General features: G+C 64.7%; 83 protein-coding genes (1 of these 83 only partly in view). 36 read left to right on the top strand and 47 right to left on the bottom strand.

The window, feature by feature from the left end; all coding sequences use genetic code 11:
* The first annotated feature begins 190 nt into the window (after positions 1-190).
* The 3 genes from EXZ48_RS19945 to EXZ48_RS19935 are packed head-to-tail and all read left to right on the top strand — an operon-like array spanning position 191 to position 3,505.
* Positions 191-928: a sulfite exporter TauE/SafE family protein gene (locus tag EXZ48_RS19945; RefSeq protein ID WP_023515505.1), complete on the top strand. Its 738-nt coding sequence runs from the start codon at positions 191-193 to the stop codon at positions 926-928.
* A gap of 28 nt (positions 929-956) precedes the next feature.
* Entirely contained in the window at positions 957-2,111 is a 1,155-nt protein-coding gene (locus EXZ48_RS19940) for a 2-methylaconitate cis-trans isomerase PrpF family protein (RefSeq protein WP_130517788.1), read from the top strand.
* Positions 2,108-3,505: a CoA transferase gene (locus EXZ48_RS19935; RefSeq protein ID WP_130517787.1), complete on the top strand. Its 1,398-nt coding sequence runs from the start codon at positions 2,108-2,110 to the stop codon at positions 3,503-3,505. The genes EXZ48_RS19940 and EXZ48_RS19935 overlap by 4 nt, the downstream gene beginning before the upstream one ends.
* A gap of 32 nt (positions 3,506-3,537) precedes the next feature.
* Here the strand turns inward: EXZ48_RS19935 and EXZ48_RS19930 are convergent, their stop codons facing one another.
* A complete protein-coding gene (locus EXZ48_RS19930; RefSeq protein WP_050745605.1) occupies positions 3,538-4,194 on the bottom strand; it encodes a GntR family transcriptional regulator in 657 nt (218 codons plus the stop codon).
* A gap of 172 nt (positions 4,195-4,366) precedes the next feature.
* On the opposite strand from EXZ48_RS19930, the gene EXZ48_RS19925 reads away from it, so the two are divergent.
* The 6 genes from EXZ48_RS19925 (at position 4,367) to rraA (ending at position 9,288) form a co-directional block, all read left to right on the top strand.
* Positions 4,367-5,422, top strand: coding sequence for an AbrB family transcriptional regulator (locus EXZ48_RS19925; protein WP_165909377.1), 1,056 nt, complete (start codon positions 4,367-4,369; stop codon positions 5,420-5,422).
* A 118-nt stretch (positions 5,423-5,540) separates the two neighbouring features.
* Positions 5,541-5,798 carry a hypothetical protein gene (locus tag EXZ48_RS34940; protein WP_156334123.1) on the top strand — a complete coding sequence of 86 codons (258 nt, stop codon included), beginning with the start codon at positions 5,541-5,543 and terminating at the stop codon, positions 5,796-5,798.
* Positions 5,716-6,612: a LysR family transcriptional regulator gene (locus EXZ48_RS19920; RefSeq protein ID WP_050745607.1), complete on the top strand. Its 897-nt coding sequence runs from the start codon at positions 5,716-5,718 to the stop codon at positions 6,610-6,612. Before EXZ48_RS34940 ends, EXZ48_RS19920 begins: the two co-directional genes overlap by 83 nt.
* Before the next feature lie 118 nt (positions 6,613-6,730).
* Positions 6,731-7,816, top strand: a complete 1,086-nt coding sequence (locus EXZ48_RS19915; protein ID WP_050745608.1) for an Ldh family oxidoreductase — start codon at positions 6,731-6,733, stop codon at positions 7,814-7,816.
* Positions 7,817-7,819: 3 nt separating this feature from the next.
* On the top strand, positions 7,820-8,797 hold the full coding sequence (locus tag EXZ48_RS19910; protein ID WP_130517783.1) for a D-2-hydroxyacid dehydrogenase family protein: 978 nt from the start codon (positions 7,820-7,822) through the stop codon (positions 8,795-8,797).
* Complete coding sequence (gene rraA / locus EXZ48_RS19905; RefSeq protein ID WP_130517781.1) at positions 8,794-9,288, top strand: ribonuclease E activity regulator RraA; 495 nt, start codon at positions 8,794-8,796, stop codon at positions 9,286-9,288. Before EXZ48_RS19910 ends, rraA begins: the two co-directional genes overlap by 4 nt.
* 71 nt (positions 9,289-9,359) lie before the next feature.
* Here the strand turns inward: rraA and EXZ48_RS19900 are convergent, their stop codons facing one another.
* The 4 genes from EXZ48_RS19900 to EXZ48_RS19885 form a co-directional block, all read right to left on the bottom strand.
* The gene (locus EXZ48_RS19900) at positions 9,360-10,418 is read right to left on the bottom strand and encodes an isocitrate/isopropylmalate dehydrogenase family protein (protein WP_130517778.1); all 1,059 of its coding nucleotides are present in this window, start codon (positions 10,416-10,418) and stop codon (positions 9,360-9,362) included.
* A gap of 53 nt (positions 10,419-10,471) precedes the next feature.
* Complete coding sequence (locus EXZ48_RS19895) at positions 10,472-11,578, bottom strand: 4-oxalomesaconate tautomerase (RefSeq protein ID WP_023515256.1); 1,107 nt, start codon at positions 11,576-11,578, stop codon at positions 10,472-10,474.
* A 93-nt stretch (positions 11,579-11,671) separates the two neighbouring features.
* Positions 11,672-13,696: a tripartite tricarboxylate transporter permease gene (locus EXZ48_RS19890; RefSeq protein WP_130517775.1), complete on the bottom strand. Its 2,025-nt coding sequence runs from the start codon at positions 13,694-13,696 to the stop codon at positions 11,672-11,674.
* Between the two features lie 139 nt (positions 13,697-13,835).
* Positions 13,836-14,936 carry a tripartite tricarboxylate transporter substrate binding protein gene (locus EXZ48_RS19885; protein WP_130517774.1) on the bottom strand — a complete coding sequence of 367 codons (1,101 nt, stop codon included), beginning with the start codon at positions 14,934-14,936 and terminating at the stop codon, positions 13,836-13,838.
* 175 nt (positions 14,937-15,111) lie between these two features.
* On the opposite strand from EXZ48_RS19885, the gene EXZ48_RS19880 reads away from it, so the two are divergent.
* The 7 genes from EXZ48_RS19880 (at position 15,112) to EXZ48_RS19850 (ending at position 22,433) form a co-directional block, all read left to right on the top strand.
* Complete coding sequence (locus EXZ48_RS19880; RefSeq protein WP_023516247.1) at positions 15,112-16,023, top strand: LysR family transcriptional regulator; 912 nt, start codon at positions 15,112-15,114, stop codon at positions 16,021-16,023.
* 150 nt (positions 16,024-16,173) lie between these two features.
* Positions 16,174-17,292: an NAD(P)-binding domain-containing protein gene (locus EXZ48_RS19875; RefSeq protein ID WP_245462224.1), complete on the top strand. Its 1,119-nt coding sequence runs from the start codon at positions 16,174-16,176 to the stop codon at positions 17,290-17,292.
* Positions 17,293-17,474: 182 nt separating this feature from the next.
* Entirely contained in the window at positions 17,475-18,089 is a 615-nt protein-coding gene (locus EXZ48_RS19870; RefSeq protein ID WP_130517770.1) for a hypothetical protein, read from the top strand.
* A gap of 111 nt (positions 18,090-18,200) precedes the next feature.
* Positions 18,201-19,955 carry an alkaline phosphatase gene (locus EXZ48_RS19865; RefSeq protein WP_130517768.1) on the top strand — a complete coding sequence of 585 codons (1,755 nt, stop codon included), beginning with the start codon at positions 18,201-18,203 and terminating at the stop codon, positions 19,953-19,955.
* Between the two features lie 71 nt (positions 19,956-20,026).
* Positions 20,027-20,491 (top strand): hypothetical protein, encoded by a 465-nt coding sequence (locus tag EXZ48_RS19860; protein ID WP_130517766.1) that lies wholly within the window; start codon positions 20,027-20,029, stop codon positions 20,489-20,491.
* A 2-nt stretch (positions 20,492-20,493) separates the two neighbouring features.
* The gene (locus tag EXZ48_RS19855) at positions 20,494-21,180 is read left to right on the top strand and encodes an ABC transporter ATP-binding protein (protein ID WP_130517764.1); all 687 of its coding nucleotides are present in this window, start codon (positions 20,494-20,496) and stop codon (positions 21,178-21,180) included.
* Entirely contained in the window at positions 21,177-22,433 is a 1,257-nt protein-coding gene (locus EXZ48_RS19850; RefSeq protein ID WP_130517762.1) for an FtsX-like permease family protein, read from the top strand. Before EXZ48_RS19855 ends, EXZ48_RS19850 begins: the two co-directional genes overlap by 4 nt.
* 78 nt (positions 22,434-22,511) lie before the next feature.
* On the opposite strand, the gene EXZ48_RS19845 is transcribed toward EXZ48_RS19850, so the two are convergent.
* The 6 genes from EXZ48_RS19845 to EXZ48_RS19820 form a co-directional block, all read right to left on the bottom strand.
* Positions 22,512-24,212 (bottom strand): dihydroxyacetone kinase family protein, encoded by a 1,701-nt coding sequence (locus EXZ48_RS19845; RefSeq protein ID WP_130517760.1) that lies wholly within the window; start codon positions 24,210-24,212, stop codon positions 22,512-22,514.
* Positions 24,213-24,244: 32 nt separating this feature from the next.
* Positions 24,245-25,183: a sugar phosphate isomerase/epimerase gene (locus tag EXZ48_RS19840; protein WP_130517759.1), complete on the bottom strand. Its 939-nt coding sequence runs from the start codon at positions 25,181-25,183 to the stop codon at positions 24,245-24,247.
* 39 nt (positions 25,184-25,222) lie between these two features.
* Positions 25,223-26,761 carry a tripartite tricarboxylate transporter permease gene (locus EXZ48_RS19835; RefSeq protein ID WP_130517757.1) on the bottom strand — a complete coding sequence of 513 codons (1,539 nt, stop codon included), beginning with the start codon at positions 26,759-26,761 and terminating at the stop codon, positions 25,223-25,225.
* 34 nt (positions 26,762-26,795) lie between these two features.
* On the bottom strand, positions 26,796-27,296 hold the full coding sequence (locus EXZ48_RS19830; protein WP_050745622.1) for a tripartite tricarboxylate transporter TctB family protein: 501 nt from the start codon (positions 27,294-27,296) through the stop codon (positions 26,796-26,798).
* A 65-nt stretch (positions 27,297-27,361) separates the two neighbouring features.
* Positions 27,362-28,354, bottom strand: a complete 993-nt coding sequence (locus tag EXZ48_RS19825) for a tripartite tricarboxylate transporter substrate binding protein (RefSeq protein ID WP_023515995.1) — start codon at positions 28,352-28,354, stop codon at positions 27,362-27,364.
* 70 nt (positions 28,355-28,424) lie between these two features.
* Positions 28,425-29,459 carry a 4-hydroxythreonine-4-phosphate dehydrogenase PdxA gene (locus EXZ48_RS19820; protein WP_050745623.1) on the bottom strand — a complete coding sequence of 345 codons (1,035 nt, stop codon included), beginning with the start codon at positions 29,457-29,459 and terminating at the stop codon, positions 28,425-28,427.
* 187 nt (positions 29,460-29,646) lie between these two features.
* Between EXZ48_RS19820 and EXZ48_RS19815 the strand changes: the two genes are divergently transcribed.
* From EXZ48_RS19815 to EXZ48_RS19790, 6 genes are all read left to right on the top strand, one after another.
* Positions 29,647-30,348, top strand: a complete 702-nt coding sequence (locus EXZ48_RS19815) for a GntR family transcriptional regulator (RefSeq protein WP_050745624.1) — start codon at positions 29,647-29,649, stop codon at positions 30,346-30,348.
* A 455-nt stretch (positions 30,349-30,803) separates the two neighbouring features.
* Positions 30,804-31,766, top strand: a complete 963-nt coding sequence (gene ytfQ, locus EXZ48_RS19810) for a galactofuranose ABC transporter, galactofuranose-binding protein YtfQ (RefSeq protein ID WP_050745625.1) — start codon at positions 30,804-30,806, stop codon at positions 31,764-31,766.
* A gap of 104 nt (positions 31,767-31,870) precedes the next feature.
* On the top strand, positions 31,871-33,391 hold the full coding sequence (ytfR, locus tag EXZ48_RS19805) for a galactofuranose ABC transporter, ATP-binding protein YtfR (RefSeq protein WP_130517755.1): 1,521 nt from the start codon (positions 31,871-31,873) through the stop codon (positions 33,389-33,391).
* On the top strand, positions 33,388-34,413 hold the full coding sequence (locus tag EXZ48_RS19800; RefSeq protein ID WP_130517753.1) for an ABC transporter permease: 1,026 nt from the start codon (positions 33,388-33,390) through the stop codon (positions 34,411-34,413). The genes ytfR and EXZ48_RS19800 overlap by 4 nt, the downstream gene beginning before the upstream one ends.
* Complete coding sequence (gene yjfF / locus EXZ48_RS19795; protein WP_130517751.1) at positions 34,410-35,378, top strand: galactofuranose ABC transporter, permease protein YjfF; 969 nt, start codon at positions 34,410-34,412, stop codon at positions 35,376-35,378. Before EXZ48_RS19800 ends, yjfF begins: the two co-directional genes overlap by 4 nt.
* Before the next feature lie 87 nt (positions 35,379-35,465).
* The gene (locus tag EXZ48_RS19790) at positions 35,466-36,188 is read left to right on the top strand and encodes a FadR/GntR family transcriptional regulator (RefSeq protein ID WP_037406640.1); all 723 of its coding nucleotides are present in this window, start codon (positions 35,466-35,468) and stop codon (positions 36,186-36,188) included.
* A 16-nt stretch (positions 36,189-36,204) separates the two neighbouring features.
* Here EXZ48_RS19790 and EXZ48_RS19785 read toward each other — a convergent pair whose 3' ends face one another.
* The 11 genes from EXZ48_RS19785 to EXZ48_RS19735 form a co-directional block, all read right to left on the bottom strand.
* On the bottom strand, positions 36,205-36,909 hold the full coding sequence (locus EXZ48_RS19785; protein ID WP_278025897.1) for a cytochrome c3 family protein: 705 nt from the start codon (positions 36,907-36,909) through the stop codon (positions 36,205-36,207).
* A gap of 2 nt (positions 36,910-36,911) precedes the next feature.
* Complete coding sequence (locus EXZ48_RS19780) at positions 36,912-37,403, bottom strand: nitrate reductase cytochrome c-type subunit (RefSeq protein ID WP_023514111.1); 492 nt, start codon at positions 37,401-37,403, stop codon at positions 36,912-36,914.
* The gene (gene napA, locus EXZ48_RS19775) at positions 37,373-39,877 is read right to left on the bottom strand and encodes a periplasmic nitrate reductase subunit alpha (RefSeq protein WP_023514112.1); all 2,505 of its coding nucleotides are present in this window, start codon (positions 39,875-39,877) and stop codon (positions 37,373-37,375) included. The genes EXZ48_RS19780 and napA overlap by 31 nt, the downstream gene beginning before the upstream one ends.
* Positions 39,852-40,136, bottom strand: coding sequence for a chaperone NapD (locus tag EXZ48_RS19770; protein WP_023514113.1), 285 nt, complete (start codon positions 40,134-40,136; stop codon positions 39,852-39,854). Before EXZ48_RS19770 ends, napA begins: the two co-directional genes overlap by 26 nt.
* A complete protein-coding gene (gene napF, locus EXZ48_RS19765) occupies positions 40,129-40,629 on the bottom strand; it encodes a ferredoxin-type protein NapF (protein WP_023514114.1) in 501 nt (166 codons plus the stop codon). Before napF ends, EXZ48_RS19770 begins: the two co-directional genes overlap by 8 nt.
* Positions 40,630-40,638: 9 nt before the next feature.
* Complete coding sequence (napE, locus tag EXZ48_RS19760; protein ID WP_023514115.1) at positions 40,639-40,830, bottom strand: periplasmic nitrate reductase, NapE protein; 192 nt, start codon at positions 40,828-40,830, stop codon at positions 40,639-40,641.
* A gap of 503 nt (positions 40,831-41,333) precedes the next feature.
* On the bottom strand, positions 41,334-42,323 hold the full coding sequence (locus EXZ48_RS19755; RefSeq protein ID WP_130517749.1) for a phosphotransferase enzyme family protein: 990 nt from the start codon (positions 42,321-42,323) through the stop codon (positions 41,334-41,336).
* Between the two features lie 4 nt (positions 42,324-42,327).
* Positions 42,328-43,611 (bottom strand): aspartate aminotransferase family protein, encoded by a 1,284-nt coding sequence (locus tag EXZ48_RS19750; protein WP_050745633.1) that lies wholly within the window; start codon positions 43,609-43,611, stop codon positions 42,328-42,330.
* Position 43,612: 1 nt separating this feature from the next.
* Positions 43,613-44,971 carry an aspartate aminotransferase family protein gene (locus tag EXZ48_RS19745; RefSeq protein ID WP_023512495.1) on the bottom strand — a complete coding sequence of 453 codons (1,359 nt, stop codon included), beginning with the start codon at positions 44,969-44,971 and terminating at the stop codon, positions 43,613-43,615.
* 11 nt (positions 44,972-44,982) lie between these two features.
* Positions 44,983-45,636 (bottom strand): HAD family hydrolase, encoded by a 654-nt coding sequence (locus EXZ48_RS19740; RefSeq protein WP_130517747.1) that lies wholly within the window; start codon positions 45,634-45,636, stop codon positions 44,983-44,985.
* The gene (locus tag EXZ48_RS19735) at positions 45,633-46,889 is read right to left on the bottom strand and encodes a Tm-1-like ATP-binding domain-containing protein (RefSeq protein ID WP_130517745.1); all 1,257 of its coding nucleotides are present in this window, start codon (positions 46,887-46,889) and stop codon (positions 45,633-45,635) included. The genes EXZ48_RS19740 and EXZ48_RS19735 overlap by 4 nt, the downstream gene beginning before the upstream one ends.
* Before the next feature lie 579 nt (positions 46,890-47,468).
* On the opposite strand from EXZ48_RS19735, the gene EXZ48_RS19730 reads away from it, so the two are divergent.
* Positions 47,469-48,875 carry a pyridoxal-dependent decarboxylase gene (locus EXZ48_RS19730; RefSeq protein WP_050745637.1) on the top strand — a complete coding sequence of 469 codons (1,407 nt, stop codon included), beginning with the start codon at positions 47,469-47,471 and terminating at the stop codon, positions 48,873-48,875.
* 62 nt (positions 48,876-48,937) lie between these two features.
* On the opposite strand, the gene EXZ48_RS19725 is transcribed toward EXZ48_RS19730, so the two are convergent.
* Entirely contained in the window at positions 48,938-50,416 is a 1,479-nt protein-coding gene (locus tag EXZ48_RS19725) for an aldehyde dehydrogenase (protein WP_130517743.1), read from the bottom strand.
* A gap of 46 nt (positions 50,417-50,462) precedes the next feature.
* Positions 50,463-51,914 (bottom strand): APC family permease, encoded by a 1,452-nt coding sequence (locus EXZ48_RS19720; protein WP_050745721.1) that lies wholly within the window; start codon positions 51,912-51,914, stop codon positions 50,463-50,465.
* 269 nt (positions 51,915-52,183) lie between these two features.
* On the opposite strand from EXZ48_RS19720, the gene EXZ48_RS19715 reads away from it, so the two are divergent.
* Positions 52,184-52,933, top strand: a complete 750-nt coding sequence (locus EXZ48_RS19715; RefSeq protein WP_130517741.1) for an IclR family transcriptional regulator — start codon at positions 52,184-52,186, stop codon at positions 52,931-52,933.
* A gap of 15 nt (positions 52,934-52,948) precedes the next feature.
* Here EXZ48_RS19715 and EXZ48_RS19710 read toward each other — a convergent pair whose 3' ends face one another.
* Complete coding sequence (locus tag EXZ48_RS19710) at positions 52,949-53,413, bottom strand: Lrp/AsnC family transcriptional regulator (RefSeq protein ID WP_023512977.1); 465 nt, start codon at positions 53,411-53,413, stop codon at positions 52,949-52,951.
* Between the two features lie 125 nt (positions 53,414-53,538).
* Between EXZ48_RS19710 and alr the strand changes: the two genes are divergently transcribed.
* Both alr and EXZ48_RS19700 read left to right on the top strand, forming a co-directional pair.
* Positions 53,539-54,672 carry an alanine racemase gene (gene alr / locus EXZ48_RS19705; RefSeq protein WP_130517739.1) on the top strand — a complete coding sequence of 378 codons (1,134 nt, stop codon included), beginning with the start codon at positions 53,539-53,541 and terminating at the stop codon, positions 54,670-54,672.
* Positions 54,673-54,699: 27 nt separating this feature from the next.
* Positions 54,700-55,950, top strand: coding sequence for a D-amino acid dehydrogenase (locus tag EXZ48_RS19700; protein WP_130517737.1), 1,251 nt, complete (start codon positions 54,700-54,702; stop codon positions 55,948-55,950).
* Between the two features lie 27 nt (positions 55,951-55,977).
* Here EXZ48_RS19700 and EXZ48_RS19695 read toward each other — a convergent pair whose 3' ends face one another.
* Positions 55,978-57,030 carry a D-alanyl-D-alanine carboxypeptidase family protein gene (locus EXZ48_RS19695; RefSeq protein WP_245462219.1) on the bottom strand — a complete coding sequence of 351 codons (1,053 nt, stop codon included), beginning with the start codon at positions 57,028-57,030 and terminating at the stop codon, positions 55,978-55,980.
* Between the two features lie 543 nt (positions 57,031-57,573).
* Here EXZ48_RS19695 and EXZ48_RS19690 point away from each other — a divergent pair.
* Positions 57,574-59,085 (top strand): DegQ family serine endoprotease, encoded by a 1,512-nt coding sequence (locus EXZ48_RS19690; protein ID WP_130517735.1) that lies wholly within the window; start codon positions 57,574-57,576, stop codon positions 59,083-59,085.
* A gap of 126 nt (positions 59,086-59,211) precedes the next feature.
* Here the strand turns inward: EXZ48_RS19690 and EXZ48_RS19685 are convergent, their stop codons facing one another.
* Positions 59,212-60,525, bottom strand: coding sequence for an MFS transporter (locus tag EXZ48_RS19685; RefSeq protein ID WP_050745644.1), 1,314 nt, complete (start codon positions 60,523-60,525; stop codon positions 59,212-59,214).
* 167 nt (positions 60,526-60,692) lie between these two features.
* On the opposite strand from EXZ48_RS19685, the gene EXZ48_RS19680 reads away from it, so the two are divergent.
* The 6 genes from EXZ48_RS19680 to EXZ48_RS19655 all read left to right on the top strand — a co-directional run bounded on the left by EXZ48_RS19680 (position 60,693) and on the right by EXZ48_RS19655 (position 63,674).
* Entirely contained in the window at positions 60,693-61,022 is a 330-nt protein-coding gene (locus tag EXZ48_RS19680; RefSeq protein WP_050745645.1) for a helix-turn-helix transcriptional regulator, read from the top strand.
* Positions 61,019-61,498, top strand: coding sequence for an SRPBCC domain-containing protein (locus EXZ48_RS19675; RefSeq protein WP_130517733.1), 480 nt, complete (start codon positions 61,019-61,021; stop codon positions 61,496-61,498). Before EXZ48_RS19680 ends, EXZ48_RS19675 begins: the two co-directional genes overlap by 4 nt.
* 17 nt (positions 61,499-61,515) lie before the next feature.
* Positions 61,516-61,929 carry a GFA family protein gene (locus EXZ48_RS19670; protein WP_130517731.1) on the top strand — a complete coding sequence of 138 codons (414 nt, stop codon included), beginning with the start codon at positions 61,516-61,518 and terminating at the stop codon, positions 61,927-61,929.
* A gap of 103 nt (positions 61,930-62,032) precedes the next feature.
* On the top strand, positions 62,033-62,515 hold the full coding sequence (locus EXZ48_RS19665; protein ID WP_023512886.1) for an antitoxin Xre/MbcA/ParS toxin-binding domain-containing protein: 483 nt from the start codon (positions 62,033-62,035) through the stop codon (positions 62,513-62,515).
* The gene (locus EXZ48_RS19660; RefSeq protein WP_050745648.1) at positions 62,512-63,018 is read left to right on the top strand and encodes an RES family NAD+ phosphorylase; all 507 of its coding nucleotides are present in this window, start codon (positions 62,512-62,514) and stop codon (positions 63,016-63,018) included. The genes EXZ48_RS19665 and EXZ48_RS19660 overlap by 4 nt, the downstream gene beginning before the upstream one ends.
* Positions 63,019-63,044: 26 nt before the next feature.
* A complete protein-coding gene (locus tag EXZ48_RS19655; RefSeq protein ID WP_050745649.1) occupies positions 63,045-63,674 on the top strand; it encodes a histidine phosphatase family protein in 630 nt (209 codons plus the stop codon).
* 24 nt (positions 63,675-63,698) lie between these two features.
* Here the strand turns inward: EXZ48_RS19655 and EXZ48_RS19650 are convergent, their stop codons facing one another.
* From EXZ48_RS19650 to EXZ48_RS19570, 17 genes are all read right to left on the bottom strand, one after another.
* Positions 63,699-64,088: a RidA family protein gene (locus tag EXZ48_RS19650; protein WP_023512889.1), complete on the bottom strand. Its 390-nt coding sequence runs from the start codon at positions 64,086-64,088 to the stop codon at positions 63,699-63,701.
* 16 nt (positions 64,089-64,104) lie between these two features.
* Positions 64,105-64,875: an amino acid ABC transporter ATP-binding protein gene (locus EXZ48_RS19645; RefSeq protein ID WP_023512890.1), complete on the bottom strand. Its 771-nt coding sequence runs from the start codon at positions 64,873-64,875 to the stop codon at positions 64,105-64,107.
* Between the two features lie 10 nt (positions 64,876-64,885).
* Positions 64,886-65,548, bottom strand: coding sequence for an amino acid ABC transporter permease (locus tag EXZ48_RS19640; protein ID WP_050745651.1), 663 nt, complete (start codon positions 65,546-65,548; stop codon positions 64,886-64,888).
* A 6-nt stretch (positions 65,549-65,554) separates the two neighbouring features.
* Positions 65,555-66,217 carry an amino acid ABC transporter permease gene (locus tag EXZ48_RS19635; RefSeq protein ID WP_050745652.1) on the bottom strand — a complete coding sequence of 221 codons (663 nt, stop codon included), beginning with the start codon at positions 66,215-66,217 and terminating at the stop codon, positions 65,555-65,557.
* A gap of 50 nt (positions 66,218-66,267) precedes the next feature.
* Entirely contained in the window at positions 66,268-67,110 is an 843-nt protein-coding gene (locus EXZ48_RS19630; protein ID WP_050745653.1) for a transporter substrate-binding domain-containing protein, read from the bottom strand.
* Positions 67,111-67,770: 660 nt separating this feature from the next.
* Positions 67,771-68,223, bottom strand: coding sequence for a carboxymuconolactone decarboxylase family protein (locus EXZ48_RS19625; protein ID WP_050745654.1), 453 nt, complete (start codon positions 68,221-68,223; stop codon positions 67,771-67,773).
* Positions 68,224-68,257: 34 nt separating this feature from the next.
* On the bottom strand, positions 68,258-68,764 hold the full coding sequence (locus tag EXZ48_RS19620) for an Rrf2 family transcriptional regulator (RefSeq protein WP_050745655.1): 507 nt from the start codon (positions 68,762-68,764) through the stop codon (positions 68,258-68,260).
* A 141-nt stretch (positions 68,765-68,905) separates the two neighbouring features.
* Positions 68,906-70,063 (bottom strand): alpha-hydroxy acid oxidase, encoded by a 1,158-nt coding sequence (locus EXZ48_RS19615; RefSeq protein WP_050745656.1) that lies wholly within the window; start codon positions 70,061-70,063, stop codon positions 68,906-68,908.
* Between the two features lies 1 nt (position 70,064).
* Positions 70,065-71,357, bottom strand: coding sequence for a hypothetical protein (locus tag EXZ48_RS19610; RefSeq protein WP_130517729.1), 1,293 nt, complete (start codon positions 71,355-71,357; stop codon positions 70,065-70,067).
* Positions 71,358-71,382: 25 nt separating this feature from the next.
* Complete coding sequence (hutC, locus tag EXZ48_RS19605; protein WP_023513485.1) at positions 71,383-72,114, bottom strand: histidine utilization repressor; 732 nt, start codon at positions 72,112-72,114, stop codon at positions 71,383-71,385.
* 52 nt (positions 72,115-72,166) lie between these two features.
* The gene (locus tag EXZ48_RS19600) at positions 72,167-73,180 is read right to left on the bottom strand and encodes a zinc-binding dehydrogenase (RefSeq protein WP_130517727.1); all 1,014 of its coding nucleotides are present in this window, start codon (positions 73,178-73,180) and stop codon (positions 72,167-72,169) included.
* Positions 73,181-73,184: 4 nt separating this feature from the next.
* A complete protein-coding gene (hisD, locus tag EXZ48_RS19595) occupies positions 73,185-74,513 on the bottom strand; it encodes a histidinol dehydrogenase (protein ID WP_023513487.1) in 1,329 nt (442 codons plus the stop codon).
* A 38-nt stretch (positions 74,514-74,551) separates the two neighbouring features.
* A complete protein-coding gene (locus EXZ48_RS19590) occupies positions 74,552-75,352 on the bottom strand; it encodes an ABC transporter permease (protein ID WP_050745660.1) in 801 nt (266 codons plus the stop codon).
* Positions 75,349-76,293, bottom strand: a complete 945-nt coding sequence (locus EXZ48_RS19585; protein WP_130517726.1) for an ABC transporter permease — start codon at positions 76,291-76,293, stop codon at positions 75,349-75,351. Before EXZ48_RS19585 ends, EXZ48_RS19590 begins: the two co-directional genes overlap by 4 nt.
* Before the next feature lie 65 nt (positions 76,294-76,358).
* Positions 76,359-77,474 (bottom strand): ABC transporter substrate-binding protein, encoded by a 1,116-nt coding sequence (locus tag EXZ48_RS19580; protein WP_023513490.1) that lies wholly within the window; start codon positions 77,472-77,474, stop codon positions 76,359-76,361.
* A 32-nt stretch (positions 77,475-77,506) separates the two neighbouring features.
* Entirely contained in the window at positions 77,507-78,640 is a 1,134-nt protein-coding gene (locus EXZ48_RS19575) for an ABC transporter ATP-binding protein (RefSeq protein WP_050745661.1), read from the bottom strand.
* A 248-nt stretch (positions 78,641-78,888) separates the two neighbouring features.
* Positions 78,889-79,656 carry an SDR family NAD(P)-dependent oxidoreductase gene (locus EXZ48_RS19570; protein WP_023517073.1) on the bottom strand — a complete coding sequence of 256 codons (768 nt, stop codon included), beginning with the start codon at positions 79,654-79,656 and terminating at the stop codon, positions 78,889-78,891.
* Positions 79,657-79,783: 127 nt separating this feature from the next.
* Between EXZ48_RS19570 and EXZ48_RS19565 the strand changes: the two genes are divergently transcribed.
* Entirely contained in the window at positions 79,784-80,914 is a 1,131-nt protein-coding gene (locus tag EXZ48_RS19565; RefSeq protein ID WP_130517725.1) for a histidinol-phosphate transaminase, read from the top strand.
* A 235-nt stretch (positions 80,915-81,149) separates the two neighbouring features.
* Here EXZ48_RS19565 and EXZ48_RS19560 read toward each other — a convergent pair whose 3' ends face one another.
* The 3 genes from EXZ48_RS19560 to EXZ48_RS19550 all read right to left on the bottom strand — a co-directional run bounded on the left by EXZ48_RS19560 (position 81,150) and on the right by EXZ48_RS19550 (position 84,382).
* Positions 81,150-82,499, bottom strand: a complete 1,350-nt coding sequence (locus EXZ48_RS19560) for a HAMP domain-containing sensor histidine kinase (protein ID WP_130517723.1) — start codon at positions 82,497-82,499, stop codon at positions 81,150-81,152.
* Positions 82,486-83,163: a response regulator transcription factor gene (locus EXZ48_RS19555; RefSeq protein ID WP_050745663.1), complete on the bottom strand. Its 678-nt coding sequence runs from the start codon at positions 83,161-83,163 to the stop codon at positions 82,486-82,488. Before EXZ48_RS19555 ends, EXZ48_RS19560 begins: the two co-directional genes overlap by 14 nt.
* Positions 83,164-83,326: 163 nt before the next feature.
* Entirely contained in the window at positions 83,327-84,382 is a 1,056-nt protein-coding gene (locus tag EXZ48_RS19550) for a porin (protein WP_050745664.1), read from the bottom strand.
* On the opposite strand from EXZ48_RS19550, the gene EXZ48_RS34935 reads away from it, so the two are divergent.
* Complete coding sequence (locus EXZ48_RS34935; protein WP_156334124.1) at positions 84,372-84,515, top strand: hypothetical protein; 144 nt, start codon at positions 84,372-84,374, stop codon at positions 84,513-84,515. The genes EXZ48_RS19550 and EXZ48_RS34935 overlap by 11 nt on opposite strands.
* 231 nt (positions 84,516-84,746) lie before the next feature.
* Positions 84,747-84,845, top strand: the start of a protein-coding gene (locus EXZ48_RS19545) for a hypothetical protein (protein WP_024270403.1). Its footprint extends 177 nt past the window's final position; only the first 99 of its 276 coding nucleotides appear in the window; its start codon is at positions 84,747-84,749; the stop codon falls past the right edge of the window.

Below are 84,845 nucleotides of genomic sequence, written 5' to 3'. Positions count from 1 at the left end.
TCGATACCCTCGACGAGGTCACATACATGAACAACGGAGGTATCCTGCAAACCGTCCTGAGAGACCTCGCAGCTTGACGACATAAAGGGCACCGGGTCGTGATCGATCCGGTGCCCAACCCTGAAAGGCGGCGCCGCCGCTGCCGAACGATGCCGCGCCGGCCCTTCGCCCGGACAATTCCGAGCTCTCCATGACCGTTGTACTCTTCGCCGGCATGACCGTCACGGTGTTCCTGACATCGCTGTTGTCAGGCATTTTCGGCATGGCCGGCGGGATGATCCTGCTCTGGGTCCTCCTGTTCCTTGTGCCTGTCGCCACCGCCATCGCCGTGCACGGCCTGGTACAGATGGTATCGAACGGGTCGCGGGCCTGGTTTTCCCGCGACTACCTCGACTACCGCATCCTCGCCGTCCTCACCGCCGGCCTGTTCAGCGCCGCGATCCTGCTCCTGCTCGTCGCCTACCGTCCGAGCCTCATCGTCGTCTCGATCGTCGTCGGCCTGCTACCGATCCTCGTCTGGCTGCCGCTCGGCAAGCTGGAACTCGACGCGTCGAAACCGCTGCACGCCTTTGTCTGCGGTTTCGTGTCCGGCGGGCTGGCGATTGGCGTCGGTGTTTCCGGGCCAAGCATCGACGTCTTCTTCATCCGTACCAACATGGACCGCCGCACGGTCATCGCCACCAAATCCGCCATCCAGTTCTTCACCCATGCGACCAAGGTGATCTTCTACTGGGATGCAGCCATGACGCTTTCATCGGAGGGCTGGCTGGCGGTCGCCGCGGCCGTGCCCATCGCCGTGCTGGGCACACGCTCGGGCAACATCATCCTGCACCGCATGACGGATGCCAATTTCCGCGCCTGGACGCGCTGGATCGTGACCGGGATCGGCGCTGTCTACTTCGTTTCGGGGATCATGCAGCTCGCCTGAGGCAAGGCCCGGGCGGGAAGGAGGGACGATGACACAGACGTTCATACCGGCCGTCTTCTATCGCGGCGGCAGCAGCAAGGGCCTCTTCTTCCATGCCCGGCACTGTCCGCCGGATCATGCAGTGCTCGAACGGATGCTGCTCTCAGCTCTCGGCAGCCCCGATCCCAACGGCCGCCAACTCGACGGCATGGGCGGCGGTACCTCGTCGCTGTCGAAGGCCGTCATCATCGGCCCGCCGACGCATCCGGACGCCGATGTCGACTATACGTTCGCGCAGGTCGCCGTCGACCGCCCGGTCGTCGACTGGGGCGCCAATTGCGGCAACCTCTCCTCAGCCGTCGGCCCCTTCGCGGTGGACGAAGGGCTGGTGTGCGCGGCGGACGGCGAGGCGCTGGTGCGCATCCATCAGGTCAACACGAAGAAGATCATCCATGCCCGCTTTCCGGTTCGCAACGGCAAGGCCGTAACGACGGGCAATGCCACCGTGGACGGCGTTGCGGGAACAGGAGCGCCCATCGCCCTCGACTTCCTCGATCCCGGCGGCACGGTGACATCCGGTCTCCTGCCGACGGGGCAGGTTATCGAGACGATCGAGATCGATGGCCGCGCCTTTGACATGTCGCTGGTCGATGCCAGCAACCCCGTCGCCTTCGTTGCGGCGAACGATGTCGGCCTTGCCGGATCGGAGCATCCCGACACCATCGAGGCGGACCGCGCCGTCATGGCACTGCTCGACCGGCTGCGCCGTGCCGCCGCTGTGCGGATGGGGCTTGGGCAGACACCCGACAGTGTTGGCCTGGCCAATCCCAAGATCGCCGTCGTCTCGGCGCCTGCCACCTTCGTAACGCTCGACGGCCGGACCGTCGAGGGCGCGGCACAGGACATCGCGATCCGCATGCTCTCCATGGAACGCGCGCACCGGGCGGTGACGCTGACCGGCGCCATGTGCCTTGCCGTCGCCTGCCGGATCGAGGGGTCGCTGCCGCATCGGCTATGCTCCGGACACGCGGACATGCAAGCCATCCGGGTTGCCCATCCCTCCGGCATCGTCGAGGCCGGTGCGACCGTGTTTCAACGCGGCAACGGCTGGCATGTCGAGAGCGGCCGGGTCTACCGCACGGCACGGCGCCTGATGCAGGGCGAGGTGGCCATCGCCCCATTTGAAGGGGAGGGGGACCGATGAGCCTCGGCGCCGCGGAAAGGCCGCTTCAGGACCTCCTCAAGGCTGCCAGGTGGGACGACGCGCCCCTCGAGCGTCTCACTTTCGAGGAGCGGCCCAAGGCGCTCGCCACGTCCTGGCCCATCGCGCCGCTTGCCACCGCGGTGCTCGGCGCAGTGGGGCTGGCGGCGTCGCGCATCCGCGAACTGAAAACCGGCAAGTGCCCACACGTTTCGCTGGACACGCGAGAGGCGGAGCTTGCCATGGCAAGTTCCAGCTACCTGCTGGTCGATGCAAAGCCCGCCAAATTCCGCGATCCGTTCACTGGCTTCTATGCGGCGGCGGAAGGGGAATGGGTCTATCTGCACGGCAATTTCCCCCATCTGCGGGACGGCCTGCTCGCTCTCCTGGGCGTTGCCAACGATGGCGCTGCGGTGCGGGCGGCGGTGGCCAAGCGCCGGGCAGAGGACATCGAGAGGGAGGCAATCCGGCGCGGCCTGTGCGCCGCCCGGGTGCGGGGGCGAGTCGACTGGCTGCGCGAACCGCAGGCCGCAGCCATCGCGGCGCAGCCTCTCGTGTGTCTAGAACAAGGCGGAGCCACGGCCATGCCGCTGCCGCCGGGCGGCGAACGGCCGCTTTCCGGCCTGCGCATGCTGGATCTCTCCCGCGTCATCGCCGGCCCCATGGCCGGCCGCACGATGGCCGAGCACGGCGCGACGGTCATGCGCGTCTCCAGCCCCCGCCTTCCGTCGATCCCCTCCCTGGTGATCGATACCGGCTTCGGGAAACACGCGGCCTTCTGCGAATTGGATACCGCGGAGGGGATAGCGTCCTTGCGGGCGCTCGCCGCCGATGCCGATATCGTTCTCGACGCCTACCGGTCGTCATCGCTCCGCGAACGCGGCTTCGGGCGCGAAGATTTCTACCGTCTCAATCCCCATCTCGTCCATCTCTCGCTGTCCGCCTTCTCGCTGCAAGGTCCCTGGCAGGGGCGCAGGGGCTACGACAGCCTCGTGCAGGCAACAACCGGCATGGCGATGGAGGGACGCGAGGGCAGGGGACCAGCGCTGCTGCCGTGCCAGCCGCTCGACTATCTCACCGGTTATCTCGCCGCCTTCGCCGCCATGCTCGCCCTCATCCGGCGCCATGAAAAGGGTGGGCGCTGGCAGGCGACGCTGTCACTTGCCGCGACGGCGCACTGGATGTGGCGCATGCGCGACACGCTGGGTGAGGATGCCGCGCACCCGTCCGCCAACCCGGACTTTGCCGCCGTGGCCGATCTGCTGGAGACGCATGACACCGCCTTCGGCCGCGTCACCGCCCTGCGGCCGGCGCTTCGTTTCGACGGTGTGCGCGCCGTCTGGAGCCGCATGCCCGTGCCGCTCGGCAGCGATCCCGCCTGTTGGCCACAGCCATGACGGAGGCGCAAGCGACAAGGCGCAGGAATGCTTCAGCTCTCGGTCCTGGTGATGACGAGACGAACCTCGAGCGCCGCCTTGATATGGCCGACCGCCGCCTTTTCCGCCCCCTCCGAGTCGCGCCGACGGATCGCCTCGATGATTGCGACATGCTCGTCGGTCGCCGTCGTGGTGCGGCCCGGCTGGATGAAGGTCGTGTCAGGCAAAAGCGCGATCGTCTCCTGCAGGTCCTCCACCGCCTGGCGAAGGTAGCGGTTGCGGGCGGCATCGTAGAGGCGCGCATGGAACTGCCGGTTCCACTGGGCAGCAACCTTCGGATCCTCAGAGGTCGCAAAACGGGCATTGAGCCGCTCCAGATTGGCGATCTCGGCCTCGGTCGCATGGCGGGCGGCAAAGCGGGCGACGACACCCTCCAGTTCCTCGCGCATGGCATAGAGTTCAAAAATCTGCTGCATGGAGAGGATCGAAACGGCGACCCCGCGGCCAGGGGCCGCCTCGAGAAGGCCCTTCTCCTGCAAGCGACCCAGTGCCTCGCGCACCGGCGTGCGGCTGACCCCGAGGCGGGTCGCCACCTCCTCCTCGCGCAACGGATCGCCCGGCCGATAGATGCCGTCGCGGATGGCCGTCAGAATGGCCTGATAGGTGCTCTGGCCGCGCGTCTTGGAAAGCAGGTCCTTGGATGCGGTCATGGCTGGCTCTCCCGTCCGTGTGGACTTTCCGGCTACAGAAGGAAAAAGGCGTTGTCCACGGGCTTGTTTAATTGCATGCCATTGGATGCAAAGCAAAAGCGAAATGGTACGACCTTTGTCGAAGCATGAGACCCCACCCCTGAAGGCGGCCGGGCACGGCAAGACCGTTCCGTTGCATCAGACCCTCCGCACACTGGCCATCGGTACGGTCGGCGGCTGGTGCGGCTACATGCTCGGCCTGCCGCTCGGCTGGCTGCTGGGTGCGATGGTATTGACCATGGCGCTGGCGATTGCCGGTATACGCGTGAGCGCCTCGCCGAAGCCGCGTGCGGCGATGATCGCGGTTGTGGGACTGATGGTCGGCAGCGCCTTCAAGCCTGAAGTGCTGCGCCAGGCGGCCGAGTGGCCGGTGAGCCTTGCCGCCGTCGCCGTTTATACCGTCATCGTCGCAGCGTTCGGCATCGTCGTATGCCGCCGGCTCGGCCGGCTCGATCCGGCAACGGCCGCCTTGAGCGGCATGCCCGGCGGCCTCAGCGAACTGATCTCCATGGCGCCCGCCTTCAAGGCGGATGTACGCAGTGTCAGCATGGTGCATGCGACGCGCCTCGTTCTCCTGATCACGATCGTGCCGCTGTCGCTCACCCTCTCCGGTGCGCTTGCCGCGCTCACGGGGCGCACAGTCGACAGGACGATGCACTGGGCGCTGACGATCTCGCCGCTGGATGCGGCCATTCTAGCCGGTTGCGCCGCGCTCGGCATCATCCTCGGCCGCCGCCTCCACCTGCCGGCGGCGAACCTGACCGGTCCGCTGGCGCTGAGCGCCGCGGCCCATATGACAGGCCTGACGGATGCGGCGGTACCCGACCTCGTTATCGCCGTCGCTCAGGTGGTGATCGGTGCGACGATCGGCCAGCACTTTGCCGGCGTTGCACGGCGCACGATGCTGACCGGCGTGGTGCTCGGCCTCGTTCTCACCTGCTTCAGCCTCACCCTGGCCGCACTCTTCGCCATCGCCTTCGACCGCTATCTCGATATTCCCTTCGCGCTCGGCCTGCTCGCCCTGGTCCCGGGCGGCTTGCCGGAGATGAGCCTGATCGCCATCTCGCTCGATGCCGATCCAGCCTTCGTGAGTCTGCATCACCTGTGTCGCGTGATCATCGTCGTTCTGGCCGCGCCGTCGATCCTGCCGCTCTGGTTGCGGTTGTCGGGCGGGGAGGGTAAGGGCTGAAGGCAGGAGACAGGTGTTGCCGAGGCGCGATGCCCTCCTCGCCAACCGTCGCTACCCGCCAGCAACAGGAACCGATAGGCCATGGATATCGAGCAACCCCCAATCGGTGGAACGTGCCATGATCCTGGTCATCCTTTCCAACCTCGCCTCCGCCATCGAACGCTATCTCGCCTTCGTCCGACGCTGCGGGGATTACTCGCTGCACCGTTTCGACGCGAGCCTCGTGGCGCGGGTGCGACGCGACTTCGGCCTTACCGATCCATCCCTGCCGCCGACAGCAACGGAGGCGCAGCATGCAGCCCTTCGACCCGGTAACGGCACGCCTCGTCGTCGCGGTCTCTCGGTACGGGTCCATCGGGCGGGCGGCGGAGCATGAGAACATTGCGCCGTCCGCCGTCAGCCGGCGCATCAGCGAGCTGGAAGCGAGACTTGGCGTTGCGCTGTTCGACCGCTCCCTGCAGGGCGCACGCCTGACGCCGGCGGGTGAGGTCTATGTCTCCGGCTGCCGGGAAATTCTGCGGCAGGTCGCCGACCTCAACACGCAGATGGTCGATTTCTCGACGGGCACGCGCGGTTCGTTGCGGCTTGCCTGCACCAGCTCCTCCCTGTCGGGCCGGCTGCCGGAGCTTCTGGCAATCTATGCACAGAGCCATCCCGGCATCAGCCTCGACATACAAGAGATGTCGGCGGCCCTTGCGCTTGCCGCGATGGACGATGGGCAGGCGGACATCGCGTTTGTCGCAGACAACAATGATGTCGCACGCTTCGAAACGGAGATCTTCGAGGACGACAACGTGCTCGTCCTGTGTTCGCCGGATCATCCGCTAGCGGCATGCCTGCAATCGGGAAAACCGGTCAGCTTCGACATGGTGGCCGAATACGAAATGGTGGGCATCCACCAGAGCGGGGCGCTCGACCGGCTGCTGAATGAGGCTGCCGCGCGCAGCGGCCGGGCGCTCGGCGAGCGGGTGCGCGTCGAAACCTTCCCGTCGCTGGTGCGCATGGTCGAGGCAGGTTTCGGCATCGGCTTCCTTCGCTCGACAAGCCTGCATCTGCTTGCGGGAACGGATGTCATCAGCGTGCGCCTCTCGGACGAATGGGCCAGCCGAAAGCTGCTTTCCGTGCGGCGCGGATCGAGCCCGCTCTCCCGACCGATCCGGGAGTTCCTGGCATTGGCCCGCACACGCTAGGGTCAAGATCGAGGGCAGCATGTCATCCAGATTCTCTGGATACAATAGTATACATTCGCATCTCTCACTGCTAGATCTTGCTCTCATACCCTTGGACTTCCTGCAGGAGGATCGGTGCATGCCGGGAAAGGACGACACGATCGCGCATGTGGACGCGCAACGACTGGAGGCGCTGGTCGCCGCGATTTTCGCCGGCCTCGACGTCCCCGAACAGGATGCTGCCTCCGTCGCGCGCTATCTCGTGCTTGCCGATCTACGCGGTGTCGGCACCCACGGCGTTTCACGTATTCCCGTTTATGCGGACCGCCTGCGCCGCGGCCTGGTGCGCGCCCGACCTGATATCCGCGTCACGCATCCGATGCCCGCTGCCGCGCATGTCGATGGCGATGATGGTCTCGGCTTTGTGGTTGCCCGCCGGGCCATGCAGGAGGCGATCACTGCCGCAGAGCGATGCGGCATCGGCATGGCGAGCGTCCGCAACAGCGCCCATTTCGGCATGGCCGCGGCCTATCTGCTGGAAGCGATCGACGCCGGTTATGCCGCCTTCGTTTTCACCAACGCTTCGCCCACCATGCCGGTCTGGGGCGGACGCACGCCCTTCCTCGGCACCAGCCCCTTCGCCTTCGGCGCGCCGGGTGGCGAGGGCTCGCCGCCGATCGTGCTCGACATGGCAACCTCCGTCGTCGCGCGCGGAAAAATCCGCCGCGCGATGCAGCAAGGCGAACCGATCCCGGCTGGCTGGGCGCTCGACGCGGAAGGCCGGGAAACGACGGACGCCCGCCGGGCCTATGAAGGCATCGTGCTGCCGCTTGGCGGCCCGAAGGGATCGGGACTGTCGCTGATGATGGAGGTCCTGGCCGGCGTGATGAGCGGCGCGGCCTATGGCGGCACGGTCGGCGACCAGTATCGCGATCTCGACCGGCCGCAGAATGTCGGCCACAGCTTCATCGCCTTCCGGCCCTCGCTTTTCCTCGGCGAAGCGGTCTATGGCACGCGCATGGGCGACCTCGTCACCCGCGCCCGCGCCTGTCCGCGGATCGACGACGATCAGCCGATCCTGATGCCGGGAGAACCGGAGGCGAACCGCATGAAAACGCGGCTTGCCGAAGGGATCCCGCTTACCGCAGCCGACCTTGCCATGCTGCGCGAACAGGCGGGTCTCGCCGGCCTCACCGTTGACCTCGACACGCTCGGAAAGGTTTGAACCATGCTGCGGATCGCGATCCTCGACGACTATCAGGATGTGGCACTTTCCTTTGCGGACTGGACCTTGCTCGGCGACGACTGCGAGATCGTCCGTTTCGACCGCAACCTTGCGAGCGAGGATGAGGCCGCAGCATCGCTCGCCGGATTCGACGTGCTCTGCCTCATGCGCGAGCGCATGCCACTTTCCTCCGGGCTGATCGAGCGGCTGCCGGCCCTAAAGCTGATCGTCGTCACCGGTGCGCGCGTGCGCACCATCGACATGGAGGCCGCCGTCGCCCGCGGCATCACCGTCTGCCACACCCATGCCGGCGAATCCGCCCATGCGACACCGGAAATCGCCTGGGGGCTGATTCTCTCGCTCGCCCGGTCGATCCCCGAAGAGGACGCCCGCATCCGCGCTGGCGGCTGGCAGCGCACGGTGGGAACCGTACTCGGCGGCAAGACGCTGGGGCTCGTCGGACTCGGCAAACTCGGTGGCCGCATGGTGCCGATCGCCAAAGCCTTCGGCATGGAGGTGATCGCCTGGAGCCAGAACCTGACGGACGAACGCGCCGCCGAGGCCGGCACCCGCCGCGTCGACAAGGAGACCCTGTTTCGCGAGGCTGACGTGGTCTCGCTGCATCTCACCCTTGGCGAACGCAGCCGGCACACCGTCTCCGCTGCTGAACTCGGCCTGATGAAACGGGGCGCATGGCTGATCAACACCGCGCGCGGCCCGCTGGTTGACGAGGCGGCGCTGATCGAAGCACTGCGGCAGGGCCGCATCAAGGCCGGGCTCGACGTCTTCGACATCGAGCCGCTGCCGGCCGATCACCCGCTGCGCACCCTGCCGAATACCGTGCTGACGCCGCATCTCGGCTATGTCACCGAAGGCGCCTATGCCGCCTTCTACCGCGACACGGTGGACAATATCAGGGCCTGGCGCGACGGTGCGCCCGTGCGGGTGCTCGCCGCACCGAAAACGGAGGGAAGACCGTGACAGACATCATCAAGACGGCGGATCTGGTCGACAGCCACGATGCCGAGGTGCGCTTCTGCGAGAAGCAGTGGAAATCCTACGGTCGGCGCAAGGGATTCCATGGCGAGATCGTCACACTGAAGACCTTCGAGGACAACCGCCTGCTGCGCGCCACACTTGAGGAAAACGGCACGGGTAAAGTGCTCGTCGTCGATGGCGCCGGCTCGCTGCGCTGCGCGCTGGTGGGCGACCAGATCGCCGCCCTTGGCCAGGCGAACGGCTGGCGGGGCCTGCTGATCAACGGCGCGATCCGCGACAGCGCCGATATCGACACGATGGATTTCTGCGTGATGGCGCTCGGCCAGGCGCCGAAGAAGAGCGGCAAGACCGGCCATGGCGCCCGCGACGTGCCGCTCGTCTTCGGCAATGTCGAATTCCGCACGGGGGCCTATCTCTATGCGGATGCCGATGGCGTGCTGGTGGCGGACGGACCGGTCCATTCCGCCAACTGAGCGGAGCCGGCGAAACGATCATGTTGCAGCGGCACCGGGGTTCACACCCCGGTGCCGTTTTCTTTGCCGGCTCAGCCAAGGGCCGCAACGACCGTCTCGGTGAACTGCGCCGTGCCGAGTGGTCCGCCAAGATCTCGGGTGCGGGTGGCAGCATCGGAAAGCACCCGGTCGATGGTGCCTTCGATGAGGGTCGCAGCTTCGCCATAGCGCGCATCGCCGGTGCGCTCGCCGTGCCAGCGCAGCAGCATCGCGGCCGACAGGATCATCGATGTCGGGTTCGCCTTGTCCTGCCCGGCAATGTCGGGGGCGGAACCGTGCTGTGCCTGCGCGGCGGCATGGTCGGCACCGGCATTCAGCGAACCGGCAAGACCGAGGCTGCCTGACAGTTCGGAAGCGAGATCGGACAACGTGTCGCCATAGAAGTTGGTGGTGCAGATAACGTCGTAGCGGCTCGCATCGCGCACGAGCAGCGCCGCCATCGCGTCGATCAACACCTCCTCGAGCTCCACGTCGGGATAGCCGGCGGCGACCTTGCGCACCTCCTTCAGGAAGAGCCCGTCGGTCAGCACGAAGGCATTGGCCTTGTGCACCGCGGTCACTTTCCGCCGGCGCCGGCGCGCGAGCTCGAAGGAGGCCCTGGCAATGCGTTCGATCGCCCTTGCCGTCACCTTGCGCATGGAGATCGCCACATCCTCCGTCGGCATGTATTCGCCGGTCCCGGCAAACATGTTCCGATCCGGATACATGCCCTCCGTCGCCTCGCGCATGATGACGAGGTCCATATCCGTGCCCCGGTGGAAGACGCCCTTGCGGGTGCGGGCCGGGCGGATGTTGGCGAAGAGATCGAGCTGGGTGCGGAAAGCCGCCGAGACGTTGATGCCGCCCTTGTCGCGCGGCGGATAGTCGAGATGCGAGATCGGGCCGAGCAGAGTTCCATCCATCCCGCGGGCCCGATCGAGCAGATCCGCAGGCAGCGTCGTGCCGGCTTTCTCCAGTGACGCAAAGCCGATGTCACGCGTCGTGTAGCGGAAACCGAAGGCAAAGCGCCGGTCGACGGCATCCAGCACCGCGACGGTAGCGCCAACGATTTCCGGGCCGATACCATCGCCCGGGAGAACAAGCAGTTTCATGATTCCATAAACTCCAGAAACAGAAAGCGGGGTTACCCTGCGATACCGGTGGCTCAAGCCGCAGGAGGCGCCGACAGCAGGGCCGCCGCCGGCACGAAGATGTTGCCCTGCATCAGCTTGCGCGCGGTGCGCACCACGCCGCCACTGATGATCTCCACAGCATTGCCATCCGGCTTGCTCGTCATCGCAACGTCGATGATACCCGTCGGATGCTCTATGATCACGGTACAATCGTCCCCCTCCGGCCGTTCCGCAAGGCCATCCGCCACGGTGCCCGGCACCAGCACGCAGGAGGAGACGCAGAGGCCGCCCGTCACCGCGAAGGCCGCATGGGTCTTGTGCGGCACGAAATAGCGCGCGGCGACGTTGCCGCCATCTCGCGGGGCGGCCAGCATGGCCATTTTCGGCACCACCTTGCCGGTGACGTCGCCAAGGCCCATCCGGCGGCCCGCCTCCATGCGCATCGCCTCCATGCGTGCAAAAAACGCCTTGTCGGCATCGAGTTCGGCGGCGCTCTCATAACCGGTCTTGCCGACATCGGCCGCCCGCACGATCATCATCGGCACTGCCACGTCGATAAGTGTCGCGTTGACCCCGTCGATCCCCTCGATCGGCTTGCCGGTCGGCAGCAAGGCGCCGGTCTTCGAGCCGACGATATCCATGAAATTGAGCCGGATCTCTGCAGCGGTGCCGGGCACGCCGTCAATGCGGGCGTCGCCCTCATAGTTGACGGCTCCATCGGGCGTCTCGACGATCGCCTCGATGCGGCTCTGGGTGTTGATGTCGTAGATGACGACGCTGGTTCTCTCCCCACTGACCGGCACCATACCCGTCTCAATGGCGAAGGGGCCGACGCCGGACAGCATGTTGCCGCAGGAGGGCGAGGTATCGACGATCGCCTTGTCGACGGAGACCTGGGCGAAGAGATAGTCGACATCGACACCTTCGCGGCTCGACGGACCGACCATCGCGACCTTGCTCGTCAGCGTGTCGGCGCCGCCGAGGCCATCGATCTGGCGGATATCCGGCGAGCCCATCGCCGCCAGCAGCACACGTGCGCGGATATCGGGATCCTGCGGAATATCCTGCATCTTGAAGTAGGGTCCCTTCGACGTTCCGCCGCGCATGAGAATGCAGGGGATGGGATGTTGTGCTGGCATGATGCCCTCGCTGATTGATGTAGACAATTGGACGCAATTGCACACCTTGCAAATCGGCGTGCGAAGCCCCGGCGTTGCCGCCGGGGATGAGGGTCAGCGCAGCGGCCAGACCAGCTGGTCGTAGAACTGGTTCTGCAGGAGACCGCCCGGCAGGTTCATGTGCAGGATCGAGGTCAGCAGCAGCACGAGGCCGACGGCAGCGCCAGTCAGCACCAGCGTCTGCAGCCAGCTCGACTTTCCGACGATCCTCAGGAAGGCGACGAAGAAGCCGATCAGCGCCAGCGTGAAGCCGACGAGGCCGATGGCCGCGACGAAGCCAACCAGCCAGCCGACGAAGCGCCAGAGGCTGCCGCTGGTCGCGCCGTCATCGAGATCGAAGTTCATGGTACCGGCCGTACCGCGTCCCGTGGCACCCCGGACCTGCCAGAACAATACGGTGGCGGCGGTCAACAGGCCGACCGTGCCGACGGTGATCGGGAACACCGCGTCGAGGAACGAGTTCTCCGCCCCTTCGACGATGGTAAAGACGAAGAAGGCGACAGCGATGGCGCTGAAGATGACCTGAGGCCAGAGGTTCCTGGCGGCCGCCGTCTCGTCCTCCTCGCGCTCGAAATCGATATCGGTGGTGATGCCACCGGGCACGGTTTCCTCCTTCTGGCGCATGCGCGAGCGGCTGGTGAACCAGAGCGAGGCAACGGTGACGAGCGCGATGACGATGGCGATCGGGCGCAGCGGGAAGCCGTATCCGTAGAATTGCACCGCCTGGTAGAAGTAGGTCTCGACCTGGCCGGCGAGCACGAAGCCGATGAGGAAGGCGGGGCGGGGCCAGCCGAAGCGCTTCAGGAAAATGCCCGTCAGCGCAACGATCAGCAGCGCCACGATGTCCTCGAACGACCGGGTCGACTGGAAGGCGCCGAACACGATGATGAGGATCATGAAGGGCGCGAAGAGCACGAAGCGGATGGTCGTCAGCCGCGCAATGCTCGGCGACAGGGCGATGCAGGCCGCCGTGCCGATGACATTGGCGAGCGCCAGCGTCCAGACGACCGTATAGGTGAGGTTGAGGTCACGGTTCGGGTCGGCCATGCCGGGGCCGGGCTGAAGCCCGATCAGGATCATCGCCGCGAGGAAGATCGCCATCGAGCCGGAGCCAGGGATGCCGAAGAGCAGGGTCGGAATGAGGTTGCCGCCGGCGCAGGAGTTGTTGGCCGCTTCCGGGCCGATCACGCCGCGGATATCGCCCTTGCCGAACTGCGACTTGTCCTTGGCGCTCTGCACGGTGTGACCGTAGGAGATCCAGTCGGAAACGCTGCCGCCGAGGCCGGGCATCAGACCCACGCAGGCGCCGATCGTCGAACAACGCAGCGTCAGCCACTTCTCCCGCCAGGTGTCGCGCACGCCGTCCAGCCAGCCGCGGCCGAGCTTGCCGGTACTCGAAATGCTCGAGTTACCGCGCAGCAGGTCAAGCACCTCCGGCAGGGCGAAGATACCGAGGCCGATGATGGTGATCTCGAGGCCGCTCATCAGGTAGAGCGAGCCGAAGGTCATGCGCTCGCCGCCATTGGCGGGTGCCGTGCCGATCGCACCGAAGGCAAGGCCGAGCGTACAGGCGGCGATGCCCTTCGCCAGGCTGCTGCCCGAGAGCACGCCCACCATGGAGAGGCCGAAGATCGCCAGCATGAAGAGCTCCGCCGACGTGAAGCTCAGGATGAGCGGCCGGGCGACGATGACGATGCCGGTGAGACAGAGCGCGCCGAAGAGGCCGCCGATCATCGAGGCTGAAAAGGAGGCGCTGAGTGCGCGGGCCGCTTCGCCCTTGCGGGCAAGCGGGAAGCCGTCCAGCACGGTCGCCTGCGAGGCGGACGAGCCGGGAATGCCCATGAGGATGCAGGAAAAGGTATCCGAGGTCGGAATGACCGCCAGCAGGCCGACCATCATGGCGATCGCCGCGGTCGGCTCCATGCCGTAGACGAAGGGCAACAGCAGCGACATGCCGGCAATGCCGCCGAGGGCCGGCAGGATGCCGACGATGAGGCCCACCGCGACACCGATCATCATGTAACCGAGATGGTGGAGGGTCAGCAGGTTGTGGAGCGAAGTGACGAAGACATCGATCACTGTGGCTGTCCTTTCGATAGCAACAGGTGCGAGACGGCGCGGGTGCTCCGGCCTCGTCAGTGTCGGCAGATGGCTGTTCAAGCCCGATGGCTTCGGGCGGGCGTGCCCGCCGCCCTTTCAGCGGCGGGATCGCTTCCGGTCAGAGCTTGACCTGGTATTCCGTCGTCAGGAAGTTGCGCACCCAGTCGCGCGCTTCAGGCTGGATCGACGTCGCCACGGCATAGAGCTTTTCGATATCGCCGCCGACGGCCTGCTTGTAGTCGCCGAGAACCTCAGCCTTGGCCTTCTGCAATTCAGGGTCGGCCACCGCATCGGCAAAGGCCTTGCGGTAGGTCGCAACGATATCGTCCGACGTGCCTTCCGGCAGCATGCACGGCTTCTGCGCCGCAAAACCGGAGCCGAAGAAGGCGAGATAGGCGTCGTACTCCACGCCCGACGGCTTCTTGCCGTGCATCATCTCGTAGGCTTCGACGAAATGCGGCAGGTCGGGGAAGGTCGGATCGCGCGCGACATTGCCGTCTGCATCGAGAACGCCCCAGGAGAACATCGGCACTGCCGTGCCGGCCTCGACGAGCGGGGTGACGTTGGTCAGATAGGCCGAGGAGGTCTGGTAGTCGATCGTCGCCTCGCCGCGCTCGAAGGCGAGCCGCCCGTCGCCGCGCCCCTGCATGCCGAAGACATGGCGGACGTTGAGGCCGAGCAGACGGTAGGCGAGCATCGGCACGAGGTCGAGAGAGGTGGCACCCTGGCTGCCATAGACCAGCTCCTGATCCTTGATCTTTCCAAGGTCGGCCGGCGACTTCACCTCGAACTTGGCGGGCAGATAACAGACGCCGCCGGTCGGCGAAACGAGCACAGGGATCAGCTTGGCATAATCGTAGCGCACGCGCGGATCGCCGAGCAGGAAAGGGAACTGCGTGGAGCCTGAGGTGCCGAGAATGGCAAGCCCGTCCGGCCGCGCGCGGGCGACGAACTCGTTCGAGCCGGTAATCGAGCCACCGCCCGGCACGTTGCGCACGACGACATTGGGGTTGCCCGGTAGATATTTCGACAGGTACGGTGCGAAGAAGCGGGCCCACACATCCGAGCCGCCGCCTTCGGAGAACGGCATCCACCATTCAACCGTCTTGCCGGCAAAATCGACCGATGCCTGCGAAAAGGCGGGGCGCACTCCCATAAGCCCCACAGCCGCGGCGGCCGAGCCGGCGGCAAGCAGTTGACGACGCGTAAAATCAGCCATGTTTTTTCCTCCCACAATGGCAATGCGTTCAAATGTATACAAAGGTACACATGAAAGTCGGAAACGCCAAGCCCATGATCGCCCCGGGCAGACATCATCCCTTCTTTCTCCCTTGAGGGGTATGCGCCACATGGATTATTAAGTTAAGTGCAAACTTTTGGATCAGTGATGCACAATGCGCATTAATTGCGAAATCCTCGACCTTCGGGCTTTCCTCGCTGTGGTGGAGCTGGAGAGTTTCCACCGGGCGGCAGAAGCGCTCAACCTGTCACAGCCGGCGCTCAGCCGCCGCATCCAGAAGCTGGAAGCCTCCATCGGCGCACCGCTTCTCGAGCGCACCACCCGGCACGTTTCCCCGACGGCGCTCGGCCTCGAACTGATGCCGCTTGTGCAGCGTATGCTGGAGGAGTTCGATGGGTCACTCTTCGCCGCCCGCGACCGGGGGCTAAGGCGCAGCGAACTGGTGACGATCGCCTGCCTGCCGACGGCGGCATTCTATTTCCTGCCGACCGTGATCAAGCAGTTCAATCAGGAATATCCCGATATCCGCTTCCGCATCCTCGACCTCACGGCGACCGAGGGGCTGCAGGCCGTTTCGCGCGGGGAGGTGGAATTCGGCATCAACTTCATGGGAACCTCGGATCCCGACCTCCTGTTCGACCGGATTGCAGAGGACCCGTTCGTGCTGGCGGCGCGGCGCGACCATCCGCTGGCGAAAAGGCATGAGGTCGCCTGGACCGACCTTGCCCCCTACAGGCTGATCACCGTGCACCGCTCCAGCGGCAACCGCACCATGCTGGACGCGGCGCTGGCAAGGGCCAATATCGAACTGCGCTGGTCCTACGAGGTGACGCATTTGTCGACATCCCTCGGCCTGGTGGAGGCGGGCCTCGGCATCTCGGTCCTGCCGCGCACGGCAACCCCGGGCCCCGACCATCCCATCATCGTCACGCGGCCACTGGGTGCTCCACGAATTTCCCGAACCATCGGCATCGTGCGCCGCCGCTCCGCCACACTCTCGCCCGCCGCCGAGCATTTCCGGCGCATGCTGGTCGGGACCTGGCAGGGCGCCGGGGCCGACGACTGAGGGCATCGACAGGCTCATCGCACGCAATATGCGGCAAGGTCTGGGCAGCACCACGCGCGGGCGGCTTGACTGTCCTGGCTGCGCCCGGTTTCCTCCAGGGCAGCAATGGGATACCGAAGGGTGCGAGTAGCCGAAGCAACGGGGATCGATTTGCCATCGCCATCCACAACACCAGCAAACGAGGCGAGCCTGCGCGCCGCCATCAAGATCGACATCGTTGTGATCGGCGCTGGCCAGGCCGGATTGTCCTCGGCCTACCACTTGCTGCAGCTCGGCCTCAAACCGGGCCGCAACTTCATCGTGCTCGACAGGAACGAGAAGCCGGGCGGCGCCTGGCAACACCGCTGGCCCTCGCTAACGCTGAGCACCGTCAACCGCGTGCACGACCTGCCGGGCATGGGCTTTACCGAAGTGGTGCCGGCGGGGGAGACCGAGGCCAAGGCGTCCGTCGCAGTGCCCAACTATTTCGCCGCCTACGAAGAACGCTTCCGGTTGCCCATCTACCGCCCGGTCACGGTCAAGGTGGTCTGCGACCGTTTCGAAAGGCTGCGGGTGGAGACGGATCACGAGGCCTTCTCCGCGCGTGGCCTCATCAACGCCACCGGAACCTGGGAGAACCCGCAAATCCCCGACTATCCCGGTGCCGCGCTGTTCCAGGGCAGACAGCTTCATTCGCGTGACTACCACACAGCCGAGGAATTCGCGGGCCAGCATGTCATCATCGTCGGCAGCGGCATTTCCGCACTCCAGCATCTCGACGAAATCTCCAAGGTCACGACGACAAGCTGGGTCACGCGCCGTGAACCGCAGTTTCGCGAGACGCCGTTCACGCCGGAAGACGGCCGCGCAGCCGTCGCCATCGTCGAGGACAAGGTGCGCAACGGCCTGGTCCCGGGCTCCGTCGTCTCCGTCACCGGCATTCCCTGGACACCCGCGCTGCGGGCCGCCGCCGCGCGGGGCGCTCTGGAACGCCTGCCCATGTTCAGCGAGATCACCGCGCAGGGGGTGCGCTGGCCGGATGGCACGGAGCAGAAGGCCGATGTCATCCTCTGGGCAACCGGCTTTCGCAGTGCACTCGACCATCTCGCGCCCCTGCAGCTGCGCGGGGAGAACGGCGGGATCGTCATGACCGGGCGCCTCGCCACGCAGGTGGAGAAGGACCCGCGCATCCATCTCGTCGGCTATGGCCCCTCCGCCTCGACCATCGGCGCCAACCGCGCAGGCGCGGCGGCGGCCCGGGAGCTTGCGACTTATCTCGACCTGTTGTGAACCCGGCGGAACTCCCGTCTTCCTGGTCCATCCTAAACCCGCCGATGCGGGCACTCGAAGACGGCCACTTCACCGGACGATACTTCGCCCACACCAGATTCGCCCTCGGCGAGAGGAAGGGAGACGCGGCATTGCGCTTGAGGATAGGGTAGGGCACCGTCATTCGAGCGAGATGGAGCGCCATGCCTCTTCAAAACCGCGTCACGCCCTTTGGCGAAATCGTCGCGCTGCCGCAGCGGGGCCTCTTTACCGGCAATCGGGGCATCCTTCACGATCCGGCGACGAAGACACTGCTTTCGAAGCGCTGGACGTCGAAGGCCTGGCTCATCTGCCTCTGTGATTTTCAGGATCGCCGGCGGCCGGTCATGGGGGGACGGAGCTGGACCGAACTGTTCTTCCTCGACGAGGCGGTCGCACTTGCCGCCGGCCATCGGCCCTGCTTTTTCTGCCGGCGGGGATCCGCATTGCACTTCCAGGCATGCTGGGCAACCGCGAAAGGCGAGACGCTGCCCTCCGCGGGCACGATGGACGCGGTCCTGCACGGTGAGCGCCTGGACCGCCGGCGCAAGCGCCTGCATCCGATCACCGGGCCGCTGGCAAAGCTTCCCGATGGGGTCGTCCTTGCGGCAGCCGGGCACGCCTACACGCTTCGTGGCGGTCTTGCCCATCGCTGGACGGTCGAAGGCTACGCGCCGCCGCAACACCTCGGCAAGGCGGACGCCCTCCTGACCCCGCCATCGACGGTCCTGGCGCTTGGTGCCGGCTATCGGCCCGTCTTCCATCCGTCGATTGGCTGAAAGCCCGATGCAGGCACTTTGGTCACAGCATGGTCACCGCGGTGTAATACGCCTGTCATGCTCGCTTTCTATGCGCTGGGAGGCAACGCACCGCTCAAGAGAGGTTCTCCCATGCGCAAACTCATCCTCGCCCTGGCATCGGCAACGTTCCTGGCCGGCGCCGCAAACGCTGCAACCGTCTATCCCATCGACCGGGCGACGATCCTCATCGGCTCGCCGTTCGATTTCAAGGTCGAATTCGATGCCGTGGTGAAGCCGGAGGACGTCAAGGTCACGGTCAACGGCAAGGATTATGCGGAGATTTTTGGTAAGGCCGCCGAATTCGTCGCGGAAGAGAAGGGCGCCGAGGACAAGGTGCTGGGGTCGGCGCTCATCCTGCGCGATCTCGCAATCGGCACGGCCGGCGCGTACAAGGTCGAGGTTTCCGCCGGCGGCGAAACGCAGTCGGTCAACTGGGATGTCTATGAGACTGTCGCCCAGCCGAAGGCGAAGAACATCATCTTCCTGATCGCCGACGGCCTCTCCGTCGCGCACCGGACCGGTGCACGCATCATGTCCAAGGGCATGACCGAGGGCAAGGCGAACGGCCGCCTGGCAATGGACGACATCCCGCCCGTCGCCTTCATCGGCACGTCTTCCACCCATTCGATCGCCACCGACAGCGCCAACACCATGTCGGCCTACATGACCGGCCACAAGTCGCGCGTCAACGCGCTCGGCGTCTACGCCGACCGCACGCCGACCAGCCTCGACGATCCGAAGGTCGAGACCATTGCCGAGGCCCTGCGTCGGAACACCAAGAAATCCATCGGCATCGTCACCACTTCGGAGGTCGAGGACGCGACACCCGCTGCACTCGTCGCCCATACCCGCAAGCGGGCCGACAAGGCCGATATCGTCGGCATGATGCTCGACGTCAAGCCGGACGTGCTGCTCGGCGGCGGCTCGGCCTATTTCCTCTCGAAGGACGTGCCGGGCTCCAAGCGCAAGGACGACAAGGACTACATCGCTGAGTTCCGTAATGCCGATTATGCAATCGCAACTGACAAGGCCGAGCTTGCCGCGGCCGCCGGTTCGAACCAGGAGCGCCTGCTTGGCCTGTTCCACACGGGCAATCTGGACGTGACGCTCGATCGCGAATTCCTCAAGAAGGGCACGGTCGACAAGTTCCCGAACCAGCCCGGCCTTGTCGACATGACCAAGACCGCACTCGACAAGCTCTCGAAGAATCCCGAGGGCTTCTTCCTGATGGTGGAAGCCGCCTCCGTCGACAAGATGAGCCATCCGCTCGACTGGGATCGCGCTCTCGTCGAAACGATCGAGTTCGACAAGGCCGTGGGTATCGCCCGCGAGTTCGCCGAGAAGAACCCGGACACGCTGATCATCGTGACCGGTGACCACACGCATGGCGTCGCCATCATCGGCACGGTCGACGAGGAGAAGCCCGGCGAAGAGATGCGCGAAAAGGTCGGCACCTATGACAGCGCCGGCTTCCCGAACTACGAGGACAAGGACGGCGACGGCTATCCTGATCGCATCGACGTCTCGCGCCGCCTGTTCCTGGCCGCCAACAACGGGCCGGATCACTACGAGACCTTCCGCCCGAAGCTCGACGGCCCCTTCGTCCCGGCCGTGCAGAACGAGGCGAAAGAATATGTCGCCAACGAAGCCTACAAGGACGTGCCCGGCGCGGTCTTCGTCCCGGGCAACATCCCGAAGGAAGACGACACGGGCGTGCATGCGGTCGATGACGTCGTGCTGCAGGCCGCCGGTCCGGGCTCCGAAGGGTTCCGCGGCTACATGGAACAGAGCGACGTCTATCGCGTGCTGGCCGACGCCTTTGCCCTCGGCGTGCCGAAGGATTGAGCGGCGTCTTGTGGACAGGCGGCCCGCGCCGCCTGTCCACAACCTCACAGATGAAAGAAGGAAGCCTGGTCATGACGAAGACAGACCCTGTGTCGTTCGAAAGGCGGGGCCTGCTCTTGACGCTCGCGGCCTTGCCCATGCTTGCCCTCCCCCGCATCGCCATGGCCAGCGAAACACTTGGCTTTGGCGAGCTCTACAAGCGTTTCGGCGTCCTCGGTCTCGAATTCTCGGACAAGGTCAAACGGCTCTCCGGGCAGCAGGTGGCCGTGAAGGGCTTCATGGCGCCGCCGCTGAAGGCCGAGGCGAACTTCTTCGTGCTTACCGAAATTCCAATGTCGCTCTGCCCCTTCTGCTCCTCCGATGCCGACTGGCCGGACAATATCCTCGTCGTCTATCTCGCCGAGCGGCAGACCTTCGTGCAGTACAATGCGCCGATCGAGGCACAGGGTGTGCTGGAATACGGGTCGTGGGTCGATCCCGAAACCGGCTTCGTCAGCCAGCTGCGCCTGCGCGGTGCCGCATTCGATACGGTCTGACGATGCTCGCGCTCGATATTGCCGACCTGGAGATGCGCTTTCCCGGCCTGGCTACGCCGGTACTCGCCATCGAAAAGCTGCACCTTCCCGCCGGCGACGGGCTCGCGATCACCGGCGCTTCAGGGTCGGGCAAGAGCACGCTGGTCAATGTTGTCACCGGGCTGGAGCCCGCGACGAAGGGCTGTGTCCGCTGGGGAGAGATGGAGATCAGCCGCCTGTCCACGGGTCGGCGTGATGCCTTCCGCGCTGCCAATATCGGCCTCGTGATGCAGGATTTCCACCTTTTTCCCGGCCTTTCAGCCTACGAGAATGTCGTGCTGCCGATACGGCTTGCCCGGCGCCTGAAGCCAACCGATCGCGAGCGGGCCCTTCATCTCCTCGAAATGACCGGCATCGCCCGCCCGGGTCAACCTATCGAAACGCTGTCGCGCGGCGAGATGCAGCGCGTGGCAGTGGCACGAGCACTGCTGTCGAAGCCCGGCGTCATCGTGGCCGACGAGCCGACGGCCAGCCTCGACCGGCGCACCGGCGGCGAGGTGGCCGACCTCATCGTCCAGCTCGCCCGCTCAGAAGGCGCCACGCTGCTCGTCGTGACCCATGACCCGGCCCTGGTGGAGCGCATCGGCCAGCACATCGTCCTTGACGGTGGCCGCATCCTCGAAGCTGCCGGCAAGGCGGAAGCGGCATGATCGGCTTCATCCTCGCGGACCTTCGCCGGTTCAAGGGCGGCACGTTCGCCGTCATCGTGCTGGTCGCCCTTTCCATCGCCCTCAGCGTTGCCGTCACCCTCCAGGAACGGGCCGTGCGGCTGGGCAGCGCGCGGGCGGCGGAAAAGTTCGACCTCGTCGTCGGCGCCGCCGGCAGCGAGACGCAGCTCGCCTTGTCGGCCGTCTTTCTCCAGCCATCCCCCTTGCCGCTGATGTCTGGCGCCGTGCTGGAGAAACTCGGGCGTGATCCGCGCGTCTCCTTTGCCGCCCCCGTCGGCTTCGGCGATTCCGCGGATGGCCGGCCGGTCGTCGGTACGACGACGGCGCTGGTTGCCGCCCTGTCGCCGACACTTGCAGAGGGCTCGGTCTTCACCCGCCTTGGCGAGGCGGTGGTCGGCGCCGACGTACCGATGCGACTCGGCGCAGAGATCAAGCCGATGCATGGGGCCGCCGATACCGGCGGCCATACCCATGTCGAGATCGCCTACAAGATACGGGGCCGCATGGCGCCGACCGGCACTGCCTGGGACCGCGCGATCCTCGTGCCGATCCAAGCCGTCTGGCAGCTGCATGGCATGGGCAGAGAGAACGACCACGGCCACACCGGCGAGGAAGCGGAAGGTTCTGCTGCAGAGGATCACGACCACGAAATCCACGTCGAGGCCGACGCGGCGCTTGACGAGGAGTTTGGCGCCGGGACGCCCGCTATTCCAGCCGTCCTCGTCAAGCCGAAGACCATGGGCGATGCCTATCGCCTGCGCCAGGAATATCGCAGCGAGACGACGCTCGCCGTGTTCCCCGCCGAGGTATTGACCCGCCTCTATGCGACGCTGGGCGATGCGCGCAGCCTGCTGCTTGCGATCGCCATCGGAACGCAGGCCATCGTTGTCGCCGCCATCCTGCTCGTCACGATCATGCATGTCGGCGCCCGCCGGCGGCAGATCGGCGCGCTGAGGGCCTTCGGCGCGCCACGACGAGCGGTCTTCGCGATCGTCTGGGGGGAACTGTTCCTGCTGCTCCTCGCCGGTTGTGCCCTCGGCATCACCATCGGCTACGGCGCCGCGCAGGCCGTTTCCGCCACCCTCGCCGCCGCAACAGCCGTCCACATGCCCGTGGAATTCGCCAGGGCGGATCTTTCACTGGCAATCTGGTTCATGGTCGTCGCCGTGCTGGTCTCGATCGTGCCGGCACTCTGCGCGCTCCGCCTCAGCCCAGCGGCCGCCTTGAGGGCCTGACGCCATCGACAGCAAGCGAATCCGAAAGGGCGCAGGCGCAATCACCGCGCCCGCCTCCGGAGTGGCTCTGCCAGCCGGTCAGATAGCCTCGCCGATGATCCGTGCGACCAGTGCCAGCGAGACCGCGCCGGCATCCGGATGACCGATGCTGCGTTCAGCGAGCGGACGAGCACGACCGAGTTTGGGCGTCAGCGCGGCGGTGGCGCCGGCCGCTGCCGTCGCCGCAGATGCCGCGTCGATCCAGGCGGTTTTCAGCGACTTTCCGGCAGCAAACGACGCTTCCAGCGTCTCGACGAAAGGCACCAGGGCATCGACGAGGGTCTTGTCGCCGACACGAGCACGGCCAAGCCGCGTCACGGCATCAAGCGCAAGGCGCGCCCCTTTGACCACGCCAGCATCGTCGAGAGCAGCATCGTCGGAAAGCGCATTGCTCCAGGCGCGAAGCAAAAGGCCCCAGATAGCGCCCGACGTGCCGCCCGCCCGGTCCGCCCAGGCGTCACCGGCAACAGCAAGTGTGCTCGCAGCACCCGCACCGGCAGCAAGCGCCTGTCCGGCGGCGTCCTCGGCGGCAGCGGAGCCGCGGCGCATGCCTTGCCCGTGGTCGCCGTCACCGGCCTGCGCATCGATGCGACCCAACTCCTCTTCCGCATCCTTCAAGCCTTTCGCGGCGAGGCCGAGAAGCCTTGCGACACAGGCCGCATCCTCGCGCGAAGCGGCCGAGGACGGGCCGAAAGTCGGCACGGCATCGTCATTGACGATAGCGTCGGTGGCGGGCTCCGTGCGAATACCGTTGCCGCGCCGGAGGACCGGTGCATCGCAGGCCGCAGTCCAGTAGGTTTCCAACTCCGCGTCCAGCCACATCAGCGTCAGCGAACATCCCTGCATGTCGAGACTGGTAACGTATTCACCCGTCTCGGGCGCCACGATCTCCAGCCCCGCCTCCTTCAACAGCTTGGAAATCCGGGTCCAGAGGACGAAGAGCTCCTCGTATTTCGTGGCGCCGAGACCGTTCAGCACCGTGGCGACGCGCGTAACGCCCTGCGGGCGTTCGGCAAGAAGCCTTTCGACGAGCAACGCCGCGATATCCCCGGCCGGCACGATGGCCTCTTCGCGGATGCCGGGCTCGCCGTGAATGCCGAGGCCGAGCGCCATGCGGCCCTTCGGCACGGTGAAAAGCGGACCGCCCGCGCCGGGCAAGGTACAACCACCGAAAGCGACGCCGAAGGAGACGGTTCGATCATTGGCATGGCGCGTGATGCGCTCCACCTCGTCGAGGGAAAGTCCGGCGTCCGCCGCCGCGCCCGCGACCTTGAACACGGCGAGATCGCCCGCAATGCCACGGCGCTTTTCATGCGCCTCGGACGGCGCGCTCGCCACATCATCGGTGACGGGAACGATGCGCACGTCGATGCCCTCGGCCCTGAGGCGTTCGGCAGCAACGCCGAAGTTCAGCACGTCGCCGGCATAGTTGCCGAAGCCGAGCAGGATGCCGCCACCGTGATGGGCCTGCCGGCAGACGCGCGCGACCGCCGCCGTCGAGGGCGAGGCAAAGACGTCGCCGGCAACCGCCGCGTCCGCCAAACCCGGGCCGACATAGCCGGCAAAGGCCGGATAGTGCCCCGAGCCGCCGCCAACAACGACCGAAACCTTGCCCTGCGGTACCTGCGTCGCACGTACCACGCCACCGCGCACGAGACGCACATGACGGCTGTAGAGATCGGCAAAACCGGCGAGTGCGGTGGCCGCGAAATCCTCCGGTGCATCGAAGATGGTGGTCATGGTGATCGTCCTCGTCTTGCTGGATCGTCTTGTCAGCGGCGCGGCAGGATGCGCCGCAGGTAGTCGCGGTTGGCAGCCGAGACCGAAAGGCCATCGCCGCCGTAGTGCTCGCAGAGGAAGGCGCTGCGGAAACCGTGCGCAAGCGCCATGCGGATGGCAGCGCGGTAGTTGATGATGCCGCTCTCCAGCGGTGCGGGGTGGGTGATGATCGCCCCCGTTCCCGGATCCTCCGTGCGCGTATAGTTCTTGACGTGCCAGTACTTCGCGAAGGGCGCGACCTTCGCCATCATCTCCTGCCAGTGCTCGACGGGGCGGTGCAGGCGGATGAGGTTGCCGAGATCCGCGTTGATGCCGACATTCGACAGGCCGACCGTCTCGACGAAGCGCACGCTGCTCTCGGCGGTTCCGAGATAGGTGTCCTCGTACATTTCCAGCGCCACCTCGATGCCGAGTTCCTCGGCATGGCGGCCGAGTGCGCGGATGCGCTCGACGGCCTTCTGCCAGACGGCCGGATCATCGGGATTGCGCGGGCCGTCGACCGTCCAGAACCAGAGCGCCTTCTTCTGCTCAGCCGTCAGCGGCTCGAAGAGGCCGAAGGAGACGGCGGACGCGCCGATCGCCTTTGCCGTGTCGATGACACGGTGGCCATAGGCGAGATGGGCATCGCCGTGGACCGGATCGATGACGCTGTGGCGGGAGGTGGAAATTGCCGGGATCGTCAGGCCGAGTGAACCCACCAGCGTCATGAACGTGTCGAGCCGTCCCGGCGAAAGGTCGGCAAGGCGCAGCCAGCTGTCTGTCGGGTCGAGCTCGGTGAAGCCGGCATCGACGACGTCATCGAGCGTTTCGGCCCATTCCTCGACGGACTGGTCCTGCACCGAGCGGCCGTCCGCCAGGAGGTTCGGATACTGGATCATCGCGGCCGCGATCGGCCAGGTTTCACGGGTCCATGCGGGCGCAGGAACGGTCATGGCAAACTCCTGATGGGGGATGGGTGGGGCACCGGCGGATCAGACCGTCGGGCTGCCGCCCTGCGGGGATTTGGGAACGCCGAACCGCCGCCGGCGCGAGACGCCGAGGAGCCAGAAGACGAGCGGCGAGAAGAGCAGCGCAAGGCCGATCAGCATCAGCGTCGTCACCAGCCCGTTCGACCAGAAGACCGAAAGCTGGCCGCCGGACAGGAGCATGGACTGCCGGAAGGCATCCTCTGCCTTGTCGCCGAGCACCATGGCAAGAACCAGCGGGGCCAGCGGGTAGTCGAGCTTCTTGAAGACATAGCCGACGAGGCCGAAGAGAAGCACCAGCCACATGTCGCTGACGGCGTTGCCGACCTGGTAGGCGCCGGACAGGATGATCGCGACGATGATCGGCCCGATGATGGCGAAGGGCACACGCAGGATCGACGCATAGAGCGGCACGGTGGCGATCACCAGCACCACGGCGACGATGTTGCCAAGATACATGGAGGCGATCAGGCCCCAGACGAAATCCGGCCGGTCGGTGAAGAGCGTCGGGCCGGGCGTGAGGCCCCAGATCATCAGGCCGCCCATCATGACGGCCGCGGTGGCCGAGCCCGGCACGCCGAGCGCCAGCATCGGCAGGAGGGCGGAGGTGCCGGCGGAATGGTCGGCCGTCTCCGGCGCCACGATGCCACGCGGATCCCCCTTGCCGAACTGCGACTTGTCGCGGGCCGAACGGCGGGCGACGCCGTAGCTCATGAAGGAGGCGGCCGTCGGCCCGGCGGGCGTGATGCCCATCCAGATGCCGATCAGCGTGGAGCGGGCGATGGTGAACCAGTAGCGCGGCATCTCGACCAGCGTGCGGCCGATCTCGCCGAGCTTGACGTGGGCCTTGATACCCTCGAAGCGCAGCCCCTCCTCCGTCGTCAGCAGCAGCTCGCCGATGCCGAAGAGGCCCATGACGGCGATCAGGAACGAGACGCCCTTGATGAGTTCGGGAATGTCGAAGGTCAGGCGCAGGTTGCCCGAAATCGTATCCATGCCGACGGAGGCGAGCGCGAAGCCGATCATCATGGAGACGAGCGTCTTGAACGGCGACTGGGCGCCCATCGAGATGAAGCTCGCAAAGGCGAGGAAATAGACGGCGAAATATTCCGGCGATGAGAAGCGCAGCGCGAAATTGGCAACCCAGCCGGAGAGCAGCGTGATCATCACGACGCCGGCAAGCGCGCCGAGGCCGGCCGAAACGAAGGCAAGCGTCAGCGCGCGGCTTGCCTCGCCCTTCTTGGCCATCGGATAGCCGTCGAAGGTGGTGGCGACGGAGGAGGGTTCGCCGGGAATGTTGAAGAGGATGGAGGTGGTGGAACCGCCGAAGAGCGCCCCCCAATACATGCACGAGAGCAGGATGATGGCCGAGATGGGATCCATCGAGAAGGTGAGCGGCAGGAGCAGCGACACGCCGTTCGGCGCGCCGAGGCCGGGCAGCACGCCAACCAGAATGCCGAGCGTAACGCCAAGCATCATGAGCAGGATGTGGTTGAAGCTCAGGATATGGCCGAAGCCATCCATGAGAAGACCGATATTTTCCATGTCTTTCCTCCGAAGACCGGCGCCTTCGCGCGGATCAGTAGATCCCGAAGAAGGCCTCGACCGGACCCTTCAGGAGCGGAACCTTGAAGCCGATCTCGAAAATGACGAAGAAGAAGAGGGCGACGCCGACGCCCGCGGCAAGGCTCGCCCACCACTTGTATCTGCCCTGGAAGGTCATCGTGCCGGCGATGTAGAGCGCCGTGCCGACATAGAGGCCGAGGAAGGTGGCGACCGCAGCGAAGGCAACAAGCGGCAGCAGGAAGCCGAGCACGACCTTGAAGCGCGCCATGTCGACGAAGATCTCGCCGCTGCCGCGATGCTTGACGACAGCATAGGCAAGGTTCATCGCGCTGCCGAAGACGATCAGGAGACCGATATAGAAGGGGAAATAGCCGGCATCCGGCCCCATCTCCGTCCAGCCCGCGCCGGCCTCGATCGAGCCGTAGGCGACGGCGATGCCGAAGGCGCCTGTCAGGAGTGCGACGCCCGTTTCCATGGCGAAACGGGAAAGCCCATTCGCGCTGTTCTCACGCATGGATCAGACCTTTCCGAAAGGGGTTGCGGATGCCGTGTCGGCATCCGCGCGGAACCTTGGGAGGTTCAGTTCGCAAGCCAGCCTTCGCGTTTCAGAACGGCGCTGACGGTGGCCTCGTCCTTCTTGATGAAGTCCGCAAACTCCGCGCCGCTCATATAGGTGCCGGACTGCGAGGTGTCGGCAAGATATTTCTGCCATTCCGGCGTCTCGGACACCTTCTTCAGGACATCCGCATAAAAGCTGACGACATCGGACTCGACGCCGGCGGCAAGCCACACGGTGCGGGGCATGGCGTAGTTGTCGATGGCGATGCCGCTGTCCTTGCAGGTCGGGATGTCGGCCCAGCCCTGGTCGCCGGCCACCTTCGCATCGCTCTTCAGCTTTTCCGATTTGAAGACGCAGACCGGCTTGACCATGCCGGCCTGCCACTGGCCGAGATTCTCGCTCGGATTGTTGACATTCGCCGCGACGTGATCGCCGGCGAGCTGAACGGCCGCCTCCCCGCCGCTCTTGAAGGGAACGTAGCCGATATCGGAACCGGTCGCCTCGTTGATCATGGAGGTGAGGATCTGGTCGACATCCTTGGACTGGCTGCCGGCGACCTTGAGCGTGCCCGGCGCCGCCTTGGCTTTCTCGACGAAGTCGGCAGCCGTCTTGATGTCGGACTTGCCGTTGACCCAGAGCACGAATTCGTCGGAAGCGAGCGCGGCGACCGGCGTCAGGTCGGCTGCGGTGTAGGGCACCTTGGCGCGCACGGGCAGCAGATAGGCATTGTTCGTGCCGAAGGTCAGCTTGTGGGCGTCGCCCTTTGCCGTCGCGGCATAGACGAAGCCTTCAGCACCACCGGCACTGCCCTTGTTCGTCACCACCACCGGCGCCTTCATCAGCTCGTACTTGGCGATGATCGACTGGATGGTGCGGGCGAAGATATCGGTGCCGCCGCCGGGGCCGGCCGTGACGACGAATTCGACGGGGCGCTCCGGCTCAAAGGCAAAGGCCGGCAGCGCGACCCCCGATGCAGCCGCGACGATGCAGGCAATGGTAAGGGACTTTTTCATCTTGCTCCTCCGTTGGGATGATCCCGGCACGAACCTCCTCCGTGCCGGTATACCTCAAAATTTCGATCGATCAGGCGGCCGCCGAAAGCGCGGCGGCCTTTCTCGCCATGCGCGCGGCCAGAAGCAGCGCCTCGCGGCTCGCCCCGACATCGGCAATGCCCCTTCCGGCGATATCGTAGGCCGTGCCGTGGGCCGGCGTGCAGAGCGGGAACGGCAGGCCACCCATCATGGTGACGCCCTTGTCGAAGCCCATGAGCTTCATCGCGATCTGGCCCTGGTCGTGATACATGGTCATGACCGCCTGGAAGCCGTCTTTCAGGGCGCGCAGGAAGACGGTATCGGCCGGGAACGGACCCTCGACATCGAAGCCCCGCGCCTTCGCCGCGGCGACCGCGGGCTCGATGATGTCGATCTCCTCCATGCCGAAGGAACCGCCGTCGCCCGCATGCGGATTGAGGCCGGCGACCGCGATCTTCGGATTGTCGTAGCCCGCATTCTTCAAGCAATTGCTGGTCAGCTCGATCTCGGCGAGGATCGCCTCGAGCGAAAGCGCCGCCGCCACGTCCTTCAGCGGAATGTGCGAGGTGACACGCGCATTCCAGACCTTTTCCAGCACGTTGAATTCGCGGACCTTTCCGGTGAAGCCGATGACGTCGGCGACGAAGCGGATCTCGTCGTCATAACCCGGATAGGCGTAGCGCATGGCCTTCTTGTTGAAGGGCGTGAAGCAGACGGCACCAGCCTTGCCCTGGTCGGCAAGCTGCAACGCTGTGCGGAAATTGGCGGTGGCAAAGGTGCCGCCGGCAAGCGTCGCCTCGCCGCGCACCACATCCGCCGGGTCGAGATGAGCAAGATCGATGAAGACATGGCGCTCGCCGCTCGCCGCACCGAAGGTCTCGAGCGTTGCGGTTTCCAGGTCGAGATCGATGCCAGCCGCCTTGGCGCCCTCATCGAGAATACGGCGATCGCCAATGACCACGAGATGGGCCGCGGCCTTGACATCGTCGAGCGCGATGATGCGGGCGGTCAGCTCCGGGCTGATACCGGCCGGATCGCCCATGGCGAGCGCGATAACGGGGCGCGCGTCTTTTGCGCTCTCGGTCATGATGAAACTCCTCCGCTGCATTCTGTATGCAGCTTTCATACGGCATCAAAAATGCTGCATCAAGTCTTTTGTATTCTGTATGCAGCATTTTTTATTGACGCCACCGCCCGGGCTCTTCATGCTCGCACCAAATCGCCAACGCGGCCGGCGCCCTCGGGCTGGACTTGAAAGACGCAAGATCAAAGACATGGATGAGATCAGAAGCTTGGGGCTACCGGAAGGCAGCCTGCCGGAACCGATCCGCCGCACGGCCCTGCACGACACGCTCGTCAGCCGTCTGCGCGACATGATCATCGAAGGGCACCTCTCTCCCGGAACGCGCCTCAACGAAGGTCAGCTCGGCCAGATGCTCGGCGTCTCGCGGACGCCCTTGCGCGAGGCCATCAAATATCTTGCGAGCGAAGGTCTGGTCGAACTCGTTCCCAGCCGCGGCGCGGTCGTGAAGCGTTTCGGGGCGAAGGACGTCAAGGACATGCTCTCGGTCCTAGCCACGCTGGAGGAACTGGCCGGCAGGCTTGCCTGCGCGAGCGCGCGCGACGAGGAGATCGCGGAAATCCGCCGTCTGCACGATGACATGGTCCGGCATTACAAGGCAGGAGACCGCCTGGAATACTACAAGCTCAACCAGGCGATCCACACGCGCATCGTTGCCATTTCCGGCAATGCCGCCCTCGCCGAGGTGCACGGCATGCTGCAGACCCGGCTAAAGCGCATCCGCTTCGTCGGCCATGAAGGTCCGGAGAAGTGGGCTGCCGCGGTTGGCGAACACGAGGAAATGGTGGCAGCGCTGGAAGCGCGCGATGCCGGCCGCTTGTCCGAAGTTCTCGGACGCCACCTGAAGAAGGCCTGGGAGCGCGTCAGCGAAACGCTGGAAGGCTCCAGCCGGTAGGAGCCGCACCACCTTAGCGGCCTCGGTGTTTCGCCCTACCCTGACGGCGGCGCCTCCCTTGCCGCTGCGCCCATGCGAGGCAAATCCGCGTCGAATTTTTCTTGCGGCACGCGCAACGCCGACAGCAGGTTCCAATTGCGGATCGGACCTCCACGGCACGGCTATCGCCAATCCGCAGCCCTGCCCTCCCCTCCCTCTTGCTCGACAAGACGGATCCACAAGCGGCCTCGACGTTCGATCCCCATACGCGCAGCGATTTTACGGCTGGGCCGGCGATTTCTCGCACCAGCCGGCAACGCCTTGAAACACCTCACCAAAGCCACCCCGCGGTTGCCACCCACTGGCCCTTCCGGGCAAGGAAAATCGCGGCCCCGCAAATTTGATGGTTTACAATAGTAATACAATATGATGTTTTACCCGCGCTGCTGAGGAGCAGCTTTCTTTGGGAGGACATCATGAAATTCAAAATCGCACTCGCGAGTGCCACGATCCTTGCTGCCTCGATGTTCAGCGCCGCATCCGCCGCCGAGCTGACCGTGGGCTTTTCGCAGATCGGGTCCGAGTCCGGCTGGCGCGCCGCCGAGACGACGCTCACCAAGCAGCAGGCCGAGCAGCGCGGCATCGACCTGAAATTCGCCGATGCGCAGCAGAAGCAGGAAAACCAGATCAAGGCGCTGCGCTCCTTCATTGCGCAGGGTGTCGATGCCATTCTCGTCGCCCCGGTCGTGGCAACCGGCTGGGACGAGGTGCTGCAGGAAGCCAAGGATGCGGAAATCCCGGTCATCCTGCTCGATCGCACGGTCGATGCCTCTGAGGACCTGTACCTGACAGCCGTCACCTCCGACCTCGTGCACGAGGGCAATGTCGCCGGCAAATGGCTGGTCGACACCGTCGCCGGCAAGCCGTGCAATGTCGTCGAACTCCAGGGCACGACCGGTTCCTCGCCGGCCATCGACCGCAAGAAGGGCTTTGAGGAGGCGCTGGCCGGCAAGGACAACCTGAAGATCATTCGCAGTCAGACCGGCGACTTCACCCGCACCAAGGGCAAGGAAGTCATGGAAAGCTTCCTGAAGGCGGAAGACGGCGGCAAGAACATCTGCGCGCTCTACGCCCACAACGACGACATGGCCGTCGGCGCGATCCAGGCGATCAAGGAAGCCGGCCTGAAGCCGGGCACGGACATCCTCGTCGTCTCGATCGACGCCGTACCCGACATCTTCCAGGCGATGGCCGCCGGCGAAGCCAATGCCACGGTCGAGCTGACGCCGAACATGGCAGGCCCCGCCTTCGACGCGCTTGATGCCTTCCGCAAGGACGGCAAGGCACCGCCGAAGTGGATCCAGACGGAATCGAAGCTCTATACGCAGGCTGATGATCCGGCGAAGGTCTACGAGGAGAAGAAGGGCCTCGGCTACTGATCTCTCTGGAGCCCCGCATCCGGCCACCGGCCGGCGCGGCGCACTGCCAGGCCCGCTGCCTCTCCTGGAGGCGGCGGGCGGCCATCCACATCCGGGTCGGGATCATGCAGCCTGCCAGTTCCTACATTCTCTCGGCGACGGGGATCGACAAGATCTTCCCAGGCGCCAAGGCACTGAGCCGCGTCGATTTCTCTCTGCGGCGCGGCGAGGTGCATGCGCTGCTCGGCGAAAACGGTGCCGGCAAGTCGACGCTCGTCAAGTGCCTCACCGGCGCCTATCGCCGGGATGGCGGACACATCCTCGTCGATGGCGCCGACGTCGATCCGCAAAGCACGCTGGAGGCCCAGAACCTCGGCATCGGCACCGTCTACCAGGAAGTGAACCTGCTTTCGAACCTGACAGTCGCCGAGAACCTTTTCCTCGGTCGTCAGCCAAGACGTTTCCGTCTTATCGACACCCGCGAGATGAACCACCGGGCGAGAGCGCTGCTTGCCGAATACGATCTTGACATCGACGTCACCGCCGAGCTCGCTGCCTATTCCGTCGCGGTACAGCAGGTCGTCGCCATCGCCCGCGCGGTCGACCTGTCGGGCAAGGTGCTGATCCTCGACGAGCCAACCGCCAGCCTCGACACGCACGAAGTGGCGATGCTGTTTGGCATTGTGCGTCGGTTGAAGGCCCGCGGCCTCGGCATCGTCTTCATCACCCACTTCCTCGAGCAGGTCTACGAGATTTCCGACCGCATCACCGTGCTGCGCAACGGCCAACGCGTCGGCACACGCGAGACGGCAGACCTGCCGCGCCGCGACCTGATCGCCATGATGCTCGGCCGCGAACTGGTGCAGGAAGTTTCGGCTGAACATGGCGCAAAGGCCGAGGCCCGCGCGGTCCGCTTCCGCTTCCGCAATTTCGGCCGCAAGGGCCATATCCAGCCGTTCGACCTCGATGTCGGCGCCGGCGAGGTCGTCGGCATTGCCGGCCTGCTCGGCTCCGGCCGCACGGAAACCGCCGAGATCCTCTTCGGCGCCGAGCGCGCCGACAGCGGCACGGCGGAGGGCGACGGCCGGGCACTCGACCTCTCATCCCCCCGCGCCGCCATCCGCGAGAAATTCGGCTTCTGCCCGGAAGACCGCAAGATCGACGGCATCATCGGCGACCTCTCCGTGCGCGAAAACATCGCACTCGCCCTCCAGGCCCGCCGCGGCTGGGCGCGGCCGATCAGCCGTGGCGAACAGGACCGGCTGGCGGACCACTACATCAAGGCGCTCGACATCCGCACGAGCGATCGGGAGAAGCCGATCAAGCTGCTTTCCGGCGGCAACCAGCAGAAGGCGATCCTCGCCCGCTGGCTCGCCACCAACCCGGACTTCCTCATCCTCGACGAGCCGACGCGCGGCATCGATGTCGGCGCGCATACGGAGATCATCCGGCTCATCGAATCCCTCTGCGAGAAAGGCATGTCGCTGATCGTCATCTCCTCCGAACTCGAAGAGCTGGTCGCCTATTCCAGCCGCGTCATCGTGCTGCGCGACCGGGCGCATGTCGCCGAACTCACCGGCAGCGCGGTCACCACGGACGGCATCGTCGAGGCGATCGCTACCTCCACCGGGAGGATCGACGCATGAACACGACCGTGAAAACCTACGCCATCAGGCTCTTTCCGCAGATCGCGGCGCTCGCCATCATCCTCCTGATGGTGTCGATCGCCTTTCCGGACTTCTTTCGCCTCGAAATGCAGAACGGCCGTCTCTATGGCAGCGTCATCGACATCCTCAACCGCGGCGCGCCGGTGGCGCTGCTGGCGATCGGCATGACTATCGTCATCGCCACCAAGGGCATCGACCTGTCGGTCGGCGCCATCATGGCGATCTGTGGGGCAGTGGCCGCCGCCTGCATCACGGAAGGTTACGGGCTGGTGGCGACGCTCACCATCACCATCGGCACAGGACTTCTCTGCGGCCTGTGGAACGGCGTCCTCGTTGCCGTGCTCGATATTCAGCCGATCATCGCGACCCTGGTGCTGATGGTCGCCGGACGCGGCATCGCCCAGCTCATCACCGAAGGGGCGATCCTCACCTTCAACGATGCCGGTCTCATCTTCATCGGCAGCGGCTCGTTTCTCGGCCTGCCCATGCCGATCGTCATCTGGCTCGTCTTCGGCCTTGCCGTGGCCATGCTCGTGCGCCGCACGGCGCTCGGCATGCTCATCGAGGCGCTCGGCGTCAACCGGCGCGCCTCCACGCTCTCGGGCGTCTCCACCGGCGTGCTGCTGATCGCCGCCTATGTGCTCTCGGGCCTCTGCGCCGCCCTCGCCGGCATCATCGCCGCCGCCGATATCCGTGGCGCGGATGCCAACAATGCCGGCCTCTGGCTGGAGCTCGACGCGATCCTCGCGGTCGTCGTCGGCGGCACCTCGCTGCTCGGCGGGCGCTTCTCCATCGCCGCCTCGCTGCTCGGCGCCCTCATCATCCAGTCGATCAACACCGGCATCCTCTTGTCCGGCTTCCCGCCCGAGTTCAACCTGATCATCAAAGCGGCGATCATCGTTCTGATCCTCGTCATCCAGTCGCCGCGCGCACAGTCGGCCTTCGTCTTCCTCTCCCGCGCGCAGGCGGCGGCAAGCAAGACCGGCGAGGAGACGAAATGAACCCGCGTTATCTTCCCCTCACCGCTACGATTGCGATCTTCCTCATCGCCTATGCCGTCTGCTTCGCGCAGTACCCCAACATGCTGTCGACGCGGGTGATCGGCAACCTCCTGACCGACAATGCCTTCCTCGGAATCGCGGCGGTCGGAATGACCTTCGTGATCCTGTCGGGCGGCATCGATCTATCGATCGGTGCGATCATCGCCTTCACGGGCGTGCTTCTCGCCGTGCTGTTGCAATCGACGGCGATCCATCCGCTTGCCGCCTTCGTGCTGGCGCTTCTCGTCACCACCGCCTTTGGCGCTTTGATGGGTGCGATCATCCATCACCTCGAAATGCCGCCCTTCATCGTCACGCTCGCCGGCATGTTCCTGGCGCGCGGCATGGCCTTCGTGCTGTCGATCGATTCCATCCCGATCAAGCACCCCTTCTACGCTACCCTGAAGAGCGTCTACTACAAGCTGCCCGGTGGCGGGCGCATCACCCTCATCGGCGGGCTGATGCTCCTCGTCTTCGCTGCCGGCATTCTGATCGCCCACCGCACCCGCTTCGGCGCCAACATCTACGCGCTCGGCGGCGGCACGGCGACGGCACGGCTGATGGGCGTGCCGATCGGGCGCACGACGGTGATGATCTATGCCCTTTCCGGTTTTCTTGCAGGGCTTTCCGGCATCGTCTTCTCGCTCTACACCTCTGCCGGTTATTCGCTTGCCACCGTCGGCGTGGAGCTCGACGCGATCGCCGCGGTCGTGATCGGCGGCACACTGCTGACCGGCGGCTCCGGCTTCGTCGCCGGCACATTGGTCGGCATCCTCATTCAGGGCCTCATCCAAACCTACATTACCTTCGATGGATCGCTGTCGAGCTGGTGGACGAAGATCCTGATCGGCCTGTTGCTGTTCGCCTTCATCCTGCTCCAGAAGGGCCTGATCCTCGTGGCGGATCGGCGGAGGCAACATGCCTGAAACGCATCCTGCCGCCTTCGCCCGTATCCGAAACCCCGACGGCTAGGCGGGGACGAACCGGTGCGCAAGAAGGGCCTGCTCGAAACGATGATGAACGGACCCGTGGCCAGCACCAGCCACTCGCAGGTCGTGGGCGAACTCGGCAGGGCGATCGTCGCCGGCGAATTTGCGGTTGGCGCCACGCTGCCGGGCGACGCGGAACTCGAGGCCCGCTTCGGCGTCTCGCGCACGGTGCTTCGCGAAGCGATGAAGACGCTGGCAGCCAAGGGGCTCGTCGTTCCCCGCGCCCGCATCGGCACGCGCGTCACGGCAAAGACCCAGTGGAACCTCTTCGACAGCGACATTCTTACCTGGCACTTCGCCGTCGGTGTGGACGAGCAGTTCCTCGTTCACCTCAGCGAGATCCGCCTCGGTTTCGAGCCACAGGCCGCCGCCCTCGCCGCCCGCCACGCGAGCGAGACCGACATCAACCAGATGATGCTGCTTGCCGTCGCCATGGGCGATCCGGCCCACACACCGGAAACCCTGGCGCTCGCCGATCTTCGTTTCCACCTCAGCGTGATCGACGCCGCGCGCAATCCTTTCATGCGTACGGTGGGCAGCCTCATCGAGGCAGCGCTGGCCGGCATCTTCAAGCTCTCTTCGCCCGCCGCCGACCAGATCAAGATCGGCGACGTCGCCGCGAGCCATATGCGTATCGTCGAGGAAATTCGCCGGCGCGACGAAGACGGCGCCCGGCGTGCCATGGAAACGGTTATCCGCGTCGGCCGCAACCGCCTGACGGACACGCTGGCGCGGAAGCAGCCGTAGCGCTCAAGTCCCGCCATTAGAACGTCATTGCCCCATGCGCGCTTGCCACCGCCTTGCGCAAGTCCTCGATCGCGCCGTTGGATGCCGTGGGACGCTCCTTGCCCTCCAGCTCGCGCGGCATCTTCCAGCCGGGATCGACGCCTTCCATGTTGGGCAGTTCGTGAGCGATACCCTTGTGGCAGTCGATGCAGGTCGCCTTGCCGGGCAGGAGGAACTTGGCATGGATGTCCGCCGCACGCTGGGTCTGCTTGGTGAAATCCATCGCCACGGACGAATGGCAGTTGCGGCATTCCAGACTGTCATTCGCCTTCAGCCGCGCCCATTCGTGCTGGGCAAGCTCCAGCCGCTTGTCGAGGAATTTCTCGCGCGTGTTGATCGTGCCGAAGATCTTGCCCCAGACCTCCTTCGATGCCTGCATCTTGCGGGCGATCTTGTCGGTCCACTCATGCGGCACATGGCAATCCGGACAGGAGGCACGCACGCCGGAGCGGTTGGTGAAATGCACCGTATTGGTTAGTTCCTGATAGACGTTGTCCCGCATCTCATGGCACGAGGTGCAGAATGTCTCCGTGTTCGTCAGCTCCAGCGCCGTGTTGAAGGCACCCCAGAACATGACCCCGCCGACAAAGCCGCCAAGCGTCAGGAAGGCGAGGCTGAGCGTTGCCGCGGGCGTGGTCAGCATGGTCCAGACCCAAGCGATCAGTGCCTTGATGCGCGCCACCATCACTCGCTTCCCGCCTTTGTGACACCCATCTCGCTCATGTCCTTGAACGTGTTCTCGACGAGCGGCTTCCTGTCGGCCTGCGGCACATGGCAGGCGGTGCAGAAGTAGCGCCGCGGCGAGACGTCCGCGAGCATCTGGCCCTCGCGCGTCATGTAGTGGGTGATGCTGATCATGGGCGCGCCGGCATCCTGCGAGAATTCACGCTTGTGGCAGGAAAGACAGCGGTTGGCATTGACCGACAACTGGTAGCCGTCGATCGAGTGCGGGATGACCGGCGGCTGTTCCGGGTAGGCGCGCATGCGCCTGATATCGTCGACGATCCATTTCGGCAGGGGATCGGCCGGCAGGGTCTGCATCGCGTCCCCCTGCGGGCCGGAAAGCTGCGGCACCATCTGCGCCATGGCCCCGGTGGCAAGCACCGCAACGCCGATCGCGGCGAAAATCCATCCGGGGCTCGGGGTCAGGCGACGGGTTCGATCTTGACTGCGCATTTCTTGAAATCCGTCTGTTTCGAGATGGGGTCGGTGGCGTCGAGCGTAACCTTGTTGATGAGCTGGCTGGCATCGAACCACGGCACGAAGATCACGCCCGGCGGCATGCGGTTGCGCCCGCGCGTCTCGACGCGCGAGCGGATCTCGCCGCGCCGGGAGATGATGCGGATTTCCGATCCCTGGTTGAGGCCGCGCTTGCGCGCATCGTCGGCATTCATGAAGCAGCGCGCGCCGGGGAAGGCCTTGTAGAGCTCTGGCACGCGCATGGTCATCGAGCCGGAGTGCCAGTGCTCCAGCACGCGGCCGGTGACGAGCCAGGTGTCGTACTCGTTGTCGGGGGATTCGGCCGGCGGCTCGTAGGGCACGGCGATAATCGCCGCCTTGCCGTCCTTGTTGCCGTAGAATTTCACCCCTTCGCCGGCCTTCACATAGGGATCGTAACCCTCACGGTAACGCCACAGCGTCTCCTTGCCGTCGACCACCGGCCAGCGCAGGCCGCGCACCTCGTGATAGGTGTCGTAAGGCGCAAGATCGTGGCCATGGCCGCGGCCGAAGGCGGCATACTCCTCGAACAGCCCCTTCTGCAGGTAGAAGCCGAACTGCTGCGCCTCGTTGTTGGCGTGGTCGGGACTGATCTCGCTGACGGGAAACTTCGCCACATCGCTCTCGGCAAACAGCACCTGGTAGAGCGTCTTGCCCTTGTAGGCGGGGTTGGCCGCCAGGATCTCCGCTGGCCAGACCTCGTCCGTGGTGAAGCGCTTGGAGAACTCGACCATCTGCCAGAGATCGGACCGCGCCTCACCCGGCGCTTGCACAAGCTGATGCCAGACATGGGTTCGTCGCTCGGCATTCCCGTAGGCGCCCTCCTTCTCCACCCACATGGCGGCTGGGAGGATGAGGTCCGCGCTCATCGCCGTGATCGTCGGATAGGCATCCGACACGACAATGAAGTTCTCCGGGTTGCGATAGCCCTTGTAGGTCTCGTTCGAGGTGTTCGGACCGGCCTGGACGTTGTTGTTGACCTGCACCCAGTAGAAATTGAGCTTGCCGTCGCGAAGCATGCGGTCCTGCTGGACGGCGTGGTAGCCGGGCTTTTCCGGGATGAGCCCGTGCGGCACGCGCCAGATTTCTTCCGCATGTTTGCGGTGTTCCGGGTTCGTCACCACCATGTCGGCCGGCAGGCGGTGGGCGAAGGTTCCGACCTCGCGCGCCGTGCCGCAGGCCGACGGCTGGCCGGTCAGCGAGAACGGGCTGTTGCCGGGCTCGGAGATCTTGCCCGTCAGAAGATGGAGGTTATAGACCATCTGGTTCGCCCAGACACCGCGCACATGCTGGTTGAAGCCCATGGTCCAGAGCGACATGACCTTGCGGTCCGGGTCGGCATAGAGCTCGGCGAGTTGCTTGAGGAAGCCGGCCTCGACGCCGGTCATCTCGACCGCCTTTTCCAGCGTATATTCGGCAACGAAGGCCTTGAAGGCTTCGTAGTCCATCGGTTCCGTCTTGCCCGGATCGGCGGAATTGGCCGCCTTGACCTCCACCGGGTCGTCCGGCCTGAGGCCATAGCCGATATCGGTGACGCCGCGCACGAACTTCGTGTGGTTGCGTACGAAATCCTCGTTCACCCGGCCGGACTGGATGATGTGGTTGGCGATATAGTTGAGGATCACCAGGTCCGTGCCCGGCTTGAAGACCATCGGGATGTCGGCAAGGTCCATGCTGCGATGGGTGAAGGTGGACAAAACGGCCACGCGCACATGCTCGTTGCCAAGCCGCCGGTCGGCGATGCGCGTCCACAGGATCGGGTGCATCTCCGCCATATTCGAGCCCCAGAGCACAAAGGCATCGGCATGCTCGAAGTCGTCGTAGCAGCCCATCGGCTCGTCCATGCCGAAGGTGCGCATGAAGGCGACGGCGGCAGAGGCCATGCAGTGGCGGGCGTTCGGGTCGAGATTGTTCGAGCGGAAGCCGGCGCGCATCAGCTTGGTCGCGGCATAGCCCTCGAAGATCGTCCACTGACCGGAACCGAACATGCCGACAGCGGTTGGCCCCTTTTCCTTCAGCACCTTCTTGGCCTGGTCGGCCATCACGTCGAAGGCCTCTTCCCAGGTCACCGGCTCGAACTCGCCGTCCTTGGCATAGACGCCGTTTCGCTTGCGCAGAAGCGGCGCTGTCAGGCGGTCCGTACCGTACATGATCTTCGACAGGAAATAGCCCTTGATGCAGTTGAGACCGCGATTGACCTCAGCCTGCATGTCGCCGTGCGTGGCGACGACCTTGCCCTCCTTGACGCCCACCATGACGCCGCAGCCGGTGCCGCAGAAGCGGCAGGGCGCCTTGTCCCATTTGATCTCCAGCGCGCTCACCCCGCCCGGAACCGGCTGGGCGGCAGCAGGCAGCGCGATGCCTGCCGCCGCCGCCGCAACGCCCGCCGCCTGGGCCTTCAGGATGTCACGCCGCGTCAGTTCGCTGCCCATGCACCTCGTCCTCTTCCAATTCGACATGCTCGAAAACCATGTTCGCCGCGATCACGCCGTCGAGGACGGAGATGCGCATCAGCGTATCCCCGAGCACACCGGTGTTCGGCCCCTCTATGACGACGACGATCTTGCCTTTGTCCGCACCGTGCACCTCGACATTGTCGATGGTCGCAAGTGTCGCCAACACGCTGTCAAGCGCGCCCAGCTTCGTGGCGACCACAGCGCTGGAGATATGATGGCGCCGCTGTTCAGACATGGGCGGCCTCCGCGCCTCGCGGCGCGGTCGCAACCGCGCCGACGGGACAGACGGAAATGCAGGCGCCACAGCCCGTGCAGGACTCGGCCGTCAGCTCCGGCACGAACGGCCCGCCACGCACCGGCCGAAAGCGAATGGCGCCGGTGGGACAGGCGTCACGGCAGGCCTGGCAATCAACCCCCTGGAACGGCAGGCAGGAAGGCCCGATGGCAACGGCATGATCGAAGCGGGCGGCAAGCCCATCGGTGAACACCGGCTCGGGACAGCTTTGCGCGCAGGCGCCGCAGAAAGTGCATTCCGCCACGGAAAAATCGAGAAGAGGCACCCCATCGACAAGACCGACAATGCCGGTCGGACAGTGTTCGACGCATTGCCCGCAGCCCGTGCAGGCTGCAAGCCCGCCTTCCGCAATCCCGGGCGGGCGAATACCGGCGACCGCGGCGCGCCTGCCACCGCTCAGAAACATCCGCCTGGAAAGGACTTGCTGCGTCATGACCGTCCCTCAATGACCGGGCGGACCCGGCGGGCCGTAGAGGATCTGAAACATCCAGACGAGGAAACCATAACCGCCGACCACACCGACAGCGACGATCGGCCAGATGCCGAAAGCAAGGACAAAGAACGTAACAAGCTCCCGTCGCCGTCGAGATACGGGTTGTTGCGGCGTCAGTTGTTCCGGGGCGACCTCAGACAAGGAACATGTCCTCCGATACCATTCAGTGCCGCAATACTAGCATTGCCCCCCTGAAAATAAAGTGAAATAAATATTTCTATTTTACTCAAGAATACTTTTGCGCAATATCAATTGTCGATATATTCGCACAGATATAACGATTCAAAAAATTTCTTATAAAATGAATGAAAAATACAGAATTAAATGTCACGATCCAAGGCAAATATTAGACATTTATCATTTCAGAGGAAAAACTATTCGCGGGGAAACAGGGTTTCTGGCCTGTCTTGGAGGAGCACGTCGCAGCTGCACCCCGGCAAACATCCGCCAGGCAGGGTGGCCATTCCGAATTCGCCCCCACGCATATTTCACCTCGCGGGTGCTCGTGGTGCCAGAAGGACAGGAGGCTGGACGTTGGAGCAACGCTTTTGCTGTCGCACGAATCCGCAGGCCGACTGAAGCCAGCGACGTTTCCATTCACGGCAATCCCGCTGATCGCATCGATCGGCGAGGGCACGCGCTCTTCAAACGCGAAGATCGTTCGCGAGCGTTTCGATGTCGCCGAGATACCGCCGCAAACGGGCGGGATTGTCGGGAAGCTCCGGTCGCGCGGCCGCCCAGCCGATATAGGTGAGCGCGCGCAGCAGCAGGAACAGCGGCAGGTGCTGGAAATCCGGTTCCGCCTGCGGCCGGACGGCAGTGTAGCCTTCCAGCAAGGCCCCGCGCAGCTGCGGGTAGTCCGGCTCGTGCCGGTTGCGCAGCAGCGCGGTTGCCAGATCGAACAGCCGGAAACCGAAGCCGCAGTCGTCGAAGTCGATGAAGGCGACTGCGCCATCCGCCACGAGGACGTTTTCGCGCACGAGGTCGGCATGGATCAGGCCGTAGTCCAGACCTGGCGCCAGCGCCGAAAGCCGCGGCAGCAGACGGTCCCGCAGGCGCGCAAGGTCATCCCGCTGCGTCGGCGCAAGCAGCGGGCAATCCCAGAACCGGCCCCAGAAGGGCGATTCCCCCAGCAACCCTTCGACATCCCAGGCCGGGCGCTCAAATCCCGCCGCCCGCACGAAACCATCGGCTACGTCATGAAGGCGCGCCATTTCCTGCCCGATGACGCGAAAGAGCACCGGCAGGTCGCGGCCGGTACGCGGAAGCGGAGCTCCGGTATCGCCGAGCGGCTCGCCCTCCATCCAGCCAATCAGATCGGCATAGTGCGGAGCAGAGCTCTCCGGAGAAGGCAGGACGGCGAGCAGGCTGCCATCCGCCGCGGCGATCGGCAGCGGCACGGCGATGCCTCTCTCACGCAGCACCGCCATGAAGGCGAGTTCGGAGGCAAGCGCCACGGGCGAATGATAAGCAGGGCGGTGCAGCCGCAAGGCCGCCGGACGGCCATCCCTCAGGCGGACCTTGAAGACCGCGTTCTCGCGGTATTTCAACAATTCAGGCACCTGGTCCGGCAGGTTCCAATGCGCAATGGCGCTCGCCGCCCGTGCCGTCAGGGTTGCGATCATGTCGTCCATCGCGTCACAGCCCACCCAGCACGTCGTCGAGCGCCGCCAGCATCAAATCGGCATTCTCCCGGGAGAAGGGCATGGGCGGGCGGATCTTTGTGGCGTTCTGGTGGATGCCGAGCTTGCCCATCAGCACACCACGCTCGCGCATGCCGTTGACGACCCGCGTGGCGATGTCCGAGGCGGGCGTCTTTTCCTGCCGGTCAAGCACCAGTTCGGCCCCGAAGAACAGGCCGCTGCCGCGCACATTGCCGATCAGCGGGTGTTTGTCCGCCAGCTTCTGCAACCCCGCACAGGCATAGGCGCCGACATGAAGCGCGTTCTCCTGCAGCTTCTCCTCCTCCAGCACGTCGAGCACGGCCATCGCCGCAGCGCAGGAGACCGGATTGCCTCCAAAGGTGTTGAAGTAACGAAACGCCTTTCGAAACGCATTCAGCGTTTCGGATGCGGCGACGACACCACCGACCGGATGGCCATTGCCCATCGGCTTGCCGAGGGTGACGATATCAGGGAGGATGCCGGCCTTCTGGTGCCCCCAAAGGTGGGTGCCGGTGCGGCCGAAACCGGGCTGCACCTCGTCGCAGATGACAAGGCCCCCGGCCTTCCTTGCCGCCGCGACGGCGGGCGCCAGGAAGTCTTCCGGCAAGTCCGGAAAACCCTCATTGGCGAAGAACGGATCGATGATCAGCGCGGAAAAGCCGAAGGGACTTTCCTGCAGCGAGGCGATTGCCGCCTCCACCGCAGCGGCCCAGGCCTCGGCAAAGGCCTTGCCGCCCTCCCCGCCGAGCGGACGATAGGCATCCGGCGCCGGCACATGGCGGACGTGGCCACCGTAGCCGCCGACCGGCGGCATGCGCGTCGACAGCTGCGAGACCGCCGTCGTGTTGCCATGATAGGTGAAATCGGTGGCGATGACGCCCGTCCTGCCGGTCACCGCCTGCGCCATGCGCAAGGCCACGTCGTTGGCCTCGCTGCCGGTACAGGTAAGGATGGCCGTGTCGAGGCTTCTGTCGAAGGTCGCCGTCAGCCGCTCGACATAGTCAAGAATCCCTTCATGCAGGTAGCGTGTGTGGGTATTGAGCGTCGAGGCCTGCCGGCAGATCGCCTCGACCACCCGCGGATGGCAATGGCCGACATGCGGCACGTTGTTGTAGCAATCGAGATATTTGCGCCCGTCCGCATCCCACAGAAAGACGCCCTCGCCTCTGACCAGATGCACCGGGTCGTCGTAGAAGAGCGACATGTTGCGGCCGAGCAGCTGCTCGCGGCGGGCGCGCAGGGCTTGTGCGCCGGTCATTCTAGCGCCCTTCCGCCGCACTGAGGCCGGCATCCAGCGCCGAGACGATCTTCTCTACATCAGCGGCCGTGATGACGAGCGGCGGCGAGATGATGACATTGCTGCCCGACGTGCGGACCATCACGCCCTCATCATAGGCAACATCGTAGACCTTCTGCACCACATCCTTGGCGGCTGCACTCTTCTTCTGGCGGTCGGAGACGAGCTCCAGCGCCGCCATCAGCCCCTTGCCGCGCACATCGCCGACCAGTTCGTGTTTGGCCTTCAGCCCCTCAAGACCGGCGATCAGCTCGACACCGCGTGCGGCCGCATTGGCGGCGGTGTCGACGCGGGCGGTTTCCTTCAGCGTCGCCAGTGCCGCCGCCGCGCCGACCGGATGGCCGGAATAGGTATAGCCGTGACCGATGGCGCCGAAGGAGTCCTTGTTGGCTTCGAAGGCATTGGCAACCTTGTCGGCGATCATCACCGCACCGAAGGGGAAGTAGCCGTTGGTGATCGCCTTGGCGGTGGTCATCATGTCGGGCTTGACGCCCCAGCCGCGCGAGCCGGTCCAGGCGCCGGTGCGGCCGAAGGCGGTAATGACCTCGTCAGCGATGAGGAGAATGCCGTGCCTGTCGCAGATGGCGCGCATCAGCGGCATGAAAGTCTCGTGCGGCACGATGACACCGCCGGCGCCGAGCACCGGCTCCATGATGAAGGCGGCGATGGTGTCGGCGCCCTGGAAGGCAATCTCGTCCTCGAACTGGCGGGCGATCGCCTGGGCGATTTCAGCCGGGTCGCTGGTGTTGAAGGGGTTGCGATAGGGATAGGGCGCGGCAAGATGGAAGACGCCGGGCAGCAGCGGCTCGTAGTTGCGGCGGAAATTGGCGTTGCCGTTGACCGAAGCGCCGCCGAAATGCGTACCGTGATAGCCCTTCTTCAGCGCCACGAACTTGGTGCGTTCCGGCTGACCGTTGATCTTGTGGAACTGGCGCGCGAGCCTGAGTGCCGTCTCGACGGAATCCGAGCCACCCGAGGTGAAAAAGGCGCGGGTAAGGCCGTCCTCCTTGAAAAACGCCGCCAGCTCATAGGACAGCTCTATCAGCGGCGAATTGGTGGTGCCGCGGAAGGTGGAATAATAGGGCAGTTCGTCGAGCTGGTCGCGGATCGCCTTCTTCACCGGCTCGCAGGAATAGCCGAGGTTGACGTTCCACAGGCCACCGACGGCATCCAGCACCGTCTTGCCGTGGATATCCACCACCGAAACGCCCTCGCCTGCATTGATGATGCGCGGGGGCTTGGCCTGCATTTCGGCCGGATGCGCCATGGGGTGCCAGAGATGGCGGGCGTTGTTCTCGATCAGGAAGTTGGAATCGCGCATGGGATATCCTTTCAAAGTCCAAGCATGTTCAGCGCCTGCGCGTAGCTTTCGGCAGGCCGGGTCACGTCGAAATGCACATGGGGAAGGCCGATGGCCACCGCACCCTCTATGTTCTTCTTCTGGTCATCGACGAAGACACAGTCGGCGCGGGCAAGCCCCAGTTCCGCCAGCACCTGTTCGTAGGCGCGTGGATCGGGCTTCAGGATCTTCGTGTATGTCGCATCGACGATGACATCGAAAAGGTCGATCAGCGGAAAGCGCTTGCGAAAGCTTTCGCCGTAGAAAAGGTCGAGTTCGTTGGAGAGGATGGCGAGCTTCAGCCCGGCCGCCTTGGCTTTCAGGATCGCATCGTGCGCCTCGGGGCGCAGGACAAGCTCGGGATCCGCCCCGCGCGCCCGCTGCACGAAGGTCTTCATGTCCGTCCAGTCCTCGCCGAGCAGCGCGCCGACCTCCTGCGTGCGCGTCATCCAATAGTCGCGCTCGGTGATTTCTCGCGCCTGCAGCGATACCCACAGAGGGTCGGTAGCGGGGTCGAACGGACCGCGCCAGGTCAGCGTGCCGGCCGGAAGGCCGAGCGTCCGCTCGGTAACGTCGTGCGTTTCGAACAGCGTGCGGGTGACGACACCGCCGAAATCGAGGATCAATGCCCGCTGCGCTTCCGTCATGCCGCCTGCCCCTTCTCGACGATGCCTTCGGCGACCCAGCGGTCGAAAACTTCCAGCGCCCTTACGGCGAAGTCAGGAGCATTGATGTGCGCATCGACCTCTTCGAAGGCGACCGAGGCCGGCATGGCACGGCGCATCTCGTCGAGGAAGGCATCCAGCGCATCCGGTTCATGCAGCGGCTCGCCCTCCCGGTCCCATTCCTGGATGCCTTGCGTCGGCAGCAGGAAGGCGACCGGCGCACTCGCGCCTCCCAGCTTGGCGGCGACCACGCGGGCAACTGCGCGGCGCTCATCGGGCGAGACGGTGACGGAGGCGATCAACCGATTGTGTGCATGATATGGCCGGCCGGCGAAACGATCCGGCGTCTCCTGCCAGGCGGGCATATCCACCATATCGACCGCGCCGGGCGCGACAATCTGCGGAATGCCGGCGCGGCCTGCATTTTCCATACGGTCCGGCCCGGAGACGGCGACCGAGCCGTTCTGCGCATTGGTCACTTCCTGGACGCAAAAATCGAAGACGGCGGCAAAGCCCCGCTGCGCCGCGACCGCCTCATAGGCACGCCCGCCCATGCCTGTGGAATGGAAGACGGCAACGTCGTAGCCGCGCCGCTCCAGCTCCGGCTTTAACACCTTCATATAGCTGAGGCAGGAGGAGCCGAGCGAGGTCATGCCGACCAGCGGGCGCTGGCGGCCGGGCCGCTCACCAGCCTTGGCAGCGCCGACGACCGCGCCCGACGCCTGCGACAGCACCGCCCGGCAGATCGGATTGAGACCATAGAGCCCACCCGCCCACAGGATCATCATCAGGTCGGGCGCGATGCGCTCCGGCGGCAGGAGATGGGAATAGGCGATGGTGGAGACGATGAACTTCGGCACGCCGAGCGGCAGCACGGCTGCGACATCGAGCGCAAGGTCGGTGCCGAGCGAGCCACCAAGCGCGATCATGCCGTCCACCGCTCCTGCATCAGAGAGCCGGCGCACCAGCGCCGCCGCGCCCCTGGCCATCAGCGCCATAGCGGTGTTCTCGTCGCCGCTGCCAGTGATCGCCTCCATGGTGGTGCCGGCGGCGGCGGCGATGTCATGCTTGGAATGGCCCGGCACATAGGGCGGGTCGCCGAGCACGCTGACATCGACCAGAACGGGAACGCCACCGGCCTTGCCGATGACCTCGGCCATAAACAGCAGTTCCTCGCTCTTGGTGTCTCCGGTGCCGATCACCAGAATATGGGGCAGACGGGCGCTGGCGCTCATCGACCATTCCTCCTCGATTGAATGGCGGAACCGACCTTCCGGCCGACCTGATAGAATGCATTGGAACCAACCGATGCGTGGCCCGGCGCCCGGCGCCCCTGCACGAGAAGATACCCGGCGCCCGCTATCCGCGTCAGCCCCCTCCCCACGTCCTTCACGGACATGGCTTCCCGACCCATGCTGGCTGTGGCACTCATACCCGTTCTCTCCCCGTCAAGCCCGGCTCCCCTCAGGCGCTGTCGCGCGGTGTCACGACAGATACTTAACATGCGAATTAATCTGGCAGGAAGTTTGATCGTTTGCAAGTCTATATTTGAAGCTATGGTTTGTATAATGAACCGTTGGAATCCGTTCTACTTCTCCGATCCAGGCTCCTTCAAGCGGAAGCGACCAAAGGGACGCGGCCGAAAACCGGGGCACTCTTGACAGAAATTACCCCTTGATTAACGTGTTAATTAACCTCAATCCGGCACATCTGCCCCGGCGCATATGCGCGCCTATTGGCACAACATGCCGACAAGACATTGCAAATCGCAGGGCAAGCATCGAGAAATGCGCAACGCAAACAGGGAGCAAGACATGGATAGCGAGGAATTCCGCCGGTGGTCGCGCACGGTAGCCGATTGGGGCGCCGACTACCGGGCGGGCCTGCGCGACCGGCCGGTGCGGGCGCAGACGAAGCCTGGCGACATCGCCAGGCAGATCGCCGATACGGCCCCGGAAGGGGGCGAGGCGATGGAGGCGATTTTCGCGGATTTCGAGCGCATCATCCCCGATGGCCTCACCCATTGGCAGCACCCGCGCTTCTTCGCCTACTTTCCTGCCAATGCCGCGCCCGTTTCGGTGATCGCCGATTATCTCGTCACCTCCGTCGCGGCCCAATGCATGCTCTGGCAGACGTCGCCCGCCGCCACCGAGCTTGAAACGCGGGTGGTCGACTGGCTGCGCCAGGCGCTCGGTCTGCCGGATGGCTTTTCCGGTGTGATCCAGGATTCCGCCTCCACCGCGACGCTCGCCGCCGTGCTGGTCATGCGCGAGAAGGCACTCGGCTGGAAGGGCAACAGCGAGGGACTGGCGGCGCACGGCGCGGTGCGCGTCTATGCCTCGAAACAGGTGCACACCTCGATCGACCGGGCGATCTGGATTGCCGGCATCGGCGAGGCGAACCTCGTGCGCATTCCGACCAAGGGGCCGCTCAACGGCATGGACCCCGAGGCGCTCGACGCCGCGATCCGCGCGGACCTTGCCGCCGACCACGTCCCGGCCGGCATCATCGCCTGCACCGGCGGCACCTCCATCGGCGCCTGCGATCCGATCGGCGATGTGGCAACAGTGGCAAAGGCACATGGCCTCTACCTGCATGTCGATGCCGCCTGGGCGGGTTCGGCCATGATCTGCCCGGAATTCCGCAGCCTCTGGGAGGGCATCGAGGCCGCCGATTCCATCGTCTTCAATCCGCACAAATGGCTCGGCGCCAACTTCGACTGCTCGGTGCAGTTCATCCGCAGTCCCGAGGACCAGGTGCGCACGCTCGCCATCCAGCCGGAATACCTGAAGACGCACGGCCATGACGGCATCATCAACTATTCCGAATGGTCCGTACCGCTCGGACGGCGCTTTCGCGCGCTGAAACTGTGGTTCCTGATGCGCTATCATGGCCTTGAAGGCCTGCGCACGATGATCCGCAACCACGTCGCCTGGTCGAGGGAACTGGCGGAGCGGCTTGCCGGGGAGCCGGATTTCGAGATCGTCAGCGAACCGGTGCTCTCGCTCTTCTCCTTCCGCCACACGGGCGGCGCAGAGGCCGACCAGCACAATATCGCCCTCGTCAACGCCATCAACGACGACGGACGTATCTACCTGACACAGACCCGCGTCGATGGACGCATCGCCATCCGTTTCCAGGCTGGCCAGTTCGAGATGACCCGCGACGACGCGGACACCGCCTTCGCGGTCATTACGGAAATCGCCCGCTCGCTGACATGACATGCGTAGGAGCCCGGCGTGTCCTTACGGACAGCCGGGCTCCTACGCAAAATCGTGGGGACTTAAAGCTGGATCCAGGCCGTCTTCAGGTCGAGATACTTGTCCAGCGTGTGCAGGGATTTGTCGTGCCCGTTGCCGGACTGGCGCACGCCGCCGAGCGGCACCGTGTTGTCCGCCCCGCCATAGGTGTTGACATGCACGACACCAGCACGGATGCCGCGCACCATGCGATGCGCCCGTGACAGATTGGCGGTCCAGACGGCAGAGGCAAGGCCGAAGTCCGTGCCATTGGCGATGCGTAAAGCCTCATCCTCGCCGTCGAAGGGGATGATGGAGAGGATCGGTCCGAACACCTCCTCGCGGGCAAGCGTCATGCCCGGCGTAACGTCGAAGACGGTCGGCTGCATGTAGAAGCCGCCGGTCTCGGCAAGGATACGCTTTCCACCGGTGCGCAGCCGGGCGCCCTCGGATAGCGCCTGTTCGCCAAAGCCGAGATTCTTGCCAAGCTGCGCCTCGCTGGAAATGGCACCGGCCTCGGTGGTCAGCAACAGCGGATCGCCGACCGTCATCGCCGCGGCAACCTCCGCCACCTTCTGCGAAAACGCCTCCGCAATGGAACGCTCGACGAGCAGCCGCGAGCCGGCCGCGCAGACCTGCCCCGAATTGCGGAAGATGCCATAGGCCGAGACCTTGGCCGCGCGGTCGAGGTCCGGTGCATCGGCGAAGACGACGTTCGGCGATTTACCACCGAGTTCAAGATAGACGCGCTTCAGGTTGGAGCGGGCGGAATATTCCAGGAGGCGCCGGCCGACGGGGCCGGAACCGGTAAAGACCAGCACGTCGATGTCCGGATGCAGCCCCACCGCCTCACCCGTAACCGCACCACGACCGGTCACGACGTTCAGCACGCCTTCCGGCAGCCCCGCCTCGGCGCAAAGGGCAGCGAGGCGCAGCAGCGTCAACGAGGCAGCCTCAGCCGGCTTCAGCACGATGGAGTTGCCGGCAGCGAGCGCCGGGGCGATCTTCCAGGCGCCGATCATCAGCGGAAAGTTCCACGGCACGATGGCACCGACGACACCGACCGGCTCGCGGTGGACGAGGCCGAGGATGTCGCCGGCCGTCGGTGCGATCTCGCCATAGATCTTGTCGATCGCCTCGCCATAGTAACGGAACGTGCCAGCGGCGCTGCCGGGCTCGGCCTTCAGTGCCATGGAAATCTCGGTGCCGTTGTCCCGCACGCCGAGCACGGCAAGCTCCAGCGCGTGTTGCTCGATCAGGTCGGCGATCTTCAGCAGCACCCGCTTGCGCTCGGCCGGCGCCGCCTTTGCCCAGCGCCCCCTTTCGAAAGCGGTACGGGCGGCTTTTACCGCCCGGTCCACATCGGCCGCACCGGCGTCGGCAATCGTCGTCAGCGTGCGCCCGTCGATGGGCGAGACGACATCCAGCATCGCGCCATCCGCCGGGTCCTGCCAAATGCCGTTTATAAACAGCGCCTGCGGAGCGACCGCCAGATTGCGGAGTGCGTTGATCTTTTCCTGCATGGTCTTTCCTCAAAGGGCTGGTGGCGCCGAAGCGCCACCCCTGGTCTCACACTTCCCGGCGGACGCCGAGCCGGGCAAAGGCGCCGGCATCGCCAGCCTTCAGGCGCAGGGCGCAAAGGAGGCCGATGATCGCGGCAATCAGCACAAGGCCCGGCAGGAACACGGCAAGCGGTCCCTCCGCACCGGCCAGGGCGCCGAAGTTCGTTGCGATATAGAACACCAGCGCCAGCAGGATGAGGCCCGTCAATACCGGCAGCACGGTCGTGACGATCCGGTTGCCTTCGAGGCCCGGATTGCGGCCGAAGAAGGCGACGATGGCGAAGGCAGTCAGCGCCATCAGGAGAATGATCGCCAGCGTGCCGACATTGGTGAGCCAGGAGAACAGCGCCAGCACCGGATCCTGCCCCGTGAAGGCGAAGAGCGCCACGACGAGGACGGCGATGATCGTTTGCACGACCGAGCCGGCATGCGGGCTCTGGAACACCGGATGGGTGACGCCGAGCGCCTTGGGCAGCAGACCTTCGCGGCCGGCGACATAGAGATAGCGGGCAACGCCATTGTGGAAGGCGACGACGCCGGCAAAGAGGCTGGTGATGAAGAGAATGCTCATGATGGTGGTGATGCCGCCGCCGACATAGCGATCCGCGAGGCCGAAGAGGAAGGTGGTCGGATCGGCAAGGCCCTGGATTTCCGGCACCAGCTTGTCGACGCCCGCGCCGTTGACCATCAGCCAGGAGGTCAGCATGTAGAAGAGGCCGATGATCAGCACGGAGATGTAGGTGGCGCGCGGCACGGTCTTTTCCGGCTCGCGGGCCTCCTCGCTGTAGATGGTCGTCGCCTCGAAGCCGATGAAGGCGGCAAAGCAGAACAGGATGCCAATGGCCGGCGTCCCCGAGAAGAAGGCTGACGGCGTAAAGGGCGCAGCGGAAAGGCCACTGTCGCCGCCCTTTACGAGGATGGCCGCATCGATGACCAGCACGACCAGATATTCGAGCACGACGAGCACGGCGAGCACGCGGGCGGAAAAGTCCACCCGCCGGTAGCCGAAGACCGCAACGAGGGCGATGCCGATGTAGGTCCAGACCCACCAGGGCAGGTCGAGGCCATAGCCGGCGAAAAAGCCGGCCGTTGCCGCCCCAAACAGGCCGAAGATGCCGATCTGCATGGCATTGTAGGCGAGGATGGCAATCAGTGCGGCAGCGCCGCCGGCGAGACCGCCGAGGCCCTGCGCCGTATAAGCATAGAAGGCGCCGGCATTGCTGATATGCCGGGCCATGGCGACATAGCCGATGGCAAAGAGCAGCAGCACCGTCGTTACGAAGGCGAAGGTCAGCGGAATGCCTGGGCCGTTGCCCAGCATCATCGACAGCGGCACGCCGCCAGCAACCGCCGTCAGCGGCGCAGCCGCGGAGACGACGAGGAATGTGACAGCCCCGACACCGAGGCTGTTCTTGCGCAACTGGTTCGCGCCGCCAGACGGCACGCTGTGTTCTGTCATGATCTTGCTCCCATCCTGGCGGCTGCCCTCATGTATCCGGCGGCCGCGTGTCCGATGCCGCGCCAAAAGCGACGGCGGTTCCCACGAAACATTTTCCTTGTGGTTCATTATTTGAACCGTTATTTTAATTATAGATTTGCAAAAGCCAGTTCCGGCGTCAAGTTATTTCTCATGTTAAGTATCTCGACTTGTCGGGCGTGCGAAACAGGAGCGGTAACGGAGAGGACGAACGTTCGCAGGAGACTGGCATTACACTGCGGAGCGCATGCATGAGCACCATCGGAAAGGCCCTTTCCCTCCTCGATCTGATTTCCGAGCTCGACAAGGATATCGGCCTCAGCGACCTCGCGCGGCTTTCCGCACTCGACAAGGCGACCGCGCGACGCTTTCTCGTGGAACTCGAAAGGCACGGCTTCGTGGAACAGGACGAAGATACGCGCCGTTATCGCCTCGGCGCGGCGCCCATCCGGCTGGCGCGCCTTCGCCAGGCGCGTTTCCCCTTCGTCGCCGTGGCTGCCCCTTTCGCCAAGGCGCTGGCGGAACAGGCCGGCGAGACGGTGCACTTCTCGGAGTTTTCCGGCGGGCGGCTCTCCACCATTCATGTTGAGGATTCGTCGCAGGCCCACCGTGTGATCGTCGAACCCGGGGCTGTGTTGCCCCTCCATGCCACCGCCTCGGGTCTCGCCTATCTCGCCTTCCTTCCGCCCGACGAGATCGACCGCGCGCTGGCGCGGCCGCTGGAACGCTTTTCAGCCGAGACCGTCACCGACGCCGGAGCCGTGCGCACGCTCCTGCGTGAAACGCTGGAGCGTGGCTATTCGATCAGCCAGCAGGGGTTCGAGATCGGCGTCATCAGCGCCGCAGCACCGATCCTGACACCCGGCGGGCGGCCAGTGGGCGCGCTCGCCGTGGCAGCGCCGACCGCGCGCGCCGACCTTGCCCGCATGCAGGAGATCGGCCGGAAGGTCGCCACCGCCGCCCGCGGCATTGCGGAGAAATATTATGGCAACCGGACCTGACAGACGACAGGCCGTCTATCGCCGCCCGCGTGGCCGCGTCGCCAGCACGTTGCGGATCGCGAAGCTCGAATGGATGCGTGAGACGCCCGGCATGGCCGAGAGGATTTCCTTGTGGATGCGCTCGAACTCGCCGGCATTGGCCACCTCGACACGCAGCAGGTAATCCGAACCGCCCGTCATCAGGAAACATTCGCGGATTTCCGGGTGTTTGCGCACCGCCGCCTCGAAGCGGTCGAGGTGGTCCTCCGTCTGTCGTTCCAGCGTAATGTTGATGATGACGGCGATCGTCGCCTCGACATTCGATGTGTCCACCAGCGCTGTATAGCCGCGAATGACACCCGCCTTTTCCATCAGCTTGATCCGGCGGAGGCAGGCAGACGGCGACAGGCCGACATCGGCCGCAAGGCTGGCATTGCTCATGCGCGCATCGAGCCGCAGGAGCCGGAGGATGTTGCGGTCGATCGCATCGAGGGCAGCCATGGCAGATCATTCCAAATCGTCATCGTTTCGTTCAAAAATCATGCTTTGGCACAACAATCAATCGCTGATTCCTCGGTAATTTCACGATCGTTTCACTAGGCTTCGCACACTTGAGGGGGCTTGGGATGGACGGTGGATTGCAAAGCAACAGAAGCGGCGCTACGGCGGTGATCGACGGTGCATCAGGCTATCTGAGCATCGATCTCGGCGCCCTCGCCCGCAACTACGAAAAGCTTGCCGCAGAGGTCGCCCCGGCACGCGCTGCGGCCGTCGTCAAGGCAGATGCCTACGGGCTCGGCGCCGGCGAGGTAGCAGCAAAACTCTACGCCCACGGCTGCCGGCATTTCTTCGTTGCCCAGTTCGTCGAAGCGCGTCGCCTGCGCCCGCTTCTGGCGGCCGATGCCACGGTCTTCGTGCTGAACGGCCTGCAGCCCGGCAACGAAAGTGCCTGCGCCCGCGAAAACATCGTGCCGGTCGTCAATTCGCTGGAGCAGTGGCATGCGTGGAGCGGCACCGCGAAAGCCTTCGGCCGCACGCTGCCGGCGGTGCTGCAGTTCGACACCGGCATGTCCCGCCTCGGCGTGCCACCGGAGGAGCGCGCGGCGCTCGCCAGCCTCGTCACTGCCGGTGGCGGCATCGACGTCCTGTTCCTGATGAGCCACCTTGCCTCCGCCGACGACCCCGCCAGCGGGCAGAACGGCGACCAGCGCGCCGAGATGGATCGCGTGGCGGCGGAATTTCCCGCCTACGACGTCTGCTTTGCCAATTCGGGCGGCATCTTCCTCGGCAAAGACTATCACGGCGTGCTCGCCCGTCCCGGTATCGCGCTCTATGGCGGCGCGCCGACCGGCGGGCGGGCGAACCCGATGGAACCGGTCGTCAGGCTCGACGTTGCCGTGGTGCAGACCCGCAGCGTGCCCCCAGGCACACGCGTCGGCTACAGCGCCACCCATGTCACGGCCGGCCCGACACGCCTTGCCACCATCGCCGCCGGCTATGCCGACGGCCTGCCGCGCAGCCTCTCGGGCCGTGGCGCCGCCTATTGCGACGGCGTGCGCCTGCCCATAGTCGGCCGCGTATCGATGGACAGCATCACCATCGACATCTCCGCCCTGCCGGAGGGGCGCCTTGCCCTGGGCAGCCGCGTCGAAATCCTCGGCCCGCACCAGAGCCTGGAGGACGTGGCGCGCGATGCCGGCACCATCGCCTATGAAATCCTGACCGGCCTCGGTCACCGTTACCAGCGGCAATACCGCTGAGCCTGTTTCTTCCCCAATGAGGACATCATGAAAGTCATCGTTCTCGGCGCCGGCATCGTCGGCGTCACCTCGGCCTACCAGCTTGCCCGTGCCGGCCACGAGGTGACGGTCGTCGATCGCCAGCCCGGCCCCGCACTGGAGACGAGCTTTGCCAATGCCGGCGAGGTCTCCTTCGGCTATTGCTCGCCCTGGGCCGCCCCCGGCATTCCGATGAAGGCGATGAAGTGGCTGTTCATGCAGCATGCGCCGCTGATCCTGCGCCCCAAGGTCGATATGGCCATGCTTTCCTGGATGACGCAGATGCTGCGCAACTGCACCTCGGCGCGCTATGCCCTCAACAAGAGCCGCATGCTGCGCCTTGCCGACTACAGCCGCATCTCGCTCGCCGCGTTGCGCGAGGAGACGGGTATCGCCTACGACGAACGCATGCAGGGCACGTTGCAGCTCTTCCGCACCGAAGCCCAGCTCGACGCCTCGGCCAAGGACGTCAAGGCGCTCGCCGCCGACGGCATTCCCTACGAAGTGCTGGATCCCGAAGGCTGCATCCGCGTCGAACCGGCGCTGAAGCATGTGCGCGAAAAGATCGTTGGCGGCCTTTTGACCCCGAAGGACGAGACCGGCGACTGCTTCAAGTTCGCCAATGCGCTGGCCGCAAAGGCCGAGGCGCTCGGCGTGCGCTTCAACTACGGCAGCATCATCCGGGGGCTCGACGTGGAAGGGGGCCGTGTGCGCGGCGTTGTTACCGCCCATGGAGTGCTCACGGCCGATGCCGTTGTCGTCGCCCTCGGCAGCTTCTCGCCACTGCTCGTCCGTCCGCACGGCATCCGCCTGCCGGTCTATCCGGTCAAGGGCTATTCGCTGACGATCCCGATCACCGACGCCACGCGCGCGCCGGAATCGACCGTGATGGACGAAACCTACAAGATCGCCATCACACGGCTCGGCGACCGCATCCGCGTCGGCGGCATGGCGGAAATCTCCGGCTACACCAACGATCTTGGCGAGCCTCGCCGCCTGACGCTGCAGCACTCCGTGACCGATCTTTTCCCCGGTGGCGACGTGTCGAAGGCAAGCTTCTGGTCAGGTCTTCGCCCAATGACACCGGACGGCACGCCCGTCATCGGCCCGACGAAGGTCGCCGGCCTCTACCTCAACACCGGCCACGGCACGCTCGGCTGGACGATGAGCTCCGGCTCGGCCCGCGTTGTCGCAGACCTCGTTTCGGGCAGGAAGCCCGAGATCGATGCCACCGACCTTGCCGTCGCGCGCTACGCCTGAGGCCCTTGCGGACCCCGATCGCGCCGTTCAGGAAGGACGGCGTGTCGGGACCGGCACGTCATCCGCGATGTCGGTAGCCCAGGTGCTGATCGCACGGATCTGGGCCGGTATCTGGTCCTGCAGATAGGTCTCGTGGCCTGGCAGGCCCATCGGATACAGCGCATCCCGGCTCGCTTCATAGGCCGCGCTCTTGTCGGTGCAGAGGCGGATGCGCATGTCCTCCGGTGCGACATCGGCCCGGTTCTGCAGGTTTTCCAGAAGCCCCGCATTGGAAGACAGGCGACCGTCAAAGGCCTGCGTCAGATATTGAGCGGATCGCTCGTTGCGTTCCCGCTCGGTCGTCGCACCGAGAATGACCACCATCACGCGCCGTCCGTTGCGGGTCGCCAAGCCCACGAAATTGCGCCCGGAGGCGCAGAGGAAGCCAGTCTTCATCCCGACCGTACCGTTGAAGCGGGTCAAAAGCAGATTGTTGGACTTGATCTCCTTGCCGTCGATCGAAACGGCGGACGCCAGGAAGAAGCGGCGATACTCCGGAAACAGCCGGTCCACTTCCATGCCCAGCAGCGCAAGGTCGCGGGCGGTCGTATAGTTCTTCCGGTCGAACAGGCCGTTCGGGTTGGAAAAATGCGTGCCTGTGAGCCCGATACGAGCGGCCGTCTCATTCATGCGCTGCACGAAGGAGGCTTCGTCGGAGGCCACCGCTTCCGCCAGGGCGACGGCGACGTCGTTCGCCGATGCGGTGATCATGGCGAAGAGCGCGTCTTCCAGGGTCATCGTGCGCCCAAGGACCAGGCCGGATTCCAGGAAAGCCTGTTTCGTCGCGTTGCGGGACATGACGACCGGCGTCGTCAGGTTCACCTCACCGGCGCGGATGGCTTCGAACACCACGAGCGCGGACATGAGCTTGGTCGTCGAGGCAGGATACCAGGGTACCCCGGCATCCTCCTCATGCAGGACCTGATGATTGTCGGCATCCACGACGAGCACCGGCGTTGCGTTTGCCGCCACCCCCATGAAAAGCGACGCAGCAAGCACCAGGCTCTTCCATGGTCGTCCGGTCATTGTGTTCTTGATCATGTACCAGTCTCCGCAGGAAGACGCCCTAATGCCATGATGCAGACCGGAAAGACAAGGGTTTGCAGCGGCGCGAAACCGCGCAGGGGGCTCAAGGTTTTCGCATGGCCTGCCGAGAACCGTGTGGCCGCTATACCGCCGGTGGGTGGCGGGCCTCCTGCGAGGCGGAGGGAAAGATTACAATCCGGTCATGATCTGCGGACCACCTCGATGCCGCATGAAAAATCATAAGCATTTGAGCAGAAACAACTCTTTACGGAAATCCGCAACGCGCACGCCTCGATCCGGGCGATAGTTTGGCAAAATCGCCGCCCGGAACTTTATTTAATTGTAACATGACCCTCCCCGCCTGCCGGGCCTATAGATGATGCCAGGCTGGATGCCGCCGGCGGATGAAAAGCCGCGACGCGACGGCACCGGACAGCCTGATCGGAAAGACACCCGGACCACGAAGACGAGACCGGCCGCCCTGCACCTGCGGCCCGGTTTCGTGCGCTCCGGCGCCGGCCCTGCGGGCACCGGAGCGCTGAACAAAGGACGACAATCATGACCAGGATCATCGAAAGACACCGCGTTGCAGCGCTTCTCGGCGTTGCTCTTCTCGTGCTGCCGATCGCCGCTTCCAGCCTCGTTGGCACCCGGCCGGCCCAGGCCGCCGCCGCCCAAGGCTCTGGTACGGCCCTTGCGCAAGGCTCCTTCGCCGCGATCGTTTCAGCCGACAAGCCCGCCGTCGTCACCATCACCACGACATTGAAGGCGGAGAACGCCTCCGCCGACGGCATCTCCCCCTTCGGCGGCATTTCGCCCTTCGATCAGCAGTTCCGCGACTTCTTCGGTGAACGGCAAATGCCGATGCCGGAGCAGCGGCCGAGCGGCAAGGCCGAGGCACTCGGCTCCGGCTTCATCCTGACGGGCGACGGCTACATCGTCACCAACAATCACGTCATCGACAAGGTGAGCACGATCAGGGTGACGCTGGACGATGGCACGGAACTGCCCGCAAAACTTGTCGGCGCCGACCCGAAATCCGACCTTGCCGTGCTGAAGATCGACAGCGGCAAGTCGCTCGCCACGATCGCCTGGGGAGAATCGGACAAGCTGCGCGCCGGCGACCCGATCCTTGCCATCGGCAATCCTTTCGGCATCGGCACGACCGTGACGGCCGGCATCGTCTCGGCCCGTGGCCGCGACCTGCACAGCGGCCCCTATGACGACTTCATCCAGATCGACGCGCCGATCAACCACGGCAATTCCGGCGGCCCGCTCGTCGGCGCCGACGGCACGGTCGTCGGCATCAACACGGCGATCTATTCGCCGAACGGCGGCAGCGTCGGCGTCGGCTTCGCCATTCCGTCCGATCAGGCGCAGCGGGTGGTCGCAAGGCTGATGAAGGACGGTTCGATCGAGCACGGTTTCATCGGCGTGCAGATCCAGCCGGTGACTTCGGATGTCGCCGATGCGATTGGCCTTGCAAAACCCGCAGGCGCGCTGGTGGCGAAGGTCGATGAAGGCACCCCGGCTGCCGCAGCCGGCATCCGGTCCGGCGACGTCATCACCATGCTCGACGGCAAGGCGGTGAACTCGCCACGCGAACTCTCGCGCATTGTTGCCGACCTTGCACCGGGCACGAAGGAAGGCGTCACCGTCTGGCGCGACGGCAGCGACAAAAACCTGTCTATCACCATCGGCAATAATGACGACGGCGATCGCCAGGTCCTCGCCGATGCCGGCGGCAAATCGGGCGAAACCGCCCAGCGCGTGCCGACGATCGGTGTCCAGCTCGGCGACCTCACCGCCGACATGCGCCAGTCGCTCGGCCTGCCGAAGGGCGAAAGCGGCGCGGTTGTGGAAGGCGTGAACCCCGACAAGCCTGCCGCCGAGATGGGCCTCCAGCCCGGCGACGTCATCCTCTCGGTGAACCAGAAGCCCGTCACCTCGGCACGCGAGGCGAAGGCCGCCGTCGCCGAAGCTGGCAAGGCGGGCCGCAAGGCCGTTCTACTGCTGGTGCAGCGCCAGGACGAGCAAAGCTTCGTCACCGTTCCCTTCGCTGCGGGTTGACGCGGCAAAGTCTCCGCTGGCGCCGTCCGGCTCCGTGCCGGGCGGCGCCGGCCCGTCATGCGACTTCAATGGCGGGCGCCTACCAAGGCTGCCCGCCACGATGCATGAATAGCTGGCGGGCCCGGTTCAGGCCAGCGATGCCTGGCGCGTCTCCGCATCGATCAGCAGGGCGGCGACCGCGGCGGCGACCAGAAGGCCGGCGAAAATGCCAATGGCAAGACCGAAGCTTTGTTCCACGACCAGTCCCGTCAGGGACGGCGCCAGAAGGCCGCCGAGACGGGCCACCGCACCCGCCGTGCCCATGCCTGTCGCCCGCGAGGCTGTCGGGTAGAGTTCAGGGGTAAAGGCATAGAGTGCACCCCAGGTGCCGAGCAAGGCAAAGCTCATGAGCATCAGGGAGGCGCCGATCAGCGTGCCCGTGCCGGCCACGACGAACAGCAGGCATCCCAGCGCCGAGAGCAGGCAGAAGCCCGTCAGCGTCGGCCGCCGGCCCCATTTTTCCACACCATAGGCGGCCAGCGCATAACCGGGGATCTGCGCCAGCGCGAGAAAGACGAGGAAGCCGTAACCGCGGACGAAGCCGAAGCCCTCGCCTGCAAGCCTCGGCGGCAGCCAGGTGAAGACGCCGTAGTAGGAGACGGAGACCAGGAACCAGATTATCAGGATCATCAGGCTGCGCTGGCGCAGATCCGCACCGAAGATGCCGGACCGCCCGGTGCTGGGAAGCGATACCAGCGACGCATCCGCCGCCAGTGGCGTCTTGCCGTTGGCGACGAGGATCCCGTCGAGAACGGCCTTCGCCTCCCGTATCTTCCCGAGGCGCAGGAGATAGAGCGGTGATTCCGGCACCAGAAAGCGCAGGCCGATACCCAGCAGCGCCGGGATTGCCGTCGCTGCGAAGATATAGCGCCAGCCGTCAGCCATGCCCGCAAGGCTGACGGCCCAGGCGACAAGCGCGACAAGGAGCGTGCCGATCGCCCAGAACCCCTCGAGCATGACCAGCCAGCGGCCGCGGTTTCGCGCCGGCAGGAACTCCGCCATCATCGCATAATCGACCGGCAGCGTGCCGCCCACAGCAACCCCGGTGAGGAAACGCAGAACGAGCAGGATGGTGAAATCGGGCGCGAAGACGGAGAGCGTGCCGAAGAGAGCATCGCAGGCGACCGTGACTATCAGGACCCGCCGACGGCCGATGCGGTCAGCAAGCCGGCCGAAACCGGCGGCGCCGAGAAGCATGCCGAAGAAGAAAAGCGTGCCGGTCTGCAAGGCCTGCGGAACGGTGAGATCGAAGGTGGCGGCAATGGAGGCGGCCGTGAAGCCGACTGCGAGGACCTGCATCGCATCGGCAGTCCAGACCAGCCCGAAGATCGCCAGAAGCCGCCGCTGGTAGGCGCCGGCGCCGGCGCGGTCGAGTACGTCGTCCACGGTGATGGTGGTCATTCGGCCGCTCTCCGCATGTGCAGTCCCCTTGCGATGGTAGCGGCACCTTAGTCGCACGCCCGGATCTGCGAAATTGCTTGCGGGCAGAAATCCACCGGGAAGACAGACGGTAGGCAGCATAATTTAATAGCGTTGACTAATTGATTAGCATCAGCTATTTGATTCGCATGATCCAGGCAGAAACCATCACCACCGTCATGCGCGCCCTTGCCGACCCCACCCGCAGGGCCGTGTTCGAGCGCATCGTCCATTCCGATGAGATTACGGTCGTCGAACTGACGCGCAGCAGCACTGTCACGCAGGGTGCCATTTCCCAGCATCTCAAGGCGCTGAAAAAGGCCGGCCTCGTCAGCGAGCGCCCGGAGGGCCGAAATGTCTATTACCGCGCCGAGCCCGGCGGACTGGAGCCCTTGGCGGACTGGATGAGCCACTACGGCGTCTTCTGGCGCGAACGCTTCACCAATCTGAGAACCCTGCTGAAGGAAATCGACCCATGAACCAGACCGCCAATCCGGACATGCAGGCCATCGTGCTCGACGAAGTCTTCCCGCATGCGCCCGATGTCATCTGGAAAGCGCTGACCAGCGGCGACCTGATCGGCCGCTGGCTGATGGCCCCGCAGGGTTTTGCGCCCGTGATCGGCAACCGTTTCACCTTTCAGACGGTCGCCGCCGGTGCCTGGGACGGCACCATCCATTGCGAAATCCTGGAGGTCGTGCCGAATGAGCGGCTCTCCTATGCCTGGCGGGGCGGCGACGAGCACAACGAGGGCTATGGCTCGAAACTGGAAACCGTCGTCACCTTCAGCCTGATCGCGGCCGAGGCGGGCACACGCCTTCGCCTCACCCATTCCGGCTTCCAGCTTCCGAAAAACGACACCGCCTATCGCAACATGAGCGAAGGCTGGAAGAAGGTGGTGAGAAAACTCGACACTGTCGTCACCGAAGTGGCCACCTCAGAGCAACAGCATTGAGAGAACGGGAGAACGCCATGCCCATGTCCTATACCGGCGGCTGCGCTTGCGGTGCGGTCCGCTATGAAATCTCGGGCGAACCGGCTGTCATGGTCGATTGCCAGTGCCGACAGTGCCAGCACGACAGCGGCACAGGCCATCAATCGCACCTGACCTTTGTCGCGGCCGAGGTGAAGGTCACGGGCGAGGCCTCCCACTGGCAGACGGTCGGGGATGGCGGAACCGTCAAGCGCCGCGGCTTCTGTCCCACCTGCGGCGCGCCCGTCTACCTGCGCTTTCCCGACATGCCCGATGTCTTCATCGTCACACCGGCGAGCCTCGACGACCCCGGCCACTACCGGCCGCAACTCGTCTCCTGGACCGCTGCAGGCCACGCCTGGGACCATCTCGACCCGGCTTTGCCCAAATTCGACCGGATGCCGCCGGCGTAAAAACCCCCACGGATACCGCAGCTAGCGGCGGGCACGGTCCGGAGCTTGAAATCGCTTGCGACAGATGGCATATTTCAAGCGACATATGACGTGGAGAAGAGGTATGGCCGTCGCGGCAAAGGCAATTCCGGCAGCAGCCGGTGGCGAATTGCAGAAAATCGAAGCCCTGCTCGGCGGCTCGCGCATCCTGTCGCGCCGCCTGACCAATGCGCTCGACGCCCATGAACTGCTGCTGCATGGCTTGCCCGCCTCGGCACTCGATCACCTTGTCGGCAGCCTCGTCTTCATCGGCAAGAACGAGTCGCTCGAAAAGGCCGTGGGCATGAGCCTGCGCACCTGGCAGCGGCGGAAGGACACGCCCTCCAAGCCACTCAGCCTGGAACAGAGCGGACGGACGTGGAAATTCGCCGAGATCTTGGCAAAGGCGACCGATATCTTCGGATCGCAGGCGGAAGCCGAGCAATGGCTGGAGCGGCCGGCCATCGGGCTTGACCAGCGTCGTCCCATCGACCTTCTCGGCACGCCTGCCGGCGTGGAGCTCGTCGAGGACCATCTCGACCGTCTGGAATACGGCGTCTACGCATGACCTTTCTGCCCATTGCGCTCGGCGGGAGCGAGCTGGTCGCCTGGCGGCTCGATCAGGCCATCCATGCGCCGAGCTGGGACAGCGGCGAAGGCGCCTACCGCGTCGGCGGCCGCTGGAACAGCAAGGGCACACGCGCTGTCTATTGCTCGCTCGATCCTGCCACGGCCATTCTCGAAGTGGCGGTCCACAAGGGGTTTCGGGCACTCGACACCGTCGCGCACCGCATGACGGCCGCCGTCATCGCCGATATCGGCGATGTCCACATCATCGACCCGGAAACGGTGCCCAACCCCAACTGGCTACGCCCCGGCATTCCCGGCGCAGGTCAACAGGCCTTCGGCGATGATCTCCTCCGACGGCACCGCTTCGTTGCCATTCCAAGCGCGGTCTCGCCGCACAGCTGGAACCTGATCTTTCTCGCCGGTGCTGCCCCCGGCACATACACCCTGAAATTCCAGGAAGGCTTTGCCCTCGACACGAGACTGCATCCATCGACAGCGTGAAGCCGATTTCAGGAGGCTGGGGAACCATGAACACACCCGCGGAAGAGCCGAAGCCGACGGCCGTCAGGGCAACGCGCCTGACGATCCTCTGCCGTGGTGCGACCGCGGCCAACCAGCAATCCCGCTTTTTCTCCGATGCTCCGCTCTTGCCCAAGGAGCGGGTTCGATTGAGCAACCGGGCCCAAAACCTCGGCCGGTTCACCTCCGTGCTGCACGCACCCGAACATTCTGCGGCCGAAACAGCCGCCGCCTTCTCTCCAGGCGCAGCAGCATGCCTCGCGCTCCGGGATGTCGATTACGGACGGTGGAACGGCCGGACGGTGGCGGAGGTAGCGGAAGAATCATCGCAGGATCTGCAGTGCTGGATGTCTGATCCATCCTCCGCTCCGCATGGCGGTGAAACCCTGCAGGCAGTGCAGGACCGGGCCGTGGCCTGGCTGAACCACCTTCCTGCAGAAGGCGGGCATATGCTCGCCGTGACCCATGCCATTGTCCTGAAACTGCTCTTCCTGCATGTGGTCGGCGCCCCGCTGACCTCGATCTGGCGCATCGACGTCGAGCCGCTCGGACTGCTGGCTCTGACCAGCGATGGAAGACGCTGGGCGCTCAGAAGCTTCGGCGCGGAGCTGCCGGACGGGTCGCCGCAGACCGGCTGACCCGCCCGGGCTGGTGTTCAGCCGTCAGGCGCGATCGGCGCGATAGGCGACGCAGTCGATCTCGACCCGGCAATCGACCATCATGCGCGACTGGACGCAGGCGCGCGCCGGCGGGTTCTTGCCGAAATATTCGGCATAGACGCCGTTGAAGCTCCAGAAATCGCGCGGATCGTCGAGCCAGACACCGATGCGCACGATATCCTCCAGGCCGTAGCCGGCCTCGTCGAGAATGGCGATCATATTCTCGATGGCCTTGCGGCTTTCTGCGACGATGCCGCCGGAGACGATCTCCCCCTTCTCCATCGGCACCTGGCCGGAGACATAGAGCCAGCCGGCAGCTTCGGTGGCGCGGGCGAAGGGCAGCGGCTGGCCGCCAGCACCGGTTTCTCCGGCACCGTAACGTTTGATCGTCATGGGATGTGTTTCCTTGTCAGTTGAAGCTGGAGGTTTTCAGGAATTCGGCGAGCCGCTCGGTCTTCGGGCGCACGAACATCTCCCTCGGGTCGCCCTCTTCGCAGATGACGCCCTGGTTCATGAAGATGACCCGCGAGGAGACCTCGAAGGCAAAGCGCATCTCATGGGTGACGAGCAGCATGGTCATGCCGTCGGCCGCAAGACCCTTGATGACCTGCAGCACCTCGCCGACCAGTTCCGGGTCGAGCGCGGAGGTCACCTCGTCGAACAGCATCAGGCGCGGCGACATGGCGATAGCGCGGGCGATGGCGACGCGCTGCTGCTGGCCGCCGGAAAGCTGCCCGGGATAGTGGTTCGTGCGGGCGGCAAGGCCGACCCGGTCGAGCCATTTCTCGGCGATGGCGCGAGCCTCGGGCTTGGCCATCTTCTTCACCTTGACGAGACCGAGCATGACGTTTTCGGCAGCAGTCATGTGGGGAAAGAGATTGAACTGCTGGAAGGCCATGCCGGTCAGCGCGCGCTGGCGGGCGATCTCCTTCTCGCTCTTGCGCCGACGCTTGGCGCCCTCGGCGTGATAGCCGATCTCCTCGCCGTCGAGGCGGATCGTACCGCCCTGGAATTCCTCCAGCATGTTGATACAGCGCAGCATGGTCGTCTTGCCGGAGCCGGACGAGCCGATGATGGAAATGACCTCGCCCTCCTCCACGGCACAGTCGACGCTCTTCAGCACTTCGTTCTGGCCGTAGGTCTTGCGCAGGCCCTTGATGTCGAGAATGGTCTTGGCCATCGGGGTCTCCTCAGGACGGCAGGGCGGTCTTGCGCTCGACATACTTGCCGAGGCGCTCGATGCCGAAATTGACGATGAAATAGAGGGCGCCGGCCAGGAAATAGAACTGGAGGCTCATGAAGTTGCGCGAGATGATCTCCTGCGTGCGCAGGAGAAGTTCCGCAACGCCGATGACGGACAGCAGCGTCGAGGCCTTCACCATCTCGGCCGCCGTGTTGACCCAGGCCGGCAGGCACTGGCGCAGGGCCTGCGGCCAGAGCACCGAGGTGAAGGTCTGGCCGAAGGTGAGGCCGATCGCCTTGGCCGCCTCGGTCTGCCCCTTCGGAATGGCCTGAAGCGCGCCGCGCACGATCTCGCCGATATGGGACGAGCAGAAGACGGCAAGGGCCAGGACGCCGGCCGAGAAGGGACCGAGATCCACGCCGGCGGCAGCGGAGACGTAGTAGCTCGCCAGAACGAGCACCAGCACCGGCGTGCCGCGGATGATATCCGTATAGGCGCGCACGATGAAGCGCAACACGCGCCCTCCATAGACGAGCGCAAGGCCGACGAGCACGCCGAACAGGGAGCCGGCAACGATGGCGAGCAGGGAAATGGAGACCGTGGTGGCAAGGCCCGTCATGATGACGTAGCGCGCGATCCAGAGCTGTTCGAGAAAGGCAAAGGAGGTCATCCGGGTCTACCTCGGCAGGGCCAGCCGGCGCTCGACCAGGCGGAGCAATGCGGCAATGAGGAAACAGGTGGCGACATAGAGGGCCGAGGTCACCATCCAGGTCTCGATAACGCGGAAGCTCTCGACATTGATCTTGCGCGCCGCGAAGGTCAGCTCCGGCACGGCGATCGCCGCGGCAAGCGAAGTATCCTTGAAGAGCGAGATGACCGTGGAGGAGAGCGAGGGCAGCACGTTGCGCAGCATCAGCGGCGCGATGATCGAGCTGCGAATCTGCATGGACGTGAGGCCGATGGCAAGCCCCGCCTCTGTCAGCCCGCGCGGAATGGACAGGAGCCCGGCACGAAAGACTTCGGCAAGATAGGCGCCGGAATAGAGCGAAAGCACCAGCACGAAGCTTTCGATCTTGCCCAGCCGGAAGCCCATCTGCGGCAGCGCGAAATAGGCGAAGAGCACCAGCACGAGGATCGGCAGGTTGCGGATGATCGTGACGTAGAGCCGCGCCGGCGCACTGACGAACCGGCTCTTCGACGTCAGCGCGAAGGCGACGGCAAGGCCGATGGCCGCACCGATGAGGATGGAGGTGACGGCAAGGCCGAGGCTCAGGGCAAGGCCGCTAAGCAGGAGATCGAAGCTGCGCCAGACGGCGGCAAAGTTCAGCGTGTAACCCATGGCAGGCTATCCCGATTCGGGGAGCGGGGCAGGCCCCGCTCCCCTGACAATCACTTGAATTCGACCGGGAAGCCGATCTGCGGAGGCGCCAGTTCCTTGCCGAACCAGGTCTTGTAGGACGTGGCGTAGAAATCGAACTCGACGCCGGTCATGGCCTCATGCAGGGCCGTGTTGACGAAGTTCAGCCAGTCCTGGTCGCCACGCTTGACGCCGCAGGCATAGGTCTGCGGGTTCCAGCCGTAGCCGGCATCCTTGTAGCGGCCGGGATTCTGCGTCATGTACCAGGCAAGCGACGACTGGTCGGTGGCGACCGCATCGGAACGTCCGGATTCCAGCGCCTGGTAGATCAGATCGACGGACTCGTACTGGTCGACCGTCGCCTCGGGCAGTGCGGCATGCACCATCGCCTCGGCATAGACGTTCTGCAGAACCGAGATGGTGACGGAGGAACCCGCCGCCTTCAGCGCCGCATAGTCGGCATGCTTGCCGTCCGCCTTCAGCATCAAGCCGACGCCTTCGCGATAATAGGGAATGGTGAAGGCGATCTGCTGGGCGCGCTCGCCCGTCACCGTCATGAACTGGCAGGTGATGTCGACCTTGTCCGTGGTGATGTTCGGGATGCGCGCGTCGGACGACTGGTTGACATACTCGATCTTGTCCGGGTCGCCGAACAGTGCCTTGGCGATGATGCGGCCCATATCGACGTCGAAGCCCTGCAGCTTGTCTTCCGCGCTCTTGAAATGCCAGGGCGCATTCGTGCTGCCGGTACCGAGGACCAGGTGGCCGCGGGCAATGACTTCATCGAGCTTGCTGCCGTCGGCGAGAACCGGCGTGGAAAACAGCGCAGCGGAAACAGCCAGCGTCAGCGCGCCGGCGCGAAAGGAAATGGTCATGGTGCTCCCCCAAAAGAAATTCACATGTCCGATATAATGTACATATGTCTGCTTTATCGGACGAATGTATGAAGCTTGATGAGCGGCCGCTTGTCAATAGGCCTCCCGCGAAAACCACGCGCACCGATACAAAACGGCGTGTTTTGCAACCACATCCGGCAGAACAGGTGGGATATGTCGATCGAGAGCCACGCCTCCAACGACGCCGGTGACGGTTGGAGAGACTGGCAGCGGCGGCGGAGCGCCCCCCCGGATTCCATGAGGCGGCGCGGGCGCGCCACCAGTCGTCGCACAAGCGCCATTCGCACTTGTGCGCCTCGTCCTGGATGACCTGGCCAAGCCTCACGGCACCAGGCCCCGCATCATCAGGATCGAGATAGACAAGATAAATCGCGGGCTATTGTTCCGCCCCTTCTTGGAGCGGCAACGGTTTTAGCTTTCCGGCCCCGGCTCCTCTCGGATACAGTCCTCCGGGAGCCCAACAAACCCATGCCCATGCAGGCAGTGCGGATCGGCGTCACCTTGTGGCCGCCGATCAGGCACCGTTCCGTGACGGCAGGATGGCAATGCCCCTTGAGGTCCTCGACCACAAGCCGTGGAGCCTTGCTTTCGACGCGCCTCCCTATGGGAGAGGCGCGCCATGACAGAGGCTGGACAACCCTATGCCGCGTCCAGCGGGTGCTGCGACCGGAAGCCGACGCAAAGACGGTTCCACACATTGATCGTGCCGATCGCGACCGTCAGCCTCGTTATGTCCGGTTCGGAGAAGAAGGCGCGCATCGGCTCGAAATCCGCATCGGGCGCGCGTGTCTGGGCCACATTGGTGAGGGCTTCGGTCCAGCCGAGGACAGCTCGCTCACGCGCATCGAAGACCGGGGATTCCTGCCAAACGCTGACCATGTTGATCCATTGCTCACTCAGTCCGTCACGACGCGCTTCCTTGACATGCATGTCGACACAGTAAGCGCAGCCGTTGATCTGCGAGGCCCGCAGCTTGATGAGATGCAGGAGGCGGTGGTCGATACCGGAATCCTCCCTCACATACTTTTCCAGCGCGGCGACGGCCTTGTAGGCGTCAGGTGCGGCCTTCGGAAAATCGAAACGTGCCTGCATGGTGTTCTCCTTTTGAGGGTTTGGAATGTCCGGATCAGGCCTTGCTGCCTGACTTTCGTTCGTGGATGTCCAAGAAGGCACAGCCTCTTGCGACGATAGTGCCATCGTCCATCGCACCGACATCGGCGAGAATGTCGGCAATGCTCACCCGGCGCAGTTCAGCGCGGTAGGCCTGCTCCGCGCGCAACATCGCCGCATTGATCCCGCAGGGCTTGGTGAGCAGATGGGCGGGCAGAGGGTTTGGCCCGCGCCGCCTGATCTCGTTGCAGCGGAATGCCGGGCCTGCCCCCTCCACAGCGAGCACGATGTCGAGCAGCGTGATCTTTTCGGGGGGCCGCGCGAGCCGGTATCCGCCCTTCGGACCCGGAAGAGTCTGGACAATGCCGGCCCCCGACAGCGCTTGCAGGTGCTTCAGAAGATAGCTCGGCGAAACCCCGTGGAATTCCGCGAGAGCAGCTGCCGACAGAACGCCATCCGCGGAAAGCCCCGAGAGCATCGTCACGCTGTGAATGGCCTGCTCCACGCCATCGCTGAGTTTCATCTTGCACCTCGCTAATCACGGATATTTTTTATCCATGATTATAAAGTTCGTCAAGACGCAACTCGGGCCACCCTGCCGGGGGATGGAAAGGGTTTTCAGCCCCACTCCCCGCTGAATCGTTTTCGCGTGAAGACGGTTGGGTCAGCCCCCACCGCCCTTATACCGTACGGCTGCACTGCCCGCGGCCTTGAGCTCATCGATTGAGGCGATGCCCATCAAAGCGAGACTGATCGAGATTTCACGGGTCAGGATCGCGATGACCTCGGCGACACCGGCCTCTCCTTGCGCGGCAAGGCCATAGGCATAGGCACGGCCGAGCATCACACCATCGGCGCCGAGCCCCACTGCCTTGAGAATATCGGTACCGCGGCGGATACCGCCGTCCAGCATGAGGCAGAAATCCGGGCCGACGGCGGCGCGGATCGCCGGAAGCGCACCAATGGTGCTCACCGCACCATCGAGCTGGCGGCCGCCGTGATTGGAGATCACCACACCATCGCAGCCGAGGTCGCGGGCGGTGACGGCATCCTGTGCCGCGAGGACCCCCTTGACGACCAATTTTCCGGTCCAGCGCTCCCGCAGCCAGGCGATGTCCTTCCAGGACAGCGTCTTGTCGATGCGGCGCGACAGATTGGCCGCCTGTTCCAGGGCGCCACGGCCAAAGTCCGGCCGATGCTCGATCGCCCGGACGGAGGGCATACCGCGGAGTGCGACATCGGCAAGCCAGCGCGGCTTCAACGCCAGCCGGGCGAGAAGCCCCGGCGTCACCCGCGTCAGCAAGCGGAAACCGTTGCGCACGTCCCGTTCGCGAATGCCGGTAATGGCCGTGTCGACCGTGACGAACAGTGTATCGACGCCGGCCCCTTCTGCTGCCTGCAAGAACTCCTCGCAAAGCGAGCGATCCTCCAGCACATAAAGCTGGAAATGCAGCGGCCCGTTCGTCACCGCGCGAAGATCGGCAAGCGAGGCGATCGAGAAGGTCGACAGGCAGAAGGGGATGCCGACGGCATGGGCGGCACGCACGGTCCTTGCCTCACCATCGCCGGAATAGAGGCCGAGGAAACCGACCGGCCCCAGCATGAACGGCAGGGGATGGCGGCGCCCGAGGTAGGCGGTCGAAAGATCCTGTGGGCGCGGCTCCACCAGCACGGTCTGGCGCAGGCCGTAGCAGGCGAAATCCGACCGGTTCGCCCGCATGGTCTCCTCCTCGAACGACCCGCCATCGATGTAATCGAAGAAGATCTTCGGCAGGCGACGCCGGGCGAGGTCGCGGAAGTCGTGGATGTTGACCGGGGCCATATCAGCCTCTGCCGGGGTCGATCGCGTCGAGGAAGCGGGTGACCGCATCCTCCCCCGCCACCGGCTCGCTGCCAGCCATCACCGCAACGGAAAGGCCGATGAGCGAGGATACGGGATTGTGGCTCGTGGCACCGGCGCGAAGGTTCATCACCAGCGTCGGGCAGAGGAAGAGCCCGAGCCTGACGACCCGGCGCCAATCGGCGGGCAGCAGGCCGCGCGCCTTCAGGGTCGCCAGCAAAGGACGCCACAGGGCTTCAGCCTTGACGTCCAGCAGCGCCAGCCGGACCGGGCTCGGCGTGAAGTCCATGGTGACGTGCAGCCGGTCACCCGCAAGGACGGCGCTGGCCTCGTACCGTGCTGCTGCTTCGGCAGGATCGTACAGCCAAAAGGGATGGGCAAGGATGTTGTGGAAGGTTGTCTTCACCTCGGCGAGCAGCGTCGGGATGTTCTCACCGGCAAAGGCCGGATCGAAGAAGGCAAGGCGCGAGGAGCCATCGTGCTCCTCGTACCAGACATTGGCATTGTGGGCATCGCCATGGGCGACGACGCCGCCGGCATCTGCGAGGCACGCCGGGGCGAGCCGTTGATGCGCGGCGTCGAAAAGTGCGCCGATCCCCTCCTCATATTCGATGCCGTTGATGACGAAACGGCAGCGCGAAAGCTGGTCCCAGCCAAGCGTAAGCCCGGGGAAGGCAAAATCCTCACCGACATAGAAGCGCGAAAGCCGCCCGCCGGGATAGCTGCCGGCCGGCGCATCGATCAGGCGCTCGTAGAACAGCCGGTGGATCGGCTCGGCGGCAACCTCGGCGGCACTCACCGGATGCAGCGTGTCGAGATAGACCTTCAGCACGGCCTCGCTCAGCCCGCGCTCGGCCTCGACGGCTTTTTCGCGTGCCGCGACATCGTCCTTCATGTCCAGCGCCCGCAAGACGTCGGAGAAGCGCGGATCGGTGCGGCGGCGATAGACGAGGATCTGCTCGCCGGGCAGCACCGACATCAAGAGCGGCTGGTCCACCGGCAGGCCGGCTTTCGCCAGAATGTCGGCGCGATAATACTCGCCGCTCATCGCCTCCTCCCCCTCTTCCTGGTGGAATTTGAAGAAGAAGGCACCCTCGTCTGTCTCGAAGAAGCCGTTCAGCGAGTTGAGGCTGTACTGGTCGTGATTGATCGCCACATTGCGCGCGTCGATTGCAAAGAGATCGCGCAACAGGTCGGCCAAAAGCCGCTCCGCCTCCCCGCTTCCGGTCTTGGCGAGCTTCCTGATTTCCGCCGTGCGGCTCGTGGGCTGGGTCATGGCATTCTTTCCGGGTGGACGGGGTTTACTTGCTGCCGTGCAGGTATCGGCTGCCAAGCGAATAGCGGCTGCCGACATAGGTCAGCGTGTTGACGGTGGCGACGACCGGCCCCGTCCAGGTCTTGCGGTGCAGGACGAGGCAGCTGTCACCGGGGCGGATTTGCAGGAGCCGCGCATTCTCCTCGCCGGCCGGCAAAGCGCTGATCAGGTGCTCGACCTCGGTCAGCGGCGTAGCGGTCTGCAGATAGTCGTAGGTCGCAGCAATGCTGAAATCCTGCTCGACATAGCCGGAAACGAGGTCCGGATTGACGTAGCGCTCCTCGAGCTGGACGGGCAGGTCGTTCTCGAAATGAATCAAGACCGAATGGTCGACGGGTCGGACGGCTTCGAACTCGAAGGCGAGCAGCAGCTCCGGATCCGGCCGCTTGATGCGTTCCAGCACGACCACCTCGGCCCGGTGGCGGCTGCCGCGCGCCTTGATCTCGGTGATGATGTTGCTGATCTCGATCAGCGTCGATTGCGGCTTGGGCGGCGCAACGAAGGTGCCGACGCCCTGGATGCGGCGCAGGTGCCCCTCCGAGGTCAGTTCCCGCAAGGCCCGGTGTACGGTCATGCGCGAGACGCCGAGCGCGGAGACGAGCTCGTTCTCCGACGGGAGCCGGCTGTTGCGGCTCCATTTGCCGCTGCCGATATTGCCGAGGACGAAATCCTTGACCTTCTCGTAGAGCGGCGATGCCGAATCCGAAAGCGTGTTCATGGTTCACTGTCTCCGCCGGCATGAAGGGCCGGCAACCGGAATGACGCAGCGGTTAGTCGGCCACCGCGACGATTGTCTTCAGCGCCCGGCTTTCTCCCCGCAAAAGCCGCTCATAGGCCGCCGGTACCGCATCGAGCCCCGGCAGGACCTCGATCAAGCACTCAAGCGCCGGGGAAAGCTCGGCAAGCAGGCCGACAGCCTCAGAAAGTTCGTCCGCGAACGCGTGACAGCCGACGAGCGCAATTTCCCGCTCAACGAGGGTGTTGGGGTCGAGATCAAGCTTGCCGTGGCCGATGCCCACGAGGGCCAGCGCCCCGCCGCCGGAGAGAAGGTCCAGCACACCGGCAATGGCCCGGACACTGCCCGTCGCATCAAGCGCATGGCGCAGCCGCCGGCCGGAAAGCGCCGTGTCGAGGGCATCCCGCTCCAGGGCAACCACCGTACCGCCCGCCACCGCCTTTACCAACGCCGCCTTTTCAGGATTGAGGTCTGCGAGAAGAAGCGGGCCGTCGTGCAGACGCGAGAGCAGCAGCGCACTCAGCCCGCCGATCGTGCCGCAGCCGACGACGAGCACCGGCTCCCCCGCCGGAGCGGCCAGCCGGCGTACGGCATGGAGCGCCACCGCCAGCGGTTCGGCCATCGCGGCGACACGCGGCGAAAGCGCCGCATCATGGCGCAGCACGAGATGGGCAGGCAGTTGCACCGTCTCGGCAAAGCCTCCATCGCAGGCTTCGCCGACAAAGCCGAGGCTTTCGCAGACATTGACGCGCCCGCTGCAGCAGGCCGGGCAGGTGCCGCATCCAACGCGGGAATCCGCACAGACCATATCGCCGACGGCGACATGGCCGACGCCCTCGCCGACCGCCGTCACGCGGCCACAGAACTCATGCCCCGCCGTCGAAGGCCGGCGTGTGATCCACTGGCCGGTGCGGTAGTTGTGCAGGTCGGAGCCGCAGATGCCGGCGGCCCGGACCGCGAGATTGACGAAGCCGGCAGACGGTGCGGAAAGCGGGGCCACCGCCTCCACCCGCAGGTCCTTCGCATCGTGGAGCCGCACCACCTTCATGGTCTCAGCCGCCCTTCTTCAGATAGGTCTGGCGCAACGGCGACACGGCCAGCGCATGGGACGAAAAGCCCTCATAGACCGCCAGATTGTGCGAATGCCGGGCGAATTCCGGGTAAGCCGGCGCCGTGACATAACCGATCGAGCTGCGCTTGACGAAGTCGGTCACGGAGAGCGGACCGAAGGTGCGGGCCCAGCGGCTCGTCGGCAGGACGGCGTTCGGACCGAGCGAGAAATTGGCGATGCTGACGGGGGTGTGCGTGCCCATCAGGATCTCCGACGCCTCGGTGATATGGCCGAGATGGATGAAGGGTTCTTCCGAGAGGAGTTCGAGATGCTCCGGCGCATAGGCATTGACGAAGGCGTAGCTTTCCTCGATCGAGCTCGTAAGCACGATGCCGCCCGTCTTGCCGGTGAGCACAGCCTTGGAGAAGGCGACGCGCTGCTCCGACATGCGCGCCCAGTGGTCCGGCAGGGCGGCAAGCGCCTCCTCCGCGACCCGGCGGCTGTGGGTGACGAGGTAGGCAGACGAATCCGGGCCGTGTTCGGCCTCGATCAAGAGATCGAGCGCGGCAAGCCCGCCATGCACCGTTTCATCCGCAAGGATCATCACCTCCGAAGGGCCGGCCGGAAGACCGGTATCGATGACACCGGACAGCGAGCGCTTGGCGGCGACCACCCAGGGGCTGCCCGGTCCGACGATCTTCAGCGCCGGTTTGACGGTTTCGGTACCGTAGGCGACCGCGGCCACGGCCTGGGCCCCGCCGACCTTATAGACCGTCTCCACGCCGGCAAGGCGCGCGGCGACCAGCGTCGCGGCATCGACAGAGCCGTCCGGCGCCGGCGGCGTGACGATGGCAAGGTTCGGCACGCCGGCCACAACAGCGGGAACCGAGGTCATCATCGTCACCGAGGGGAAGGAGCCCTTACCGCGCGGCACATAGAGGGCGACCGACTGGATGGGCGTAAAACGGTCACCGGCAAAGGCGCCGGGCCGGATCTCCTTCAGCCACATGGCCTCCGGCTTCTGCTCCTCATGGAAGGTGCGGATGTTGTCGATACCGAACTGGATGGATTCCACGACGCTCGCATCGACCAGCTTGAAGGCCGCGTCGAACTCCGCCTCGGTGACCTTGAGGTTGGCTTCGGTCACGGCGGCCTTGTCGAGCTCGCGCCCGAAACGCGCCAGCGCCTTGTCGCCTTCGGTGCGCACGGCCTCCAGGATCGGCGCGACCTTCTCGATGAAGCTCGAAATATCGCTCTCCGACCGGCGCAGGAGGGCCGCCTTCTCCTCGGCGTTGAGCCTGGAATACTCGTAGAAAGACACTGATGTCATCGTCTTGTCCTTATGGCTGGCCCCTAAGGGCCGAAGGGTCACTTCGATTTGAGGAAGATGTCGAGACCGACCAGGCGATCGAGCAGGGCGATCGCCACGGCGGCACAGGCGATGAAGACCACCGAGATGGCGGCCAGATCCGGCGTGATGATCGACCGGATGGAATTGTAGATCTGCACCGGCAGCGTAACGCTTCGGGCATCCACCAGGAGCAGGCTGACCAGGAACTCGTTGAGCGCGAGGATGAACATCAGGAGCGAGCCGGTGATGACGCCCGGCAGCACCGCCGGAAGCGTGATGTAGAGGAAACGCTGCACGGGCGGCGCCCCGCAATTGGCCGCCGCCAGCTCCAGGTCGGGCGAGAGGTTGCTGGCACTCGCAGTTACGGCCCAGATCATGAAGGGCAGGTTGATGACGCAGCAGGCAATGCCGACGGGCCACAGCTTGCCGAGCACGCCGGCATTGCCGAAGACCAGCATCAGGCCGATACCGGAGCCGATCAACGGGATGGTGAAGGGCAGCAGCAGATAGATCTGGATGGAGCGGGCGAAGCGCACGCGGTACTTGGCAAGGGCGATGCCGGCAAGCGTGCCGACGGGGATGGCGACGATGGTGCAGATGGTGGCGACGATCAGCGAGCGCAGGAATGCCTGCCGGAGATCGCTTGCCTGCAAAATCGCGCCATACCATTTGAGAGAAAGGCCGTCCGGCGGGAAGGTGATGATGTTGCCGGCCGTGAACGAGGCGCCAAGCACCACGATGGTTGGCGCGGAGAGCATGAGAAGCGCGGCGACGACGAAGGTCCACAGGACGACGGATTTGCTGTGGCTGCCGGTCATTTTCGCGTCTCCCCCATGGCAAGCGTGCCGGCGCCGAAGAGCATGAAGACGACCCCGACGAGGATGGATCCGACGGCGACGAGCATCAGCGACAGCGTCGCGCCGAGCCCCTGATCGGAGGTGCGGAAGAACTGGTCGTAGATCGCATTGGCGATGAAATCCTGGGTGCCGCCACCAAGGATGGCGGGGATGGCGAAGTCCGTCAGCGACAGCGTGACGACGACGAGACCGGCGCCGACAAGGCCCGGACGGGACAAAGGCAGCACGACATGGCGGAAGGTGCGCACCCAGCCGGCGCCAAGCGAGGCGGCAGCAGCCTCCAGCTCGTTCGGGATGGCCGTCAGCGCCGGAGCCAGCATCAGCACCGCGAAGGGCAGCATGTATTGTACGAGGCCGAACAGCACGGCCGGATAATTGTAGAGCAGCCGCATCGGCGGTACACCGACGAGCCCCAGCGCCTCGTTGACCATGCCCTGGTTGCCGAGGATGATGAGCCAACCATAGGCGCGCACGACCTGGCCGATGAAGAACGGCAGGAAGAGAGCGACCAGCAGGAACTTGCGCAGCGCCGAGGAGGGCGTGCGCACCATCAGGTAGGCATAGGGGAAGGCAAAGAGCAGCGTAACCGCGGTGACGATCAGCGAGCCCATCAGGCTGCGGCCGGCCACCGTCGCAAAGAAACTCTCCGTCAGCGCACGCTGGTAGTTGGCGAGCGTGTAGGTCTCCGACATCAGAAACGTGCTGGTATCGAGCGTCCTGAGGCTCGTATCGCCGATCTGCACGAGGCCGAGCACCAGCAGCCCCACCAGAACGATCGCCGGCATGAGCATGAGATAGGGCAAGCCCCGCTGGAAACTCGATGGCCAGACGGCGGCCGCAAGGCGTTCGAGCATATCCATGACACGCCATGTCACGGGATATGCGGCACGGGGAGTGCGCATGAACCGATCCTCTTAACGAAAGGAGAGTGCCCGCCGCCGATGGTGTGCGGCGGGCAGACAGGGCATCAGCCCTGCATGATTTCCTTGAACTTGGCGAACCACTGGCTCTCGTTCTCGACCTGCACCTTGGACGAGATGCGGATGAGGTGCTTGAAGGCCTCTTCCGTGGTCGGGTAGGACGGGTCGTTGACGAGGTCGGCCGGCGGGGTAAGGCCGGGCACGACGCCGGGCAGGCCGAGACCGTCAAGCCAGACCTGCTGGGCTTCCTTGGTCAGCGCATGGTTGATGTACTGCTTGGCCCAGTAGAGTTCGTTTTCCGGCAGGCCCTTCGGGATCCACAGGCCGTCCGTATCGAACTTCGCGCCCTCTTCCGGCACCACCCAGGCAAGCTCGATGCCGTTCTTCTTGGCTTCGCGCACATTGGTCGAAATGGTGCAGGCGGCGTCGATCTCACCCTTCTGGAACCAGGTGGTGAAGTCCGGATCCTCGCCGAGCAGCGGCTGCTGCTCCTTGATCTTCGAGATGAAGTCCCAGGCCGGCTGCATGTTGCCGGGAATGTCCTCCAACTTGCCGCCGCCGGCGACCTGCGCCGGGAAGTGGAAGCCGATGCCGTCGTTGTAGAGCGCGATGCGGCCCTTCAGCTTCGGATCAAGAAGATCCTTCCAGGACTTCGGTGCACCGTTCGGGAAGGCCGACGGGCGGTAGGCCAGCACGTAGACATAACCATAGGTGTTGACGATCGGATAGCCATCGAGCCCGACGGGCTTGGCAAGATCGGTGGTGTTCTTGAGGTTCGGCAGGTCCGACAGGTCTTCCGTCACACCGCGCAGCGCCGACTTGGTGGCGTTGGTGGTCGTGTCCCAGTTGATGTGGATCGGCGGCACGCGCTTCTGGGCGACGGCAGCCCAGACCTTCGGCTGGATCTCGTTGTCTTCCGTCAGGTCATGACGGACGGCAATCCCCGTCGCCTTGGTGAAGCTGTCGGAAACACCGGCCTTCAGCGCCTCGACCCAGCTTCCGCCCCAGGCGCGGACGATGATCTCGGCCGGCTTTTCAGGCTCCTGGGCAAAGGCGCGGCTGACGCCGAGCGTCGAAAGACCTGCGGACGCACCGGCCGCGGCCATCGACGCCAGCAGCGTGCGGCGACGGATCTGCATGGAAGAAAATTTATCATGCGACATTACGCGTTCTCCTCTGGCTCAGCCTTCGTTGGTTATCTTGCAAAGACATGCATGTCCCTCGCATTCCAGCCGAGGCGTACCGCGTCGCCCGGGCCGAACTGCAAATGGGATTCGGGGTCGTGATCGAAGACGCGCATCATGACGTCGCCGAGCTGTGGAACCCGGATTTCATAGACGACGCGCTCGCCCTCGAAGATGCAGTCGTCCACGAGGCCATCGACAACGGTTTCGAGGCCATCCAGCCGACCGTTCCTGGGCGCGACGCGGATCTGCTCGGCCCGCACCGCGCCGGTGCCGGCCTTTCCGGTCGCAAGCGTTGCGTCCGCCGCAAGGCCGGCAAGGCGAAGACCGCTGGCTTCGATCGTCGCGCGCGCTCCGGCAAGCTCGACCACCCTGCCCTCGATGAAGTTGGTGACGCCGATGAAGTTGGCGACGAAAGCGTTCGAGGGCGCACGATAGGCATCCACCGGGCGCGCCTTCTGCTGGATCGAGCCACCGTCCATGACGACGATCTCATCGGAAACGACAAGTGCCTCGCGCTGGTCGTGTGTGACGTTGATCGTCGTGACGCCGAGCTCCTTCTGGATACGGCGGAACTCCAGCTGCATTTCCTCACGCAGCTTGCGGTCGAGCGCGGCAAGCGGCTCGTCGAGCAGCAGGAGATCCGGCTCGAACACCAGGGCACGGGCAATGGCCACGCGTTGCTGCTGGCCGCCGGAAAGCTCGTTGATACGCCGGTTTCCGTAGCCGCCAAGGCGGACGAGATCGAGATAGCGCTCCACCTTCTCCGGTATGCGGCGGGCATCGTGGCGGCGCATCTTCAACGGGAAGGCGACATTCTCCCCCGCTGTCATGTGCGGGAAAAGCGCCAGTTTCTGGAACACCATGCCGATAGCCCGGCCATGCGGCGGCACGGCGCTGACAGGCTGGCCATTGATGAAGATCTCGCCGCCGGTCGGGCGATCGAAGCCGGCGATCATGCGCAGCAAGGTCGTCTTGCCGGATCCCGAAGGCCCGAGGATGGTGAGAAACCGGCCTTTCGGCAGATCGAAGGATGCGCTCTTTACGGCATGGACATTGCCGAAGACCATGCTGACATCTTTGACGGAGACCGCAACCCGGTCGAGCGGCTCGGCCGCACGCTGTTCGACATCGACAACGCCCATGACATTCCCCTGTGCTGCCCTACCGGCGACGCAGGGGCGCTGGAAGGCTTCCTCTTGCCACTACGGCCGCGGGCGGGCGACCGAGCATCTTGTAAGGTTGTCTATACATATGCATACAAGCTCCGTCAACCAAATATGCGCATTTTTTGCACTGCAAAACCATCCGCCTAAATTTTGTGCAATAGCGAAAAATCGCCTCTCACGCCTGCCTCTAAAGACGGCGCGAGCGATACAAGGCGCTGGCGCTGTCAGATCGAGGCAAGGTAGCCGCCATCGACCGGAATGCAATGGCCGGTGACATAGGCGGCCGCATCACTGCACAGGAAAACCGCCACACCGCCGATATCGCCTTCACCACCAAAGCGGCGTTGCGGGATCTTGTCCAGCATCCGCGTCTGCCACTCTTCGTTCTCGTAGAACGCCTCCGTCATGGCCGTGCGGAAGTAGCCGGGGGCAATGGCGTTGACGCGAATATTGTGCGGCGCCCACTCCGTGGCAAGCGCCCGCGTCACGCCGAGAAGACCCGATTTTGACGCTCCATAGGGCACAGCCGTCGGAATGCCGACATAGGAGGTCAGCGAGCAGAGATTGACGATCGCGCCGCCACCGGACCTGGCCATGATGCGGCCCGCCGCCTGCGCACAGAAGAAGGCGCCCTTCAGATTCGTCGAGAGGATCGATTCCCACAGGGCCTCATCGACATCGAAGGAGGGGCGGACATTTTCGAAGCCGGCATTGTTGATGAGGATGTCGAGGCCGCCCAGCGCATCGGCCGCCACGGCCGTCACGGCCGCACTGGCCTCCACGTCGCGGACATCCTGCACGAGCGCCACGCAGCGCCGTCCGGCTTTTTCCACCAGCGCCCGGGTCTCCGCCAGCCCCTCAAGCGCACGCGCCGTGACGGCGACATCGGCCCCGGCTTCGGCAAGCGCCACCGCAATGGCCTGGCCGATCCCGCGGCTGGCCCCGGTGACAAGCGCGCGGCGGCTGGAGAGATCGAAGATCGGACGGTTCATGGCGGCACCTCGATTGACTTCCTGCCAGAGGACAGCACTTCCGCAAGAAAATGTCTATACATATATACAGATCAAAATTCCGGGCGTATGAATGCGGCATGGCAAACTGATCGCATGGAGCCGCAAAATGGCAGACCCTTCAAGCCTGATCCGCGGAGAAATCCGCTCTATCCCGCCCTACAATGCCGGTCTGACGCTCGAAGAAGTGCGGGCCACGTATCAGGTGGACACCATCGCCAAGCTCGGCTCCAACGAGAACCCCCTTGGCCCCTCGCCGGCCTTGCGACGGCTGTTTTCCGACATCGGCGAACTCGCCCGCCTCTATCCCGATCCGCAGGGCCGCGCCCTCTGCACCCGGCTCGCCGCCAGCTTCGGCGTCGATAGCCGGCAGGTCATCCTCGGCAACGGCTCGGAAGACCTGATCGGCGTCATCTGCCGCTCGGTCGTGCGCCCCGGCGACACAGTCGCGACGCTCTACCCCTCCTTCCCGTTGCATGAAGACTATACGGCGCTGATGGGTGGCCGGATCGAGCGCGTGCCGGTGACCGAGAACCTGACCATCGACATGGCGGCGCTCCTTGCCGCCGCAGCCCGCAAGCCGCGCATGCTGATGTTCTCCAACCCGATGAACCCGGTCGGCTGCTGGCTGACACCGGACGAGCTGGCGGCAGTCATCGCCGCGCTCGACGCAGAGACGCTGCTGGTCATCGACGAGGCCTATGCGGAATATGCCGCCGGCGACGACTATCCGTCGGCGATCGACATGCTCAAGGGCAAGGATATCCCCTGGGTGGTGCTGCGCACCTTCTCCAAGGCCTACGGCCTCGCGGGCCTGCGTATCGGCTACGGCGTCGTCAGCGACACCGGTCTCTGCGATTTTTTCAACCGCGCCCGCACCCCGTTCAACACCAACGCAATTGCCCAAGCCTCGGCGGTCGTCGCCCTCGAAGACCTGGATCACCTCGCGCAATCGGTCAAGAGCGCCCTTGCGGAACGGGAACGGCTGAAGACGGCCCTCGCTGCCGCCGGCTACCGGATCGCGCCGTCGAAAGGAAACTTCCTCTTCATCGATGCTGGAAAGAACGCTTCGGATCTGGCCGTGGCGCTGCTGAAGCGTGGCGTCATCGTCAAACCTTGGAAGCAACCCGGCTTCGAGACATTCATCCGTGTCAGCATCGGCTCGCGGGAGGAGAACGACCATTTCCTTCGCGCACTTGCGGATGCGGAGGGCGTGGACGCGGCGAAATCTGCCGGGTAGCCAAAGACGAGAACATCGTCGGGAGGCTTTCCCAACTCGCTTCGACGTGAGGACGGCGATCCACCCCGGACAAACGCATGCCGCCTGCCCGAGGAGGTCAGTCTCGAGCAGGCGGCAGTGGAAACGGTATGGGCAGGTCTCCTCCGTATCCGCGCCAATGATAGTGCGCGGACTTTGTGGCAGTTCGGCGGGAAGCTTACAAAAATTCAAACTGGCGAAGCGTGGACCGTCCGGATCAGCCGGCAGATGGCAGGCGCACGGTGCAGACAAGCCCGGGCGCATTGTCGGACAGGGCCACTGTGCCGCCGTGCAATTCACCGATCGCCTTGACGAGGCTCAACCCGAGGCCGGTTCCCGGCGAATTCCGGCTCTTGTCCAGCCTGTAGAAGCGGTCGAAGACCTTCCCGCGCTCGCGATCGGGAATGCCCGGACCGTTGTCGGATATGACAAGATGCACATGGCCGGGCGTGAGACGCGATGCGATTTCGATCGTCGTGCCTGGCGGCGTGTGGCGCAGCGCGTTGGTGAGAAGGTTCACACACAATTGGCGGATGAGATCGGCATCGCCAAAGACAATGGCCGCGCCGTCGCATTCAAGATGCAGGATGTAGCCGTCATCCTCCGCAATCGGCCGAAACGCATCGTGGATATCGGCAAGAAGGGTTTGCAGATCGAAGAACCGGAAATTCGTGCGGCGGTCGCGCGCCTCAATCTGGGCGATCCGCAGGAGAGCATCGAAGGTGGTCGAAATGCCGGCGAGCTCCGAGAGCGCGGCACTTGTGAAGGCGCGGCCGCTTTCTGCATCCTGCGCTTGCAGGGACTCGTCCAGCATCAGAAAGACCCGGCCGAGCGGCGTCTTCAGGTCGTGCGCGATGTCGGTCGTCACCTGCTTCAGCGCGGTGACGCTCGATTCCAGCTGCCCGATGGCCCCGTTCAGTTCCTTGGCCAAATGATCGACTTCATCATCCTGCCGGGAGACTGGAAGCCTGAGGGCAAGTTCGCCATTGCCAATCGCATGGGCGACCCTGACCAGCCTTCGGACGCGCCGACGCAGCCGCCCGGCAACGAGGATGGCGCCCCCGGTCCCAAGGCCGAAGGAGATCGCCGTCGCCCAGCCGAAGCTGGTCGTCACGATCCGCGTCAGCCTGTCGGTGTCTTTGTAGCTCACCCCCACCGTCAGGGCATAGTCACCAAGGTCGCCGCGATAGAGCTTGTAGGCGAGTGCGCCGTCGTCCGAACGCGCCGGATTGAGGCTCGAGAACCCCTTGCCCGCCTGCGGCAGTTCGGCATTTCCAGCGAGAAGCCGGCCGCCTGGATCCCGCAGATTGTAGACGGATTCCTCCCCCCGGATCGCCGGCCCATGGCTCTTGATCATCGTGACCGCCGCGGCAACGCCCCCCACGTCAAAGGCGGAGGAGATTTCGCGAAACCGCTCCAGGACACTGGCATTGAGGCGATCGTCGAGGAAATTCAGCACCATGCGATGGGCGATAAGATTGGCACTGAGATTGGCAACCGCGAACAGCATCATGTAGGCGGCGGCATGCTTCAGCGCCGTACTGCGCAGGAAGCTACTGCCGCGCATGCAGGGAATATCCGTTGCCGCGCACCGTATGCAGAAGGGAGCGGCCATAGGGCTTGTCGATCTTGGCCCGCAGCCGGCTGATATGGGTCTCGACAACGGTGCTCTGCGGATCGAAGTTGAAGTTCCAGATCCGCTCGAGCAGCATCGTCTTCGTCAGAACCCGACCTTCATTGCGCATCAGAAGCTCCAGCAGAGCGAATTCGCGCGGCAACAGCTCGATCGGTGTACCGGCGCGCTCGGCGGTCCGGCGCATCAGATCGACCTCCAGGTCTCCCACCTTAAGGCGCGTCTTTTCCTGGGAGAGTGGGGGCCGGCGTGTCAGGGCGCCGATCCGCGCCATCAGTTCGGAAAACACGAAGGGTTTGGCGAGGTAGTCGTCAGCGCCGGCCTGCAGACCTTCGACCTTGTCGTCGATACCGCTCATCGCGGTCAGGAACAGGACGGGTGTCTGGACATGGGCCGAGCGCAGCGCCTTGACGAGGCTCAGGCCATCGAGGCCGAGGACCATGCGATCGACGATCATCACCTCGTAGGTGCAATCGAGACCAAGTGCCAGCGCATCCCGCCCATCCGTAACATGATCCACGACATGCCCCTCCGAGGAGAGGCCCTTGACCAGATACGAGGCCGTCTTGCTGTCGTCCTCGAGTAAAAGAATCTTCATTCAGGCCCTCATGCTTCCACCGGGCGAAGCGCAGATGGAAGCAGCGCCGCCCGCCAGATCGATTGCGGGTTGTTTGGACGAAACTGAGACAAGCTTGTTTACAAATTTGTGATATATGCGAAAGGCTTCGGGACCGGGCACCAAGGGCGCCCGGTCTTCATGGTCAGAACTTGCGCTGGAAGCGGAGCATGCCACCCCAGGCGTCGGCGTCCTTGCGGTCGAAATTGTCCATGTAGAGAACCTCCGGCGTGACGGTGAAGCCGTCCACGACTTTGAAGTCCACATTGGCGACCGCAGCGAAATTGTCGGCTTCGTCATAGGAAAGCTGGGTGTTCAGCACGAATTTTTCAGCCAGGGGGGCGGAAACGCCAGCCCAGAGCGCGTAGTCGCCGGACCAGGCAGCGAAACGATTCGGCCCGCGGTCGCCATCAGTGTTCCAGCCGGCCATGAAAAAGGCAGAAAAACCGCCGAAGGATCCGTCAACACGGGCCTTGATCCCGCCTTCCTTCATCGATTCGTCGTAACCCGCGACGAGCTTGACGCCATAGGCGCCTGCCGAATAACCGATACCGACCACGAAATCGGGCATGTAGCCCTTGCCCTCGCCGCGGTCGTCTTCGAGGCTGAGCACGCCGGTGAGACCGTTACCATTGTCATAGTTGTAGGCGATGAAGTTGGTCTCGAACGGTCCGTACTTCGTCACCCAGTCCTGAATGACATTGCCGGCATAGTTCGTGTATGTCGTGAATGCGGACTCGCCCTTACCGACACGGAAGCCATAGAAATCGATAAAGGCCTGGTAGAGGAAGATGTCTGTACCGGCATCATAACCCGACGAGGCGTAGTTCGGGCCTGCATAGCCGCCGTGATAATTGAATCGAATCTCGGTATGCGTTTTCAGCGGGCCATACTCCGTATCGGACGCAGTATCGATGCGGAGCAACGAACGGGAACGGGCATCGAAGGCATCGCCATCGCCGTCAAGATCGGTGTCACGGCCGAGCGCCTCGCCGCCCTGAACGTCGAAGCGGACATAGCCGCTGAACTTCAGGCAGGTTTCCGTTCCGGGAATGTAGAAATAGCCGTTGCCGAAGGCATCACAGACGCGGACATATTCCATGGGTTCCGGGTCGGCGGCGACCACGGCATCGGCCGAGTAGGCAAAGGAAGAGGTTGACGCAGCAGCGGCGGCCAACAGGACGGTGCGAATGGATTTCATCTTTCACCTCAAGAAGAGCAACTACCCCAATGTCGGGGCCGCTCCACTTGGCGCGCCCAAGTTTTCGGCAGATTTACCTGAAGTTTACAGCACTGTAAGCCGGGCGCTCGGCGAGAGATTGTTGTATTTTTGATACATTTCCTCTGTCATCTTGAAAGAGAATGGATCACTCAAGACAACCGGCGGGGTTCGCCTTGCGCCTGGACAGAAAGAAGCATCCATGAGCACATATCCAGACAAAACAAGTCCCGCTTTCCCGCACTATGCTTTGACAAATTTGTAAGCTTCACGCGATGGGGGCGTGAAATCCGCTTCGTACTGTCCTCCTGCTGCAACGAAGCAGCGCTATGACGAGGACAACACCATGACCATCAAGATCGCCACCATCACCCTCCTCCTCTTCGCCGCCGCCTCGGCTTCGGCATCGGCCAACAGCGGGATGAACGCGACAAGCAGCGTGCTG

The organism is Shinella sp. JR1-6, from assembly GCF_004284735.1.
Classification (GTDB): domain Bacteria; phylum Pseudomonadota; class Alphaproteobacteria; order Rhizobiales; family Rhizobiaceae; genus Shinella.
This window is presented reverse-complemented; position numbering and strand designations above follow the sequence as displayed.

Bases quoted from the DNA above. Each gene is read 5' to 3' on its own strand.
- EXZ48_RS19945 (WP_023515505.1), top strand. From the start codon at position 191: ATGACCGTTGTACTCTTCGCCGGCATGACCGTCACGGTGTTCCTGACA.
- EXZ48_RS19940 (WP_130517788.1), top strand. From the start codon at position 957: ATGACACAGACGTTCATACCGGCCGTCTTCTATCGCGGCGGCAGCAGC.
- EXZ48_RS19935 (WP_130517787.1), top strand. From the start codon at position 2,108: ATGAGCCTCGGCGCCGCGGAAAGGCCGCTTCAGGACCTCCTCAAGGCT.
- EXZ48_RS19930 (WP_050745605.1), bottom strand. From the start codon at position 4,194: ATGACCGCATCCAAGGACCTGCTTTCCAAGACGCGCGGCCAGAGCACC.
- EXZ48_RS34940 (WP_156334123.1), top strand. From the start codon at position 5,541: ATGATCCTGGTCATCCTTTCCAACCTCGCCTCCGCCATCGAACGCTAT.
- EXZ48_RS19920 (WP_050745607.1), top strand. From the start codon at position 5,716: ATGCAGCCCTTCGACCCGGTAACGGCACGCCTCGTCGTCGCGGTCTCT.
- EXZ48_RS19915 (WP_050745608.1), top strand. From the start codon at position 6,731: ATGCCGGGAAAGGACGACACGATCGCGCATGTGGACGCGCAACGACTG.
- EXZ48_RS19910 (WP_130517783.1), top strand. From the start codon at position 7,820: ATGCTGCGGATCGCGATCCTCGACGACTATCAGGATGTGGCACTTTCC.
- EXZ48_RS19900 (WP_130517778.1), bottom strand. From the start codon at position 10,418: ATGAAACTGCTTGTTCTCCCGGGCGATGGTATCGGCCCGGAAATCGTT.
- EXZ48_RS19895 (WP_023515256.1), bottom strand. From the start codon at position 11,578: ATGCCAGCACAACATCCCATCCCCTGCATTCTCATGCGCGGCGGAACG.
- EXZ48_RS19885 (WP_130517774.1), bottom strand. From the start codon at position 14,936: ATGGCTGATTTTACGCGTCGTCAACTGCTTGCCGCCGGCTCGGCCGCC.
- EXZ48_RS19880 (WP_023516247.1), top strand. From the start codon at position 15,112: ATGCGCATTAATTGCGAAATCCTCGACCTTCGGGCTTTCCTCGCTGTG.
- EXZ48_RS19870 (WP_130517770.1), top strand. From the start codon at position 17,475: ATGCCTCTTCAAAACCGCGTCACGCCCTTTGGCGAAATCGTCGCGCTG.
- EXZ48_RS19865 (WP_130517768.1), top strand. From the start codon at position 18,201: ATGCGCAAACTCATCCTCGCCCTGGCATCGGCAACGTTCCTGGCCGGC.
- EXZ48_RS19860 (WP_130517766.1), top strand. From the start codon at position 20,027: ATGACGAAGACAGACCCTGTGTCGTTCGAAAGGCGGGGCCTGCTCTTG.
- EXZ48_RS19855 (WP_130517764.1), top strand. From the start codon at position 20,494: ATGCTCGCGCTCGATATTGCCGACCTGGAGATGCGCTTTCCCGGCCTG.
- EXZ48_RS19850 (WP_130517762.1), top strand. From the start codon at position 21,177: ATGATCGGCTTCATCCTCGCGGACCTTCGCCGGTTCAAGGGCGGCACG.
- EXZ48_RS19845 (WP_130517760.1), bottom strand. From the start codon at position 24,212: ATGACCACCATCTTCGATGCACCGGAGGATTTCGCGGCCACCGCACTC.
- EXZ48_RS19840 (WP_130517759.1), bottom strand. From the start codon at position 25,183: ATGACCGTTCCTGCGCCCGCATGGACCCGTGAAACCTGGCCGATCGCG.
- EXZ48_RS19835 (WP_130517757.1), bottom strand. From the start codon at position 26,761: ATGGAAAATATCGGTCTTCTCATGGATGGCTTCGGCCATATCCTGAGC.
- EXZ48_RS19830 (WP_050745622.1), bottom strand. From the start codon at position 27,296: ATGCGTGAGAACAGCGCGAATGGGCTTTCCCGTTTCGCCATGGAAACG.
- EXZ48_RS19825 (WP_023515995.1), bottom strand. From the start codon at position 28,354: ATGAAAAAGTCCCTTACCATTGCCTGCATCGTCGCGGCTGCATCGGGG.
- EXZ48_RS19820 (WP_050745623.1), bottom strand. From the start codon at position 29,459: ATGACCGAGAGCGCAAAAGACGCGCGCCCCGTTATCGCGCTCGCCATG.
- EXZ48_RS19815 (WP_050745624.1), top strand. From the start codon at position 29,647: ATGGATGAGATCAGAAGCTTGGGGCTACCGGAAGGCAGCCTGCCGGAA.
- ytfQ (WP_050745625.1), top strand. From the start codon at position 30,804: ATGAAATTCAAAATCGCACTCGCGAGTGCCACGATCCTTGCTGCCTCG.
- ytfR (WP_130517755.1), top strand. From the start codon at position 31,871: ATGCAGCCTGCCAGTTCCTACATTCTCTCGGCGACGGGGATCGACAAG.
- EXZ48_RS19800 (WP_130517753.1), top strand. From the start codon at position 33,388: ATGAACACGACCGTGAAAACCTACGCCATCAGGCTCTTTCCGCAGATC.
- yjfF (WP_130517751.1), top strand. From the start codon at position 34,410: ATGAACCCGCGTTATCTTCCCCTCACCGCTACGATTGCGATCTTCCTC.
- EXZ48_RS19790 (WP_037406640.1), top strand. From the start codon at position 35,466: ATGATGAACGGACCCGTGGCCAGCACCAGCCACTCGCAGGTCGTGGGC.
- EXZ48_RS19780 (WP_023514111.1), bottom strand. From the start codon at position 37,403: ATGCGCAGTCAAGATCGAACCCGTCGCCTGACCCCGAGCCCCGGATGG.
- napA (WP_023514112.1), bottom strand. From the start codon at position 39,877: ATGGGCAGCGAACTGACGCGGCGTGACATCCTGAAGGCCCAGGCGGCG.
- EXZ48_RS19770 (WP_023514113.1), bottom strand. From the start codon at position 40,136: ATGTCTGAACAGCGGCGCCATCATATCTCCAGCGCTGTGGTCGCCACG.
- napF (WP_023514114.1), bottom strand. From the start codon at position 40,629: ATGACGCAGCAAGTCCTTTCCAGGCGGATGTTTCTGAGCGGTGGCAGG.
- EXZ48_RS19755 (WP_130517749.1), bottom strand. From the start codon at position 42,323: ATGGACGACATGATCGCAACCCTGACGGCACGGGCGGCGAGCGCCATT.
- EXZ48_RS19750 (WP_050745633.1), bottom strand. From the start codon at position 43,611: ATGACCGGCGCACAAGCCCTGCGCGCCCGCCGCGAGCAGCTGCTCGGC.
- EXZ48_RS19745 (WP_023512495.1), bottom strand. From the start codon at position 44,971: ATGCGCGATTCCAACTTCCTGATCGAGAACAACGCCCGCCATCTCTGG.
- EXZ48_RS19740 (WP_130517747.1), bottom strand. From the start codon at position 45,636: ATGACGGAAGCGCAGCGGGCATTGATCCTCGATTTCGGCGGTGTCGTC.
- EXZ48_RS19735 (WP_130517745.1), bottom strand. From the start codon at position 46,889: ATGAGCGCCAGCGCCCGTCTGCCCCATATTCTGGTGATCGGCACCGGA.
- EXZ48_RS19730 (WP_050745637.1), top strand. From the start codon at position 47,469: ATGGATAGCGAGGAATTCCGCCGGTGGTCGCGCACGGTAGCCGATTGG.
- EXZ48_RS19725 (WP_130517743.1), bottom strand. From the start codon at position 50,416: ATGCAGGAAAAGATCAACGCACTCCGCAATCTGGCGGTCGCTCCGCAG.
- EXZ48_RS19720 (WP_050745721.1), bottom strand. From the start codon at position 51,914: ATGACAGAACACAGCGTGCCGTCTGGCGGCGCGAACCAGTTGCGCAAG.
- EXZ48_RS19715 (WP_130517741.1), top strand. From the start codon at position 52,184: ATGAGCACCATCGGAAAGGCCCTTTCCCTCCTCGATCTGATTTCCGAG.
- EXZ48_RS19710 (WP_023512977.1), bottom strand. From the start codon at position 53,413: ATGGCTGCCCTCGATGCGATCGACCGCAACATCCTCCGGCTCCTGCGG.
- alr (WP_130517739.1), top strand. From the start codon at position 53,539: ATGGACGGTGGATTGCAAAGCAACAGAAGCGGCGCTACGGCGGTGATC.
- EXZ48_RS19700 (WP_130517737.1), top strand. From the start codon at position 54,700: ATGAAAGTCATCGTTCTCGGCGCCGGCATCGTCGGCGTCACCTCGGCC.
- EXZ48_RS19695 (WP_245462219.1), bottom strand. From the start codon at position 57,030: ATGATCAAGAACACAATGACCGGACGACCATGGAAGAGCCTGGTGCTT.
- EXZ48_RS19690 (WP_130517735.1), top strand. From the start codon at position 57,574: ATGACCAGGATCATCGAAAGACACCGCGTTGCAGCGCTTCTCGGCGTT.
- EXZ48_RS19685 (WP_050745644.1), bottom strand. From the start codon at position 60,525: ATGACCACCATCACCGTGGACGACGTACTCGACCGCGCCGGCGCCGGC.
- EXZ48_RS19680 (WP_050745645.1), top strand. From the start codon at position 60,693: ATGATCCAGGCAGAAACCATCACCACCGTCATGCGCGCCCTTGCCGAC.
- EXZ48_RS19675 (WP_130517733.1), top strand. From the start codon at position 61,019: ATGAACCAGACCGCCAATCCGGACATGCAGGCCATCGTGCTCGACGAA.
- EXZ48_RS19670 (WP_130517731.1), top strand. From the start codon at position 61,516: ATGCCCATGTCCTATACCGGCGGCTGCGCTTGCGGTGCGGTCCGCTAT.
- EXZ48_RS19665 (WP_023512886.1), top strand. From the start codon at position 62,033: ATGGCCGTCGCGGCAAAGGCAATTCCGGCAGCAGCCGGTGGCGAATTG.
- EXZ48_RS19660 (WP_050745648.1), top strand. From the start codon at position 62,512: ATGACCTTTCTGCCCATTGCGCTCGGCGGGAGCGAGCTGGTCGCCTGG.
- EXZ48_RS19655 (WP_050745649.1), top strand. From the start codon at position 63,045: ATGAACACACCCGCGGAAGAGCCGAAGCCGACGGCCGTCAGGGCAACG.
- EXZ48_RS19650 (WP_023512889.1), bottom strand. From the start codon at position 64,088: ATGACGATCAAACGTTACGGTGCCGGAGAAACCGGTGCTGGCGGCCAG.
- EXZ48_RS19645 (WP_023512890.1), bottom strand. From the start codon at position 64,875: ATGGCCAAGACCATTCTCGACATCAAGGGCCTGCGCAAGACCTACGGC.
- EXZ48_RS19640 (WP_050745651.1), bottom strand. From the start codon at position 65,548: ATGACCTCCTTTGCCTTTCTCGAACAGCTCTGGATCGCGCGCTACGTC.
- EXZ48_RS19635 (WP_050745652.1), bottom strand. From the start codon at position 66,217: ATGGGTTACACGCTGAACTTTGCCGCCGTCTGGCGCAGCTTCGATCTC.
- EXZ48_RS19630 (WP_050745653.1), bottom strand. From the start codon at position 67,110: ATGACCATTTCCTTTCGCGCCGGCGCGCTGACGCTGGCTGTTTCCGCT.
- EXZ48_RS19625 (WP_050745654.1), bottom strand. From the start codon at position 68,223: ATGCAGGCACGTTTCGATTTTCCGAAGGCCGCACCTGACGCCTACAAG.
- EXZ48_RS19620 (WP_050745655.1), bottom strand. From the start codon at position 68,764: ATGAAACTCAGCGATGGCGTGGAGCAGGCCATTCACAGCGTGACGATG.
- EXZ48_RS19615 (WP_050745656.1), bottom strand. From the start codon at position 70,063: ATGGCCCCGGTCAACATCCACGACTTCCGCGACCTCGCCCGGCGTCGC.
- EXZ48_RS19610 (WP_130517729.1), bottom strand. From the start codon at position 71,357: ATGACCCAGCCCACGAGCCGCACGGCGGAAATCAGGAAGCTCGCCAAG.
- hutC (WP_023513485.1), bottom strand. From the start codon at position 72,114: ATGAACACGCTTTCGGATTCGGCATCGCCGCTCTACGAGAAGGTCAAG.
- EXZ48_RS19600 (WP_130517727.1), bottom strand. From the start codon at position 73,180: ATGAAGGTGGTGCGGCTCCACGATGCGAAGGACCTGCGGGTGGAGGCG.
- hisD (WP_023513487.1), bottom strand. From the start codon at position 74,513: ATGACATCAGTGTCTTTCTACGAGTATTCCAGGCTCAACGCCGAGGAG.
- EXZ48_RS19590 (WP_050745660.1), bottom strand. From the start codon at position 75,352: ATGACCGGCAGCCACAGCAAATCCGTCGTCCTGTGGACCTTCGTCGTC.
- EXZ48_RS19585 (WP_130517726.1), bottom strand. From the start codon at position 76,293: ATGCGCACTCCCCGTGCCGCATATCCCGTGACATGGCGTGTCATGGAT.
- EXZ48_RS19580 (WP_023513490.1), bottom strand. From the start codon at position 77,474: ATGTCGCATGATAAATTTTCTTCCATGCAGATCCGTCGCCGCACGCTG.
- EXZ48_RS19575 (WP_050745661.1), bottom strand. From the start codon at position 78,640: ATGGGCGTTGTCGATGTCGAACAGCGTGCGGCCGAGCCGCTCGACCGG.
- EXZ48_RS19570 (WP_023517073.1), bottom strand. From the start codon at position 79,656: ATGAACCGTCCGATCTTCGATCTCTCCAGCCGCCGCGCGCTTGTCACC.
- EXZ48_RS19565 (WP_130517725.1), top strand. From the start codon at position 79,784: ATGGCAGACCCTTCAAGCCTGATCCGCGGAGAAATCCGCTCTATCCCG.
- EXZ48_RS19560 (WP_130517723.1), bottom strand. From the start codon at position 82,499: ATGCGCGGCAGTAGCTTCCTGCGCAGTACGGCGCTGAAGCATGCCGCC.
- EXZ48_RS19555 (WP_050745663.1), bottom strand. From the start codon at position 83,163: ATGAAGATTCTTTTACTCGAGGACGACAGCAAGACGGCCTCGTATCTG.
- EXZ48_RS34935 (WP_156334124.1), top strand. From the start codon at position 84,372: ATGGATTTCATCTTTCACCTCAAGAAGAGCAACTACCCCAATGTCGGG.
- EXZ48_RS19550 (WP_050745664.1), bottom strand. From the start codon at position 84,382: ATGAAATCCATTCGCACCGTCCTGTTGGCCGCCGCTGCTGCGTCAACC.